This is a genomic window from Blautia sp. MCC269 (assembly GCF_018785655.1).
Classification (GTDB): Bacteria; Bacillota; Clostridia; order Lachnospirales; family Lachnospiraceae; genus Blautia_A.
Genome location: NZ_WQQE01000039.1, coordinates 57,672 through 171,796 on the forward strand (window position 1 = coordinate 57,672; position 114,125 = coordinate 171,796).

Below are 114,125 nucleotides of genomic sequence, written 5' to 3' on the forward strand. Positions count from 1 at the left end.
ATATCCTTCCAAGTATTGGTATGCATTCAGACGGGGACCGCTCTTTCGGGGATCTGGTGCTTCATATGGTGATGCCCTGTGCGGTGCTGACTTTTGCCAATGCATCCCAGTATATCCGGTATCTGAGAAGCAGTACCATCACAGAGATGTCCTCAGACTATGTTATGGTGCAGAAAGCCTATGGAATGAAAGAGTCCGGGATTCTGTTCCGCCATGTACTGAAAAATGCCATGCTTCCAATGATCACAGTTCTTGGAATGAGTTTGCAGTCACTGGTTTCCGGAGCCATTATTACAGAGCAGGTTTTTGCATGGCCGGGAATCGGACAGCTGGCGGTTACTGCGGTTATGCAGTATGATTATCCCCTGATCATGGGTATTACCATGTTTACGGCACTTCTTGTGGTGCTCGGAAATCTTCTGGCAGATGTTCTGTATGCTGTCTTTGATCCGAGAATCCGCAAGGCCGGATGTTAGGAGGTGAAGGGACATGAGAGAAAATATCTGGAAAAATATCAAACTTGGTTTTAAGACAAATAAACTGGCAGTTGCAGGAGCAGTGGCTATCCTTCTTCTGGCACTGATCTCTATTTTTGCCTTTCTGTATCCGGTGGACCCCAACGCCATCAGCGCTACAGAGAGACTGAACGCCCCTTCCATGGCACATCTCTTTGGAACCGATGATATGGGAAGGGATTATCTGGCACGTTGCATTTATGGTGGAAGAGCTTCCCTTCTGGTAGGATTTCTGTCCATGATCCTCTCCACAGCCCTTGGAGTGATTGTGGGCTCTATCAGCGGTTTTGTAGGAGGAACCGTGGATGCAGTGCTGATGCGTCTGGTAGATGCATTGATGAGTCTTCCTACTTTCCTGATCATGATCGTTATGAACGCTTTTCTGAAACCGGGATTACAGAATATTGTCCTGATTATCGGATTTCTGACCTGGATGAACATTGCCAGGATTGTCCGTGGCGAGACGATTTCCCTGAATGAGAGAGAATATGTTATCTATGCAAAGATTTCCGGACAGAAAAAGTTCTCCACAATTGTGCATCATATTCTTCCCAACATCATGCCAACCATTATTGTTGCCGCAACTATGAATATCGCAAATGCGATCCTGATGGAGTCCGCACTGAGCTTTTTCGGCTTGGGCATCCAGCCACCCACAGCTTCCTGGGGAAGCATGCTCAGTAATGCACAGCGTTATATCCAGCAGGCTCCGTACCTTGCCATCTTTCCGGGTATTCTGATCCTGATCACGGTTATCAGTTTCAACTATCTGGGAGAAGTGTTGAGAAAAGTATTTGAGCCCAAGTAAGGAGGACATGCACAAATGGAAAAATTACTGGAAGTAAAAGATCTGAAAGTGTCTTTCTTTACGGATCTTGGAGAAACACAGGCAGTAAAAGATGCCGGGTTTGCCATTGAAGAGGGAGATTTTTTCGGAATTGTAGGCGAATCTGGAAGCGGAAAAAGTGTAACAACGAAATCCATTCTCCGTCTTGGCCCGTCCAACTGCAAGATTATGGGCGGAGAAATCCTGTTTCAGGGGGAGGATATTCTGAAAAAAAGTGAGGCAGAGCTCCGGGAAATTCGTGGTGGTGAGATTGCCATGATTTTTCAGGATTCTCTTTCTGCACTGAATCCGGTTTATACCGTAGGAAACAAGATGGTGGAGCTGATCCGCCGCCATACTTCCATAACAAAAAAAGAGGCAAAGGCCCGGGTGCTTGAGCTGCTGACAGCAGTAGGGATCACAGATCCGGAAAAAGCCATGCGTAGTTATCCCCATGAGCTTTCCGGTGGTATGCGCCAGCGTGTAATGATCGCCATGGCCATGAGCAGTAATCCGAAAGTTCTCATTGCCGATGAACCGACGACAGCTTTGGATGTAACCATTCAGGCACAGATCCTTCATCTTCTTCTGGAACTTCAGAAAAAAAACAATATGAGTATTATTCTGATCACTCATGATCTGGGTGTTGTGGCACAGACCTGTAAGAGAGTGGCTGTTATGTGTGGTGGTTACGTGGTGGAAGAAGGAACGGTAGAAGAGATTTTTCTTAATCCGGGCCATCCGTATACCCAGGCACTGATTGCAAGTATGCCACGTGTGGGAGGAACTTTTGAACAGTTTCTGGAAAGAGATCTTTCTGACGGAAGCGGAAATTTATGTCCGTTTCTGAACCGTTGCAAATATGCGGATAAAACCTGCGAGGCCTGTCTTCCGAAATATTATGAATCTTCGGAGGGACATAAGATTCTCTGCCACAGAAGGGAGGAGGAAAAATGAGCAATTCTTTAATTGAAGTAAAAGATCTGAAAGTATATTTTAAACAGAAATCTCCGAAACTTCTGTCTTTTAAGCCGGGTATCCTGAAAGCTGTAGATCAGGTGAGTTTTTCTATTGAAAAGGGAAAAACTTTCGGTCTGGTAGGAGAGTCCGGAAGCGGAAAATCTACCATCGGAAAAGCAATCCTGCGCTATCATAAGCCTACAGGAGGGGGGATTTTTTACGGAGGAGCGGAAATTGGAGCCATGGGAGAAAAAGAGCTTCTTCCATACCGCAAAAAAATGCAGTCTGTTTTTCAGGACCCGTATTCATCCCTGGACCCAAGTCATACCGTGCAGGATATTATCTGTGAGCCCATGGAAATCCATAAACTGTATACGCCAAAAGAGCGGAAAGAACGTGCAAAAGAACTGATCCGGGTTGTTGGCCTTAAAGAGCAGGATCTTCTGAAATATCCTCATGAGTTTTCCGGCGGACAGAGACAGAGAATTTCCATTGCCAGGGCACTTTCCGTGCAGCCGGAGTTTGTGGTCTGCGATGAGCCCATTTCCGCGCTGGATGTTTCTCTCCAGGCACAGATCGTTCAGATGCTTCAGGATCTTCAGGAAAAATACGGACTTACTTACCTGTTTATCAGCCATCAGCTGCAGGTGGTACAGAAGATCTGCGATGAGATCGGAGTTCTCTATCTGGGAAATCTTATGGAAATCGCAGATGCGGACAAGCTCTATTCCAATCCGCTGCATCCTTATACAAAAATGCTGATTTCTTCTATTCCGGTACCGGACCCGAGAGTAAAAACGCTGGATCAGATCGTGACAGATACCGGCGTACAGTCCCGCTCCATTGGCGGATGCCGGTTCCATAACCGCTGCCCGTGGTGTGAAGAGCGATGCAGGCAGGAAGTTCCACTGCTTCGGGAAGCAGAGCCAGGACATCTGGTAGCCTGCCATAAATACTGATATCAGGAATTTCGGACAATACGAGAAGGGAAAAGAAAAAGGTGGAAAAAAATATATATGATAATTATCTGGCTATTCTGAGGGAAGAAATGGTTCCTGCCATGGGATGCACGGAGCCGATTGCTCTGGCTTACGGTGCAGCAAGGGCAAGAGAAGTTCTTGGAAAAGAACCGGAGCACATTGTGGCAAAATGCTCCGGAAATATCATAAAGAATGTGCGCTGTGTCATCATTCCAAACTCCGGGGGATTAAAGGGGATCCCCGCAGGAGTGGTTCTTGGTGCGGTGGCAGGCGATGCAGCGCTTGATATGGAGGTTCTCTCAAAAGTAACAGACGAGGGAAGAAAACGCTGCCGGGAACTTCTGGATGCGGATATCTGTAAAGTGGAACTTCTGGATACTCCGGTTGTACTTCATATTGTGATTGAAATGAGTGCAGGAGAGGATACCGTCTGTCTGGAGATCAAATACGATCACATTAATGTGACCAGAATTGAAAAAAACGGAGAAATCCTTCTGGATGCGGACCGTGCGCTGGAAGAAAAAGAGGCGGCAGATCGCAGTCTTTTAAATCTGGAAGATATCCGGGAGTTTGCTGATACCGTAGAACTTTCTGATGTAAAAATTCTTCTGGATACCCAGATCAAAAGCAACATGGCCATTGCCCATGAGGGAATGACCGGAAAATACGGACTTGGGATCGGACGTGTGATCCGCGAAAACTATTCCCATGATATGCTTACCAGAATGCGAAGCCTTACCGCGGCGGCTTCCGAGGCGCGTATGGGCGGATGTGACATGCCGGTTGTCATTAACTCCGGAAGCGGAAATCAGGGAATTGCCTGTTCCGTTCCACTGATCGTTTATGCAAGGGAAATGGAGCTGCCGGACTACAGTCTGTACCGGGCACTTGTATTTTCCAATCTTCTTACCGTGTATCAGAAACATTATATAGGCAAACTATCGGCGTTCTGTGGTGCGGTGTCTGCATCCTGTGCGGCAGGAGCAGCCATCACTTATATGGTAGGGGGAAGTATTTCCCAGATCAAAAAGACTATCGAGAACACCCTGGCCAATATTCCGGGAATCATCTGTGATGGAGCAAAGATCTCCTGTGCTGCCAAGATCGCGGCCAGCTTGGATGCGGCGTTTCTTGCTCACCATCTTGCCATGAACGGTCAGTCCTATGCTCCTTATACAGGAATTCTTCAGGAAGAAACAGCAGAAACCATCAGCTGTGTGGGACAGATCGGAAAAGACGGAATGAAAGAAACAGACCGGGAAATCCTTAAGATCATGCTGGAACACTGATGAAATTTCAGTTATACTGTTCTTAAAAGACGCCGGGGCGGAGACGGCACAGATTAACCGAATGCGGATGCTTTTATCCGCTTGACAAAGAAAAGGTTGGATTTATGGACAATGAATTAAGAATTGCAATACTGATCGATGCTGATAATGTATCAGACAAATATATCAAGATCATTGTGGACGAGGTGGCGAACATTGGCATCGCTACCTATAAACGGATCTATGGAGACTGGACCAGTGCCAGGCTTTCTTCCTGGAAAAATGTTCTTCTGGAGGATTCTATCATTCCCATTCAGCAGTACAGCTATACTACGGGAAAAAACGCCACGGATTCGGCCATGATCATTGATGCCATGGATATTCTCTATTCCGGAAATGTGGACGGATATTGTATTGTTTCTTCGGACAGTGATTTTACCAGGCTGGCAGCAAGGCTCCGGGAATCCGGAATGCTGGTGCTGGGCATGGGCGAGGAAAAGACGCCCAAACCTTTTATTTCCGCATGTAATCAGTTTAAATATCTGGATCTTCTTTACCGCAATCAGCAGGAAGAAGAGAAAAAAGAAGATCTGGAAACTGCGGCGGAGGCAAAGAAAGCAGGAAGCAGTAATAATAAACAGAACAGTTCCGGTTCAAAGAAAAATAAAGACTTAAAAAAAGTACGGAAAACCATTAATGCCATCATCGAGAAATTTTCTGACGAGGAAGGCTGGCTGTCTTCCGGACAGCTGGGCGATCAGCTGGGAAAACGTCTTCCGGATTTTGATGTGCGTAATTACGGGTATTCCAAGCTGACTCCGTTTATCAAATCCCTGGGCAGTTATGAAACCGGCAGGATTCCTACCGGCAGTGGCGGAAGGAAACAGATTTATTTCCGTATGAAGGAGGAACGGTAATGAAGAATTATATGGCACCCATGGAAGGTGTTACCAACTGGGTTTACCGCAATGCATATCATGAATGCTTTTATCCCATGGATAAATATTTTACCCCCTTTATTACCGCCAAGCCAAACAAGAGACTCAGCAGCAAGGAAATTAAAGAAGTGTCCCCTGACACAAACGGAAAGCTTCCGGTGGTTCCCCAGATCCTGACCAATAATGCGGAAGACTTTGTCAAAACCGCACATATTTTTCGGGATGAATATGGCCATAAAGAAGTGAACTTAAATCTTGGATGTCCTTCAGGAACCGTAACAGCCAAGGGAAAAGGGGCCGGATTTTTGGGAGAACCGGAAAAGCTTGACCGTTTTCTGGACGAGATCTTTGCTAACACAGGGATGGAGATTTCCATTAAGACGCGCGTGGGCACCGATTACGAGGAAGACTGGGAAAGACTTCTTGAAATTTACAGCAAATATCCAATAAAGGAGCTGATCATCCATCCACGCCTTCTGAAGGACCATTATAAGGGAACTCCGCGGTATGGATTATACGAAGAGGCACAGAGAAAAATCAAAGTTCCGCTGGGCTATAACGGAGATATTTTTTCCGTGGAAGCTTATCAGGAAATCCAGGAAAAATTTCCGGATGCGGACAGCTTCATGTACGGACGGGGGATCATTGCAAGGCCTTACCTTCTGGATGAAATTATGTGCGGAACCAGAATGAAAAAAGAAGACCGTCAGTCTCAGTATAAGCAGAAAATGCGCCAGTTCCATGACTGTCTTTATCGGGAGTATCAGGAGTACCTTTCCGGAGAACGAAATGTGCTTTTTCGTATGAAAGAACTGTGGAACTATATGGCACCGGGATTTACCAATTACGCAAAATACCTCAAAAAGATCAAAAAATCCCAGCATTTGGGTGACTATGAGGCGGCAGTTATGAGCCTTTTTGGAGAACAGGAGATTTTGTAAGTATGGATATAAAAGAAAAATTCGAAGATTTTATTGCCCAGTATCCGATTTTTGAGTATCGTCTGCTGGACACAGCTGATATCAAAGTGCAGGAACGTGTACGGACAATCTGCAAACAGGAATGTGAGCGCTATGGCAGCACCTGGGCCTGTCCCCCGGCAGTAGGAGAACTTCCGGAATGTGAGAAAAAGATTCACAGTTTTCCCCAGGCAATCTTTTTTTCCAGTGTGGCGGAAGTATCGGACATGATGAATATGGAAGAGATGCTTTCCACACGAATGGCACACGAAGATCTTACAGAAAAAGTCCGGGATTTTCTGGAGGGAGAAGGATATGAGACCTTTACTCTTTCCACGGAATCCTGTGATTACTGTAAACGATGTGCGTATCTGGATGGAAAACCCTGCCGTTTTCCGGAACATATGCATCCCTGTCTGGAAAGCTATGGTGTCGTGGTAAATGAGATCGTGGAACGGGAACAGATGGAATATAATCTGGGGGGAAATACCATTCTCTGGTTTTCCATGGTTCTGATCCGCAAATAATACATATGAAGAAATCCTCTGGCATAGATTAATGATAAATGCCGGAGGATTTTTTTATGAAAAAAATGTCGGAGTTTCTGGATCTGCCGGTGGAACCGGCGTTTCGTGAAACACAGGTGATCCTTACCGGAAAACGCCGGGCGATCGTTGAAAATTACAGGAATCTTCAGCGCTATACAAGAGAGGAGATCATAATTCTGACTCCGTCCGGCAGACTTGTGATCCATGGAAAACGCCTGGAAATTTCCTGTTATACAGCATTTGAAATGTGTGTCTGCGGACGGATCGAAAGCATTCTGCTTGAGGAGGGAAAGAAAAAATGATTCCTGGTTTTGTAAGACTGTCCGTTACAGGCGAACAGCGTGAACGGTTCCTGAATCTGTGCAAAAGCCGTGGGATAATGTTCAGGAGAATCGTTCAGACAGGAGAAAAAGAACTTCTGCTGACAATGCGGGTGAAAGATTTTTTTCTGATCGGTCCTCTTCGGAGGAAAACGGGTGTACATATTCATATCCTGAAAAAAAGAGGACCTGTTTTTTTTCTGCTGGCGTGCAGACGGAATAAACTCCTGCCGGCAGGAGTTCTGACTGTGATCGGAGTCCTTTTTTTTCTGTCCGGGAGGGTCTGGAACATTCATATAGAGGGGAATATTTTAAATCCTACGCCACAGTTGGTAGACTTTCTGGAAGAAAAAGGCATCTGTTGTGGAGTATTCAAAAAGAAGATCCACTGCAATGCACTGGCAGAAGAGATGCGGCGGGAGTTTCCGGAAATTACCTGGGTATCGGCAAAACTTTCCGGGACCAGGCTGAGTTTTGAAATCCGGGAAGGCGATACGAAATTATCTGAAGAAACATCAAAAGCTGCCTGCAGCCTTTTTTCAACTGTGGATGGAATTGTAGAGTCTGTGGTCACACGACAGGGCACTCCCCTGATCAAGAGTGGTGAAGAAGTAAAAAAGGGACAGGAACTGATTTCCGGTATTGTCAACATTACAGATGACAGTCAGGAGGTAGTCCGTTATGAGTATGTTCAGGCAGATGCAGATGTTTATGTACGCTATACCATTGATTATTATGATACATTTCCACTTACTATAGAGAAAAAAGTTTACAGGGAAAAAGAAAAACGGAGTTTTTTTATCCGAAATAAAAACTGGATCCTGGATCTGTCTCCTGCTGCGAAGAAGAATGAGGATCGTCTGATCTGTGAATATCCGTTTGTACCTTCTGAAAATTTTCGACTCCCCATTTCCGCGGGAATCATCACCACCAGAAAATATGAGATCAGAAAAGAAAAACTGACAGAAAAGGCCGCAAAAAAACAGGCCATTCAGAGGCTTTATATTTATGAAGAAAAATTAATAGAAAAAGGGGTTCAAATATCTGAAAATAATGTTAAAATAGAAATAAAACATCAGGACTGCGTCAGCAGAGGTTCCCTTACTGTCATAGAAAAGACAGGAAAGGAAGGGTCTACAGAAAGAAAGACGCAGCCGAAAGAAAGGACACCAGAGGATGGCTAGCAGCATTATCGAATTATATGTGGATGTGCCGGCAGACCGCCAGGCGAATATTTTCGGACAGTTTGACGAGCATCTGAAGCTGATCGAACGTACTCTGAATGTAACGATGATTTTCCGGGATGGCTCTCTGAAGATCCTGGGAAGCCAGGAGGGAGCCACACAGGCGAGAGCGATCGTGGAAGAGCTGAATACTCTTGCAGGCAGAGGCAATACCATTACACAGCAGAATGTGAATTACGCACTTTCCCTTGCAATGGAGAAGATCGGTTCCGTGATGGAAGAGATCGACAAGGACTTTATCTGTAATACCATACAGGGGAGACCAATTAAACCCAAGACACTTGGACAGAAGGATTATGTGGAACAGATCCGTAAGAAGATGATCGTGTTCGGTGTGGGGCCTGCAGGAACCGGTAAGACATATCTTGCCATGGCTATGGCAGTAACCGCATTCCGCAATGAAGAAGTTTCCAGGATTATTCTTACCAGACCTGCCATTGAAGCCGGCGAGAAACTGGGATTTCTTCCGGGAGATCTCCAGAGTAAGGTCGATCCGTATCTTCGTCCCCTGTATGATGCACTTTATCAGATCATGGGGGCAGACAGCTTTGCAAAAAATATGGAAAAAGGCCTGATCGAGGTTGCTCCTCTTGCCTATATGCGAGGTCGTACTCTGGATAATGCATTTATCATTCTGGATGAAGCACAGAATACCACTCCTGCACAGATGAAGATGTTCCTGACACGAATCGGTTTTGGGTCCAAGGTTATCATCACAGGCGATGCTTCCCAGAAAGACCTTCCGAAAGATGCGGCGTCAGGCCTTGATGTGGCCATGAAGGTTCTGAAGAAGATTGATGATATCGGGTTCTGCCAGCTGACCAGCAAGGATGTTGTGCGTCATCCTCTTGTACAGCAGATCGTGCAGGCCTATGATGATTATGAGAAAAAACAGAAACCTGCCAAGTCCCGGAAGGATGACAGGTATGCTGTGAAGAATAAGGAGTACAGAAGATGACCATAAATATCGAATATGAAACAGACCAGGAACTCGGGATCGATTATGCTGCCCTTGCATCCCAGGTTGCGGATAAAGTTCTGGAAATGGAGAAATGTCCTTATGATGGACAGGTCAATCTGGTTCTCACAGATAATGAGGAGATCAAGAGAGTAAACACAGAATTCCGGAATATTCAGGCACCTACCGATGTATTGTCTTTTCCGATGATCCCTTTCGAAACTCCGGCAGATTATTCTGTGGTGGAAGAGGATGAATCGTATTTTGATCTGGACAGTGACGAACTTCTGCTTGGAGATATTATGATTTCCGTGCCCAAGGTTTTTGCACAGGCAGAAGAATACGGACACAGTGTAACGAGGGAATTCTGTTTTCTGGTTGCACACAGCATGCTGCATCTTCTGGGATATGACCATATGACAGAAGATGAGGCGAAAGTTATGGAAGCCAAACAGGCTGCGGCACTTAAAGAGCTTGGGATTAACCGTTAAAAATGCCGGGTAAACCGGTATAAGAGAGAAGGAAAGCGGAAAATTTTTTCCGCCTGAAGAAAAGGAGGTAATATATGAGAATGAAAAAGACAGGTATTCTGGCAGGTATCATGGCAACATGCATCTGTATTGCCCAGAGTGTTCCGGCATTTGGGGCACAGCAGGATCTGGTTGGTTTTGTCCCCAGTGAGGGAAACCAGACGGAAACGCAGGTAAAGAGTTATCTTACAGGCGAGAGTGTTCCCGAGAGCATTGGACGTCGGAGACCTGTTGCCGTAATGATGGGAAATAACATTTCCGGTGCGCCACAGAGTGGAATCGGACACGCAGGTGTAGTATATGAAGCACCTGTGGAAGGAAATATTACCCGTCTTATGGGAATTCTCGAAGATTACGATGAGCTGGAACGGATTGGCTCCGTGCGTAGCTGTCGCGATTATTATCTCTTTTATGCCAATGAATTTCAGGCAATTTATGCACATTATGGACAGGCAGCCTATGCACTGCCTTATCTGGAGCAGCACGTAATTGACAATCTTAACGGGATTCAGATGGGAAATCTGGCGTTTTTCCGAACAACAGACAGAAAAGCCCCCCACAATGCCTATACCGATGCAGCTCATCTTCAGGCAGGAATTGATGCCATGGGATACAGTCAGGAATATAAGGAAGACTATACCGGCCATTATCTATTTGCGGAAGATGGAACGGAAACAGTTCCGGATGGAATTACTGCGGCAATTGTAAAACTTGATAATTTCACAGATAATCATCCGTGGTATGAATATGATGCAGAATCCGGAGAATACCGCCGTTTCCAGTATGGAAAAGAGCATGTGGACCAGCTGGATAATGAACAGCTCACCTGTGATAATATTATCCTTCAGTATTCTTCCTGCCCGGCATATGACGGCAATGGTTATCTGAATATTGATGCCATTTCCGGTGGCGAGGGAAAATATATTACCAGAGGAAAAGCTATGGATATCCGCTGGGAAAAAGATTCCCCGTGGGGAATCACACATTATTATGATGGAAATGAACAGGAGATCCGTCTGAATCCGGGAACTACCTGGGTGGAGATTATACAGAATGACCGGATAGATTCCGTCACTTATCAGTAAATATACAGCTATCAGGAGAAACAGAAACATGAATGCAAACTACAGGGAACGTCTGAAAGACAAGAAACGTATTGTAATCAAGATTGGATCTTCATCACTGATCCATTCAGAAACAGGAAGACTGGATTTCCGTAAACTGGAAATTCTTGCAAGAGAACTCAGCGATCTTCACAACCAGGGGAAGGATGTGGTTCTGGTATCCTCCGGTGCCATTGCTGTAGGAGCTGCGGCCCTTGGGATGAAAGGCAAGCCTGCAGAACTGGAAAAGAAACAGGCATGTGCGGCGGTAGGACAGGCAAGGCTGATGACCATATATCAGAAGCTTTTTGGAGAATACAACCAGATGGTAGCGCAGATCCTTATGACAAAAAATACCATGGTCAATAACACCAATCGCCGGAATGCACAGAATACATTCAATCAGCTGCTGGCAGAAGGAGTCATTCCCATTGTAAATGAAAATGACTCGGTATCCTCCTACGAATTCCAGAATCTGGTAAAATTCGGAGATAATGACACACTTTCTTCCGTGGTTGCGGCGCTGATCGGTGCGGATCTTCTGATTCTGATGTCTGATATTGACGGACTTTTTACCGATGATCCCAATTCCAACCCGGATGCGGAGTTTATTGATATTGTGGAGAACATGGATGACAATATGCGTAAGCTTGGAAAATCTTCTACAGGAAGTAACGTGGGAACCGGTGGCATGGCAACCAAACTTACCGCTGCAATTATTGCGACAGCAGCAGGTGCGGATATGGTAATCGCCAACGGAAATGATTTTCATAATATCCACAGAATTATGGAAGGGAAAAACTGCGGAACTTTGTTTGTAGGAAACAAGAAAGAGGAATTTTTCCTCATTGATTATATTGAGAAACTGCTTTAAGGAGAACAGAAATATTATGATGGATAATATCAAAATTGACAGAATTAACGCACTGGCACACAAACAGAAGAGTGTGGGCCTTACAGAAGAAGAGAAAGTAGAACAGGCAAAACTTCGCAGAGAATATCTGGATGCGGTGAAAGGAAATCTCCGGGCGCATCTGAATAACATTGATATCAGGGAAAAGGATGGCAGCATTACCAACCTGGGAGAAAAATATGGAAGAAAAAAAGGAAATTAGAAAAAAAATATTTAAAGCCAGAAAAGAGCATGAGGATGCCTGGATTCAGGAAAAAAGCCGCAAAATTACGGAAACTCTGACACAGCTTCCGGAATACAGAAACGCAGATCGTATTATGGCCTATGCGGATTATAACCATGAAGTAATTACCCGTTATATTATCGAGCAGGCCTGGAAAGATGGGAAAGAAGTTGCAGTACCCAAAGTCTTCGGGAAAGACATGATATTTTACAGGCTGACGGATTTTTCTCAGTTGGAAGCCGGTTATTTTGGTATTCCGGAGCCGAGAGAAGACGGACAGGTCGTTTCCTGGGAAGAGGCAATGATGGTCATGCCAGGGGTGGCTTTTGATGTGAACTGTAATCGCGTAGGTTATGGTGGCGGTTTTTATGACCGTTTTCTGGAAAAACATCCGAAGATTCAGCGGGTTGCGGTTGGATTTTCTTTCCAGATGCTTCCGGAAGTACCTACAGAACCAACGGATATCCGTCCGCAGGTTATTGTCACGGAAGAACAAGTATACCGGGATATTCAGTAAGATGGACATAGAATTGATATGAACAGAAAGAAAGGCAGGAATATTTGGAAATGAATGAAATGCTTGAAAAACTGGGACAAAATGCAAAAGATGCAGAAACTGTCCTTCGAAATCTTTCTACAAACGACAAAAACAAAACTCTTGAGGCTGTAGCATCAGCTCTGGTAAATCATACAGAAGAAATTCTCAAAGCCAATGCGCTGGATGTGGAAAATGGAAAAAAGAACCAGATGCCGGAAGGTCTGATTGACCGTCTGATGCTGACACCGGAGCGTATTGAGGGAATGGCGGACGGACTTCGCCAGCTTACAGGTCTTGAAGATCCTATTGGAGAAGTAACCGGTATGAAAAAACGTCCCAACGGACTTCTTATTGGACAGAAACGTGTTCCGTTAGGGGTAATTGGAATTATCTATGAAGCCAGGCCGAATGTAACTTCTGATGCGTTTGGACTTTGTTTTAAAACCGGAAATGTTGTAATTCTGAAAGGTGGAAGCGATGCCATTCATTCCAATACTGCAATTGTAAAATGTATCCGTGAGGCAGTAAAAGACTGTGGCATTACAGAAAACGCGATTCAGCTGATCGAAGATACTTCCAGAGAGACAGCTGCGGAATTTATGAAAATGAATCAGTATGTGGATGTGCTGATTCCACGAGGTGGGAGAGGGCTGATCAAAGCCGTTGTAAACCAGAGCACAATTCCGGTAATTGAGACAGGAACTGGTAACTGCCATATTTATGTGGACGAGACAGCAGATCTTTCCATGGCAGCAGATATTGTTATCAATGCAAAAACACAGCGTGTGGGAGTCTGCAATGCATGTGAGTCCCTTCTTGTAAACCGAAAAGTGAAAGATGCTTTCCTGCCGGTACTGGCAAAACGTCTGAATGAGAAACATGTGGAAGTCCGCGCAGATGAAGCAGCCGGTGCCCTGATGCCTGGAGCTGTTCCCGCAACGGAAGAGGACTGGGGAACAGAATATCTGGATTATATTCTTTCCGTAAAAGTGGTGGATTCCGTGGAAGAAGCCATTGCCCATATCAATAAATATAATACGAAACATTCAGAGGCGATTATTACCAATGATTATACTCATGCACAGAAATTCCTGGACGAGGTAGATGCGGCAGCTGTCTATGTCAATGCATCTACCAGATTCACAGATGGAAATGAGTTCGGATTTGGGGCTGAAATTGGAATCAGTACACAGAAACTTCATGCCAGAGGACCAATGGGACTTCTTGCACTGACAACTACCAAATATATCGTATATGGTAATGGACAGGTGCGTCCATAAGAATACATAGAGTGAAGCGGATTGTTGCGTCCGCTTTACTTTTTTGAAGTGTTGTGCTATACTTTTCCCAGTTAACTGGGGGTTGAGAGAGAGACTAACTCAAACAGGAGGACATATAAATGAAAAAAAAGCAACTTTTTGCAGTTCTGCTTGCCGGTTCCATGACAGTGGGAATGGCACCGGCCGCTGCCTTTGCTGCTGAAGATACAGCAGTTACGGAAGCACAGCAGACTGCAGATGATAATACAGAAGCTGCAGAAGGAGCAGATGCAGGAGAACAGGCTGCAGAAGAAACTCCTTCAGAAGATACACAGGCACAGAGTGATGCCGGCGAGCAGACCGCTTCGGAGGAACAGGCCCAGGCGGAAGAGCAGGCCGCAGTGGAAGAAGCTGCACAGACCCAGGAAGAAGTTCAGCAGGAGCAGACAGCTGCGGAAGGAAATGTTGTTACAGACGAAGCCGGACTGGTTGCTGCCATTAATTCTGCAGCCAATCTGGAAGATCCAAATAACGCTGCTGAAGCAGACCTTACCAAAATTGTTGTCAGCGGGACCATTTCGATTACCAATACAATTACAGTTCCGGCAGGAAAGGGAATTGTGATTTTAGGTGCAGATGAGAATGCCCAGATTAATCGTGCAGATGGATTTGCCGGTGATCTTTTTGCTGTAAATGGTGCCCTTTATATGGCAAAAAAAGACGCAACAGAAACCGAAAGTGCAGGAACTCTTTCTGTTGATGGATCTGTTGGAGATTCGACACAGGTGGCAGGCTCCCTGATTCATGTAGCTGCCGGTGCGAAGTTTTCCATGACAACAGGAATCAAACTTATCAATAATACAACTTCCGCATCTGGTGCGGCTGTTTTCAATGAAGGCGGAATTGTTCAGATTACAGGTGGTACCATTACAGGCAATAAATCTGATAAAGGTGCCATTTACAGCACTGGTTCCATCTTTGTAAAAAAAGGTGACGGAGCAGCGGATACAGAGCCTGCTGTTACCGGAAATACAATGACAGACGGACAGACTCCGGCGAACATTGTTCTGGCAGGTACCGATGGAAAGATCGTTGTAAGTGGAGCGCTTACCTCCCCACAGATTGGTTTTTCTGTTGAAAATGTGGCTGAGAATTATGTGGCAGTTGCAAAAGCAGACGATGTATCAGACAGTGATTTTGCCAGTGCACTTACAATTCTGGCATCCCAGTATGAGGGAGATAAGAACTATAAAGTCGATTCCGAAGGAAAACTGGTTTCCAACAGACCGACTGTTCAGATTACAGCGACAGAGTGGAAGAGCGGTGCAGCCACTGCAACGGCAACCATCAGTTCTGATAAGGCAGGTACATACTGTTATGCGTATGTCAAGAAGGGCGCGGCAGCTCCATCTATTGAGAACAGTACCGAAGGCGGACACGTGGATGCCAATGGAACAGCCACAATTAAACTTGATAATCTTACAGACAGTGCCATTGATCTGTATGTATGGGTAAAAACGGATGATGGTGCAGTAAACGCAGAACCTGCAAAGACAACCATCACAAAAGCAGCAGATCCGGTAGTCAAACCGGTGATTAAGGCAGTTACCTCCAAATGGGCAAGCCGTACACATGTAACTGTAACACTGAATTCCACCAAGGCCGGTACCTGCTATTATAAATGGGTGAAACGTAATGCTTCAGCCAAGAACGATAAGAAGAATAAAGTTTCTGTCAGCAAGGCTGGTAATTTCAAAGTTACTCTGGAAAATCTTGATGCAAACAGCGCCATTGATCTGTGGGTATGGTTTGTAGACAATGACGGACAGGAAGTTTCCAAGCAGATAAAATTGAATGAGTCCAGACGTCCGAAGGCAGAAACGCAGACAAAAGCGTCCCTTCGCTGGACAGGCTTCAGCTGGAGAGATCACTCTTCTGCAACTGTTAATCTGATTATCGGAGCAGATGGTACCTGTAATTATACCTGGAAGGAAAAAGACTCCAATAAAGATGGCGGAAGTGGAAAAGTAAGCATGAAAAAGGATAAGTCTTTTGCCATTGAGCTGAATAATCTTCCAGATAAAGAAATTGAGCTGTATATTACAGCAAAAGATTCCAAAGGAAATGACATTTTGTTACAGCCGACCATTAACGGCGTTGTAAAAACTGCGAAATCCTTTAAGATTACGTTATCTGAAAGCAGCAGACCGGCGATTCCGACTCCGTCTCCGACAAATGTGCCGGATGCCTATGTACCGGATGTCAAAGAAAGTGTCGTACAGGGACTTGACGATGCATTACAGTTCTATCCGAATACATTCTATGAGTTTACTGTTATCGGTGCAGGAACAACTAACGAGAATCCTAATGAGGGAGATGTAAAATGGGTTCCGATTTACTGGAGCACGGTTGCAAATCCAACTTCCAAACAGCAGCATACTGCATGGAAGATTGGTTCCACATCCGGAATCAATAAAGAGGCTACTTATAATCTGTATATCTTCTTCCAGAAATATATTTATACAGGTGGCCAGTGGAACGCAATGGATACGGTAGAATCCGCAGTATACCAGTTTAAATCCGCAACACTGACGCCATCCGGAACTCCGGGAGCAGACGGAACAGATGGAAGCGGCGGACAGACCGGTTCTGATCCGGATGCAACGGTAACAGGAGAGGCATCCGCAACTTCTGCCAATGGTGATGGAACCAGCTCCAGAAATGCAGTATCCACAGCAGATAATTCACCGATTGGAACCATGGCTGCACTTGCAGGCGCATCCCTTCTTGCAGGAGGTTATGTACTTGTCAGAAGAAGAAAAAAAGAGAATTGATTGCACAATAGCCAGAATAGCATAAAAAGATAAAAGAAAATCACCGGTTTCTCGCATTTGAAGAGAAACCGGTGATTTTTTACGAAATAAATGCAAATGTTTTTACAGATTTTTTTTCTTATAGATAAACCAGGATGCTGCCACACTGAAAGCAGCAAGATAAACAAACAGTATCAGAATACTGAGGTAATTGACGGCTCCTCCGGAAGCGATAGTCCGGATTAAATGGCTGGTCTGTGACAGGGGAAGTGCTGCCACAAAGTTTCCAAGAATTCCCGGAATCTTTTCCGTAGAAAAGAAAGTATTACATAAAAATGCCATTGGCATAATGATATAGTTGGAAAAACGTGGTACATCAGCATGGTTTTTTGCAAGGAAGGAAACGACCACTCCAATAGCGGAAAAGACAGCTCCATTCAGGAACATTACCAGAAAAGACCATCCGTTAAATACAAGGCCTGTTCCAATAGGCATAGTCAGAAGAATAATAATGCCACCTGCATAAAGTCCACGAAGGCTGCCGCCGATAATCTGTCCGGCAATAAACTGCCAGAGAGGAGTAGGTGAGATCATAACCTGATCAAAGGCTTTTTCATACAGACGTTGCACATTCAGATTCTGTGCAATTGCATTGAAACTTCCGTTCATGGTAGTCAGTGAAACCACACCGGGGATCAGAAAGTTCAGATAAGGTTCTCCGTGAGAAGAAGTCTGAATTCCCATCCCAAAAACAATAAGATACATCAGAGGTGCGATCATGGCAGCCAGTGTGATCTTATAGAAATCTCTTCGAAATTCGACCCATTTTTCCCATAAAATAGTAAGTATACCCATGATAATTCATCGTCCATTCTATTAAATTGTATATAAGTATGTTATCGTTGCATCAGATGTCTGCCTGCCCGCTCCACAAAAACATCTTCCAGAGTTGTCTCGCGAAGTGTGCATTGTCCGTCCAGGGCGGACAGGAAAGTAATAGCTTCTTCTCTGCTGTGGAAATAATGGCTTTTGGCTCCCGAAGAAGTTTCCTGATCAACGGTATATTTTCCAAGACTTTCGATCAGACCGGATGGAGTATTAATTTCTTCCAGTTTGCCATGGTCCATAAGAGCAACCCGGTTGCAGAGAGACTGGGCTTCCTCCATATAGTGAGTAGTAAGAAGGATTGTGAGATTTTTCCCGTTAAGCTGACGAAGAAGATTCCACATCTGTCGTCTGGAAAGGGCATCCATTCCTGCAGTCGGTTCATCAAGAAGAAGAATTTCCGGGCTGGTGAGAAGTGCGCGACATACCATAAGTTTACGTTTCATACCACCGGAAAGTTTACGCACCGTTCGTTTCCGGAAAGGAAGAAGCCCGCAGAAATCAAGAAGTTCCTCGGTTTTTGCCTTGATTTCCTTCCGTGGCATAAAATACAGACGGCCCTGATATTCCATAATTTCATCCATGTTCATGTCCTGACGCATGGAATACTCCTGTGTGATAACACTGATTTTACGTTTCAGATCCGGTCGGTTGCGTCCAAGTGTCTGCCCGCCAATCTGGACTTCTCCTTCCGTGGGCAGAAGCAAAGTGGAAAGCAGACTGATCGTAGTGGTTTTTCCTGCACCGTTGGGGCCCAGAAGTCCAAAAAATTCGCCGGTTTCTATACGAAGATTCAGAGAATCCACAGCAGTGAAATTGTCGAATTTTTTGGTGAGATTTTTGGTTTCGATCATCTCTATTCATTTCCTTTCGTTTGTATACAAATTTCTCTCTATTATACTTGAAAGAAAAGGATATTTCAACAACCCTGGTGGGTTCTTTACAGAAAACAGCCGGTGTGATATAGTTGTACAAAATGACTTATGGGAGATGGAATGAGAGATGAAATACAGAACAGGAATAAGAATACTGACGCTTGTGATGCTGGCGGTGATGTTGTTATGTCCGGTACAGATACTGGCGGCAGAAGGGCTAAGCGGAGTGAAAACAGATCTTACGGATGGAGAATATTCCATACAGGTAGATCTGGAAGGCGGAAGTGGTAAAGCCAGTGTCTCTTCACCGACACTGATGATTGTGAAGGATGGCAGAATGTATGCAGAGCTTCAGTGGAGCAGTTCCAATTATGATTATATGATTGTAGACGGTGAGAAATTTCTCAATGAAAGCGAGGAAGGCAGAAATTCTGTTTTTACAGTACCGATTACGGTGTTGGATGATAAAATGGAAGTAATTGCGGATACGCTGGCGATGGGAGCACCTCATGAGATTAATTATACGCTGACTTTTTATGAAGATTCCATCGGATCAAAAGGACAGCTGCCTCAGGAAGCTGCAAAAAGAGTGGTTGCAGTTGCATTGGTAATTATTATCGGTGGAGGAATATTGAATTATTTCGTAAATAAAAGGAATCGGTGCTGAGCCGGTTCTTTTTTTATGTGTTTCCGCATACATAGATAATAGAATGGCAGTACGGAAATGGAAAAAAGAAAAATATCCAACTGCGGCTTTATGGATCGGAGGAAGGAAAATGGATATGATACAGGAGAAAACTTACGAAAGCATTTATTATCAACTGTGGGAATTATCACAGCGATATAAAACTTTTACACAGTTTCGCGTAATTGGAAAAAGCCATGACGACAGAATGATTCCCATGCTGGAAATAGGAACAGGAGATACCTGCATTTTCTGTGTAGCCGGTTTTTCGGGTGTAGACTGGATGATGTCGGACAGGCTAACAGAGGTGACAATGGAACTTTGCAGGAATTACGAATGTGGTTGGATGGTAAAGGAGTTTTATGAAGTAAAAAAACTTTTGGATACGACAAGGTTATGTATCATTCCGGTAGTAAATCCGGATGGTTATGAAATCTGTCGCAGAGGATATGGTGCTGTGCGGAATCCAATTTTCCGTCAAATGTTAAAAATGCAGGATATTCCATGTGATGAGTTTGTGTGCAATGCAAGAGGAATGAATCCGGTTTTAAATTTTCCAACCAGTTTCAGCAGCAGAAAAAAGATTCATCAGCAGCCGGCAAGTGAAAATGAAACCAGAGCTTTGATAAGGATTTTTCAGGAATATGGAGGCAGAGGGCTGCTTATTTTTTGTGGATCAGGGAAAAAAATTGTGTATTATCGACAGGACCAGAAATTTTCCACAGGACCACGATGTCATCGTCTTGCCAGACATTTGAAGAAATGCACAGATGGAAAATTGGAGCGTTTTCATACAGAGAATGAAAAAAGAAGTACTGGAAGACCGGAACAGTTTTATGGAGAGATTATTCACCAGCCGGCATTCCGGATCGAAATTCCTGTTACAGGGAAAAACAGGGAAGAGGAGAAAATGGAAATACAGGAACTGATGTTGCTTCCATTAGAATATATTTATTCTCTTACACAATAAAGAAATCCGCCGCAAACAGATCTCACAGTTTGCGGCGGATTTGGGGAATGTCGAATTCTGTCGGACGAATTTCATTGACTTCTCCTGAAACAGGTTTTATAATGACAACATCTGAAAAAGATCTTTTAAATTTTCTATACCGTCTTTACCAGGCGGACATTCCGGAACGGTTCCGTTCCATAAAATTCCTGATTTATTATTAAGTAACCATTTATTATCTGTATTTGAAAAAGAAAGAGGATTTTTTATGTACTGCTATGTTGGGAGCAGATCGCCACCATTTGGAGACGGGCAGAAATCAAGATACTCTTTTTCCGTAAAAATGGAAGTCATCATCATGAAAAAAATTTTTCGCTGTATTTTTAACACGGCTCTGGGAATAATGTTTGTGACTGCATTCATTCTTCTTTTTCCAGGTCTTTTTGGAATTCGGCCATATGTGGTTTATTCTGGTTCCATGGAGCCGGAAATCCAAACAGGAGCTGTTGTTTTCACAAAGGTGGAGAAGTTATCTCCTGAAAAAGGAGATATTATTACGTTTCGCAACGGGGATACCGTTATCACACACAGAGTGATAAAGAAACAAAACGGTACCTGGATCACAAAAGGTGATGCGAACAAAACTGCGGACCCTGTCCCTGTGGAAGAGTCGCAGATTATCGGGCGGGTAGTCTTTTGCCTGCCTTATCTGGGCTATGTACTTTATTTTCTGAAAGCCCGGATTCCGTTTGCTGCCGTATGTATTGCGGCAGGTCTGTCAGTGATCTCTGATCTGGCATATACCCCTAAAAAAATTAAAAAAGAAATATCTGGAGGATTAAATTATGATGAAAAATAAAAAAATGGTAAAAGGAATCGCACTTGGAGCAATGATCGCAGCACTGGCAGCAGGAGGAACTGCGGCTTATCTTACAGATTTTGAAACTGCTACCAACAGTTTTACCGTAGGAAAAGTAGATATTGCTTTGGAAGAACCTGGATGGAAACCGGAAGAAAACACCAAGATTGTACCTACTCAGGTAATCAAAAAAGATCCTTATGTGGAAAACAAAGGAGTAAATGAAGCTTTTGTATACCTGGAAGTATCTGTTCCTGTGAGAGAAATCATTACCGCAGCCGCAGATGGAACCAGAAATAATCTGGAAAAAACGGAGTTGTTCAGTTATTCCAAGAACAGTGACTGGACACAGATGGAGAGAAAAGAAATCGGACAGAATATGGTGTATACATATGCCTATAATCATATTCTGAATCCCGGGGAAAAAACAACAACACTGTTTGACACCGTAACATTTGCCAATATTATTGAAGGGCAGCTGGATATGCAGCAGTTGGATATGCCTGTAAGAGCCTATGCAATTCAGGCTACCAATACAGGAGACGGCAGTACAACTGTTCTGGAACAGGCCAAAGCTGCTTATCAGAAATATGTAAATCAGAACAAAGGACAGGCTGGTGGTGTCACTAAATGAGAAAGCTGAAAAATCCGGTGCTGTTTCTTTTTATAGCCGGAACTATCTGTGCAGCAGGGACAGCGGCATATTTTTCGGATTCCGATAATAGGATAAATGAAGTTGCTGTGGGAACTGTGACAACAGAAATTGAAGAAAATTTTCCGGACCCTACCCCCACACCAATGGAGAATAATCCATCTTACAGAAAAGAAATCTGGACAGGAAATTTTTCCAGCAGTGAAAAAGGATTTAACGCAGACTGTTATGTAAGGATGATGGTTTCCTACTCTGATGATGATATAGGAAGAGGAGTAGAAATTCTGGGAATGGATACAGTAAACTGGGTGTACAGCAATGAGGATGGCTATTATTACTACCGTAATGTGGTTGCGGAAGGAGAAAAGACGACGCCCTTATGTACAGGTTTTCGGATTGATTCAGCAAAAATTGATGATACATATAAAAATAGTCTTTCAGATTTTGCAATCAATATATACGAAGAATCTGTACAGGCAGAAGGATTTGAGGATTTTAAAAGTGCATGGAGATATTTTGATAATCCGATATCTGGAAATGCAGAAAGGGGGAGGAATGGTTGAAAAGAGTTCTTAAAGTTCTGCTTGCGGGAATGTTTGCAGCTGGGAGTATCGCAGTCTGTGCTGTTGCCTACGGAAAATTTTCAGATTCTGTAACGGTAACCAATCATATCTCCACGGGAGATATCAATATCTCATTAAAAGAACTGGAGAAAAAGAATGGCAGAGAAATTGTCTATCAGGATAATAAAACAATCCTTCCCGGAGATAAAATATCCAAAATCCCAAGAATTACCAATCAGTCGGAGCCCTGCTGGATAAGGGTAAAGATTACATATACAGATAATCTGGAAAACAGGAAAGGGCTTGACGACAGTAATCTTACCGGCATGTCAAAATACTGGATAAAAAAAGGAAAATATTTTTACTGCACCAGAAAACTTGAACAGGGAGACAGCATAGACGTTTTTACAGGGATTTCGGTTCCGGAAGAATGGGAGCAGCCATATCAGGAAAAGAAACTGGGAATTACAATTGTTGCAGATGCCGTGCAGGCGGCAAACTTTTCGCCGGATTTTAAAGATATGACTCCATGGGGAAATCAGAAAATATTAAGATGTATTCATGATACCAGTGGACGGATTGTACAAAAAAAGAAACCGGTAAAATTGAATGTGGAATTTGAGGGAAATGCACATAAACTGATTGCGGCGCCGGAGGATTTTTTTGCCGGATTTTCCGCAGCTATGCCAGGAGATGTATTTGAGGATTCCGTAGAAATACGAAATACTACGGGACATACAGCAGAGATCTATTTTCGAACAGCACCGGAGTGTAAATCTGTGAAGGACCAGGAATTTCTGAAAAAATTGAAACTGGAAATATCCGTAGGTGAAAAGAAACTGTATTCGGGTGATCTTCTTGCAGCATCCTTAAATAAGCCGGTTTCGCTCGGAAAAATTAAGTCCGGAAAAGGAGAAAGCATGAAATTTCAGGTTACAGTTCCCAAAGAACTTGATAATACATATGCTCTTCGTGACGGAGATGTAAAATGGATTTTTTCTGTAAATGAAGAAGAAAAAGAAAACACAATTTTATCTCCAACGCCCGGACAGACTGAAAAAAAAGAAAAGTCTGACAGAGGTGATTCACAAAAAAACATTTCCTCAGAAAAGTCAGCTCCTGTAAAAACCGGAGACGAGACCGGAATTCTGTTTTTCCTGTTTATAGGAAGTACAGCGTTTTTTACAGCAATTCTGGTGCTTAGGAAAGGAGGAAGAAAAATTTGAAAAAAAGAATGACAGGGGCTGTGATGTCACTGCTGATTCTGGCTTCCTCCCTTGCAGTGTCAGACAGTTCCACAATGGGAAGTGCTCTGGAAAATGAAGCGGCAGAACATTCAGAAAGCATGTTTCTGGAAGAAGATGAAGATCAAAACAGTCAGGAAAATGTTGAGACAGATTCCGGCAATACAGATGTGGAGGAAGAGTTTTCGGAAGGGACAGGATCAGAAAGTGTTCTGGATGAAGAGATTTTTTCTTATGATGAGGAAACAGATGTGGAGGAAGAGCCTGAATTTACTTTGTTTTCTGAGGAGAACGCGGAAATACTGACAGGTGACAGCGAAGAAGCTGATCAGCTGATTCAGGAAATTGAAAACGGAGAAGTTTTTGCACTTTCTCCGGCACTTCCGGAAAGTTTTACAGGATCAGAAAGTGTTACAGTGTCTGCTTCTGATGAAGAAAACCTTTCCACCACAGCCTTAGACCCTTCACAGTATTATCTGGATGTCTGGACGAGAGTTTATTGTGATGAGGTTTGGACAGAGGCAAATGATTTTATAGGAAACGGAAACAAAACTCGTATGGGATGTACTTATCGTTCGGTACATTATATTGATGATACAGGAACAGAAAAAGTTTCTCCGCTGTACTGCCTGAAGGCAACCAAAGATGGTATGGATAGTACCATGCTGAAAGATGAAGCAGTTAAAGTATTGAAAAATGCTGTGATTCAAAAGCTTCTTTACTTTGGATATGGTGGTCCCGGAGATCTTGGAACGGGGTATGATCCATCCTGCAGCCATATAAGCTGGTCAAAATGGCAAAACCGATATGTTTTTACACATATCGCCCTTTCCATAGCTTATTTCAATGACCGTGGATATGCAACAGAAGCGGAAGTGGAACATGTGGGAATTAACCGCCTCATCGACAAGATAAAAACACTGACAATCCCTGCGAGAAACAAGGCATCTGTGTCTGTGAAAGGTGAAAACGGATGGGTGTCTGCAGTAGGACAGACGGTTCCTTTGAGCGTGTACCGTTCCAGGCCGGATACACTTCCTTATATACCGGACAGCATGAAAGACGGCTTTCAGATGAGCAACCTTATGAGAGTTACCGATGGTGCAAAGGCCGGGAACGGGATTACCATAACCAGGAATTCCACAGAAAAATGGCAGCTGGCTTACTGGACAAGCGCGTCAGAGTATAATTCCCAGAGAACCAGCCCCAAAATGATGACAGGAACCAGTCTTAGTTTAAAAGAAGGTGCGTATTTGTATCTGATTTTTCCTCTGAATACGACAGCATCCAGAAAATTTTCATGTAAAATGCTGCTCCAGCCGGTATCATATATTCTTGTAGATGGAAAAGCACAGTCCGGAAAAGACGGAATGCAGGATTTTGGGGCATATGTATACCAGGGGACAAGAGGAAAGGTTGATTTTACGGTAAAACCTTCTACATATGGAAGTGTCAAACTGGTAAAAACAGAAGCAAATACAGGAAAAAAAGTTGCAAATGCCAAATACGCAATCTATGCAGGGGAGGATGTGAAATCTGGTTATCGTGTTATGTACAAAAAAGATCAGAGAATTGAAACCGGAATTACGGATCAGAATGGAGAAATCACATATCTGAAATTGCCGCCGGGACAGTATTATGTAAAGGAGATAAAAGCCCCTTCTGGTTATGTACTGAGCACAGTAATAAAAAATGTTACGGTAACTGCTAGTAATACAGCATCTGTTGCAGTGACAGATATTATGAATATAAGCGGAACGGCAGTTATTACAAAAAAAGACGGAGATACTGGTGATCCTCTTGCCGGTGCGGAATTTACGTTGTATGAGTGGAGCAAAAAGACCGGAAGTTATGGAAAGACAGGAACGCTCCTTACATACAACAGCCAGAATCGGGTATATGAGTCGGGAGAATTTTTTTATACAGAAGACAATCAGGGAAAATTCAGGATTCGTGAAACAAAAGCTCCCGCAAATTATACAGGAAACTGGCAGAAAGATTTTCAGCTTACAGAACCCGGTACGCATAAAAAATATTCCTTTGAAGTTCTGAATTATCAGGCAGATAAACGCAGAATAGAGATTCGGAAAACAGACGAAAATACGGGGGATGTTCTGAAAGATGCACAGTTTACACTGTATGAGTACAGTATTTCTCAAAACGGTTACAAGGCAGAAGGGATTGTACTGAAATATGAAGAAGAAAGTCAGATTTATGTCAGTGAGGAACTTCTGGTAACTTCGGACAATAATGGAAAATTTAAAATTGTGGAAACCAAAATTCCGACGGGCTATGAGGGTAGCTGGGAACAGGAAATTGATATCACAGACAAAAATGAAAGTCTTGCATTTCATGTAACCAACAGACCATTGCCGGAGTATAAAGGCCGGATACGTCTGAAAAAAACAGATGTTTATACAGGAAAATCTCTGGAAGATGCGGAGTTTACCGTATATCAGTGGAACCGTAGGAAAGGATTTTATGAAGATAATCTGGGTGAAAAAAGACTTTTGAAATATGATAGAGAAGACGGCTATTATTATACGGAGGCTTTGATGATCACAGATGAAAATCTTGGAAAGTTCCGGATTATAGAAACCAGAAATCCTGCAAATTATACAGGAAAATATGAAAAAGATGTTGTTTTTCAGAAAAAAGCGGATACGGATATAGACGAAATTCTGCTTCAGGCAGAAAATACCCCAATGATATTACCACTGGGAACAATAACTGTAACCAAAAAAATAAAAGAAAATGATATTACATGGGCTCATGGAAATCCGACCTTTTTCTTTGTAGCAGAGGGAACCGATCTGTCGGGAGCTGCTCATCGTTATGAGGATTATGTGACTTTTGTGCCGGACAGCTATGAAACAGACGGTAACGGCTATGCAACAATTTCTGTTACACTTCGAAATATTCCGCTGGGACAGTATACAATCTGGGAGAAACCAGTTCTCAGATATTATCTGAAAGATGCGTGGGCGGATACAGAAAATGTACGGATCACAAAAAAAGCAGAAGCGACTTATGGAAAAGATCCAAAGGAGACAGCAGTGGGAACTGCAGCATTAACGGTGGAAAAACCGGACGCAGCGCTTACTTTTTTAAATGAAAAAGCCAGATACGACAAATTTTCTCATACGGACTGTATAAAAAACACAATCCCGTTGTTATTTTCCTGATAAAACAGACCGGAAGACAGAAAGCAGATTCTGTCCTTTCCGGTCTGTTTTGGGATTTCAGGTATATTTCGGAGAAAAACTTTTTACAATAGAACAGAGAGAAACAGGTCAGGAGTGGGTCTATGGACATCAGAAAAGTTCGAAGAAATATTTTGGTCTGGATTATGATTTTTTGTTTTGTTTTTGCTCCGCAGAAAACATGGGGAGAAATCACAGAAAATCAGGAAAAAGTACAGCAGGATCTTGTGGAGGCACCAGGAGCTGTACTGATGGAAAAAGAAACGGGAACTGTGATTTACTCAAAAGATCCGGATACCAGAAGAAGTCCGGCCAGTATTACGAAAATTATGACATTAATTCTGATTTTTGATGCAATACAGAGCGGAAAACTGCATCTGGAGGATACCATAACAACCAGTGCTTATGCAAAATCCATGGGAGGCTCCCAGGTTTTTCTGGAAGAAGGGGAAACCCAGAAAGCGGAAACCATGATCAAGTGCATTGTGATAGCTTCCGGAAATGATGCCAGCGTGGCTATGGCCGAACATCTTGCGGGAACGGAGCAGGCTTTTGTAGAGCAGATGAATGAGAGGGCAAAAGGGCTGGGGATGAAAAATACCCACTTTGTGGATTGCTGCGGACTGACAGAATCGGAAGAACATTATACAACCCCTTACGATATTGCGCTCATGAGCCGGGAACTGATTTTTCGATATCCGGAGATCCTTACATATTCATCCGTATGGATGGAGGATATCACTCATGTTACCAGAAAAGGTTCTTCCACATTTACATTGACGAACACCAATAAACTGTTACGTAGTTATGATGGCTGCAAGGGGCTGAAAACAGGAAGTACCAGTCTCGCAAAATACTGTCTCAGTGCGGTGGCAGAGAAAAATGGGATTACATTGATTGCAGCTGTGATGGCGGCACCGGATCCCAAAACAAGATTCCGGGATGCAGCGGCACTTTTGAATTATGGCTTTTCAAAATGTACCTTATATCTGGATGAGGCGCTGAAACCATTAAAACCCCAGAAAATTCGAAGAGGAGTAAAACAGGAGGTGACGCTTGTATACAAAAATAAATTTCGATATCTCAGCACAGATGGAACAAAACCAGATCATGTAAAAAAGAAAGTGATTCTTCCGAAAGAACATACTGCTCCGGTGATAAAAGGAGAAAAAGCCGGAGAACAGGAATATTATCAGGATGGAAAAAAGCTAGGGAGCATTGATATTCTGTATGGGGAAACCGTAAAAAGAGCAGGATATTATGACTGGCTGAAGCGGACCGTGCAGGCAGTTTTGCTGTGAAAATTTGTTGTGAATAGACACCTTGCTGACACACATATTTTGACAAAGAGGTATCTCAGGATGTATAATATAACAGATTGAAGAAATAACAGCGCAGAGAAGGGATTTTGGATGAAAGAAATCAGAACAGAAGATGCGGTAGGACATATTTTATGCCATGATATCACGCAGATCATAAAAGATGAAAAAAAAGGCGTTCTTTTCAAAAAAGGGCATGTAGTAAAAGAAGAAGATATTCCACTTCTGCTCTCTGTAGGAAAAGAACACCTTTTTGTGTGGGAGAAAAAAGAGGGAATTCTTCATGAAAATGAAGCGGCGGAGATTCTTTATAAGATCTGTGCGGGAAATTCTTCCAAAGTACATGGAACTGATATTAAAGAGGGTAAGATTGAAGTAATATCAAAAATAGACGGTGTTCTGAAAATTCGCCGAAAAGCACTTATGGCAGTGAATTCTCTGGGAGAGATGATGATTGCATCCAGGCATGGGGATTTTCCGGTAAAAAAAGAAGAAAAAATTGCAGGAACCAGAATTATTCCGCTTGTAATTGAAAAAGAAAAAATGGATGCTGCAAAGGCAGCAGCAGGAGAAACGCCGATTTTTGATATTCTGCCCTATCAGAAAAAGAAAGTGGGAATTGTCACAACTGGAAGCGAAATTAAAAAGGGGCTGATAAAGGATACCTTTACTCCTGTACTCAAAGAAAAGCTTTCCGAGTTTCCGACAGAGATTCTGGGGCAGGTAATGCCAGGAGATGATAAAGAACAGATTACAGAGAAAATTCTTTCTTTTGCAGACAGGGGAGCGGACCTGATTGTCTGTACTGGTGGGATGAGTGTGGATCCGGATGACCGTACACCTGGAGGAATTCGTGATACAGGAGCCAAGATTGTGACATACGGAGCGCCGGTACTTCCAGGGGCGATGCTTCTGGTTGCATATCTTAAAAGAAATGAAAAGACCATACCAGTTCTTGGACTTCCAGGATGTGTTATGTATGCAAAGAGAACGGTGTTTGACCTGATTTTGCCAAGGGTGATGGCAGATGATGAAATAAAAGCAGAGGAAATTGCGGCACTGGGAGAAGGCGGGCTGTGCCTGAACTGTCCGGTATGTACATTTCCCAATTGTGGATTTGGAAAATAGGATGAAAGATTTCAGAGTTAAAAAATATCAGATTCATACAGATAAGATTCAGAATCCGGAAGGCGTGCGTTTTGTATTGCTGGCAGATCTTCACGGGATTTCCTATGGGAGGGAGAATGTACGACTTGTGGAAACAATCCGCAGGCTGAATCCGGATGCGATACTCTCTGCCGGTGATATGGCTGTGCGTACTCAGCCTGATACGCTTGTCACGGCATGCAAATTACTGAAAAAACTGGTACATGATTTTCCGGTATATTATGCATTGGGAAATCATGAGTATAAAATGACTCTTTCTGGGGAATATCGGGGATATTATGAAAAATATGAAAAAATGCTGAAAACAGCAGGTGTGCATATCCTGAGAAACACCCATGAGCATGCAATTTTTAAGGGAGAACATTTTTGTTTCTGGGGTCTTGAACTTCCCATTGAGTATTATCATAAACCCAAATCACCGAAACTTAAGACAAAAATGATGGAAGAACTGATTGGAAAGCCCGGAAAAAATGGAATGCAGATTCTTCTGGCCCATAATCCCAAATATGGAAAAACATATTTTGACTGGGGAGCAGATATCATCCTGTCAGGACATTATCATGGAGGAGTTGTCCGCTTAAGTGAGCACCATGGTCTTTCCTCTCCACAGTACCTGGTGCTGCCTCCTTTCTGCTGCGGAGATTTTCATAAGGGGGATCAGCATATGTTTGTCAGTGCCGGGCTTGGGGAACACACGATTCCTCTGCGGATTCATAATCCCAGAGAACTGCTTGTAATCGATGTGAAACCTTTCGAAAAAACGAAATGAGGAAACCATATGGCAATATCTGTTAAGCTGAATGTATTTGAAGGCCCTCTGGATCTTCTGCTTCATCTGATTGACAAGAATAAAATAGATATTTATGATATTCCTATTGTAGAGATTACCGACCAGTATATGGAGTATCTGCATTCCATGGAAAAAGAAGACCTTGGTGTTATGAGCGAATTCCTGGTTATGGCGGCGACACTTCTGGACATCAAGTGCAGGATGCTTCTTCCAAAAGAGATCAACGAGGAAGGAGAAGAGGAGGATCCGAGAGCAGAACTGGTGCAGAAACTTCTGGAATATAAAATGTATAAATATATGTCCTATGAGCTGCGAGACCGACTTGGAGACGCGGCAGGAGTTTATTACCGGAAACAGGATCTTCCAGAGGAAGTGATGCAGTATACGCCGCCGGCAGATCCGCAGGAACTTCTTCGAGGACTGACACTGGAAAAAATGAGTGCGATTTATCAGGCACTGATCCGCAGACAGGAAAATAAAATCGATCCGATTCGAAGTAAATTTGGGCGTATTGAAAAGGAAGAGATTTCATTGTCAGATAAGCTCCTTGAGATGCGGGAGTATGCCAGGACTAACCGGAAGTTCAGCTTTCGCCAGCTGATGGAAAACCAGCATTCAAAGATACAGCTGATTGTTACTTTTCTGGCAATTCTGGAACTGATGAAAATGGGGCATGTTCATGCAGAGCAGGCAGATCTTTTTGATGATATTCATATAGAAGTTATGACAGATCCGGAAACATGGAAGAATCTGACAGAGTTTGCGGATGAATAATACAGCAGGAATGAGGATAGCAAGTGGAAATTAAACGAATTGAAGGAGAGATAGAGGCCATTCTTTTTGCAATGGGTGAGGCTGTGGAGTTAAGCCGTATTGCCAAAGCAATTCAGCAGGATATGACTATAACGGAAAACATCATTCGAAATATGATGATTCGTTATCAGGAAGAGGATCGGGGAATTCAGATTATTGAACTTGAAAATTCTTTTCAGCTCTGTACAAAAAAAGAATATTATGATTCTCTTATAAGAATTGCCGCACAGCCCAAAAAACCGACATTAACGGATGTTATGCTTGAGACTCTTTCTATTATTGCTTACAAACAGCCGGTTACAAAAGCAGAGATTGAGAAAATCAGAGGAGTGAAATGTGACCATGCCATTAACAAACTGATGGATTATGACCTGGTGCGGGAACTGGGCCGACTGGATGCACCGGGACGTCCGATTCTGCTTGGAACCACAGAAGAATTTCTGCGCTGCTTTGGGGTTCAGGGTCTGGATGAACTTCCGGAAATGGATCCTGTTCAGCTGGAAGATTTCAAGGCAGAGGCAGAGGAAGAAATTCAGCTGAAACTGGATGTATAAAGAAAAGCACTGACAGATACCAGAGCATCGGGAGCAGCCGGACAGATCAATGGGAACAGAAGAGGAGGAACAGAAAATGCCTACGACATATACACATGATCTTTTTGGAAAAAGGGTTTATCGGAAGCTTCCTGCAAAATTGCAGCACCTGATTCGAAGCAACGGAAATCTGTATCGGATTGGACAGCATGGACCGGATATTCTGTTTTATTATTTCATATCCAAAAATCCGGTGACGCAGTACGGAGTGCGTATGCATGGACAGAAGGCCAGGGATTTTTTTGAAAAAGGAATGAAAAAAGTCCGGGAGGAGAAAAATCCTGCACTTATGGCATACATGCTGGGATTTGGATGCCATTATATTCTGGATTCCACCTGCCATCCTTATGTAAATCAGGTGGCGGCAGAGGGAAAAATCTCCCATACGCTTCTGGAAAAGGAATTTGACCGTATGCTGATGTATGAAACCGGAAAAAATCCCCTGCGCTTTTATCCGTCACATGGTATCCGTGCCAGCTTTTACAGCGCCAGAACCATTCATCAGGTACTTCCGCTGATCCGTACATGGAATATTTACCTTTCCCTGAAAATGATGAAAATTTTTACCTGCATCCTGGTATGTGATGATGGAGGAAGAAAAAAACGTCTTTCCGAGCATGCTCTTTCTCCGGCGGGTCGGAAACGGGCTGCGTTTATCACAGAGTTTTTTATGAGTCCGGAACCTGAGGTGGACTGCAGAAAAGAACTTCTGAAACTGGACAGCCTTATGGAAGAAGCTCTGGAAAAAGCACCGGATATGCTGGAAGAACTGGCTGTGCTGGCAGTTCGTCCGGGACATCTTTCTGAACGGTGGAATCTGACCTTTAATGGATAATGAATTTGACGGATAAAAATAGAAAGTTATATCACTGGGATACTCCTGCATAAAATATAATGGTTACTGCAAACAATTATAAAAATGTATGCGGGGTGATGGGATGAAAAACAGGCGTATGGCCGCTGTCGTGCTGATGACAGCGGTCCTTATTATTCTGCAGATATTTCCTGTCTGGGCGAAAGAAGAGCAGCTTTATGCGCTTTCGGCAGTTCTTATGGATGGAGAGACTGGACGGGTACTGTATGGAAAAGAGGCTTATAAAGGACGGCCAAATGCCAGCACTACAAAAGTCATGACCTGTATTTTGGCTCTTGAGATGGCCTCCGGAGATGATTATGTACAGGTCTCCAGGAATGCGGCATCACAGCCACAGACGCACCTGGGGATGCGGGAAGGTCAGCAGTTTTATCTGGAAGACCTTCTGTATTCGCTGATGTTGAAGAGTCATAATGATACAGCGGTGGCTATTGCAGAACATATCGGTGGTTCTGTGGAAAAGTTTGCAGTTTTGATGAACGAAAAAGCAAAGGTGCTGGGATGCAAAGATACACATTTTGTGACACCGAATGGTCTGGATGCAGAAGATGAAGGGGGAATTCATCACACGACTGCCAGGGATCTGGCGCTGATTATGGCGTATGCCATAAAAAATGAGACCTTTGTTCATATCACGCAGACCAGAGATTATACATTTTCGGATATTTCCGGAAAGGAACATTATTCGGTTCATAATACCAATGCTTTTCTGGATATGGAGACCGGCGTGATTTCCGGAAAAACCGGCTTTACCGGAAATGCCGGTTACTGTTATGTCTGCGCTGTACGGCAGGATGAAAAATTGTTTGTCGTGGCACTGCTGGGATGTGGCTGGCCTGGAAACAAAAATTATAAATGGTCTGATACAAAAAAACTGTTATCTTATGGCAGGGAAAATTACAGTTATGTGCTGCTGCCGGATCTGCCGGATCTGCCGGAAATTACAGTGACAGATGCCGTGCCGGAGGAAAACAGTCCATACCCGGAAAAAAAGAAAGGGTCAGGATATTCGGAAATATATAGGAGATTAAAAGTACATGTGTCTCTGCCGGAAAAGGAGCAGGTGAAAAGATATCTTCTGAAAAAAACAGAAACAATTATCTGGAAAACAGATCTCCCAGATAAAATAGCGGCACCAGTGAGGGAAAACCAGAAGATCGGTACACTTCGAGCAGTGCTGAATGGAAAAGAAATAACTTCCTGTTCTGTGACAGCGAATGAGAAAATCGGCAGGATTACCTATAAATGGTATGTAAATAAGGTTTTTCAGGATTATTTTCACTAATCCGTCAACCCCTGGCATCTGTCAGGGGTTAATTTTTTAACATTCATGACGAAAAGTATTGAATTTTCGGTTAAAAAAAGGTACAATTATACTCGGCTGAATTTTTGGTTATATTAATAAAAAAATGGAGGGCATAGTATAATGAGTAATGCGACACAAAGCGTAGCGGCTGCAAGGATTAATTCCCTGCTTGACGCCAACAGTTTTGTTGAGATCGGACAGGCTGTTACAGCCAGAGCTACAGATTTCAACATGACTGAAAAAAAAGCACCTTCAGACGGTGTGATCACCGGATATGGTGTGATTGACGGCAGTCTGGTGTATGTATACAGCCAGGATGCATCTGTACTGAACGGAACAGTTGGTGAGATGCATGCCAAAAAGATCGCCAAAATTTATGATCTCGCTCTGAAAGTTGGAGCACCTGTTATCGGTCTTGTAGACTGTGCGGGACTTCGTCTTCAGGAGGCTACCGATTCACTTGAGGCATTTGGTGAGATCTATCTGAAACAGACACTGGCATCCGGTGTTATTCCACAGATCACTGCTGTTTTCGGAACATGCGGCGGTGGAATGGCAGTTGTACCGGCTCTTACAGACTTTACATTTGTAGAGGAGAAGAAGGGCAGACTGTTTGTAAACACTCCAAATGCACTGGAAGGAAACAGAGTGGAAAAATGCGATTCAGCTTCCGCACAGTTCCAGAGTGAGGAGACAGGACTTGTTGACGGTATCGGAACAGAAGAGGAGATCCTTGGACAGATCCGTACTCTGATCAGCATGCTTCCTGAGAATAATGAAGACAATGACAGCTTCAAAGAGTGCACAGACGACCTGAACAGAGTATGTGATGATATCGCAGGCTGCACAGGTGACACAGCCATCGCACTTTCAAGAATCGCTGATAATGGTGAATTCTTTGAGACAAAAGCAGCTTACGGACAGGATATCGTAACCGGTTTCCTTCGCCTGAACGGAGCTACTGTTGGTGCTGTTGCAAACAGAAGCGAATCCTATGATGCTGATGGCAATAAGACTGAGGTTTCCGATGGAACTCTTTCAGCCAGAGGCGCAAGAAAAGCAGCAGATTTCGTAAAATTCTGTGATGCTTTTGAAATCCCGGTACTTACTCTTACCAATGTAACAGGATTTAAAGCCACTCTCTGTAACGAGAAGATGATGGCAAAATCCGTAGGTGAGATGGTACATGCTTTTGCATCCGCAACGGTACCGAAGGTAAATGTTGTAGTTGGTAAAGCATATGGAACCGCATACGTTGCCATGAACAGCAAGTCCGTTGGAGCAGATATGGTTTACGCATGGGACAGTGCAGAGATCGGTATGATGGATGCTTCCCTTGCAGCAAAGATCATGTATGAGGGAGCTGACGCTTCTACACTGAATGAGAAGGCAGCCGAGTATAAAGAGCTCCAGAACGGTATCGCATCCGCAGCAGCAAGAGGATATGTGGATACTGTGATCAAAGCAGAGGATACAAGAAAATATGTAATCGGTGCTTTTGAGATGCTGTTCACAAAAAGGGAAGACCGTCCATCCAAAAAGCATGGAACAGTCTAAGTGAGGTGAGCGTATGAGACAGTTTTATAAAAAGATCTCTTCTGTCTGCCTGGCATTCCTTTGCGTAGCCGCACTTCTGATCGGATGCACAGCTACTGCATGGGCTGCCAATGAGGTTGATGATACTGTAAAGAGTCAGCTCGTTACAACAACCAAAGGCCTGACGGATGCGATCATCGCAATGTCCGAGGATGATATCCAGGGATATCTGGAATCAGAGGATGCTTTCACACAGAGTGCTGCAAGTGCATGGGATGGCTCCAGAGAAGAGCTTGGTGAGAAAAAAGGTGATATCGAGGAGAAAGATATCACAGTGGAGTATTCCGATGATCAGTATACCGTTGTTGTTCCGGTATCCTTCGAGAAAAACAAAGCGAATTTCACTTATGTATTTGATAAATCAGGAACCCCGACTTCTCTTACAGTTGATGTGAATTATACACTGGCACAGAACATGGAGAAGGCAGCGATGAATACAGTGATGGGTCTCGGAACAGTATTTGTGATCCTGGTATTCCTGATCTTCGTGATCTCTCTTTTCAAATATATTCCCGGACTTGTGGAAGGAAAGAAAAAAGAGAGCAAACCGGCTCCGGCAGCCGCAGCACCGGCTCCGGTTGCAGCACCAGTTGCTGAGCCTGCTGTTGAGGATGTGACAGATGATGGTGAGCTTATTGCCGTGATCGCTGCAGCTATCGCTGCTTCTGAAGGCAAAACAAGCACAGACGGATTCGTAGTACGTTCCATCCGCAAAGTCAACCGCAGAAAAAGATAATCATTATTTAGGAGGATTTTAAAATGAAGAGTTATACAATTACTGTTAACGGAACAGCATATGAAGTTACTGTAGAAGAGAACGGAAACGCAGCAGCTCCAGTTGCAGCAGCACCAAAAGCAGCAGCTCCGGCTCCTAAGGCAGCTCCGGCAGCACCAAAGGCAGCAGCTCCGGCAGCAGGCGCAGGTTCTGTTAAGGTTTCCGCAGCCGTTCCTGGAAAAGTTGTAAAAATCGTTGCATCTGTTGGACAGAGCGTAAAAGCTGGTGACAGCGTAGTGATCGTTGAGTCCATGAAGATGGAGATCCCGGTTGTTGCTCCTCAGGACGGAACAATCGCCAGCATCGATGTTGCAGAGGGTGCTGCCGTTGAAAATGGAGATACTCTTGCAACAATGAACTAAACAGGAGGTAGACAAATGTCTTATGTAACAAATACCCTGTCAAACCTGATCCATCAGACAGCATTTTTCAACCTTACCTGGGGAAACTACCTGATGATCGCAGTGGCATGTGTGTTCTTATATCTTGCCATTAAACATGGTTTTGAGCCGCTGCTGTTGGTTCCGATCGCTTTTGGTATGCTTCTGGTAAATATTTATCCGGACATTATGCTGAGCATTGAGGATTCATCCAATGGCGTTGGCGGACTTCTTCATTATTTTTACTTAATGGATGAGTGGAGTATTCTTCCTTCACTGATCTTCCTGGGTGTCGGTGCGATGACAGACTTCGGTCCGCTGATCGCAAACCCGATCAGCTTCCTGATGGGAGCAGCTGCACAGCTTGGTATTTACCTTGCATACTTCCTTGCAATTTTCCTTGGATTTAATGGTAAAGCAGCAGCAGCGATCTCTATCATTGGTGGTGCTGACGGCCCGACTTCCATTTTCCTTGCAGGTAAGCTTGGACAGTCTTCTCTTATGGGACCGATCGCAGTGGCAGCATATTCCTATATGTCCCTGGTACCGATCATCCAGCCTCCGATCATGAAGGCGTTCACAACAGAGGAAGAGCGTAAGATCAAAATGGCGCAGCTCCGTCCTGTTACAAAACTTGAGAAGATCCTTTTCCCGATCGTTATCACAATCGTTGTTTGCCTGATCCTTCCGACAACAGCTCCCCTTGTTGGTATGCTGATGCTCGGAAACCTGTTCCGTGAGTCCGGAGTTGTTAAACAGCTTTCTGAAACAGCTTCCAACGCTCTTATGTACATCGTAGTAATCCTTCTCGGAACATCTGTAGGTGCTTCCACAAGTGCTGAGGCGTTCCTGAACGTAGATACACTGAAGATCGTAGTTCTTGGTCTTGTTGCCTTTGCCTGCGGTACTTTTGGTGGTGTTATGCTTGGTAAGCTTCTCTGCAAGGTTACTCACGGAAAGATCAATCCTCTGATCGGATCAGCCGGTGTTTCTGCCGTTCCTATGGCAGCCCGTGTATCCCAGAAGGTTGGTGCTGAGGCAGATCCTACAAACTTCCTGCTGATGCATGCGATGGGACCGAACGTTGCAGGTGTTATCGGTACAGCAGTTGCTGCCGGTACATTCATGGCGATCTTTGGCGTCTAACCCATTGTCTTATAAAATTTTGTAAGGAGAATAATTATGGCAGAAATAGAGAAAAAACCTGTGAAAGTTGTGGAAACGATCCTGCGTGACGCTCATCAGTCCCTGATCGCTACACGTATGAGCACAGAGCAGATGCTTCCGATCATTGAGAAGCTTGATAAAGTCGGCTACTATGCAGTAGAGTGCTGGGGCGGTGCTACTTTCGATGCTTCCTTACGTTTCCTGAAAGAGGATCCGTGGGAAAGACTTCGTAAACTCCGCGACGGCTTCAAAAATACAAAACTTCAGATGCTGTTCCGTGGACAGAATATCCTTGGATATCGTCCATATGCAGATGATGTAGTAGAATATTTTGTACAGAAATCCGCAGCTAACGGTATCGATATCATTCGTATCTTTGACTGTATGAATGACCTTCGTAATCTTCAGACAGCTGTAAAAGCAGCAAACAAGGAAAAAGCACATGCACAGGTTGCAATGGCTTACACACTTGGAGATGCTTACACACTTGATTACTGGACAGACCTTGCAAAACGTATCGAGGATATGGGTGCAGATTCTATCTGTATCAAAGATATGGCAGGTCTTCTTGTTCCGTACAAGGCTACGGAGCTTGTTCAGGCCCTGAAAGAGACTGTAAAGATCCCAATCGATCTTCATTCTCACTATACATCCGGTGTTGCTTCCATGACATACATGAAAGCAGTAGAGGCTGGCGTTGATATCATCGACACAGCTATGTCTCCATTTGCTCTTGGAACATCCCAGCCGGCAACAGAGGTTATGGTTGAGACATTCAAGGGAACACCATATGATACAGGATTTGATCAGCAGCTCCTTGCTGAGATTGCTGACTACTTCCGTCCGATGCGTGATGAGGCTCTTGATACAGGCCTTCTGAATCCGAAGAACCTTGGTGTAAACATCAAGACTCTTCTGTACCAGGTACCAGGTGGAATGCTTTCTAACCTGACATCACAGCTGAAAGAGCAGCATGCTGAGGATAAATTCTACGAAGTACTCGAGGAAGTTCCGCGTGTTCGTAAAGACCTTGGTGAGCCGCCACTTGTTACACCGTCCTCTCAGATCGTTGGTACACAGGCTGTATTTAACGTGATCATGGGCGAGCGTTACAAAGTTGTGACAAAAGAGACAAGAGACGTATTAAGCGGTAAGTATGGCGCAACAGCCAGACCGTTTAACCCGGAAGTGCAGAAGAAGTGTATCGGTGATGCAGAGCCGATCACATGCCGCCCGGCAGATCTTCTGGAGGACGAGCTTGATAAGCTTGAGAGTGAGATGGCACAGTACAAGGAGCAGGATGAGGATGTTCTGACATATGCACTGTTCCCACAGGTTGCCATGGACTTCTTTAAATATCGTCAGGCTCAGAAAACCAAGGTTGACGAGACTGTAGCTGATACAAAGAACGGCGCATACCCGGTATAAAGCACACACAGGAATGCAGATGCATTTCAATATAACAAAAGGAGCTTGCTGTATGCAGGCTCCTTTTGTGCATAAAAAAGATAAAAAGGCAGGATAACAGGTAATGTCCAAAGTTGCGATCATAGGCGGGGGTGCCGCCGGAATGCTCTGCGGCGTATATGCTGCACGCAGAGGACATCAGGTTCACATACTGGAAAAAAATGAGAAACTTGGAAAGAAGCTTTTCATCACAGGAAAGGGACGGTGCAATGTCACCAATGATTCAGATACAGAAGAACTTTTTCCGGCAGTGATGTCAAACCGCAAATTTCTTTACAGCGCTTTCTACACCTATGGAAGCAGAGATGTGATGGAGTTTTTTGAGAAGGCAGGTGTGCCGCTGAAAACAGAGCGTGGAAACCGTGTTTTTCCGGTATCTGATCATTCATCAGATATTATCCGGGCTTTGGAGCGGGAGCTTAAAAAAGCCGGAGCGCAGATCCATCTTCATACAGAAGTGAAAGAAGTATGTACGCAGGATGAAAAAGTTACAGGTGTACTACTCAGTGACGAAACTTTTTTTGAGGCTGATGCGGTGGTAGTTGCCACAGGTGGTCTGTCTTATCCGTCTACAGGTTCCACAGGAGATGGATATCGTTTTGCTTCTGAGACAGGACATAAAGTAGTTTCCCAGTCACCATCACTGGTTCCACTCGTAGCGAAAGAAGATTATGTTTCTAAACTCCAGGGACTTTCCCTCCGGAATGTAGAACTGACAGTAAAATCCGGCAAAAAAGTTCTCTATAAAGATTTTGGTGAGATGATGTTTACCCATTTCGGAGTCACCGGACCGCTGATCCTTTCCGCCAGTGCCCAGATCGGTAAAAAGCTGGAAAAAGAACCTTTGCAGGCTTTCCTGGATCTGAAGCCGGCACTTGACGTAGAACAGCTGGATGCCCGGATCCTGCGTGAATTTGATGCAAATCATAACAAACAGTTCAAAAACGTGATCGGTGTTCTTTTTCCGTCTTCTCTGACTCCGATCATGATTGAGATCGGTGGTATTCCGGGAGAGAAACCAGTGCATGAGATCTCCAGGGAAGAACGTCAGGCCTTTGGCCGTCTGATCAAAGCTTTTCCATTTACGATCACGGGAATGGGAGAGTTCAAGGAAGCGATCATCACAAGAGGCGGTGTGTCAGTAAAAGAGATACAGCCATCCACAATGGAATCCAAAAAAGTAAAAAATCTGTATTTTACAGGTGAAGTACTGGATCTTGACGCAGTGACCGGTGGCTATAATCTTCAGATCGCATGGTCTACAGCATATGCGGCAGCTCAGGCGATCGAATAACAGAAAAGAGGAAGGGAGCATTTGATTATGGGTATTAATATTGCAATTGACGGACCGGCAGGTGCAGGAAAAAGCACAATTGCAAAAAAAGTGGCAAAGGAGCTGTCTTTTATCTATGTAGATACAGGAGCCATGTACCGTGCCATGGCACTTTATCTCCTGGAAAAGGGAATCAGCGGTGATGAAAAAATCTCCGAAGCCTGTCACGATGCGGATATTTCCATCCGCTATGAAAGCGGCGAACAGCAGGTGATCCTCAACGGGAAGAATGTAACTGCGTTTCTCCGTAAGGAAGAGGTTGGAAATATGGCATCGGTAAGTTCTGCCAATCCGGAAGTGCGCGCGCATCTTCTGAAACTGCAGCGCAACCTTGCGGCCGAGAACAATGTAGTTATGGACGGAAGAGATATCGGAACCACTATTCTTCCCAATGCAGAAGTAAAAATCTTTTTGACTGCAAGTGCCAAAACCCGCGCAAACAGAAGATATCTGGAACTTACAGAGAAGGGTGAAGCCTGCGATATGGATGAGATCCTGAAAGATATCATTGACAGAGATGAGAGAGATATGAACCGCGCCGTTTCCCCGCTTAAACAGGCAGAGGATGCAGTTCTTGTTGATTCTTCAGAGATGGGGATTGAGGAAGTGGTTGAGAGTATCCTTTCTGTATACAGGAAAAAGGTGAATGGATGAAGGTAAAAGTTGCAGAAACTGCCGGATTCTGTTTTGGCGTACAGAGAGCAGTAGACCGTGTTTATGACCTGATCGGTTCCGATGCTACACCGATCTACACACTGGGCCCGATCATCCATAATGAGGAAGTCGTCTCAGATCTGGAAAAAAAAGGTGTGGCTGTGATCAGTGAGGAAGATCTTGCCACTTTAAAAGGCGGCACCGTTGTGATCCGTTCCCACGGAGTCGGTCGTAAAGTCTATGATAAGATCAAAAAATATGGCCTTGGGTATGTGGATGTTACCTGTCCTTTTGTGCTGAAGATCCACAAGATCGTTGAGAGAGAAAGTGCCAGAGGTGCCCATATTGTGATCATTGGTGATCCGGATCATCCGGAAGTCCAGGGAATCTGCGGATGGTGCCAGGGACCGTACACCGTAATAAGAAACGCCGAAGATGCTGAAAGATTCACCGTTTCTCCGGAAAAAGAAGTGTGTGTAGTGTCACAGACGACATTTAATTACAACAAATTTCAAGAATTAGTTGAAATTCTCCGCAAAAAGAGTTATGATAATAATGTTTTAAATATTTTAAATATTTTAAACACTATTTGTAATGCTACCGAAGAACGGCAGAAAGAAGCTAAAGCGATAGCCGGAGAGGTAGACACTATGCTGGTCGTAGGTGGCCGACATAGTTCCAATACTCAAAAGCTGTTTGAAATATGTAAAAAGGAATGTGGAAATACTTACTATATACAAACACCTGTAGACTTGGATTCTGAAATGTTCCAATGCAGTAGTTGTGTAGGTATTACAGCAGGGGCTTCCACCCCAAAGAAAATTATTGAGGAGGTTCAAGAACATGTCAGAGTTAAGTTTTGAACAGATGCTGGAAGATTCCGTAAAAACAATCAGAAATGGAGAGATCGTACAGGGTACCGTCATCGATGTTAAAGATGATGAGATCATCCTGAATATCGGCTATAAAGCAGACGGTATCATCACAAAGAACGAGTACACAAACGATTCAAGCGTTGTGCTTACAGACGTTGTTAAACCTGGCGATACCATGGAAGCAAAGGTTCTCAAAGTAAATGACGGAGAGGGACAGGTTACACTTACCTACAAACGTCTTGCTGCAGAGAAAGGAAACAAACGTCTTGAGGAGGCATTCGAGAACCAGGAGGTTCTGAAAGCTCCTGTAACACAGGTACTTGACGGTGGTCTTTGTGTCAATGTTGAGGAAGCAAGAGTATTCATTCCTGCAAGCCTTGTATCTGACACATATGAGAAAGATCTTTCCAAATATGCAGATCAGGAGATTGAGTTCGTTATCACAGAGTTCAACCCAAGAAGACGCCGTATCATCGGTAACCGTAAACAGCTTCTTCTTGCTGAGAAGGCTGAGAAACAGAAAGAGCTTCTTGCTAAGATCAACGTAGGCGATAAAGTTGAGGGTGTTGTTAAGAATGTTACAGATTTCGGTGCATTCATCGACCTCGGCGGAGCAGACGGACTTCTTCACATCTCTGAGATGTCCTGGGGCAGAGTAGAGAACCCGAAGAAGGTATTCAACGTAGGTGATAAAGTTACAGTTCTTATCAAAGATATCAACGGAGACAAGATCGCACTTTCCCTTAAATTCCCGGAGGAGAACCCATGGCTTACAGCTGCTGAGGACTTCGCAGTAGGAAACGTAGTAAAGGGTAAAGTTGCACGTATGACAGATTTCGGTGCATTTGTTGAGCTTGCACCTGGAGTAGATGCACTTCTTCATGTATCTCAGATCTCCAGAGAGCATGTTGCTAAACCATCTGATGTACTTTCCATTGGTCAGGAGATCGAGGCTAAGGTTGTTGATTTCAATGGCGAAGACAGAAAGATCAGCCTCAGCATGAAAGCACTTGAGGATAATTCTGCAGAGCAGACAGAGGAGTAATTTCTCAGAAGCTGTACAGCAATTGATCATTTTGAATTTCAGAGGCCGTCACAATAACTGTGACGGCCTTTTTTAAGCGAGTCCTTCGAGAAGGGCTCGCTTTTGCTGTATAGCAGAAAAATATTATTTAAGAACAGATAGATAATATGGCAGACAGTGTTTCAGATAGGTTTTCTGTTTTAAAGGATCCTGTATGAAATCATCTGTTACAGGAAACCAGGTGTAACAGTTTTCTTTTTTAGCAGGTCTTCGGAGTTTTTTGTCCATACAGGCACTTAAGGTTTTGGGTATGGCAGTGTCTTCGGAAGGGATGTAATCGTAATCTTTATAATTGGAATAATATTGCTTTAAACGTCCATTTTGAAGCTTCACAAGAAGACGGACACGGTTATTCTGTCCGATTATGTAGAATTCTTCACTATGATTTGAAAATTTAACAGGCAGATCGTAATAAATTTTAAGTGTAAAGGTCAATTGATCGTCTTGAATTTCACAATCCAGTGTTTCGTAATCTTCATTAAAAAGAGCAAGATAGGATAGCATGGAGAATATTTTCCCAAGGCCAAGAAGATCTTCTTGGTTGTGTCCCATAACGATCTCTGCTGCTTCCGGTTTCTTTCCGGAAGCGAATTGTTTGTAAAGGCGGATGCAGGCACCCCCATCACAGTAGTTCCGTTCAGTGATACCGAGAAATGATTCCATAGAAGGCTGATTCATCCGTGAAAGCTTCAGAAGTCCCTTGAGCGGCTTTAGCTCCCGGTAAAGGTCTATGGAAGGTAGCTTTGCAAAAGGGGAAGGCAGTCCGTGGATCTGATATCGTGCATCCAGATAAGGCTGGTCAAAGCTGTCACCGTTATACTGGATCGTACATGAAAAATCCTGAAGGAATCCAGAAAATGTTTTCAGAAGTTCAGGTTCTTCCTCTTCGTTTTCGATCATCCACTGATACATCTGCCAGTTATTTTCTTCGTAAGCTACAGCACCGATCAGATACAGAAAAGTGGAATTTCGTGATAGTCCTGTAGTTTCAATGTCATAGAAAAGCGGCACAAAATGCTCTGAAAAGCCATGGTTTTTAGTCAATTTTTTAACAGTCTCAAAGTCTGGAAACCCTTGTAAAATCGGCATTTTTTTAACGATCATGTTAATTTTCTCCTTTATAAATTGTATCTGATTATACACAAAAAAATTGCTTTTCAATAGTGCAATTTAAAGTGAAATGAGTTATAGTTATTAGTAGAGTTGATGATAAAAAACAGGAAATGGTACTGGATTTATGTGGGGATTGACAGTGAAAAAATGACTATTATCGCTTCATAAATTAGTTATTCATTTATAGCTTTTTATGAGCTGGTGAATATCTTCTATTGAAGTATATCACAGGATCGTATCTGGATTCAATCTTTCATACATGTCCTGCTCAGAGCAGAAGTTACTTTGTTACTGTTCACTGGTAATGTTTCGCAAGGTGTTTTATGTGAGCGAAATATATCTTGTTTATCTTGGATGAAATGAGAAAAAAATCAGAAATACAGAATCAACTTTAAAAATGAGTATGTGCGCAACGCAGAAATACCATGTACATGTACTTGTAAAAAATAAAGGAGGAGATGAGATCTATGGCATTTTTAACCTTCAGGGGTGGCATCCATCCTTATGACGGCAAAGATTTGTCAAAAAACTGTCCTGTTGAGAAGTATCTGCCGAAAGGAGATCTGGCAATTCTTGTTTCTCAGCACATCGGAGCTCCGGCCAAGCCCATCGTAAAAAAAGGTGACCATGTGCTTGCAGGACAGAAAATCGCAGAAGCAGGAGGATTTGTTTCCGCACCGATACATTCATCTGTATCAGGAACTGTAAAGGGAATCGAGAAGCGCCTGACTGCAGTAGGCGCCATGGGGGATGCGATCATCATTGAAAATGACGGTCTGTATGAATCTGTGGAATATACGCCTGCCAAACTGTCTGACCTTTCCAAGGAAGACATCCTGAAAAGAATCCAGGAAGGCGGAGTTGTAGGACAGGGTGGCGCAGGTTTCCCGACACACGTAAAACTTTCACCAAAGGAACCGGACAAGATCGACCATATCCTGGTAAACGGCGCCGAATGTGAGCCTTACATCACAAGTGATTACCGCAGAATGATGGAAGAACCGGAAAGCGTTGTCGGCGGACTAGAAGTAATCCTGAAAGCTTTCCCGAAAGCAGTGGGATGCATCTGTATTGAGGACAACAAACCGGATTGTATTGCCAAGATGAAAGAAGCCATCAAAGGCAAAGAACGCATGGAAGTAAAAGAACTCAAGACCAAATACCCGCAGGGTGGTGAGCGTACATTGATCTATGCGGTAACAGGCAGAGAGATCAATTCTACCATGCTTCCGGCAGACGTAGGATGCGTGGTTGATAACGTGGAAACCGTTACTTCTGTTTATAAAGCAGTAATCCTGGGACAGCCGGTTATCAGCCGTAATGTCACAGTGACCGGAGACGGTATCCGCACACCGAAGAACTTTTCCGTTCTTACAGGAACAGATCTGTCTGAACTGGTAGATGCTGCAGGCGGACTGAAGGAAAAGATCGCGAAAGCAATCTCCGGCGGACCGATGATGGGATTTGCTCTGTATGATCTTCATATTCCATGTACGAAGACAACTTCTTCCCTGCTTTTCCTGGAGCGTGACGCAGTCTCCGAGGCGAAGCAGATCCAGACTGCATGTATCAATTGCGGACGTTGCGTAAGCGTCTGTCCAGGCCATGTGGTTCCTGCCCGTCTTGCAACTCTTGCAGAACACGGTGATATGGCAGGATTCGAAAAGATGGATGGTATGGAATGCTGCGAGTGTGGCTGCTGCAGTTACATCTGTCCTGCCAAACGACCTCTGACTCAGAGTATTAAATCTATGAGAAAAATGGTTCTTGCCGAGCGCAAGAAAAAGAAATAGGGGGAGGAATAACAATGGAACAAATGTATAATGTATCATCTAATCCCCATATCAGGGATAAAATGACCACCAGCCGTATCATGCAGCTGGTAGTGATCGCACTTCTGCCGACAACACTTTTTGGTATCTGGAACTTTGGAGTGCATGCACTCCTTGTAGTGCTGGCAACGGTTGCATCCAGTGTGTTTTTTGAATGGCTGTATGACCGACTGATGCATAAAAAAAATACAACTACTGATTTCAGTGCAGTTGTAACAGGACTTCTGCTTGCGCTGAACATGCCGCCCCAGATCCCGATCTGGATGCCGATCCTTGGCAGTGCTTTTGCGATCATTGTTGTAAAACAGCTGTTCGGTGGACTTGGACAGAACTTTATGAACCCGGCTCTTGCAGGAAGATGCTTCCTTATGATCTCTTTTGCCGGAAAAATGACTAACTTTGCAGTTTCCAAAAGCTCTCATGCTGTTGTAGATGCAGTTACACAGGCAACACCTCTGGCAGCACTTAAAAACCAGGGATTCATTGAGGGAACTTCTATTCCTGTAAAGAATCTGTTCCTTGGTAATATCCAGGGTACTATCGGTGAGACTTCTGCTCTGGCGATCCTCATCGGTGCAGTGATCCTTCTTGCATTCAAGATCATTGATCTGAAGGTACCTCTTACATATATCGGAAGTTTTGCAGTATTTGTCATTTTCTATATGCTGGGAACAGGCAAAGGTTTTGATGTAAACTATCTTTTCAGCCATATCTTTGGAGGCGGTCTGATGCTTGGAGCCTGGTTTATGGCAACAGATTATGTGACAACTCCGATCACTCCGAAAGGTCAGCTGGTATATGGCTGCTGCCTCGGTATCGTAACAGCAGTATTCCGTCTCTTTGGCGGTTCCGCAGAGGGCGTTTCCTATGCGATCATTTTCTGTAATCTTCTGGTTCCGCTTATTGAAAAAGTAACAAAACCGGTTGCTTTTGGAAAAGGAGGCAAGAAATAATGGGTAAGATTATCAAAAATACATTGATCCTTACGATCATTACAGTTGTTGCCGGACTTGGCCTTGGACTGGTTTACGAAGTTACCAAAGAACCCATCGCAAGAACCGAAGAACAGGCAAAAAAAGAAGCATGGCAGACTGTATTCAGTGATGTAAGCCTGGAAGACTTTAAAGCTGTAGATGTAGACAAGGAAGCAGCAGATAAAACAGCAGCAGATCTTGGGATCAAGGCAACCGTAGATGAAGTCTGTGAAGCAGCAGATGAAGGCTATGTGGTAACTGTAACCGATAAAGAGGGTTACGGCGGTGATATCCAGATCACAGTTGGTGTAACAAAGGATGGTACCGTCAGCGGCGTTTCCATTCTTTCCATCAGTGAGACTGCCGGACTTGGAATGCGTGCTACAGAAGCGAAGTTCCAGGAACAGTATGTTGGAAAGAATACCGATAAATTCTATGTATCCAAGGACGGCGGCGAGGGTGAGCCTATTGATGCCATCAGCGGTGCGACCATTACATCCAGAGCTTTTACCGGTGCAGTCAATACAGCTATCGGCTATTGCAAAAACGCATTTTAGGAGGGTAGTTGAATATGAATAATTGTGGTGAAAGATTAAAAAACGGTATTATTACCGAAAATCCGATTTTTGTTCTGATGCTTGGTATGTGTCCTACTCTTGCGGTAACGACTTCTGCTATCAATGGTATTGGTATGGGACTTTCCACAACCGTAGTTCTGGTTATGTCAAACATGCTGATCTCCATGCTGCGTAAGATTATCCCGGATTCCGTCAGAATGCCGGCCTTTATCGTAGTTGTAGCATCTTTTGTAACCATTGTACAGTTTCTGATGGAGGGCTTTACTCCTTCTCTTTATGATTCACTTGGAATTTATATTCCACTGATCGTTGTTAACTGTATCATTCTGGGACGTGCAGAGAGTTATGCTTCCAAGAATCCTGTCCTTCCGTCTATCTTTGACGGACTTGGAATGGGCCTTGGCTTTACAGTGGGCCTGGTTGCTATCGGTCTTGTAAGAGAGATCCTGGGTTCCGGAAAAGCTTTCGGAGCACAGATCATTCCGGCTGCTGACGCAGCTACCGGCGCTGCAGGCTATACCCCGATCACTATCTTTATCCTTGCACCTGGAGCATTTCTGGTTCTTGCCGGACTTGCAGCGATCCAGAACAAAGTAAAGATCAACATGGCAAAGAAGGGCAAAGATGTTTCCAAGATCCAGTCCGGCTGCGGTTCCAACTGTGCAACCTGCGGCGGATGCCCTTCTGAAAAAGAATAAAGGGGGAATAGAATATGGCAAGCTTAATGTTAATTGCTATTGGTTCTGCACTTTGCAGTAACGTTGTATTAAGCCAGTTCCTTGGAATCTGTTCTTTCCTGGGCGTTTCCAAGAAAACTGAAACAGCAGCCGGCATGGGTGGAGCGGTTGTATTTGTCATCACGATCGCATCTTTTGTTGCTTCGCTGTTATATAAATTTATTCTGGTACCAACACATTTTGAGTATCTGAAAACAATCGTATTTATCCTTGTTATCGCGGCACTGGTACAGATCGTAGAAATGTTTCTCAAGAAATTTGTACCATCCCTTTACAAGGCACTTGGTGTATACCTTCCTCTGATCACAACAAACTGTGCAGTTCTTGGTGTAGCACTGAACAATGTTAAATATGAATACAGCATTCTTGAAAGCGTTGTCAACGGATTTGCCACAGGTGTAGGTTACCTGATCGCAATTGTATTACTTGCGGGAATCCGTGAAAAAATGGAATACAACGATATTCCGGAATCCTTCCAGGGTATGCCGATCGTTCTGCTTACGGCAGCACTGATGGCAATTGCATTCTTTGGATTCTCCGGAATCGTATAGGAGGAAGAAGAGCATGAGTATAACAGGAATTATTATGGCTGCAGTCATTGTCGGCGGTACTGGTTTATTCATTGGTATCTTCCTTGGACTTGCAGATAAGAAATTAACCGTAAAGGTAGATGAAAAAGAAGAAGCCATTCTTGGTGTTCTTCCTGGAAATAACTGTGGCGGCTGTGGCTATCCGGGATGTTCCGGACTTGCTGCCGCAATCGCAAAAGGCGAAGCTCCTGTAGATCAGTGTCCAGTTGGCGGCGCTCCGGTTGCAGCCAAGATCGGTGCGATCATGGGACAGGAAGTAAAAGAAACCGCACGTCAGGTTGCTTTTGTAAAATGTGCGGGAACCTGTGATAAGACAACTGTGAAATATGAGTACACAGGTGTGGAAGACTGCGAGATGATGGCCTTCATCCCAGGCAGCGGCGCAAAAAACTGTACATATGGATGTATGGGATTTGGAAGCTGTGTAAAGGCCTGTCCGTTTGATGCCATTCATGTAGTGAACGGTATTGCGGTAGTAGACCAGGAAGCATGTAAGGCCTGTGGCAAATGTGTTGCCAAATGTCCGCGTCACCTGATCGAACTTGTACCATATGACAAACAGATTCGTGTAGCCTGTGGCTCCCATGCTAAAGGTAAAGCAGTTACAACTGCCTGCGAGCTTGGCTGTATCGGCTGTAAAAAATGTGAGAAGAACTGTCCGTCAGAGGCAATCACAGTTACTGATTTCTGTGCACACATTGATTATGACAAATGTACAGGATGCGGTAAATGTAAGGAAGTCTGCCCGAGACATGTAATACTGTAAAAAATTCAGAGAAGGTTGTCTGTCCGGAATATATTTTCCAGATATGGCAACCTTCTTTTTTGCAGGAAATTCAAAAATGGAATTTGTTATAGAAATTGTTAATATGACAACATTCTTGACATGTAATGGATACAATGATATCATTATTTAGATAATAGTCAAATTGTTGAAGGTAAAAGAAGATGTATGGTAAGAAATATAAATGATACTATCTAAGCTAATATTTTACACTGGGACTGTAGCTGTTTATGTGAATAGTATAGAGTCACAGTGTATTTTTATGACAATTATTAATTTTTATTGAATGTGGATAGAGTAGAATTGTTTTCGTTGGGAGAAAGTATGGGAAAAGTAAATTTAGATAATAAAAATATTTTGGTAACAGGAGCAGCTGGATTTATTGGTTCGAATCTCATAAAAAGGATTTACAGAGAAGTCCCATTGGCTAGTATAATTGGAATCGATAATATGAATGATTATTACGACGTGAGATTGAAGGAATTTCGTCTGAAAGAGTTATCTGAGTATAAAACATTTACTTTTGTTAAAGGTAATATTGCAGATAAGAAATTGATAGAGGAAATTTTTGAAAAATATAGACCATCCGTTGTAGTTAACCTTGCGGCACAGGCAGGGGTACGTTATTCGATAACTAATCCAGATGCATATATAGAATCAAATCTGATAGGTTTTTATAATATTCTTGAGGCCTGCCGTCATTCTTACGATGCAGGCAGAGAAGGTGTTGCACATTTTGTATATGCCAGTTCATCCAGCGTATATGGATCGAATAAAAAAGTTCCATATAGTACAGAGGATAAGGTTGACAATCCGGTAAGCCTTTATGCCGCTACAAAGAAAAGTGATGAGTTAATGGCACATGCATATGCTAAACTCTATAATATTCCATCTACAGGACTTAGATTCTTTACTGTTTATGGTCCTGCTGGTCGTCCGGATATGGCATATTTTGGATTTACGAATAAATTGAAAAATAATGAAAAAATCCGTATTTTCAATTATGGAAACTGCAAACGGGATTTTACTTATATTGATGATATTGTTGAAGGTGTAATCCGTGTTATGAAAAAAGCACCGGACAGAAAAACAGGAAAAGATGGACTACCTGTACCGCCGTACAGAGTTTATAATATTGGAAAGGGTACACCGGAAAATCTGCTGGATTTTGTGCAGATATTAAGCGAGGAATTAATTAGAGCCCAAATTCTTCCCAAAGATTATGATTTCGAAGCACATAAAGAACTGGTGCCGATGCAGCCGGGGGATGTGCCTATAACTTATGCAGATACCAGTGCGTTGGAAAAGGATTTTGAATATAAACCGGGTACAGACCTACGTAAAGGATTGCGGGAATTTGCAGAATGGTATGCGGATTTTTATAAGTAAGAAAGGCGGAATACGGAGTGAGAATATTATTAGTTAATTATCGATATTTTATTTCAGGTGGTCCTGAGAAATATATGTTTAACATAAAAACAATGCTTGAAAATCAGGGACATGAAGTTATTCCTTTTTCTATACATTCAAATAAAAATGTTGCAACAGAATATTCAAAATATTTTGTTGAACCGATTGGCGGCAGGGATGCAATTTATTTCGAGGAAGTAAAAAAAACACCGAGATCTATCTGGCAGATGCTTACACGGAGCATCTATTCGAAGGAAGTTGAAAAAGCGATAAAAAGAGAAATTGATGATGTAAAACCAGATCTGGTGTATATCATTCACTTTGTTAATAAACTTTCTCCCAGTGTAATCAGGGGGGCCAGGAAGAAAGGAATTCCGGTAGTTTTGAGACTATCCGATTATTTCCTTTTGTGTCCTCGATTTGATTTTATGTATGAAAAAAGAGTATGCGAGGAGTGTCTGACTAAAGGATATAGAAGCTGTATAAAGAAAAGATGTGTGAAAGGTTCACTGTTTGCATCTGTTGTAAGAGTTTTTTCTATGAAGTTCCACAAGCTGATTCATGTATATGATGGAGTTTATGCTTTTATAACACCGTCAGAATTTTTGAAACAGAAATTATCAGCAAATGGTTTTGAAGAAGAAAAGATCCACTGTATTCCTACTTTTACAGCGAGCAAAACCAAAGTGGGAGAACCTCAAATAGGTTCTTATGGTTTGTATTTTGGCCGTATTACAGAAGAAAAAGGTGTTGAAACCGTTGTCCAGGCCTATGAAAAGCTCCAGAAATATACAGTTAAAATTATGGGAGATGATACAACAGAGGAAGCAATACGTCTCAAAAGATATATAAAAGAACATAAAATTAAAAATATTGAATTTCTTGGATTTAAGAGCGGAGAAGAATTAGAAGATATTATCAAAGGTGCAAGATTTACATTAATTCCATCAATTTGGTATGATAATCTGCCCAACACAGCGTTGGAGTCATTTCAATATTCAAAGCCGGTTATCGCAAGCAACATAGGAAGTCTCCCGGAACTGGTTGTTGACGGGGAAAATGGCTATTTGTTTAAGCCTGCTGATGCAGAAGATCTTATTAAAAAAATAAAATTATTGGATGATGATACGGTAGTTGAAAAAATGGGAGCAGCCAGCAGAAGAAGACTGGAGAGCAGATTTTCGCCGGAAACACATTACGAGGCTTTGATGAAAGTTTTTTCGGAGGCTGTAAAAAATAATAAGTAAATTTTGATTGCTGAAAAGAAAGGATATTTGCTCCAATGAAAACAATTGCGTTTTTTGTACCTCAATATCATAGAATCCCGTTGAATGATAAATATTGGGGAAAAGGGTTTACGGAATGGGTCAATGTAAAAAATGCAAAACCACTTTTTGAAGGTCATGTTCAGCCCAAAATTCCTTTGAATAATAATTATTATGATCTATTAAAAAGAGAAACAAAAATCTGGCAGAAAGATTTGGCCCAAAAATATGGTATTTATGGATTTTGTTATTATCATTACTGGTTTAATGGCAAAATGCTCCTGGAAAAGCCATGTGAGCAGATTTTAGCTGACAAAGAAATAGATCTTCCATTTTGTTTTTGCTGGGCAAATGAGGCGTGGTCAATGGAGTGGACTGGAAAAAAGACGGTTATTATGCCTCAGTTTTACGGTGACAGAAAAGAATGGAAAGAACATTGGGATTATTTATTGCCTTTTCTCAGAGATGAAAGATATATAAAAGAAGATGGAAAACCGTTGATTGTCATCTATCGTCCAGAGTCGATCCCATGTCTTACGGAAATGCTTAAATATTGGAGGAAACTTGCAGAAGAGGAAGGTTTTCCAGGTCTGTATTTTGCAAGTCAGAGTGCAGAATTCAATTTGGATAAATCATTAGATCATAGCGAAATAGATTTTGAAATCGAATATGAGCCCCAGACATCGAGAAAAAAAATGGCTAATAAAAAGTTGGAGGGCTTAAAAGAAATTCGACGTAAATTTATGCGTTTTTGTGAAAGAAAATTTGGATGGGATCTACGCAGATATGGGCAGAGCACTTTTAATAAGATAGCTGGTTTAACGCGGCCGGATTACGATGCTACATGGAATAATATATTAACACGAAAGCCGGAAAATGAAAAATCTGTCCCCTGCGCTTTTGTGAACTGGGATAATAGTCCAAGATATCATGAAAGAGGTCAGGTTTACATAGGAGCGACACCACAGAAATTTAAAAAATATTTTTCAAAATTAGTGAAAAGGACCCGGGAAACTTACAAAAAAGATTTTATGTTTTTGTTTGCGTGGAATGAATGGGGAGAGGGAGGATATCTCGAACCAGATGAAGAAAATCAGTATGGATATCTGGAAGCTGTCAGAAGTGCACTTATAGAAAACGGAGAATTTCCGGATTGATCTATTTAGATCAGATTAAAAAATGTAAAAGGACAAGATATTGATGAAATCATTATTTAAAAATTCTTTATACAATATCATTTACAAACTTTTCATGATAATTTTTCCGCTTATTTCTTCAGCCTATGTCTCCAGAATTTTGTTACCAATGGGAGTCGGAAAAGTTGCGTATGCCCAAAATATTGCATCTTATTTTATTACAGCTGCGTCACTTGGTGTAGGTAACTATGGAATACGAGAAATCGGGAAAAAGCAGAAGAATAAAGAGGAATATTCGAAGACGGTTGTGGAATTGTTAATAATAACATTATTTTCTACACTTATTTGCTCTGCTTTTTATTATGGAATGGTATCTACTTTACCGTATTTTCAGAATAGTAAAATGCTTTATTATGTAGTTGGAATACAATTACTTCTGACTGCTGCTAATGTTGACTGGTTTTACCAGGGAATGGAAGAATATAAATATATTACTGTTAGAAGTTTAATAGTAAAAATTCTAACATTATTAGGTATTTTTGTATTTGTAAAGAAACAAGATGACACCATTGCGTATGCGCTCTTTAGCAGTATTGCTTTAGCTGGAAATAATATTATTAATGTTATTCATCTGAGAAAGTATTTGACTTTGGATGATGTGAAACATATAGAGCTTGCGAAACATATAAAACCATTGTTTATTTTGTTGTCAACAGGATTTGCTGTAGAATTATATACGAAGCTAGATACCACAACATTAGGAATAATGACATCAGAAGAATATGTGGGTTATTATAATTATGCAACAAAAATATCGTCAATTGTTGTTGGACTGGCCGCTTCAGTAAGTACAATTTTACTTCCGCGTTTCAGCTTATATAGAGAACAGAATAAAATGGAAGAGTTAAAAAAAACTATTGAAAATGCACAGGCAGGGCTTCTTTATTTATCAATACCTGCATGTGTTGGGCTAGCTTTGCTATCAAAATATATAATTATTTTTTTGTTTGGAGCTGATTTTTTGCCAGCAGTTTTAACGGTTCAGATTTTGACAATTTTAGTAGTTATTAAATCTATTGGTAATCTCTATGGGGTTCAGATTCTGGTTGCCTTTGGAAAAGAGAAAATACTTTTTTATACGACTGTTTTAGGTGCAATATCAAATATAATTATGAATCTAATACTGATACCGGCCTTTCGACAAAACGGTGCGGCAATTGCATCTGTAATAAGTGAATTTGTTGTATGTCTATATCAGTTTACGGCTGCACAGAAATTAGTGCATACAAAATTTGATAAGATGGATATTCTGAAGATTTTGTTGGCTTCTACAGGAATGGCAATTATCGTAATATTGGTAGAAACTGTATTAAAAAATGAGATTATAGTTATTATCTTGTCATGCATACTGGGAGTTTTATTTTACACAATAACAACAGTTATGATGAAGGTGAAAACAGCGGGAATGTTTGTGGGAATTTTAAAGTCACGCATAGGTTTAGAATAAATATGATGTAGGTGTACATTATTTCCAATTAACAGGAGAAATAATAAAATGAAAAATTCTAAAATAACAGTTTTATTTTGTTTTCATGATGGAAATAAAAATAATGGAGGAAATCGCTCGCTTATAGATGTCATAGATAATTTATTGGAAAAGAAAAATATAGAAATATTGGCAGCTTTTCCTGTAAAAGAAGGGTCTGCAATTGAATATCTGAAATCTAAAAATGTTTATATAGTTCCATTTTGCTATGGAAGATGGGATTATCATATGGAAGATTATACGCCTAAAAATTTATATATGATTCTAAAAACACTTAAAAGTTTTGCATATACATATGATTTTTTGTATCGAATAGACAGCGTAATAAATGAATTTCACATAAATTTGATATATACCAATACAATGGTGCTTCCGATTGGCATGCTGATAAAGAAAAAATATGGAATTCCAATGATCTGGCATATTCGGGAATTTGGTTACGAAGACCACAAACTTGGGATTATAGGTGGAGTAAATAGACTCTACAGGGGAATGAATACATATTCAGATAAAATTATAATGATTTCCAAGAGCCTGTTTGACAAATATTCAAAATATGTAAATCCAGAAAAAATGCAGGTAATATATGATGATATTTCTCCAGAATTCATTATAAACCAGCATCAGATTCTGCAGCCGAATACAAAATGTAATATTTTGATAGCCGGAACAATAAAACCTGGTAAAGGCCAAAAAGAAGCAATACAGGTAATTCAAAAAATAATAAAAAAGGGAAATCGCAATGTTCATTTGTATATTGCAGGAGAAAAGAGAGGAGAATATTATAAGGAAATACTGAAATATGTGCAAAGATATAAATTGGAAGAAAATATTCATTTTTTGGGTTATGTAACAGATATGAATTCTTTAAGGCGCCAAATGGATATTGCCCTTGTAGCTTCTTGCAGTGAAGCATTTGGAAGAGTTACCGTTGAAGCTATGCTGGCTGGAATGCTGGTAATAGGTGCTGATGTAGCCGGTACCAGTGAATTGATTTGTGATGGAGTAAATGGGATTTTATATGAAGCAGGTAATTTGGAGTCTTTAGAGAAAACGATAGAAACTGTAATTCATGATGCCGATAAAATGAGGAAAATAGCTCAGAATGGGCACATTACTGCGATTAATGACTACACCATAGGAAAATGTTCAGAAGAGATTTACAAGATTATGCAAGAACTGGTTGATGAAAAAAGTAACTTTCCGATCGAAACTATTTGACCAGATTATTGCAAGGGTCTATAATAAGGTATAAATATTCAGTATACTTCAAGGAGAACGAAATTCATGAGCAAGATTATTTTAACCGGCGACCGTCCGACGGGACGCCTTCATGTAGGTCATTATGTTGGATCACTGGCAGAGCGTGTGAAACTGCAGAATTCCGGCTTATATGACGAGATTTATATTATGATCGCAGACGCACAGGCGCTTACGGATAATGCAGAGCATCCGGAGAAAGTTCGCCAGAATATTCTTCAGGTAGCCCTGGATTACCTGGCATGTGGTCTTGATCCTGAGAAATCCAATATTTTCATTCAGTCCATGGTTCCGGAGCTGACAGAGCTGACTTTTTATTATATGAATCTGGTTACTGTAGCACGTGTGCAGCGTAATCCTACAGTTAAATCTGAGATTAAACAGCGTAATTTTGAAGCAAGTATTCCGGTAGGATTTTTCTGCTATCCAATCAGCCAGGCTGCAGATATCACAGCTTTCCGTGCAACGCATGTACCGGTAGGTGAAGATCAGCTTCCGATGCTTGAGCAGTGTAAGGAAATTGTTCATAAATTTAATACAGTTTATGGTGAGACACTGACTGAGCCGGAGATCGTTCTTTCTTCAAATAAGGCATGCTTACGTCTTCCAGGTATCGATGGAAAAGCAAAAATGAGCAAGTCTCTCGGAAACTGTATTTATCTGTCTGATGAAGCCGATGTAGTTAAGAAAAAGATTATGTCCATGTTTACCGATCCGAACCATCTTCGAGTACAGGATCCGGGACGTGTGGAAGGAAATCCGGTATTTATCTATCTGGATGCATTTAGCCGTCCGGAACATTTTGCGGAATTTCTTCCGGAATATCAGAATCTTGATGAGCTTAAGGCACACTATCAGAGAGGCGGCCTTGGCGATGTAAAAGTTAAGAAATTCCTGAATAATGTTATGCAGGCAGAGCTTGGACCGATCCGTGAGAGAAGAAAGATGTGGGAACAGCGCACCGCTGATGTGTTTGATATTCTGAAAGCTGGTACAGAAGTTGCCAGAGAAAAAGCGGCAGCAACCCTTCATGATGTTCGTTCTTCCATGCGTATCAATTATTTTGAAGATCAGGATTTCCTGAATCAGTAACAGTAAGATATTTCGAATCAACCCGGAGTTTCGTATTCCGGGTTGATTTTTTTTGAGAATTATGTTACTATTGCGTTCATATGGGAAACAGATGTTCAGTTGCTGTTTTCGGGAAGGAGCCGTTAATTTTGATTTCTTTTGTAAAAGGTACAGTAGCAGATATTGGCGAAAATTTCCTTATTATGGAAAATGGCGGACTTGGTTATGAGATCTATATGACAGGTCAGGATCTTGAGAAAGCGCACATTGGTGATGAGAAAAAAATACATACATTTCTTTATGTAAGGGAAGATATTCTTCAACTGTATGGCTTTTTTTCAAAAGATGATCTTGGCATGTTCAAATTGCTGATCGGGGTAAATGGAGTAGGACCGAAAGGCGCTTTGGGAATTCTTTCCGGAATCAGTGCGGATGAACTGCGTTTTGCGGTATTGTCCGATGATGTAAAGACAATATCCAAAGCTCCTGGAATCGGTAAAAAGACTGCACAGAAAATGATTCTGGAGTTGAAAGACAAACTGAAGCTGGAAGATGCGTTTGAGATGAAGCTTGCACATCAGCAGGAAGAAGTGGCAGCAGGAGCTTCTGATCTCAGAGATAGTCGTCAGGAAGCGGTGGAAGCCCTGGTTGCATTGGGATACAGTTCGGCAGATGCGTTGCGGGCAGTACGGAAAGTTCCTGAGGAAGTGCAGGCAGATGATGTGGAAGCGATTCTTCGGGCTGCACTGAAAAATTTTTAATGGGCATATGGCAAGGCGGAACGCAAATATCCGCGTTACATTAGGAACGGAGCATAATAAATGGAAAACAGGATCATTACAACAGACGTTACAGAAGAGGACTTTTCCCTGGAGGGAAACTTAAGGCCTCAGAGTCTGGAAGAGTATATTGGTCAGCAAAAAACAAAAGATACCCTGAAAATCTATATTGAGGCGGCGAAACAACGCCATGATTCTCTGGATCATGTATTGTTTTATGGACCTCCAGGTCTTGGAAAGACAACACTTTCCGCAATCATTGCCAATGAAATGGGAACACACATGAAAGTTACTTCCGGACCAGCTATTGAGAAACCGGGGGAAATGGCTGCAATTTTGAATAATCTTCAGGAAGGAGATGTACTGTTTGTGGACGAAATCCACAGACTGAACCGTCAGGTGGAGGAAGTTTTGTATCCGGCTATGGAGGATTTTGCCATTGATATTATGATTGGTAAGGGAGCGTCTGCCCGCTCGATCCGTCTGGATCTTCCGAAATTTACATTGGTTGGGGCGACTACCAGAGCTGGCCTTCTTTCAGCTCCCCTTCGTGATCGTTTTGGAGTAACACAGCGTCTGGAATTTTACAACAAAAAGGAACTTACCACCATTGTTCTGCGATCCGCACAGGTTCTGGGAGTAGAAATTGAACCAAATGGAGCGGCTGAAATTGCCAAGCGCTCCAGAGGAACACCAAGGCTTGCGAACCGCCTTCTGAAAAGGGTAAGAGATTTTGCCCAGGTTAAATACGATGGTGTGATTACCTATGAGGTTGCCTGTTTTGCGTTGGATCTTCTGGAGGTAGACCAGTATGGTCTTGATAAAACGGATCGCCGTATTCTGCAGACGCTGATTCTGAATTTTCAGGGTGGTCCGGTAGGACTGGAAACACTTGCGGCTTCTATTGGAGAGGATTCCGGAACATTGGAAGACGTGTATGAACCTTATCTTCTGCAGACCGGATTCCTGAACAGAACACCCCGTGGAAGGATGGCTTCTGTGCTTGCATATACCCATCTTGGATATCCCCGTCCTGATATATCGACAAAATAATAGAAAAACTTCTATACATTTTTATCGGAATCAGTTATAATGAAAGAAGTTGTGAGCTGTAAGGCTAGCAATATAGAGGAATGTTATTGTGGAAATGACCAGTAACAGATGAATTCAGGAGGCTTTACGAATGGCGGTAAAGAATACAGCACAGGTTGTTATCGATGGAAAGATTATTACTCTGGGCGGATATGAATCTGAGGAGTACTTTCAGAAGGTCGCAGCTTATATGAATAATAAGATCAGTGAACTGAGCCAGATGCCGGGATATTCCAGACAGGCCATGGAAACCAAGCACACACTGCTCAGTCTGAATATTACAGATGATTATTTTAAAGCGAAAAAACAGGCGGAGATTTTTGAACAGGATCTACAGCAGAAAGACCAGGAGATGTATGATCTGAAACATGAACTGATTTCTCTGAAAATGCAGATTGAAGAGGCAAAGAAAGCAGAACAGGAAGCTCAGGATCAGAAGAATCTTCTGGATGGCAAGGTGAAAGAACTGGAAAAAGAGCTTGACGAATTGCTCAAATAAGAATGGGGGGATTGCTTCGGTAATCCTCTTTTGTTTTCTTGAATGCTTTACGGGACAGAATTGGATTAAAAGACAGGAAATGGGGGAATATTTTGAAAAAGATGATAACAGAATTGCTTTCACCAGCAGGTTCTTATGAGAGTTTTGAAGCGGCCATAGGAGCTGGTGCAGATGCAGTGTATGTAGGAGGCCCGGCTTTTGGAGCAAGGGCTTATGCACAGAATTTTTCTCAGGAAGAACTGGTAACAGCCATTGAAACGGCACATATCCATAACCGGAAATTGTATCTTACAGTTAATACATTACTGAAAAATAGAGAACTGGAAGGTCAGCTTTTTGAGTATCTGGCACCATACTACGAAGCAGGGCTTGATGCAGTAATTGTACAGGATATGGGAGTGTTTTCTTTTATCCGTCGGAACTTTCCGGATCTGGATATTCACGCAAGTACACAGATGACTGTCACAGGCCCGGAAGGTATGAAATTCCTGGAAGAAAAAGGGGCGACCCGTGTGGTTCCGGCAAGGGAACTTTCGCTGGAAGAAATTGCAGCTATGCATCGGATAAGCCCGCTGGAAATTGAAACATTTATTCATGGAGCACTCTGTTACAGTTATTCCGGTCAGTGTCTGATGAGCAGTATCTTTGGCGGCCGAAGTGGAAACCGTGGAAGATGTGCACAGCCCTGCAGGCTTCCTTACAGCGGAACATATGATCACAGAAAATACAAAGGGGATAAAAATTTCTGTGCATTAAGCCTGAAAGATATTTGTACACTGGATATTCTTCCGGATATTCTGGAAGCAGGTGTGATGTCACTGAAAATTGAAGGCCGTATGAAACAGCCAGGTTATACCGCGGGTGTTACAGCCATGTATCGAAAATATCTGGACCTTTATCTGAGTGGAAAGAAATATTCTGTTCAGCAGGAAGACCGGAAATATCTTCTTGATCTTTTCAGCAGGGGAGGATCCTGCACCGGATATTATGATATGTATCGTGGCCCTGAGATGATGGCTTTTGCAAATGAGAAGAAATCTGGCAATATTCAGCCGGAGATCAGAAAAATAAAAGAAAAAATTCATGGGAATTTAATACTTTCTCCGGAAAGTCCTGTTATACTGGAAATAACCTGCAGGGATAAAACGGTGACAGCCATGGGCGGTGAAGTTCAGTTCGCGAAGAATCAGCCCATGGAGGAAACAAGAATCCGCCAGCAAATGGAAAAGCTTGGAAACACAGAATTTCAATGGGAGAGCCTGAAGATTGAAACAAATGGAAGAATTTTTGTTCCGGTAAAAGTTCTCAATGAAGTGCGTAGAGATGCACTGGAACAGATGAGAGAAAAACTGTCCGGATGCAGTAGAAGAAACTGTCCGGAAAAACAGACAGAAGAGCATAAAAAGAGCCATGTCTGTTCAGGATCTGAAATAAAAGAATGCCCGCTGTATGTGTCCTGTGAACGCGAAGATGTTGCGGAAGTATTTCTGAAAGAAAAGGGAATTACAGGTTTTTATTTTCCATTTGATATCATGAAGAAGTATTTTTCGCCGGAGCTTGCAAAACAGAAGGAATTATATCTTTCCACGCCACATATTCATCGAGGTCCGATTCCGGAAGAATGGGTTCAGGCAGCAGAGAGCTGGATGAGTCAGGGAATGAAGGGATTTCTGGTAAGAAATCTGGAGTCCTATGCCGCATTAAAAAAACTCGGGTACGAAGAAAAATGTGTACTGGATGCATCTATGTATACATGGAATAATCAGGCAATAGATTTCTGGAAAGAAGAAGGAATTCTTCGAAACGCGGTTCCTCTTGAACTGAATGAAGGAGAACTAAAGCATCGGGATAATACTTCCTCGGAACTTCTTCTGTACGGGTATATTCCACTGATGGTTTCCGCGCAGTGTGTGAGAAAGAATCTTTTCGGATGTACCGGGAAATGTGAAACGGTCTATCTGAAAGATCGCTATAACAGTGAATTTCCGGTAAAGTGTTGCTGTATCCCCTGGGGAAAAATTGACCCGACGAAGGCGAAATACTGTTATAATATTATATATAACAGCATTCCCTATGGACTTACAGGTGAAAAAGAACGTGTGGAAAAATTAAATCTTCAGTCTTTAAGGCTGGCATTTACCGTTGAAGCACCAACGGAAGCAAAAGCGGTTCTGGAAGAGTTTAGAAATATTTATCAGGGAAATGGAAAACCTTCCGGACGTAAATATACAAAAGGCCATTTTAAAAGAGGAGCCGAGTAAAAGTGTATGATTAACGTAATTACAGAATTATCCAAATATGTGATCCTCACGCTGATGATTGTCTATACCTTTCACTGCTTTTATATGGTATGGCGACAGGATGAGGAAGAAAAAAAAGAACTGCTTCATCAACAGCTGACTATGATTTTCTTTATTGATTTTACAGCATTTCTTGTGATCTATCTGAAGAGCATGGATTTTAAAGTCATTCTGTTTTATATTGAAATGATGTTCTTTTTTGCGACAATTCAGATTTTGTATCGGATTATCTATCGGGATGCATCGTTACTTCTTCTGAATAATATGTGCATGCTTCTGAGTGTGGGATTTATTATGCTGTGCAGACTATCCCTTCCATCTGCAAACAAGCAGCTTCTGATTGTGGCAGCAGGAAGTGCAGTATCACTTGTGATTCCCGTGATGATTCGGAAAATGAAGTTTCTGAAAGATCTTACGTGGATTTATGCAGGAATCGGTATTGTTTTGCTGGCAGCAGTTCTTGTTCTGGCAAGAACAAGTTATGGTGCAAAGCTTTCCCTTATGGGAATTCAGCCATCAGAAGTAATCAAAATTACCTTTGTATTTTTTATGGCATCGCTTCTCAGTACGAGGGTGGATTTCCGAAAAGTCGTACTGGCCACAGTTGTTGCGGTGATTCATGTAGGAATTCTGGTTCTTTCCAGAGATCTGGGAAGTGCCGTAATCTTTTTTGTTACCTATCTTGTGCTGATTTATGTTGCAACCAGAAATCCGGGATATATGTTTCTGGGACTTGGCGGAGGCTGTGTAGGAGCTGTGATTGCATACCATCTTTTTGGACATGTCCGCCAGCGAGTCAGCGCATGGAAAGATCCAATGGCGGTTTATCAGAATGAAGGTTATCAGATTGTACAGTCATTATTTGCAATTGGAACCGGCGGATGGTTTGGAATGGGACTTTGCCAGGGATCTCCGGAAAAAATTCCGGTTGTAAAGAACGACTTTATTTTTAGCGCGATCTGTGAGGAACTGGGAGGGATTTTTGCGATCTGCCTTATTCTGGTGTGTACCAGCTTTTTCCTCATGATAGTTACCATTGCACTGAAAATCCGGAACCCGTTTTATAAGCTGATAGCACTGGGACTGGGAACAGAATATGCTTTTCAGGTATTTCTGACTATTGGTGGAGCAACCAAGTTTATTCCGATGACAGGTGTTACTCTTCCTCTGGTAAGTTACGGAGGCAGTTCTGTTATGTGTACCATCCTGATGCTGGCAATTATTCAGGGACTTTATATTCTGAGGGAAGATGAGGACGAGGAAATTGAGACGCAGCGAAAAGAAACGTTTGAAAGAAGAGGAAAGAGAGCGACGCCTGAGAGAACGGGACGCCGCCAGGCTCCGTAGGAGGAAGAACCGACCGTTCACCTTTGTATCGGCATTCTTCATACTGATTTTTGTCAGTCTGATTGGGTATCTGATCTATTTTGATGCCATAAAAAGTGAAGATTTTATAAACAGTCCGTATAATACCAGACAGGATACATTTTCAGATCGGGTAGTCCGTGGAAGTATTCAGTCTTCGGATGGAGAAATTCTGGCACAGACCAATGTATACGAAGATGGTACGGAGGAACGGACGTATCCTTTTGCCAATATTTTTGCACATGCGGTCGGTTATGATACCAATGGTAAAAGTGGACTGGAATCAGAAGCGAATTTTCAGCTTCTGACTTCGCATTCTTTTTTTCTGGAACAGATGAAGAATGAATTTTTAGGGAAAAAGAATCAGGGAGATACGGTGATATCCAGTTTGAGTGCAGATCTTCAGACGACTGCCTATAATTCTCTGGGAGATCGAAGAGGTGCCGTAGTTGTGTTGGAACCGTCGACCGGAAGAATTCTTGCTATGGTGAGCAAGCCGGACTTTGATCCGAATACCATAGCACAGAACTGGGATAGCCTCGTTAATGACGAGAATAACAGTAGCCTTCTTAACCGTGCCACAAATGGAGCATATCCTCCTGGATCTACATTTAAAGTTGTCACAGCGCTGGATTATTTTCGGCAAAAAGGTTCCCTGGAAGGATATTCTTATCTGTGTCAGGGCAGTATTACAGTAGATGATCATACGATTCAGTGCTACAATGGCGCGGTTCATGGACAGGAAGATTTTTATTCGGCATTTGCCCATTCCTGTAACTGTGCATTTGCGGATATGGGGCTGAGCCTTGGCAACAGTTCTCTACGCAGTACGGCAGAAGATCTGCTTTTTAATAAAGCACTTCCCCTGAATTCCTATAAAACCAGCCGTTTTACGCTGGATAAAAATTCTCCGAATGCACTTGTGATGCAGACTTCTATTGGACAGGGCAATACGCTTGTATCACCTATGCACATGGCGCTGATTACAAGTGCCATTGCCAATGACGGTGTACTGATGAAACCAACCATGATTGATAAGATTGTGAATAATTCCGGAGATACCGTTAGGGAAACAGAAAAAACAGAGTATAAACGTTTAATGACAAGCAATGAGGCGAATATTCTCGGAAAGCTGATGAAGAACGTTGTTGAGAATGGTACAGCATCCGCACTGAATGGACGTGGATATACAGTTGCAGGAAAAACAGGTTCTGCAGAGTTTGATGAAAATGGCTCCAGTCATTCCTGGTTTATCGGATATTCGAATGTGGATGATCCGGATATTGCGGTTGCCGTAATTGTTGAGAATGGTGGAACCGGAAGTGAGGCAGCTGTTCCAATTGCTGGAGATATATTTGATGCATATTATTTTGATTAAGTTGCTAAAATTGAAACAGTATCTGCTTCTTGCCCCTTGCTTATAAGTGAAAAAAGAGGTATACTGTAGTCAGTGCAAAAGACACACGCATTACAGGAGGATTGCAATATGATAGAAGCAACAAGCTGTGGCGGTGTGGTAATTCATCGGGGTAAGATCCTGGCATTGTATAAATCCTACAGGAACCGTTATGAAGGATGGGTGCTTCCGAAAGGAACTGTAGAAAAAGGAGAGACTTTTGAACAGACTGCTTTACGTGAAGTGAAGGAAGAGGCAGGTGTCAGAGCTTCGATTGTGAAATATATCGGAAAGAGCCAGTATAATTTCACAGTTCCGGAGGACGTGGTAATGAAAGAGGTACACTGGTATCTCATGATAGCTGATAATTATCATAGCAAACCCCAGCGTGAGGAATATTTTGTAGATTCTGGATACTATAAGTTTCATGAGATTTATCATCTTCTTCGTTTTTCCAACGAGAAGCATATTGTGGAACAGGCATATCAGGAGTATCTGGAGATGCGGAGTGAAGGCGTCTGGGCGAAACAGCAAAAGTATTTTTAGCAACAGGACAGGGCTGTGTTTTTACGCAGCCCTGTTTGACATATGGAGGTGATCGCAGGGTGCTGAAATGGATGAAAAATTATTATATTGGAGACGGTGTAAAAAATCCAACCAGAGTGAGAGCACGGATCACTGCCGGAAAATGTGTTCCGGACATTTATATTGTTACATTATCAGACAATCCTGGAAACATTCTGGAAATCCTTCCTGCGGTTACACTGGTACAACGGGGAGCCAGGGCAATCTGTCCGTTGATTATTGGTATGGCCAAAGGAAAAGACGAGGCAATTCAGATGGTACGGGATGTCGTTGAGCAGGTTTATAAAGAAACCGGAGACTTTAAAATAAAAGAATATCTGAAGAACAGGTGAATGAATGCTGCACATATTATGGCTCATACTAAAAGTGATATTGATACTTCTGGGGATTGTTATCGGTCTGATACTTCTAGGCGCATTGCTCCTTTTATTTTGTCCTGTCAGATACCGAGGAAAGGTAAAAAAGGAACGGACAGAAGGGATCAGAGAGATAGAGGCTTTTGGAGAGATAAGCTGGTTGTTTCACGGGATTTCTGTCAAAGCATTTTGGCAGGGAGGAAGCCCTGAAACAGAAATTTATGTTTTGGGAATACCATTGTCGAAGCTGAAAGCGTTTAGAGACAGAAGAAAGAAAAAACCACAAACTTCATTAGAAAAGACAGAATTTCAGAATGCAGAAAAGAAAAGGGAATCTCCTGTAATTATAATAGAAGAGAATTCTTCGGTGGAATCTGAGGAAGGTACACAGCAGACGGATATCCCGGTCTGCCAGGAAGAGAAGCCAGACATGCCGAAAGAAGGGACGGAATATAATATCCAGGATTCAGTGGAAGAATCCAGTCGGATACCGCTGGCAGACGAAATAAAAAAAGATGAAAAAAAATCCCGGAAAAGTATTTCTGGCTTAATTTCGGGAATTGTGGAAAAAATAAAAAAAGCAGGAAGAGCACTCCGTAAACGGATTTGTAGTGTTATAGAATTTCCTGGAAAGATTCAGAAAAAGATCCGGAATTTCGCATTAACAATCAGAAAATTCTGTGATAAGATAAAAAGGTGGAGAGATTTTATAAATCATCCACGAACAAGAGCAGCGATTTCTCTTGTATGGAAAGATGCCAAAAAACTGCTGCGCCATATATTTCCTACCAAAGTTACAGGTATGATTACATTTGGATGCGAAGATCCTGCGGTTACAGGCACCGTGTTAGCTGTAATGGGAATGACGATACCTTTTCACAAGAATAAAGTAACCGTAAAACCTCTTTTTGACGGGGAAAACATTCTGGAAGGGGAGATTATGCTGAAAGGCCGGATATACGGCGTGATACTTTTAAAGACGGCAGTAGAACTTTATTTCAATAAAAATATCAAATACGTCATCCACAGGTGGAGACATAAGGAGGTAAAACATGGAGAAAGAGAATAATTTCAAGGATACCGTGAACTCATTGTTTAAAGGAATGGATGGTTTTGTATCTGCCAAAACTGTTGTAGGAGATGCTATTCATGTAGGTGATACGATTATCCTTCCTCTTGTCGATGTATCTTTCGGTGTAGGTGCCGGAGCCTTTGAGGGAGACAAGAAGAACAACGGAGGTGGGGGACTCGCCGGAAAAATGACTCCCTGTGCAGTACTTGTGATCCAGAATGGAACTACCAAACTTGTGAATGTGAAGAATCAGGATGGACTTACCAAGGTTCTGGATATGGTTCCGGATTTTGTAAATCGTTTTGTACCAGGTGCAGGCGGAGATGACGATACGGATAAGGAAGAATAGAAGTGTTTTTTAGCCGGTTTCGGAATGACATAAGATTTTGCGGCTGTAGACAGTACTTACTTTCGGTTCTGTGCATATACTGTAACAAGAAAAGAGAAATGGGCAGACAGGAGTGGGAAAGCTAACAGGTTTTATGCTGTTTTTTATCGGGGTTGGAATGGTTCTTGGAATTCTTATTACAGAAAATTTTATTGTGATTTCAATTGCAGTGATATGTCTGCTATGTGGATATCATATGTTTTGCAGATAAAGGGGAAGTGTGCGGTTAAGGCATGCCTCCCTTTTGTTTTGAATTTTTATAAAAAGGTAAAAAACAGCCCCCGCATTCTACGGGGGCATACGATACTACTTACGCTCTCTCAACTTTTCCGGATCTTAAACAAGAAGTACATACATACATTTTCTTTGCTCCGCCGGCAGTTGTTTTTACTCTGACGGATTTAACGTTAGATTTCCACATTTTGTTGGATCTTCTATGGGAATGACTCACATTGTTTCCGAAATGAGCTCCTTTATCGCAGATTGCACATTTAGCCATGAATAGCACCTCCTTTTATCAACAGTCACCATTTTAACAGATGAATTGCTCTTTTGCAAGCAAAAAAAGGAAATTTATCAAAAATTCTGCAAAGAGTTTTTTTATCACTGCTTTATATTGGAGAGAACCATGAAAATCATGGCGAAATTAAGCGTTGTGTTCTCGGAAAAAAAAGGTTATAATAGATTTATATAATTTAATTTTAAATGAAACAGTGGAGGTAACCATATGAATGGACGTATAGATTCCGGATTGGGTCAGATCGTAATTGATACGGATGTCATCGCAACCTATGCCGGCAGTGTGGCGGTAGAATGCTTTGGTATTATTGGAATGGCAGCTATCAGTATGAAGGATGGACTGGTTAAACTTTTACGTATTGACAGCCTGAAACATGGTATCAGTGTTAAGATTACCGATGATAATAAGATCCGACTGAATTTCCATGTCATCGTAGCATATGGCGTGAATATCAGTACTATTGCAGACAATCTTGTCAACAATGTAAAATATAAAGTCGAAGCCTTTACAGGAATGGAGATCGAAAAGATTAACATTATGGTTGAAGGCGTACGCGCTATAGATTAGTTTTAGAGGAGGAACTTGTGGTGAATAACAAAACCATAGATGCTAAAATACTTTCCAGAATGTTTCTGGCAGGAGCCAAGAATCTGGAAGCGAAGAAAGAATGGATTAATGAACTGAATGTGTTTCCCGTACCTGACGGGGATACGGGAACGAACATGACACTTACCATCATGTCTGCCGCTTCCGAAGTAGGTGCTCTTACAGATCCGGATATGGAAACGCTGGCGAAGGCTATTTCATCTGGTTCTCTTCGTGGAGCCAGAGGTAATTCCGGTGTTATTCTGTCACAGCTTCTGCGTGGTTTTACCAGAGGTGTACGTAAACTTAATGATCTGGATGCACCTGCTATCGCCGCAGCTATGGAGCGAGGTGTTGAAACAGCATATAAGGCAGTTATGAAGCCGAAGGAAGGAACGATCCTTACCGTTGCCAGAGCAGCAGCAGACAGAGCGGCAGAACTTGCAGATACAGCAGAGGATCTGGAATCATTTTTTGATGGGATTTTTCAGCATGCAGAGGAAACGCTTGCCAGAACTCCGGAAATGCTCCCGGTTCTGAAAGAAGCAGGTGTTGTGGATTCCGGCGGACAGGGACTTCTGGAGGTTTTTCGTGGAGCCATTGACGGATACCATGGGAAAGAGGTGGATTATTCCCAGTTCGAGGCATCTGCTGCTCCGAAAGTAACCAAGATTTCTCCGCAGGCTGAGGCTGATATTAAATTTGGATATTGTACAGAATTTATCATTCTTCTTGAGAAACCGCTTCCGCAGGAAGAAATCAACCGCTTCCGTGAATTCTTGGATTCGATTGGAGATTCCATTGTACTGGTAGCAGACGATGAAATTGTAAAGGTCCATGTACACACAAATCATCCGGGACAGGCATTTGAACGTGCACTCACATATGGACAGCTTTCCCGTATGAAAATTGACAATATGCGCGAGGAGCATCAGGAGAAACTGATCAAAGATGCAGAGAAACTTGCCAGAGAACAGGCCGAGAAGGAGAAAGAGCCACCGAAAGAAAACGGATTTATTTCTGTATCCGTAGGAGAGGGACTTTCTCAGATTTTCCGTGAACTTGGCGTAGATTACCTGATTGAAGGTGGTCAGACTATGAATCCAAGTACAGAAGATATGCTCAATGCCATTGAAAAAGTAAATGCAAAAACGATTTACATTTTCCCGAATAATAAAAATATCATTCTTGCAGCAAATCAGGCAAGAGATCTGACAGAAGACAAGGAAATTATTGTAGTGCCGACGAAGACGATTCCACAGGGAATTTCCGCAATGATCAGTTTTGTTCCTGAAAAGAATGGTGAGGAAAATCTTGCTTCTATGACAGAGGCGATTTCCAGAGTGAAAACCGGTCAGGTTACCTATGCCGTTCGTGATACCCGCATTGATGATAAAGAAATCCATGAGGGTGATATCATGGGAATCGGTGATGCAGGTATTCTTGCAGTAGGTAAGGAACGCCTTCAGGTAGCAGAAGATATGGTAGCGGAAATGATCGATGAGGAAGCAGAGATCATCAGTGTATACTATGGTGAAGATGTATCCGAAGCGGATGCGGAGGCACTTTCCGATGCGCTTGCGGAGAAATATCCGGAGTGTGAAGTTGAGTTGAACCAGGGTGGTCAGCCAATTTATTATTACCTGATTTCCGTAGAATAAAGAGTAGAAAAAATGAATGATAAAACACCTTTACGTGAATTAAAAGGCGTGGGTGATAAAACAGAGAAGCTTTTCCAGAAGATCGGAATTACGACAGTGGAGGAGCTTCTCCGTTATTATCCGCGAACTTACGATGTATATGAAGAGCCGGTTGAGATTGGGACGGCAGAGGAAGGAAAAACAGTTTCCATCCGTGCAACAATAACTGGCAGTCTCTATATTAATCAGGTACGTAATCTGCAGGTACTTTCTACAACCGTGGCGGATCAGAGCGGGCGTCTTCCAGTTGCCTGGTTTAATGCGCCGTATTTGCGAGGAAGTCTGAAAAAGGGCAGTGTATTTATTTTACGCGGAAAGATTATCCGCAAAAAAGGTCGTCTGCAGATGGAACATCCAGAAATTTTCACCCCTGCAGCGTATGAAGAGATTGTTCACAGTATGCAACCGGTGTATGCACTGACCAAAGGGCTTTCCAATAAGGCAATCACGAAGCTGGTTCATCAGGTTCTTGACACACGGCCTTTGAAAACCGAATATTTGCCAGAAGAGATCCGGGAACGTTATCAGCTGGCAGATGATAATTTTGCGGTACGTACTATACATTTTCCGAAAAATATGCAGGAACTGCTTACTGCGAGAAAAAGACTGGTGTTTGATGAGTTTCTTCTTTTTGTGCTGGCAGTGCAGCTTCTGAAAGAAAAAACAGAAGAGGCTTTGAATACTTTTCCCATGAAACCGGTATGGACGACGGAGGAAATCATAGAAGGTTTGCCCTATGAACTGACAAATGCTCAGAAAAATGTATGGCATGAGATTGAAAGAGATTTGAGCGGCCATAAGCTGATGTCACGGCTGGTACAGGGAGATGTCGGAAGTGGAAAAACGGTGATTGCATTTCTTGCGATGATACTTTCGGCAGAGAATGGTTTTCAAAGTGCTTTGATGGTGCCTACAGAAGTACTTGCGAATCAGCATTATGAGGGATTTCTGAATCTGATGGAAGAACAGAAGATTACTTCCTGTCGTCCTGTACTTCTAACCGGATCGACAACAGCGAAACAGAAACGGGAGATCTATCAGAAGATTGCAGACGGAGAAGTTAATATTATTATTGGAACCCATGCTCTGATTCAGGAAAAAGTAGAATATAAGAATCTTGGTCTTGTGATTACAGATGAACAGCACAGATTTGGTGTTCGGCAGAGAGAAGCACTGACAACCAGGGGGAATCCTCCACATGTTCTGGTTATGAGTGCGACACCAATTCCAAGAACGCTGGCAATTATTTTGTATGGAGATCTGGATATTTCCATTATCGATGAACTTCCTGCCAAACGTCTCCCGATCAAAAACTGTGTAGTAGGAACAGCCTATCGTCCGAAAGCGTATTCTTTTATAGAAAAACAAGTCCATGCAGGAAGGCAGGCTTATGTAATCTGCCCCATGGTTGAAGAAAGTGAAGGGCTGGATGCGGAAAATGTAACGGATTATGCAGAAAAACTCCGGGAAGCATTGCCGGAAGATATCCGTATAGAAATTCTGCATGGAAAGATGAAACCAAAAGAAAAAAATAAGATTATGGAATCTTTTGCGTCAGGAGAAATCCAGATCCTTGTATCCACAACCGTTGTAGAAGTCGGGGTCAATGTACCAAACGCGACGGTCATGATGGTGGAAAATGCAGAACGTTTTGGACTTGCTCAGCTTCATCAGCTTCGTGGGCGCGTAGGACGTGGGGAACATCAGTCATACTGTATTTTTATTCAGGGAAACAATGAAGAAGATACTTCCAAACGACTGAAAATTCTGAATGAATCCAATGACGGATTTTTTATTGCCGGAGAAGATTTGAAACTTCGTGGTCCGGGAGATCTTTTTGGAATTCGTCAAAGCGGACTGATGGAATTTAAGATTGGTGATATCTACAATGATGCCGGTATATTAAAAGATGCAAGTGAAACAGCAGGAGAAATTCTGGCATTGGATTTCGATCTGTGTCTGCCGCAACATGAACTTTTAAAAGCACGGTTACTTGATTATATGAGTGAAGATCTGGAAAATCTCGGTATCTGATCTTGCGTTAAGTCATGAAAAGTGATATCCTTAACTTCGAGAAAAGATTAACAAATCCCTTGTAAGGAGGCTATCAAATGGCTAGAACAAAGAAAGCTGCAACCAAGACAACTGTAAAAACGGCTTCAGTAAGTGAGACTCCTGCAAAATCTGTAGTAACCACATCCGAAGAGAATGCCGTTAAGGCTGAAACACCGAAAACAGACGATGCAAAAGTTTCTGTAGAGACAAAAGCAGCTGAAAAACCAGTAGAAACAAAACCAGCAGAAACAAAAACTGTTGAAGAGAAGCCAGTTGCTGCCGAGGTGGAAGAACCGGCAAAGAAACCTGCTGCAAAGAAAACAGTAAGAAAAACAACAACAGCAAAGAAAACCACAAAGACAGCTGCTAAAACAACAACAAGAAAAACAACTGCTAAAAAAACAGAGACAGTTACAGAAGTATATGTTCAGTACTGGGGTAAAGAGATACATACTTCCGAAGTTGCTGACCGGATCAGAAAGATCTGGACAGATGATATGGGCAAAAAAGCTTCTGATCTGAAAGATCTCAAGATTTATATCAAACCGGAAGATAATGGAGCTCATTATGTAATTAATGGAGATGTTACAGGATTTATTGGTCTCTGATCAGAATTGACAATTTAATGATCTGTTTGAACGAACGTATACATTTTATGAGTATATCGGATAGCCTGCTATAGCGAACAACTATAGCAGGCTATTTCTTTTATATATTTGACGAACTGGAAAAGCCATGATACGATAGCTACATCAATAAACATAGTAAACATATATGAAAAAGAGGATATAAAGATGAAGCAGATATTATGTTTTGGAGACTCCAATACCTGGGGATATGATGGCGAAAGCAGAAAAAGACTTCCATGGGGTGTGCGCTGGACCAGTCTTCTTCAGGAAAAACTGAATCAGGAAGAATACAGGATTATTGAAGAGGGACTTTGCGGAAGGACAACAGTTTTTGAAGATCCTCTCCGTGATGGAAGAAAAGGCACGGCACTTCTGCCCACATTGCTGGAAACACATGCCCAGGTAGATGTAATCACTCTGATGCTGGGAACCAATGACTGCAAAACGGTATTTGGCGCATCGGCAGACGTGATCGGAAAGGGAATCAGCCGTCTTCTGGATCAGATTCAGGAATATGCACCAAAAGCTGAAGTTCTTCTGATATCACCGATTTATCTTGGGAAAAAGGTGTGGCAGGAGGAATATGACCAGGAGTTTTCCAGAGAATCGGTAACTGTTTCCAGAAATCTCCAGCCTGTTTATGAAAAAATAGCCAGGGACCGGCAAATTGAATTTCTTCCGGCCGCCGATCATGTCAAGTGCTGTGAGGCAGATCAGGAACATCTTAATGCGGAAGGACATAAAAAATTTGCAGAAGTAGTGTACAGGAAATTACAGAAACTGCTGTAGAAAACCAAATATACTGTCTCCTTGTGTCAATGTGAATAATATGATACTATTATAAAGTATTAAATTGAAGGAGAACAGGTATATGAAGAAAACTTTATTTACATATATTACAGCTTTTTTATGTTCTGTTATAGGTGGAAGTTTTTTGCTGGCCGCTGCTTACGCGTTGCCGCAAAGATCCATAGACAAACATGTGGAAGAATCTGTGGCCGTTTTGACAGAAGAAGGGAATTATCCGGTGGAGACTCCTGGAATTTTGGGAACAATGAGGGATAATTATACCGATGCAATAATGTTGAATATGGCATCCTATGACAGTAAGTATCCGCTGCTTCAGAAGGCCTTCGGAAATTATAAAAAAAGAAATTCTGATAAATATGCTGTAACCTGGCTGGAACACAGGAACGATAAAGATGCTAAATCGGTATCTTATGCAAGGTACTGGCATGGATATCTTGTCCCACTTAAACTTCTTCTGGAAGTTTTTAATTATCAGCAAATAAGGAGTCTGATTATTTTTACGGATCTTTTGCTGATAGTCTGGATTTGTCTTCTTATGCAGAAAAAAGGCAGGAACAGATATATCTTTCCATTTCTGATCACGCTGATGTTTTTTCCTTTAAATATAGTGGGAAAATCTCTCCAGTTTTCCACAGTTTTTATTCCGGTACTGCTGGAAATTCTGGTCATGCTGAAATATGAAAAAAATTTTCATGCTCAATATGGACTGCTGTTTTTGTTTTCCGGGATCGTAACTGCATATCTGGATCTTTTAACATATCCGTTGGTAAGCGTAGGATTTTTGCTATGTTTTGCGATCATATCAGACGAAAATTCCAGATGTTTTGGGAAATGGAAGAATATGGTGGGCTATACGTTATCATGGGGAATCGGTTATGGAGGAATGTGGGCCTCGAAGTGGCTGATTTCAAGTCTGATCCTTCGTGAAAATGTACTTAAAAATGCAGTAGATACCGCTGCTTTTCGTGTATCTACCAGTAACGGTAATGATACATGGACACATATGGATGTCTGGAAAGTAAATATTTCCAATTCTCCCAAAATAATACTGGTTCTGGTATTGATTTTTGTAGTTTATCTGTTGATCCGGTGTGTTCAGAAAAAAACTGATAAAATAAATTTTATCAGTAACAGTGTCTTTATAATTATAGCATGTATGCCATTTGTGTGGTATTTTATAATGAGTAACCATTCATATATCCATTCCTTTTTTACACATCGGGAGCTGGCCGTCAGTTGTCTGGCGATTTTGTTTTATTTTACATCCTTTTGCGGAAAAAGAGCTCCTGAGAGATCCTGAATAAGAAAAAAGATGCTGTCTGGCAGGAATACCTCTGTCACACAGCATCTTTTTTTGTATAAGTGTTTAGTTCTGCATGGAAACAGATCTACTTAAAATCCCCGGAACGATTAATACTGCTGGCCGCCCTGGGAACCGCTGGACATCTGACGTTCCTGCGCTTCAATCATTTTTTTGACCATATATCCACCAACAGATCCATTCTGCTTGGAGGTCAGGTTTCCGTTGTATCCATCTGTAAGCGGAACGCCCAGCTCGTTTGCTACCTCGTATTTAAAACGGTCAAGTGCGCCTTTTGCTTCCGGTACAACTGCTTTGTTAGAAGAAGTATTACTTGGCATAATTCATTTCCTCCTTGGTTGTGTTTGGTTTGATGTTACAGTGCTAGTATATGAAATAACAAAAATAATACACTGGCAGTTAAAGGAAAAATAAAAATCGAATGTATGGTTGTTTTTGCTGAAACGGAAGGTTATAATACTTTTTACAGTGCATATAATATCTGTCAGAGGAAATAAAGGGGGACACTTTGAAAAAGAAACGATATCCCACATACAGGAAAAAGAGAAAAAGAAAAAGACAACCTGTAAAAAATATGATAACCGCAGTTGTACTTTGTATTACAATTGCTCTGTGTAATGGATGGGTTCCGCCACACACTCTGGAAGATGCAAAAAAACAGGGTGAACTGTTTGGCACTGTTTTTCTTACATATATAGAAGAAAACGCAAAAAATTTCTCAGAAAACATATCCGAAACGATTTCTGATACAGTCCGTGAAACACTGAACCAGAAAGGGAAACAGACAGAAGAACAGGAGAAGGGAATTTCTTCGGGAAATATTCCGGAATACAGCGGCAGTCCTTATATAGAAGTTAATGGAAATATTCCGGATTTTTCTACCGAAAAAAAGAACGGACCGGTTTATGAATTTTACAGTGAGCTGGATTCCCTTGGCCGATGTGGATATGCGGAGTCCAAAATCACTCCGGAACTGATGCCGACAGAAGAACGTGGTGCGATCGGAATGATTAAACCGACCGGATGGCATACCGTAAAATATGACAATATAGATGGAAAATATCTTTATAATCGCTGCCATCTTCTGGGGTATCAGCTTACTGGTGAAAATGCAAACAGGAAAAATCTGATTACCGGAACCCGATATCTCAATGTAACCGGAATGCTTCCTTTTGAAAATGAAGTGGCGGATTATGTACACAGTACTGGTAATCCATGTATGTACCGGGTTACTCCGGTTTTCAAAGGAGAGGAACTGGTGGCAAGAGGAGTGGAGATGGAAGCGGAATCTGTGAATGATTCAGAAGTAAAATTTCATGTTTTTGTATACAACGTACAGCCGGGAATTGAGATTGATTATCTCACTGGAAACAGCTGGCTGCAGTCCTGAATTTACAGAATCCTGTGGCTGGAAATAGAAAATATTAATTTTCCATGAATTTATATGAATTAAATTGCACTTTTTTGGGCGTTATGCTAGAATCATTTATAGAGTTATATGATTTTACCGATATGTGGGGGAGAAAAGGGATGTAACCCGAGGGCAGAATGGAGAGGTGAATTATGAATTTAGGAATTATTGCACATAACAGTAAGAAAGTTCTGATTGAAGACTTCTGTATTGCATATAAGAATATCCTTGCCAAACATGAAGTATATGCAACCGGAACAACAGGAAGAAGAATTGAGGAAGCAACCAGCCTTCACGTTCATAAGTTTCTTGCCGGAAGTATAGGCGGAGATAAACAGTTTATGGAAATGGTGGAAAGACAGGATCTGGATATGGTTATCCTGTTTTATAATCCAGTTATGATGGATCCGGCAGAGCCGGACATCATGAGTATTGTCAAACGCTGCGACCAGTATAATATTCCGGTTGCTACAAATATTGCCACTGCGGAGCTTTTAATCCTTGGACTGGCCCGTGGTGATCTGGATTGGAGATTAAATCTGAAATGAGAGTAATAGCAGGAAAAGCACGTAGATTAAATTTAAAAACAATTCCCGGAAATGATACAAGACCCACGACAGACCGTATTAAGGAAACTCTTTTTAACATTCTCCAGCCTGAAATACCGGGGTGCCGTTTTTTGGATCTGTTTTCCGGAAGTGGCGCGATTGGCATTGAGGCCTTAAGCCGCGGCGCTGATTATGCTGTGTTTGTGGAGAAAAATCCCAAAGCATGTGCATGTATCCTCGAAAATCTTTCATTTACAAAACTCTCTGAAGGTGGTAAACTGCTGAACATGGATGTACTGCAGGCTTTGCGTTCGCTGGAAGGCGGAGAACCGTTTGACTGTATTTTTATGGATGCTCCGTATGAACAGCATCTGGAACAGCCGGTTCTTGAATATCTGGCTGACAGTACTCTTGCAGATGAGAACACGCTGATTATTGTGGAGGAAGATCTTCACACAGATTTTTCCTATGTAGAAGAACTGGGGTATCATCTGGTTCGATCTAAGGAATATAAGACAAATAAGCATGTTTTCCTAAAAAAATGAAAGAGAGACAGACATATGATAACAGCAGTATACCCGGGAAGCTTTGACCCGGCAACCTATGGTCATCTTGATATTATCAAACGGGCAAGCGTTTCTTTTGACCGGGTTATAGTGGGAGTTTTGCATAATTCTGCAAAAAGTCCGTTGTTTTCTGTGGAAGAACGTGTTAAGATACTAGCAAAGGCGACAAAAGATATCCCGAATGTGGAGGTGAAAGCATTCGAAGGTCTGTCTGTGAACTTTGCCAGGGAGCATCATGCCCAGGTGATTGTTCGCGGTCTTCGTGCTGTCACGGATTTTGAATACGAGCTGCAGATGGCACAGACCAATCGGGTCCTTGCGCCGGATGTAGATACCGTTTTTCTCACGACCAGTCTGGAATATGCATACTTAAGCTCCACAATTATGAAAGAGGTTGCTAATTTCGGAGGAGATCTGAGCAAATTTGCTCCGCGTGAGATTACGGAAGCAGTTGAAGAAAAATTGAAAAAAAGAGAAACAGAGAAATAAGGAGAGTGTATTATGAGCAGCAGAATTGAACAGATTATTCAGGAGATTGAAGAGTATGTGGACAGCTGTAAATTCCAGCCTCTTTCCACTACCAAGATTGTAGTGAATAAAGAAGAGATTGAGGAGCTTTTACGTGAACTTCGTCTGAAAACTCCGGATGAGATCAAACGTTATCAGAAGATTATCAGTAATAAGGATGCAATCCTTGAGGATGCACAGTCCAAGGCTGACAGTCTGATTGCAGATGCTCAGACGAAAGCTCAGGAGCTGGTTACACAGCATGAGATCATGCAGAAAGCATATGCACAGGCGAATGAAACAATTAATGCTGCCAACAAACAGGCTCAGGAAATTCTTGATTCTGCCACACAGGATGCAAACAGCATTCGTCTCAGTGCAATCACATATACCGATGATATGATGGCGAATATTGGTTCTGTTCTGAATCAGACTCTTGAGGATGCAGGTGGTAAATATAAAGCATTTATCGATGCACTGCAGAGCTGCCTTGAGGTGGTTAACCATAATCGTCAGGAGCTTGCACCGCAGACTGCACAGGCAGCAGCCATTTCCAATACTTTCCAGGATGATGAGAATGTATCCGCAGACAGTGATGATGATCTGTTAGATGATATTGGAGAGAACTAAGAACAGAAAAACAAGTGAGGCATTCAGACATTTGGCGAAGATGTACGGAAGAATTGACAGCTTTTCTTCCAGTACACTTTTTGTCTGAAACATGACACAGAAGCCACCAAATGCGGTGAGAGTCATGGAAGTTATGTATTTGATCTTCCATGAAAAGGCGGATTGTGCGATTTGATGCAGACCGGTGGTAAGTTCAATGGGGCTTGTAAGCAGGATTTTATTTTGGCTGCAGAATGGCCAGTAATGATAAAAACCGGTAAATAGCAGTGAAAATATCAGAATATAGCCTCCGAGCCGTGTGATGGTTTCAAACCCGCTCATGATCGAGACATCCAGGATGACTCCTGTGGAGTCCTGCTGGTATGTCTCTTTTTTTCTGTATTCTGGTTTGACAGAGCTAACTGTATTTCCGTGATATACCAGAAAACGAAAGAAAAGCATGCAGACGAAATCTGCAGACAGTAAGATCAGCAGAAGCGAGTGTGGAGGGATTTTGCCTTCCAGAATATTTTGGGAAAGGTAAGAAAATATAAAAGCCGGACTGGCATTGCAGGAAAAAGTAAGCAGATATTCACCCTCCCTTTGTGAAATCTGATGATTTATGTAAAGGTCATGGGCAAGTTTTGCCCCCATGGGATAGCCGCACAAGAAACCTAGGATCAGGACATATGCTCCAGCAGGAGAAATACCGAAAAAGTGTTTCCAGAAAGGGGCCAGTGGTTCAAGAAGCTGTGGAATGTTTCCGGTTTTTAGAAGAATTCCTGTAAGAATCAGGAAGGGCAGCAATGTAGGAATCATAACATTAAGCCATAAGGACATCCCATCTTTTGCACTTAAAAGTGCTTCCTCCGGGTGAACAAGCAGAAAAAGCAGCAGGCAGATACAGAAAAGAGTAATTATTCTTTGTTTCATAAAATCCCGGCCTTGCTTTTTTTACAGTATATGATTATTATAGAAATAAATGAATTTATGAAGTAAAAGGAGGCAGAAATATGCCAGTATTAGAAAATTGTGAACCGAAGAGAGTTTTTCACTATTTTGAGGAAATCTGTAAAATTCCTCACGGTTCCGGAAATACAAAACAGATCAGTGATTTTCTTGTAGAATTTGCCAAAGATCACGGATTTAAATATGTGCAGGACGAAATGAATAATGTTGTAATTTATAAACCGGGTACACCAGGATATGAAAATTCCCCGACGGTAATTATTCAGGGACACATGGACATGGTGTGCGAGAAACGTCCGAATGTAAAGCATGATTTTACAAAAGACGGATTAAATATTTCTGTAAAAGATGGTTATATAACTGCCAATGGAACAACACTTGGTGGTGATGACGGCATTGCTGTTGCATATGGTCTTGCACTTCTTGACAGCACAGATATTCCACATCCTCCGCTTGAAGTACTTCTTACTGTTGATGAGGAGATCGGACTTCTCGGTGCAGTAGGACTGGACTGCAGCGTACTGAAAGGAAGAAGATTTATCAATCTGGATTCTGAGGCAGAGGGAAGCCTCTGGATCAGCTGTGCAGGTGGTCTTTCCGGAATCAGCCATATTCCGGTTCAGCGTGTGGAAGGTGAAGGAGAGAAAGTTCAGGTTAAAATCTGTGGACTTATGGGCGGACATTCCGGAGCAGAGATTGATAAGAACAGAGCTAATGCCAATAAACTTATGGGCCGTTTCCTCTATGGCCTTAAGAAAAAAGCAGATTATGCTGTTATTTCCCTGGCAGGAGGCCAGAAAGATAACGCGATTACAAGAGAATGTACAGTTGAGTTTCTGACGGATGCAGTGGAAGACGTGAACACTTATGCAAAAGAGCTTCAGTCTCAGATTCGTGAGGAATATACAGGTTCTGATGAGAATATTACCATCGAAGTAAAAGCTGAAGGTACAGTTACATCTCAGGTTCTTCATCCGACAAGTCAGGAGAAAATCGTATTCTATCTTCAGAATGTACCATTTGGAATTCAGAAAATGAGCGGAACGATTGACGGGCTGGTAGAAACTTCCAGCAACATTGGAATCCTTCGCCTGGATGAGGACGAGCTTTTTGCAAGTTCCAGCGTAAGAAGCTCCGTTGATGCAGCGTGTGGAGCACTGTCTGATAAAATCGAATATCTCACAGAGTTTCTTGGTGGCGAGTATGAGGTACAGGGGGCATATCCTGCATGGGAATACAGAAAAGAATCTCCGTTAAGAGATAAAATGGTGGAAATTTTTGAAGAAATGTACGGCCATAAACCGGAAGTGGTAGCAATTCATGCCGGTCTTGAATGCGGTCTTTTCTACAAAAAGATGGAAGGCCTTGACTGTGTATCTCTGGGACCGGATATGAAAGATATTCATACATCGGAGGAAGTATTAAGTATTGCTTCTACAGAAAGAGTATGGAATTATCTTGTAAAAGTACTTGAGAATCTGAAAGACTGACAGTATTCATAGAAGATAGTCATTTTGCCCTGAAGTAAAAAGCTTCAGGGCATTTTTATGTTGTAAATTTTTTTGGGTAAAAAATTCATAAAATAGAAATTTTTACATATATATAGATTTGTGGATGCATCACACAAAAAAAGAAATTTTTCTATAATTTTTTGATAAAAAATTGATAAAGAATCCCTATTCTTTCAAAACATATGTTATAATAAAATATGTATGCCGCTGCCACCAAGACAAAAAAGAGGCTGACGGCAGATGATAAGGAGCGAGCAACATGGAAATACAGTTATGGCGAAGTATTTTGTGCCCTTACGAACTGGCTGTGAAGGAACTGACAGTCAAATTTGAACATATGATAGAAGAGTATCGTGAAAACGATCGTTATTCTCCCATTGAACAGGTAAGTGGAAGAGTAAAAAGCGTCTCCAGTATTCTGGAGAAATTACAGCGTAAACACATTCCTATTGAAAAGATGGAAACAGAAGTAGAAGATCTTGCAGGTGTTCGGATTATCTGCCAGTTTGAGGAGGATATTGATACGGTTGCGGCTATTATCCGCAGAAGAACCGATATGGAAGTAAAAAGTGAAAAAAATTATCTGACTCATATCAAACAGAGTGGATATCGAAGCTATCACATGATTCTTTACTACACAGTAGAAACAATCAATGGTCCGAAACGGCTTCAGGTAGAAGTTCAGATCCGTACTATGGCGATGAATTTCTGGGCAACGATAGAGCATTCTCTTCAATATAAATATAAAGGTGATATGCCACCTCATGTGGCAGAGCGTCTCAGTAAGGCGTCTGATGCGATTATCTCACTGGATCATGAAATGTCGTCTGTGCGTAATGAAATTATGGATGCACAGAACTCATCTCAGATGCAGTCCAATCTGGTAAAAGACATTCTCAGTAATATTGAAAATCTTTACCGGGTTTCCAGTGAACGCGAAGTCAGTAAGATTCAGGATGAATTCCTGCGGGTATTTAAAACCAAGGATCTGCGTCAGCTGGAGAGATTCCACAGGCAGCTGGATATCATTGCGGAAGGTTACCGTGCACAGGCCGTGCATCACAGCATATAGTGAAAGGCATGGGAGGGTCTGCTTTACAGATCTGAAAGAAGATCAATACACATACATACGAGGAATTATAAATGCAGGATTTTTTACCGGTTACAAGGGAAGATATGAAGTCAAGAGGCTGGGAAGAAGTGGATTTTGTCTATGTAACGGGTGATGCTTATGTAGATCATCCGTCATTTGGATCTGCCATTATCGGGCGCCTTCTGGAAAGCAGAGGCTATCGTGTTGGAATGATCCCCCAGCCAGACTGGCGAAAGAAAGAGAGTATCCAGGTGTTCGGGGAACCGCGCCTGGGTTTTCTTGTTACAGCCGGAAACATGGATTCCATGGTGAATCATTATACAGTTTCCAAAAAACACAGAAGTACAGATGCCTATTCGCCAGGGGGGAAGATGGGCCTGAGACCGGATCGGGCTTGCGTGGTATACAGCAACCTGATCCGACAGACATACAAACATACACCGATTATTCTCGGTGGAATTGAAGCCAGTCTTCGGAGAATGGCACATTATGATTACTGGGAAAACAAGGTCAAACACAGCATTTTGATTGATTCCGGTGCAGACCTGATTTCCTATGGAATGGGAGAACATTCGATTCTGGAGATTGCGGAAGCTCTGCAGAGCGGAATTCCAGTGCAGGAAATCACTTATGTGGCAGGTACTGTCTTTAAAAGCCATGATCTCGGCAGAGTTTATGATCCGATGGTACTTCCGGATTTTGAAACGGTGAAATCGGATAAAAAAGCATATGCGGACAGTTTTGCAATACAGTATCGGAATACAGATCCTTTTACCGCCAAACCACTGGCGGAGTCATATGGAAACCGGGGATATGTAATACAGAATCCTCCTGCACAGCCTCTGACTCAGACGGAAATGGACGATGTCTATGATCTGCCTTATACAGGACAGTACCATCCTATGTACCAGAAAGAGGGTGGGATTCCGGCACTGAAAGAGATTAAATTCAGCCTGACCAGTAACAGAGGATGTTTTGGAAGCTGCAATTTCTGTGCGCTGACTTTTCATCAGGGCCGGATTTTGCAGACAAGAAGTCATGAATCTATTGTGAGAGAAGCAGTAAGGATGACCGAAGATCCGGAATTTAAAGGATACATTCATGATGTCGGCGGTCCTACCGCAGATTTTCGGCATCCTTCCTGCAAAAAGCAGCTGACGAAAGGTGTCTGCAAGGAACGGCAGTGTCTGTTTCCTTCACCCTGCAAAAATCTGACCGTAGATCATAAAGATTATCTCCAGCTTCTCAGAAAAGTCAGAAATATTCCGAAAGTCAAGAAAGTTTTTGTACGTTCCGGGATCCGTTTTGACTATCTGATGGCTGATCCGGACAGAACTTTTCTCAATGAACTTGTAAAGTATCATGTCAGCGGTCAGCTACGTGTGGCACCGGAGCATGTTTCGGATGAAGTGCTGAAATATATGGGGAAGCCAAAACATGCCGTTTATGAGAGCTTTTTAAAGGCATATGAGAATGCCAATGCCCATACGGGCAAACAGCAATACGCAGTTCCTTACTTTATGTCTTCCCATCCGGGCTGTACCATGAAAGAAGCGGTGAAACTCGCGGAATATGTCCGGGATCTTGGATTTACACCGGAACAGGTGCAGGATTTTTATCCGACTCCATCTACACTTTCCACCTGTATGTATTATACAGGAATTCATCCACTTACAGGAGAGAAGGTTTATGTACCGAAAAATCCTCATGAGAAGGCAATCCAGCGTGCGCTGATGCAATATAAAAATCCGGAAAACCGTGAACTGATTCTGGAAGGTCTTAAAATGACCGGCCGCATGGATCTGGTAGGATTTGGACCGAAATGCCTGATTCGCCCAAGAGAGTTTCGTGGAAAGAGTACAGGAGGCAAAAACAGCGGCACCAGAAATACAAATACCGATCGAAGATATTCTGCTGCTTCTTCGAAAAAGACACAAAAAACACAGACAAGGAGTGGGGCACATGAAAGATACCAGAAAAAGAAAAACAAAAAAAGGTGATTTTGGTTACTTCAGCAGTGAGAAGAAACGCCGGTTTCTGATTACAGCTGGGTTATTTTCTCTTCCTCTTCTTATTTTCTTCGTAGCTTGGTATGTCAACGGGACAAGAATGACAGTATGGACTGTTCTGACTGTTGTAGGCTGTCTTCCAGGATGTAAATCCATGGTAAGCCTGATTATGATTCTGATGCGGCATCCTATGGACGAAAAGCTTTACAAAGAAATACGGAGACATGCAGGCGATCTTGTTATGGCCTATGAAATGTACATGACCTTTTACGAAAAAAGCGGCTATCTGGATGCGGTTGCTGTATGTGGAAATACCGTTGTGGGTTATACCAGTGATTCTAAGGCTGATACAGCATATCTTGCAGAACAATCTCAGAAAATTATCCGCAAAAACGGATATAAAGCAGATGTGAAGATCCTTAAAGATCTGAAGCCATATCTGGAACGTCTGGATTCTATGAATGAGCATAAAGAATCTTTAAGAAGTGGAATCAAATTCACACCGGATGAACGATATCCGGATCTTTCCAGGGAAGAACTGATCAAGCATACAATCCTGGCAATCTGCCTGTAGGAGCATTTATAATGAAGGAATTTATCATTAATGAAAATGAAGCAGGACAGCGTTTTGACAAATATCTGGCCAAGCTTCTCAGGGAAGCCCCGAAAAGTTTTTTTTACAAAATGATGCGTAAGAAAAATATTACGCTCAATGGAAAAAAAGCAACTGGAAATGAAAAACTTCTTTCCGGGGATCATGTAAAATTGTTTTTAAGTGACGAAACATTCGAAAAATTCAGTGGAAGTATTGCTGCTCCACGCGCACATCATGTTCTGGACATTATTTATGAAGATGAAAATATTCTTCTGATTAATAAGCCAGCAGGAATGCTTTCGCAGCCAGCAGATGATGGCACACCATCTCTAGTGGAATATCTTACAGGCTATCTTCTGGAAAATGGCAGCCTTACGGAAGAAGATCTGAGAACATTTCGTCCGTCCGTTTGTAATCGCCTTGACCGGAATACCAGTGGGCTGATTGCTGCGGGGAAGAGCCTTGTGGGATTGCAGACGCTTTCCGAAATGTTTAAGTTAAGGGAACTTCACAAATATTATCTCTGTCTTGTGGAAGGCATCCTGGACGAAGAGAAATATATCAAAGGCTATCTTGCGAAAGACAAAAAAAGTAATAAAGTAACCATATATAAACAGGAGAAAGAAAATGCTCTGCCCATAGAAACCAGATATTTTCCTCTTGAAAATAATGGAAAACGGACACTTCTTAAAGTTGAGCTGATTACAGGACGTGCACATCAGATTCGTGCACATCTGGCTTCGGAAGGACATTCTGTGGTGGGCGATCCCAAATATGGAAAGACAGAGAAAAAGTTAAGTGGTCAGTTGCTGCACTCTTTCCAAATGGAATTTCCCGAGCTTACAGGAGTTCTTTCTTATCTTTCCGGAAAGATATTTACAGCACCGGTTCCGGAAATCTTTCTCACGAAATTAAAAGAGGAGCAGTTGGAGGAAAGTTATTATGAAAATCTGGAATGAAATATGGGATTATGTAAAAATGATCATCATTGTGGTAGTGGTGGTTCTTGTTATCAATAATGTGGTACTTATCAATGCCAAAATACCATCAGAATCGATGGAAAATACCATCATGACAGGTGACCGTATTTTTGGTTTCCGTCTGGCATATGGCTTTAATATGAATGTATTTGGAAATGAAATATCCAAAAAATGGAAAGATCCGGAACGCTTTGACATCGTGATTTTTAAATATCCGGATGACGAATCTCAGCTGTTTATCAAACGTATTATCGGACTTCCTGGAGATAAAGTTGAAATCAAAGATGGTAAAGTTTATCTCAATGATTCTGAAACACCACTGGATGATTCGTTTGTACCGGAGACACCGCTGGGAAGTTTCGGACCATATGAAGTACCGGAGAACTGTTATTTTATGATGGGTGATAACCGTAATAATTCCAAGGATTCCAGATACTGGCAGAATACATATGTGCGTTTTGATCAGATTGTGGGAAAAGCCGAAATCCGTTATTTCCCATCCATCAAACTTCTGAATTAAGGAAGGGTGTTATGGCAACATGGAACAGCAGAGGGTTAAGAGGTTCCACACTTGAGGAACTGATTAACCGTACCAATGAACAGTACAGGGAAAAGGGACTGGCCCTGATCCAGAAAATTCCGACGCCGATCACCCCGGTGAAAATGGATAAAGATAGCCGTCATATTACGCTGGCATATTTTGAACAGAAAAGTACAGTAGATTATATCGGAGCAGTACAGGGAATTCCTGTCTGCTTCGATGCAAAAGAATGCTGTGTAAAGACCTTTCCCCTTGCAAACATTCATCCTCATCAGGTAGCTTTTATGGAGGAGTTTGAGAAGCAGAAGGGGATTTCTTTTTTTCTGATCTATTTCAGCGCAGATAATGTTTTTTATTATCTTACTTTACGCAAACTGAAAGAATTCTGGAAACGGATGGAAGAGGGCGGACGGAAAAGTTTCCGCCGGGAAGAACTGGACGAGGAATTTTATCTTCCGGCAAAAAGCGGATTTCTGGTTCCTTATCTGGAGGGGATCCAGAAAGATCTGCAATTACGGGATTGACTTTTGGAAAAGTTTCCTATATAATCAAATTTAAGTTTTTCTGTGGTAGCATGGTAGCGAGCTAAAGCGAAACGCAGAAAATTCAAAAAGTGTTACGGAGGAAATGAACATGCAGCGTATTTTTCATACACCTGAAGGTGTGCGGGACATTTATGGAGAGGAATGCAGCCGCAAAAAACGGCTCCAGAGGGAGCTCCACCAGGTGTTTTCGAGATATGGATATGAAGATATAGAAACACCGGGATTTGAATACTTTGAAGTGTTTAGTAATGAAGTGGGAACGATCCCATCCAAAGATCTTTATAAATTTTTTGACAGAGAGGGAAATACCCTTGTTCTAAGGCCTGACTTTACACCATCGGTTTCCAGAGCGTGTGCCACATATTTTGATCCGGAAAAGGGACCGGTAAGACTTTGTTATACAGGAAATACATTTATCAACAATTCCAGTTACAGAGGACAGATGAAAGAAAATACCCAGATGGGTGTGGAGCATATGGGAGATGATTCCGCGGCAGCAGATGCGGAGATCCTTGCCATGACCGTAGAGTGCCTGAAAGCAGCAGGACTTACGGAATTCCAGGTCAGTGTGGGTCAGGTAGATTATTATAAATCCCTGCTTGCAGAAGCAGATCTGGAACCGGAGATGGAGGAACATCTTCGTGAACTGATCTCCCAGAAGAATTATTTTGGTGTGGAAGAACTTCTGAAGGGACAGAATTTAAGCGAGAGCCTTTCCGAAGCTTTTGCGGAACTGCCGCAGATGTTCGGTTCCGTGGAAGTTCTGGAAAAAGCGAAAAAACTTACCTCCAATCCGGAGGCACTTTCCGCAGTAAAACGTCTGGAAGAGATCTACGAGATCCTGAAAGTATACGGCTGTGAGAAATACATTGCTTTTGATTTTGGAATGCTCAGTAAATTCCGTTATTATACAGGAATCATTTTCCAGGCTTATACATATGGAACCGGCGAACCTCTGATCAAAGGTGGACGTTATAATGAGCTGATGAAACATTTCGGAAAACCGGCTTCTTCTATTGGATTTGCCATTGTGGTCGATAATCTGATGCTTGCTCTTTCCAGGCAGAAACTGACTGTTCCATCCGGTGATAAGACCGTTGTGATCACTTATGAAGCTGGAGAGCTGAAAAAAGCGATCCAGGAAGCAATTACACTTCGAGAAGAAGGTAAAAAAGTGGCATTATGCCCGAAAAAGGAGGAGCAGGAATAATGAGATATCTTACATTTGCCCTCACAAAAGGGCGTCTGGCCAACAAAACATTGGATATGTTTGAAAAGATCGGTATCACATGTGAGGAGATGCGTGACAAGGATTCCCGTAAACTGATCTTTACCAATGAGGAACTGAAACTGAAGTTTTTCCTTGCGAAAGGCCCGGATGTGCCGACTTATGTAGAGTACGGTGCTGCAGATATTGGTATCGTAGGTAAAGATACCATTCTGGAAGAGGGAAGAAAACTTTACGAAGTTATGGATCTGGGATTCGGAGCATGCCGCATGTGCGTATGTGGCCCGGAAAGCGCCAGAGAAGTCTTGAATAACAATCAGCTGATCCGTGTTGCTACCAAATACCCGAACATAGCAAAGGATTACTTCTATAATAAAAAACACCAGACTGTGGAGATCATCAAACTGAATGGTTCCATTGAGCTTGCACCGATCGTAGGTCTTTCCGAAGTCATCGTGGATATCGTGGAAACAGGAAGTACCCTTCGCGAGAATGGTTTGAAGGTGTTGGAGGAAGTCTGCCCGCTGTCTGCCCGTATGGTAGTCAACCAGGTCAGCATGAAAATGGAAGATGAAAGGATCCGTAAACTGATCACAGAACTTCGAAACGTTGTCAAATAAGCTGTGAAGCTGTTTATTTGCTTATGAACATGTAGTGGAACGGATTGTGAATAAATACAGAAAGAAGGCAGAAGTTATTATGCGTAAGGTAAAACTCACCAAGGAATCTACAAAAGATATTCTGGAAACTCTCTTAAAAAGAAGTCCTAATAATTATGGCAAATATGAGGATGCTGTAGCAGATATCCTCGCAAAAGTAAAGGCAGAGGGAGATGAAGCTCTGTTTGCTTTTACCAGAGAATTTGATAAAGTTGAAGTGACAAAGGAGACGATCCGTGTTACTCCGGAGGAGATCGAGGAAGCTTATAAACTGGTAGATCCGTCTCTGATTGATGTGATCAAAAAAGCGCTGGTAAATATCCGCAGCTATCATGAAAAGCAGCTTCAGAACAGCTGGTTCACAAGTACGACAGACGGTACTATGCTTGGCCAGAAAGTAACTGCACTGAACCGTGTAGGTGTTTATGTTCCAGGCGGAAAAGCTGTATATCCATCTTCTGTACTGATGAATATCGTTCCTGCCAAAGTAGCAGGTGTGGACCGTATTGTAATGACAACTCCTCCGGGAAAAGACGGAAAGGTGAATCCAAGCACACTGGTTGCTGCCAATGAGGCCGGCGCAGATGAAATTTATAAAGTGGGCGGAGCTCAGGCTATCGGAGCTCTTGCATACGGAACTGAGAGTATCCCGAAAGTTGATAAGATCGTAGGACCTGGAAATATTTTTGTTGCTCTTGCAAAAAAAGCAGTTTATGGTTATGTCAGCATTGACTCCATTGCCGGACCAAGCGAGATCCTTGTTCTTGCAGATGAGACTGCAAATCCACGTTATATCGCGGCAGATCTTCTTTCTCAGGCAGAGCATGATGAGATGGCGTCCGCGATCCTGATCACAACAAATGAAGAATTTGCAGATAAGGTTGACGCAGAGGTAAAAGGTTTTGTTGAAAAACTTTCCAGAAAAGCTATCATTGAGAAATCTCTGGAGAATTTTGGATATATCCTGATCGCAGAAGATATGGACGAGGCCATTGAGGCAGCCAATGAAATTGCCTCCGAGCATATGGAGATCGTCACAAAGAATCCGTTTGAAGATATGATGAAAGTACGAAATGCCGGTGCGATCTTTATCGGAGAGCACAGCTCTGAGCCTCTTGGAGATTATTTTGCAGGACCGAACCATGTACTTCCTACCAATGGGACCGCGAAATTTTTCTCCGCACTTTCTGTAGATGATTTTATTAAGAAATCCAGTATTGTGTATTATTCCAGAGAAGCACTCCGGAAGATCCACAAGGACATTATCCAGTTTGCCACATCGGAACAGCTGACTGCACACGCAAACTCCATTGCAGTCCGTTTTGAGGAAGAGGATAAGGAGAACGAATAATGGCAAGAGAAGCACTGATCGAAAGAAACACAAAAGAAACACAGATCCGTCTGCAGCTGAATATTGACGGAACAGGAAGTTCCGATATTGATACAGGTATTGGCTTTTTTGATCATATGCTGGACGGTTTTACGCGTCATGGACTGTATGATCTTACTTTGAGAGTACACGGTGACCTGAATGTGGATGATCATCATACTATTGAAGATACAGGTATTGTCCTTGGAAATGCGATCCGTGAGGCAGTTGGGGACAAAAAAGGAATCAAACGTTATGGCAGCTGTATTCTTCCCATGGATGAAGTTCTGGTGCTCTGTGCAGTGGATCTTTCCGGAAGACCTTATCTTGGATGGGATGCGGAGTTTTCCACGGAGAAAATAGGAGATATGGCAACCGAGATGGTGAAGGAATTCTTTTATGCAGTGTCTTATTCCGCAGCAATGAATCTTCACATCAAAGTTCTTTCCGGCGGAAACAGCCATCATGTGGCAGAGGCTATGTTTAAGAGTTTTGCCAAAGCCCTTGATGCGGCAACACAGTACGATTCCCGGATCACAGACGTGCTTTCTACCAAGGGAAGCCTCTGATACATAAAGGAGACTACTTATGAACAAACAGTTGATCCCATGCCTTTATCTTCAGGCAGAAAAGGCAGTAACAGGATTTGGACAGAGAAATCTTTTCGGAGATGGAAATGTAGAGACACTTGCAAAATTTTACGGCGACAATGGAGCAGATGAGCTTCTGGTGTTTGACTTTTCTTCCGCAGATGCTGAGCATGACCGTGCGATCGGAAAGATCCGGGATATCTGCCAGGCATCCGAGATCCCGGTGATCGCAGCAGGAAACATCAAACGTATGGAAGACGTAAAAAAACTGATCTATGCAGGCTGTGCCAAGGTTGTATTAAATTTTTCAAAGAAAAGTAATATTGAGCTTCTTGAGGAAGTATCCAGACGTTTTGGAAAAGAACGTATGATGATCAGTATTTCTGATCTGAAGGAATTTACAGAAAATCAGGAGCTGATCGAAACTTATGCAGACAGTGTTCTGGCTCTGGATACAGTGGAAAATGAAATCGCACAGATTTCGCAGATTTCCATTGTTCTCCACACGGACGAAAGCAGTCAGGAAAAAGTTCTGGAGCTTTTAGGGGAAACCGCCGTGTCCGGACTTTGCGGTGCTTATGTGAGCAGCCTTGAAAATGATTTGCATACATTAAAAGAGACCTGCGAAAAAGCCGGAATTCCGGTGAATACCTATAAAAGCAATATTGCATGGTCCGATTTTAAATTAAACAGTGATGGAATGGTTCCAGTTATTGTCCAGGATTACCGGACAGATGAAGTGCTGATGCTGGCCTATATGAATGAACTGGCTTTTGATACCACACTGAAATTGGGAAAAATGACATACTGGAGCCGCAGTCGGAATGAACTCTGGACCAAAGGCCTGACATCCGGCCATGTACAGTATGTAAAATCTCTTACCATTGACTGTGACAATGATACAATTCTTGCCAAGGTGGATCAGGTGGGGGCTGCCTGCCATACAGGAAACCGTACCTGTTTCTTTAAACCACTGATGAAGAAAGAGTACGATGATACCAATCCACTCCACGTATTCCAGAATGTGTACGATGTGATCACAGACCGGAAAGCGAATCCGAAGGAAGGTTCCTATACCAATTATCTTTTTGATAAGGGAATTGACAAGATCCTGAAAAAAGTCGGTGAAGAATGTACAGAGATCGTCATTGCAGCCAAAAATCCGGACAAAGAAGAGATCAAATACGAGATTTCTGATTTTCTTTATCATATGATGGTACTTATGGTGGAGAAGGGAGTCAGCTGGGAAGAGATCACCAGAGAACTGGCAAAAAGATAGAATTAAAAAAAGACATATACAATTTTGGTTAGGCATGGTATACTTATCGAAACAAAGTGCGGAAATATAAGAAAAAGGGAAAGGGAAACAGCCAATGATCAAAATTGATGACTGGGTGATCGAAAAAGGAGAAAAAGCACAAGGTAAGATTGAGATCACAGGATGCGGCATGGCAATGCCGGCTACTGTGATCTGCGGAGTGGAAGATGGACCAACGATCCTGATCACAGCAGGAATACACAGCGCCGAGTATGTGGGAATCCAGGCGGCAATGGAACTTGCGAAAGAATTTCAGCCGGAGGAACTGAAGGGAAATGTGATCATCATTCCGCTGGTCAATGTCAGTGGATTTGAACATCGTACCATGAGTATGGTTTATGAGGACAGTAAGAATCTGAACCGCGTTTTTCCTGGAGATCCTGAGGGAACAGCTGCAGACCGCATTGCCTATACCATGGTGACGAAACTTTTTTCCATAACGGACTATTATATTGATCTGCACAGCGGAGACGGATACGAGCAACTTCATCCATATGTTTATTATGTAGGCGTTGTAGATGAAGAGACCGCGGAGAAGTCCTTACATATGGCAAGGCATATCGGTGTAAAATACGTAGTTCGTTCCACAACCGCTACAGGTGGTGCCTACAATTATGCCTCTTCTCTTGGCATTCCAAGCATTCTCATAGAGAGGGGCGGACACAGCTACTGGACCTGGGAGGAAGTAGAACAGGATAAAAGAGACGTCCGTCACCTTGTTTTTCATCTCCAGGGAAAGGCGTGTCATGGTCTGAAGCATTACCGTCAGATGCTTCTTGAAAATGTAGTCTATGAATATGCGCCGTATACCGGATGCTGGTATCCGTCCAAGAAGCCTGGAGAATACTTTTTTAAGGGGGAAGAACTGGGTGAACTGAGAGATTACTATGGGAATTTACTTTACACATCTATTGCAACTGAAAACGGAGTCGTACTTTATCAAACAGCCAGTCTGAACATTATTGAAGACGGACCAATGATCGCATATGCAGCGATCACGGAGACTCTGACCTGATATTTGCAGAGCTTTTCCACCAAAAATTGTTTTATTCAATTCCTATAGAAACGATAAGAAAACCGGATTTTACCGTTTGCTGTTCTATTTGCAAAAACAAACGTGTAAAATCCGTATTTTTTTGACAGATCGGATAAATTCAGTTGTTAAATACCTAACGGGGTATATGTACAATTCAAATAACTTTGACAAAATTGATAAATATTCTAAAAATATAACATTTTTCTATAGACAAACTCCGTGGATCTATCATATAATAATGCGCGTAATTTAACAGCATTTGCTGATTTTTACATCAGTCGTTGCAAGTTCCGAGAGGATTAATAGGGAAACCGGTATAAATCCGGTACGATCCCGTCACTGTAATGGGGAATCCTCAGATAAAATACCACTGGCCGGGTGCGTGAGAAATAGGGCCGGGAAGGTGTCTGAGGGTGAGGAGCCTGAGTCAGGAGACCTGCTTGTAATTGTTTTAAGATGATTCTTACGGAAGATAGGAAGCATGTTTTTTTGTGTGTGCCCGTATTTCGTCACGGGCTTTTTTCGTGCGTATTTCTAAAATTCCATGCATTTTCTGCATATAAAGAATCCCATTATAGTTTTATTATTATCTTATATAAGTTGAAACGGCTATGCTAAAAATCACATCAAATGAGGAAAGGAGTAAAACGTGACAAAGAAACAAGTAGGAAAAAGATTTCTCCAGATTATCATTGTATTATTTGGAATCAGCTTTTTCACATTTGGACTGACCTACCTGTCACCTGGTGATCCTGCGGAGATCATGTTGACAGAGTGTGGTAATCTTCCAACACCGGAACTTCTGGAACAGACAAGACATGATCTCGGCCTTGACCAGCCATTTCTTGTGCAGTATGGTTCCTGGCTGAAAGGTGTTGTAACAGGAGATATGGGACAGTCCTATTCTTTCAAAATGCCGGTAACAGATAAACTGGTATCCTGTTTCTGGCCCACACTGAAGATGTCACTGCTGGCACTTCTGATGATGGTCATTATTTCCATACCACTTGGAATTCTGGCCGCTGTATATCAGAACAAATTCCCGGATTATTTTGTAAGAGGGATTACTTTTGTGGGAGTATCTGTTCCAAGCTTCTGGCTGGGGCTGATCCTTCTCAGTATCTTCGGTGTTCAGCTTCGCTGGATCAACGTGGCAGGAGGCAGTACAGATTTCAAATCCATGATTCTTCCGGCGCTCACCCTTGCACTTGCCATGTCTGCAAAATATACCCGACAGGTAAGAAGTGCGGTACTGGAGGAACTTCACCAGGATTATGTAACAGGTGCGAGAATGCGTGGAATTAAGGAAAGCGTAATTCTCTGGAAACATGTTCTTCCTAATGTAATGCTTCCGCTGGTAACGCTGCTGGGTCTTTCCCTTGGAAGCCTTCTTGGAGGTACCGCAGTTGTAGAGATCATTTACAACTGGCCGGGAATGGGAAATATGGCAGTAAAGGCAATTTCCTGTCGTGACTATCCTCTTGTACAGGGCTATGTACTCTGGATCGCGATCCTGTACATGTGCATCAACCTGCTTGTGGATCTGTCCTACACTTATCTCGATCCAAGACTTAAGGAGGATAGATAATTGAAAAAAGTATTACGAATATTCAAAGAAAACAAACAATTCACTCTTTTCTTTATTCTGGGTCTTGTGGTGATCGGTGTTGCGATCTTTGCACCGCAGCTTTCCCCATATGATCCGTTGGATGCAGTTATGACCGAATCACTGCAGGAGCCGAGCTCCGCCCATCCATTTGGAACAGACAAACTTGGGCGAGATCTTCTTTCCCGTGTTATTTTCGGAACAAGAACGTCTCTGATCATGACCTTATGTCTGGTTGCGGTGATTTTTGTGATCGGTACATTTTTAGGAGTTATTGCCGGATATTTTGGCGGTATTGTAGATGCGGTGATCATGCGCATTGCGGATATGATGATTTCCTTCCCGGGCCTTGTGCTGGCCATCGCCATTGCCGGTATGCTGGGACCGAACCTTGTCAATGCCGTTATCTCCATCGCGGCTGTAAGCTGGACGAAATATGCCCGTCTTGCAAGAAGTATGGTTCTGAAAGTCAAGAAGAGTCTTTACATAGAGGCAGCTGTGGTAAACGGAACAAAGACCTGGAAGATTCTTCTTGTACATGTTCTTCCAAACATGGTAACACAGATGGTGGTAACTGCGGCAGCAGATATCGGAACCATGATGCTGGAGCTGGCTTCCCTTTCTTTCCTGGGATTTGGTGCAACTGCGCCGACACCGGAGTGGGGACTGATGCTCAACGAGGGAAGAACCTACATGGCAAAAGCGCCATGGCTTATGATCTACCCTGGTATTGCCATTGTGATCTGCGTGGTTGTTTTCAACATGCTTGGAGACAGCATCCGCGACGTACTGGATCCACGCCAGGATTAATAAAACATTTTCTGTAACAAACCAACACCCTATTATTAGTATATTTATCTTTAGGAGGATGAAATGAGAAATAACGTAGTTAAAAAAGTGCTGGCTGCTACACTTGCATGTATGATGACTTTTTCCATGACAACAGTGGCTCAGGCAAAAGGTGACAAAAACAGCGATAAGGAAATCACAATCGGAGTAACAAGCTTTGCAGATACACTGGAGCCGACAGAGCAGTATTTCAGCTGGGTTGTATCCCGTTATGCAATCGGTGAGTGCCTTACAAAATTCGATGAGCACGGTGAGATCGTTCCATGTCTTGCAGAAGAGTGGGATAACAGCGAAGATGGAAAAACATGGACATTCAAGATCCGTGAGGGCGTAAAATTCTCCAACGGTGATGACATGACACCGGAGATGGTAAAAGCTTCCATCGAGCGTACTGCCGAGAAGAGCGACCGAGTTCCGGAGTTCTTTGATCTTGATAACATCGAAGTTGACGGACAGAACCTGATTTTCCACCTGAACAGAGCTAACGCAAACATGGCTGGCTGCCTTGCAGACCCGCTGTTCCTCATTGTTGATACAAATGTCGATGATTCCACATTTGCAATGGAAGGACCGATCTGTACAGGACCTTACGCAGTAGAGTCTTTCAGCCCGACAGACTCCTGTGTTGTAGTAAAGAATGAGAACTACTGGGATGGCGAAGTTCCCCTTGACAAAGTTACACTGAAATGTGTGGATGACCAGACAACACGTTCCATGGCTCTTCAGACAGGTGAGATCGATATCGCTTACAACCTGAAAACAGAGAACCTGGTTGAGTTCGAGGGAAATGACAACTATGATATTCAGGAACTTCAGTCTCTTCGTTCCACCTATGCGTTTATGAACCAGAACGAGGATCATGCACTCAGCGACAAGGCACTTCGCCAGGCACTTCTCCGCGGACTTGACAAAGAGACATACTGTAACACTCTTCTTGAGGGTGGTGCAACAGCTGGTAAAGCACCGGTTCCGCCAACACTTGACTTTGGATTTGATGATCTGAACGATGAGAATGCTTACGATCCGGATGGTGCAAAGAAGATTCTTGAGGAAGCTGGATACAAAGATGTTGACGGTGACGGATTTGTAGAGACTCCGGACGGAGATCCGCTTGTTCTTGATTTCGTTATTTACACAAGCCGTGCAGAGCTTGGTGTATACGCACAGGCAGCACAGGCCAGCCTGAAAGAGATCGGTATCAATGTAAACCTGAATACTGTAAGTTATGAGACACTTCTTGACATGAGAGATTCCGGTCAGTATGACCTTCTGATCTGGAACGTACTGGTTGCCAACACAGGTGATCCGGAGAACTACTTAAGAGAGAACTGGTACAGCTCTTCCTCAAACAATACTGCAGGATACAACAATCCGGATGTAGATAAGCTTCTTGATGAGCTTGCTCAGACATTCGATGAGGATGCAAGAAAAGATCTGATCATCGACATCCAGCAGGATATTATGGATGATGCAGCAACTGTATTCTTCGGTTATGAGACAACTTATCTCTTCTCCAATAAGAAAGTAACTGGAGTTAAGATGTATCCGATGGATTACTACTGGCTGACAAAGGATATCACTCTTGCCGAGTAAAGGAGCGTTTATTTATGCTTGAAATCAAGGATCTTTCTGTTCAGTACGGAAAGCAGGCACCTACCATTGAGCATTTCAATCTTTCCATGAAGAAGGGTGAGATCATCAGTGTTGTAGGAGAGAGTGGAAGTGGAAAAACAACCGTGATCCGTGCTGTCCTCGGCGCTCTTGCCGGGGGTGGCCGGGTCAGTGCCGGTGATATTCAGTTCAACGGACATTCCCTGCTTTCCAATACCAAGGATGAATGGAGAAATTTAAGAGGTACCCGCATTTCCATGATTTTTCAGGATTGTGGTGGAACCCTGAATCCGATCCGCAAGATCGGAAGCCAGTATGTGGAGTATATTTGTACACATACTGACGTATCCAAAGCAGAAGCATGGAAAAAAGGCTGCTCCATGCTTCAGAAAATGCGTCTTCCAGACGCGGAAAATATCATGAAAAGTTATCCTCACCAGCTTTCCGGTGGTATGCGCCAGCGAGTTGGTATTGCCATGGCTATGACTTTTAACCCGGAACTGCTTCTTGCAGATGAGCCGACCAGTGCCCTGGATGTAACCACGCAGGCACAGATCGTACGCCAGATGATGGAGCTCCGTGATGATTTCGGAACCGGCATCATCATCGTTACCCATAACATTGGTGTAGCGGCTTATATGGCCGATCAGCTGGTTGTTATGCAGCACGGAAAAGTTGTGGATCAGGGAACACGTGATGAAGTCATGAATCATCCGACCAGTGACTATACAAAGAAACTGCTGGCTGCAGTGCCGGAAATGGAGGGACAGCGTTATGTTTAAGGAATCCGATATCGTGCTCAGTGCAAAACATATCGTAAAACAGTTCCCGGCTTCCGGTGGCAGAACATTGACAGCCTGCAATGATGTGAACTTGAATGTTTATAAAGGAAAGACTCTGGGAATCGTAGGAGAGAGTGGCTGTGGTAAATCCACCTTTGTCCGTATGGTCATCTCTCTTGACAAGCCGACCAGTGGCGAGATCCTTTATCATGGAAAAAATCTCTCCAATCTTTCCAAGAAAGAAACCTGGCTGAACCGTCAGAATATGCAGATGGTATTCCAGGATCCACTGGCATCTTTTGACCCGAAAATGAAGATCGTGGATATTCTTACAGAGCCGCTGATCAATTACGGGAAACTGAAAAGAAGCGAAAAAGAAGCCAAAGCCAGAGAACTTCTGAAAATGGTAGAACTTCCCGGAGATTTTGTAGACCGCTATCCTCATAACATGAGTGGTGGTCAGAGACAGCGTATCAGTATTGCACGTGCACTTTCCCTGGAACCGGAGATCCTGGTGTGTGATGAGGCGACTTCTGCACTTGACGTTTCTGTACAGGAGTCCGTGATCCAGCTGCTGGTACGTCTCCAGAAGGAGAAAAACATCAGCATGCTCTTTATCTGCCATGACCTGGCGCTGATCCGTTCTTTTGCTCATCAGATCGCGGTAATGTATCTTGGAAATATCGTGGAGGTAATTCCAGGAGAGGATGTTGCAGAAAAATCTCTTCATCCATATACACAGGCTCTTCTTGGCGCTCAGTTTTCCATTCATATGGATCAGAACAAAAAGATCGAGAGTATTGAAAGTGAGGCTCCAAGCCCTCTGGATGTTCCTCATGGCTGCCCGTTCCAGAATCGCTGTGAGCACTGCATGGAGAAATGTAAGACGATCCGTCCGGTGCTTACAGAGGTAGAGTCCGGACATGAAGTAGCCTGCCATTATGTAACTGAGAAATAAAGAAAGGCAAAAAACAGTATGACATTAAAAAACTTTAAAGTACTGGGCATTCTGCTGTTGTTGCTTGCCGTTTTTGCAGTTGGCGGGAAAAAAGTTTCCGCTGCTGTGGAAGACGGAGATGTTCAATATACAATAGGTGTTGTAGTATATAATCAGAACAGCCCGGAAATGAACATGTTTATGAACTATTACAGAGAATATATCCAGCAGGGATTTCCGGTAAAGTTCTATTTTTCAGGCAGCATTAATTCTGCAGAGGACGAGATCAATTTTATCCGCGCAATGAAGCTGCAGGGCGTAAGCGGAATCATTTCTTTTTATGGACAGGATATTCAGAAGATTGTAGAAGCCTGTGATGAAGAAGAAATGTATTATGTTCTTGGTTCCGGAAGTATCAGCGATGAAGATTATGACAAGGTAAAAACCAGCCCGTATTTTCTTGGAAGTGTAGGACCGGATGCAAAGGCAGATTATGAAGCCGGCTACAATATGGCAGATTATTTTGCAGATGCAGATACCAGCAGTTATATTGTGCTGACCGGTGGTTCTTCCGCAGGAAACTACATGCACCTTCAGAGAACCATTGGTGTTCTGGAAGGACTGGCTGAAAAAGAAGGACTGACTTATTCGGAGGATGTTGAAAAACTTGCGTCATCTGAGAAAACAACGGTTGTAGATGCAGGAAAGGATGATGTCAGCATTACCATCTGCCCTGGATATATGACAGATCCGAAAGGAATCAATAACCTGAAACATGCTTTTGTAGATAGAAATTATGATGCAGTTCTCTGTACCTTCAATGTAGATGAGATCATGAAGACGATTACTTCCAAGGAAGAAGAGCAGGGCTCCAATATCAAGGTCGGAGCTGTTGACTGCTTCTCCATGGAAAATCATGATGAGATCAATGATAACGATTCTTTTGGTAATCCGAAGATTGATTACATTGCAGGAAAATATGCATCCATGGGCGGTCCTGCATTTGCGATCCTGTACAATGCAATGTCCGGTCATCCGGAGGCAAACACCGATGATGCAGATAGCAATACTGTTCGTCTGTATCAGGGATTCTGGAGCGCATCCGATAAAGATACCTTCAATGAGCTTTACGGATATACACAGGATATTTACAAAAATGCATACAGCTGTGCGGATCTGATGAAAGTTATCAAAGCTTACAGTACAGATACCACACCGGATGATCTGAAAGCACTGACAGAAGCGTACACAGTGGAAGATGTGCAGAAGCGTATTGAGGAAAACTAAACAGAAATTTTGGAAAAGAGCTGGGCTGTCTTATGGGTTCAGCCCTTTTTCTTCGTATAAAAGACATTTTTATTCAAAAAAATGGAAAATCCTCTTTACTTTCTTAAGTTAATATAATAAAATCTATAAATATGTGAAAACATACATAGATAAATGAAGGGAGAGAACTATTCTTGACAACAGCACATATTTGTATAATGGCAGCCATTATCGTCTACCTGGGTGCAATGATCTTTGTGGGTTATCTGTGTTCCAAGAACAACAATGACAGTTCTGATTTCTATCTGGGAGGAAGAAAACTTGGACCTCTGGTAACAGCCATGAGTGCAGAGGCTTCTGACATGAGCAGCTGGCTTCTGATGGGATTACCGGGACTTGCTTATCTTACCGGTATTGCAGACGCAGGCTGGACAGCCATTGGCCTTGCCATCGGAACATACGTAAACTGGAGGATCGTGGCAAAAAGAATCCGCCGCTACACACATGTGGCAGGAAACTCCATTACACTGCCATCCTTTTTCAGTAACCGTTACAGAGATGAGAAGAAGATCCTGCAGTCCATCGGAGCGATTTTTATCGTAATCTTTTTTATTCCGTATACAGCTTCCGGATTTGCAGCCTGTGGTAAACTTTTTGCAAGTCTCTTTGGCGTAAAATATCTGCCGGCTATGATTATCAGTGCATTGGTTATCGTTGGCTATACTACACTGGGAGGATTCCTGGCAGCATCTACTACAGACTTTATCCAGAGTATCATCATGTCCATCGCACTTGTGATCGTATTCGTATTCGGGATCAGCACTGCCGGTGGTATTGAGGCAGTTGCAGACCATGCAAGATCCCTGCCGGGATATCTGACTATGTTTACTACATATGATCCCACAACCGGAACAGAACAGGCATATCCACTGCTTAACATTATTTCCATGCTTGCATGGGGACTTGGATATTTCGGAATGCCACATATTCTTCTTCGTTTCATGGCGATTGAAGATGAAGAGAAACTTACACTTTCCAGAAGAGTGGCAACTACATGGGTAGTGATCTCACTGGCAGTAGCAGTACTGATCGGTGTGGTAGGACTTGGAATGACAGCAGCAGGAGAGTTTGATCTTCTGGAAGGTTCCGCATCTGAGACCATCATCGTTCAGATTGCAAATCTTCTCAGCCAGCACGGTGTGATCGCAGCGATCCTTGCAGGACTTATCCTCGCAGGAATCCTGGCATCTACCATGTCAACTGCAGATTCCCAGCTTCTGGCAGCATCTTCAGCAGTTTCTTCCGACCTTCTCGGAAGCATCCTGAAGGATAAAGAAACCAAAAAAGAAAGCATGGTAGCGGATAAGATCACACTTCTTCTGATCGCAGTAGTAGCTATGTTCATCGCCCGTGACCCGAACAGTTCCGTCTTCACCATCGTATCCTTCGCCTGGGCAGGTTTCGGAGCCGTATTCGGCCCTGTAGTCCTCCTGGCATTATTCTGGAGACGCTCCAACTGGCAGGGAGCCCTGGCAGGAATGATCTGCGGCGGATCCATGGTATTCATCTGGAAATACGGAATCAGCAAACTCGGCGGCGCCTGGGGAATCTATGAACTCCTTCCCGCCTTCATGGTAGCCATCGCAGCAAACATCATCGTCAGCCTCCTCACCAAAGCCCCATCCAAAGAAATCACCGACGAATTCGATCAGGTAAACCAGAAATAAAGAATTAAGGATTTTATTCAATAACTTACACTCAAACAAAACAAGCCCGATACAGATTGTAGCCAAGACATCTGTATCGGGCTTGTCATCTTTTTTTATTTATAATTAAATAAAGTCACACAGCCAAAATGTTCTAAGCGTGGCCGGAGGGAAGGGGTGTGGGGAAGGGAAATGGCCTTCGCAACTACGAATGCTTCCCTTCCCCACGCTTTTCACAACTTCCAAATTGCAATAAAATTAGATTATTATGCATTTTCAAGCAGCTTTTTTAACAACTGCTCCATTGTTAAATTCAACACCGGATGCCGCAAATACGGTGCAATCTCCACCATAGGCTTCAACACAAAATCCCGATTCTCCATATCAATATGAGGCACATGCAATACCTCCGTATCAATGATCTCATTATCATAAAACAAGATATCCAGATCCAGTGTCCGTGGCCCCCAATGTATGATCCGCTTCCGATCCGCAGCCTGCTCCAGCACATGCAGCCTGTCAAGAAGCTCATCAGGAGAAAGCAAAGTCCGGACTTTTAAAGCACCATTGAGAAACTCATCTTGCGCCACACCGCCATAAGGCTCAGTCACAAGATACTCTGAAACTTTCTCAACAACGATTTCATTCATATCCCGAAGCCCCTGGATCGCATCATCCAGATATTTCTTCTTATCACCCATATTGGAACCAAAAGCAATATAGGCGGTATGCCAGCCACGGGTAATTTCCACAGCAACGGTTTTCAGTGGAAGGCCTACCGGAGCCCATGGCTTCTCAATACGAAGAGTGATCTTTTTAAGAAGCGGAAGAGAGAGCAGCAACATTTCTGCCAGATTCTCCACAGCAGCTTCCAGAAGTTTATAAGTGTTTTTCTGAAGAAAATCGGTGATCATATGGCTGACTTCCCCATAATTGATGGAAGCGGAAAGATCATCTGTCAGCCCTGCCGGACGTGTCTCTGTATACATAATGGCAGAAACAACAAATTTCTGTCCAAGAGCAGTTTCTTCCGGAAATACACCATGGTTTGCAAAAATCTCAAGATCTCTGATTTCGATTTTATCCATCGGTTCCTCCTAGCGTCCCAGAATGGCTTCTGTCATCTGGATGACACGCTTGTTTTCTTTGATATCATGAACACGGACAAACGCACAGCCTTTCATAACACCGATCACGGATGTGGCAAGAGTTCCCTCCACACGCTGATCCACCGGAAGATCAAGGGCAAGTCCGATCATGGATTTTCTGGAAGTACCAAGAAGTACCGGATATCCCAGTTTCTGGAAAAGCTCCAGATTATCCATTGTCATCAGGTTCATCTCGTATGTTTTACCAAATCCCACACCCGGATCAAGGATGATCTTGTCGTCGGCAATACCTGCACGTTTGGCGATATTGACACATTCCTGTGTTTCTGCCAGCATATCCACGATAAAGTTGTTATATTCTGTATTATCTTTGTTGTGCATCAGACAGCAGGGAGCCTGATATTTTGCAATGACAGGAGCCATTTCCGGATCATATTTCAGTCCCCAGATATCGTTGATGAGGTCTGCTCCGTGTTTCAGGGATTCCTCCGCAACGCATCCCTTATATGTATCTACAGAGATCGGGATATCAAAACGGCTTTTTACTGCCTCGATAACAGGGAGTACACGCTCGATTTCTTCCTGAGCGCCAACCGGTGTATGGCCCGGACGGGTGGATTCTCCACCGATATCCAGAATGTCAGCACCTTCAGCAATCATAGTTTCTGTATGTTTCAGGGCATGGTCCATGTCGTTCCATTTTCCACCGTCTGAGAAAGAATCCGGTGTGACATTCAAAATACCCATGATATATGTTTTATTTTTTACATCAAATTCACGATTTCCGATTTTCATGGAAAGACCTCCTAATATTGGATCGTCATATTTTTTTTTGCAGAAGACCAGTAGCACTCTGGTTCTGCCTTACAGGAAAAACAGTTTCTGGATTTTTTGTCCGCACGATAGATCAGTTGTCCGAGAATCGTCTGGTTAGTCTCGGCTCTGTGACCGCGGATCGCCGAAACAATTGCTTGGATTTCCTCCGGAGAAAATCCAAGTTCCTTTAAAATCTGTTCGGCGATAACCGCACCGGCTTCATCATGAGGCGTACCATCTTCATATTGTCTGGCCCGTCCGATATCATGAAGAAGGGCAGTACAGTAGATCAGTTCCTTTGAAACCGAATAATTTTCCTCAAGGGCTCTGATATAGGCAAGACGTGCCACATCCAGAAAATGTTCCGGGGTATGTCTGCAGAATTCACGGTCAGCTTCCAGAAGCTGAAGCTTATGAAGTTCAGTCTGATAGAGTGGATGCTTCCAGATCTGATTTACTCTGTCCATCAGTCTTTGACCATAGCGAGGAACTGTTTCTGAAGTTCCATATTTTCTTTGAATTCACCTCTTGTGACAGTGGTGATGGTCTTGCTTCCCGGCTTTTTGATTCCGCGCATGGTCATGCAGGTATGTTCCGCTTCCAGCATTACCATGATTCCCTTCGGGTCGAGGACACGTTCCAGAGCATCTGCGATCTGCACAGTCAGGCGCTCCTGGATCTGTGGTCTTCTCGCGTACACATCAACGGTACGAGCCAGTTTGCTTAAGCCGGTAACTTTGCCATTTGGGATATATGCGATATGAGCTTTTCCGTAAAACGGCATAAGATGATGTTCGCACATGGAATAAAAGGTAATATCTTTTTCCAGGACCATTTCGTTGTTTTCTACATGGAACTGTTTCTGAAGATATTCGTCCGCCTCGTTGTCAAGTCCGCCATAAATTTCCTCACACATACGGGCGATACGCTCCGGAGTTCCTTGCAGTCCCTCTCTGTCCACATCTTCGCCGATTCCTTCGAGAAGAAGTTTGATTGCTTCTTCTACTTTTGCTTTGTCTACCATAAATAACAACCTCCATTTGTTAAAAAAATCACGTTTTTCGGAGACTGTCTTTTTTATTTTTGCACACAAAAAAGATATCTCCAATTGTAATAGAACGTATGTCGAAAAAAGCCCTACACAATATGAGATATCCTCTTATATTGCTGCAACGGGTGCGGACTTCATACCGTAAGACGTACTTTTCGTTCTGGCGACAACTCCCCATTCGCCAAACACTTGACGCATAAAGTCCTATTTTGCATATCATTCATTTCACGGACAAGTATACCATATACTGGTATAATAAGAAAGGGAAAATGATAAAAAAATATCACAAAAATAGGGAATATGTTCTATGAATTATGCAATAGAATCTATGGATTTGACAGATTTTATTCAGACAGACATGAAAAGGAATATAAGACAGAAAATTCCCGGAACAGAAAAGGTGCTGTTCCGGGATCACAGAACTGTTAATGTCGTATCATTTTCATCAGATTTACAATACGGTCAAGTCGGGCGATTTCCGTGGGACTTTTTCCCATCTTAAGCACTTCAATAATCGCAGAGATTTCATCAGAGCTAAAATTTAATCCCGCATTTTTTCCCTGAGAAGCTGCGCCCATAATAAACGGCATCAGTTCAGAAGGATTTTTCCCAAGTCCCTGATCTGCAAGATTCTGTAACATGGAAAGTTTCTGCGGATCCATTTGGGAAAGTTTTGGATTGTTTTTCCAGTCATCGCTCATGGATTTTTCCCCTCCTTCAGGAATTTTCGTTCATAATCTGCAGCATCTGAATGGTCGCCATCAGATTGGTGATCTGGTCAATCTGACGACGGCTTTCCCCACTGCAGCATTTTCGGATATCCTGCAGCATTTCCAGAGGATCTATGCCGGAAAGACTGGCAGCCTGCAGATCCGCAGATTTTTTCCGGTTTCGGAAAAGAGACATGGTATTCATAAGCTCCTGTGTTTTTGTATACATAGACAGAAACTGCTGGCCGGATGGGGGAAGATACGGAACCATGGCTTTTAGCATCTGATCCCGGTCACTTTCAACCATTTCATCCAACGCAGTTTTGGCAATATAATCCTGTTCCATAAAAAATCCTTTTTCCTGAAATCTATGATTTCATAAATGAAAATATGACGGAAAACCTGCAGCTGCCATATTATATATGGAAGAATTTTTTTGGAGCGTTTTATGGAATCTGAAAAGAAGCAGAAATTGGTAATTGATGGAAATGCTTTTTATGAAATAGATCTGAGATGTCTGGAGAAAAAAAGAAAGAAACAGGAGGAAGCAAAGAAACGGCAGCAGAAAAGGCAGAGGAGATAACCTCTGCCTTTTCTTGCCGGAAAGATCAGCAGCAATTGTTGCAACCACATCCGTTGTTTCCGCAGCAGAGCAGAAGCAGGATGATAATCCAGCAGCTGTCGTTACAGCAGCCATTGTTATTGCATCCGCATCCATTATTATTTCCGCAGCAACAACATAAATTAATTGGAAAAACAGAGAAATCCAGTATTTATAATAGTTTTAGAAGTGTTAGATAGTTGTAAGATTAGAAGAAAAGTGTGTTATTCATATATTATTCGTACATTTTTATTCCTACATAGTGTTGAAAATGTATGAATAAAGATTCCTATACACATATGAGTATTCGGTTACTTTATTCCTACATTTGCTCCTATATTTTCTAAAGCTTAATTTGCTTGTAAATTCTAAGGATATTAAGTGTAGGAACTGATTATTCGTATAGTTTTGTTTACATACTATTTTATTTTTTCGATTTCCTCAGCAAGCCATGATTTTTCTCTTTGTGTATACACCCGTTCCGTGATATCAGAAATATTGTGACCAACTATATATTTGATAGCATATTCATCTACATTCGCTGCTTTAGCCATAGTTACAAATTGCACACGTCCATCATGAGGTCTGTGGTCAATGTTTAAATTAAGAGAATCTTTAATTTTCATAAAAGCCGCCTGATATCTCGGGTATGTAAGTTGAACCAACTCCCCTTTTATGTTTTTATAATTGAATAAATATTTACTATTACCCAATACGGCTTCATCATATCGTTTCTGGACAAGATTACGGATGCGACTATGAATCGGAACCAATCTGTTTTTTCCGGCGATCGTTTTGATACCGCCTCTAAAAGTCCAGTTGTCCAAATCAACATCCTTGATTTCTATAAGTCCCAATTCTTTAGGACGCCATCCGGAATAACATTGAATCAATACTAAATCAACGTACTCTATAGAATCTAAATTATTCCAAAGTTTTTGCATTTCCTCATTAGTGAACGCAATATGATGTTGTTCATTTTCTTTTGCATCGTGTTGAATAGTGGGCGTTATCTTTGCATCACGAGCATAATTTCTATCAACAAGGTCATATTGCAAAGCATAGTCAAACATTGCGTTTAATAAGGATTTTATCCGTCTTTTAGTATTCGGAGTGGCTTTTTTCTCGATCCCCAATGAGATGACAGAGCCATTCTCCACACATCCTAAAATATGACGTGATCGTATCTCCCTAACTTTTACATCTTTTATGCTCCAGCAGTATGGCCATGCATATGCACAACTCCGCAGAGAAGTTTCTTTATTACCCGATTGAATATAATATTCTTTCCATTTCTCAAATAACTCACTCATAGTCATAGAATCATCCAAATCATACGGGTTTCGATTGTATTCCACAAGTGCTGCATAAGCATCATTATAAGTCTCAAAGAAGGCTTCTGGTTTGAGAAGCTTGCATATCGGTTTACCCTTCGGGGTTTTACCCACAGTCACCATAGCTCGGAATGGTTTCCGGAGATTACGACCTTTAAGCTCGCTGATTTGACCGAATCCATTTGGAAGCCGACGTCTTTTCCTTGATGATTTTCTTACTGGTTTGGGTTGCTCTTTTAACGGATAACCGCAATGGGGACACGCAAAAGCACGATCGCTAACCTGTAAATCACATTCTGGACATTTAATCAACATATCGTTACCAATCCTTTCCATTGTATTTTCACTTTATATTATATATCATACGGTGTAGGAATAGTCAATTCCTACATTATATATTTTGGAGGTTTATATGACATACGATAATGGGCCTATCTGCCCGCATTGCGGAGGACAGACACACTATTATGATAAAGCTAAAAGAATAGTGAAGGGTAAGTACGGTGAAGTACGAAAGATCTACGTGTATAGATATAGATGCCTGCAATGTGGTGAAATACATCGAATTATACCTGATACTTTAATCCCGTTCAAACACTATGAAAGGGAAATCATACAAGGTGTGATCGAAGGAACCATAACACCAGATACACTTGGATTCGAGGATTATCCGAGTGAAATGACAATGCATCGATGGAAAAAAGATGGCAGTAGTAAAAACATTTTTATGTGTTGCGCATCATAAGATTAAAAGTCCGAAGACATACATGCTCTTTTATTTTTCCACTGACTTTGTTTTAACAAATAGAAGCCGTTAGCCTACAATGATCTTGAAAGGAGGGGAAACATTGGACGAAGTAGTATTTGGACCTGGATCAGTGCCAGTAGCAGTAGCAGCACAGGTGTATGGCAAAGATGCTTGCTGGGTTCGTGCGGGTATCATTACCGGTTATCTAAACATAGGTACCGCTACCAGGAATGGGAAAGTAATAACATCTATCGATCAGATGAATAGTAAGTTTGGTCGTATTAATTATTATATTTCCCCGAAGAAACTTTATGAGGAAACAGGCTATATTTGGAAAGGACGAAGTAAACATGGGAACCACGATCAGACCTGAATTGTCGGAGAAGAATCCATATTGGATAGAACGACATCGGTATTATGAACTTAAACATTTCTGTCTGCAGTATCCTATATGGGAGAAAACCTACGAAGCCATGAACGGATTGCTTGGAAGACCTGACGATCTCGCTGTGTTTGGTAAGACGAAGCATGTAACAAATCCGACCGAAAGAGTTGGTATTATGAAAGCTTATTATTCCGAACGTATGGACATGATTCGTAAGGCCGCAGAGAAAGCAAACGGAGACTTAGCCGAATACATAGTGAGAGGAGTAACCGAGGGACTATCCTACGATGTGTTGAAAATCAAAATGGATATACCATGCTGTAAAGATGTGTATTACGAAAGCTATAGGAGATTCTTCTGGATTTTAAATAAGATGAGGGATTGAATTCGCGTGAAAATCAGCTCATTTTATGACAAAGAAAAAGAAAGGAAAATTACTATGAATTACGAACTTTTATTAGATGCAGTCAAAGAGGTGTCCAAAGACAAATTGAAGGAGATTAGCTTCAAACTCGATGATCAGACCATCCAGGCAATTAAAGAGATGGATCTGAGCGAAGACGAGAAGCGACAGCTCATTCTGATATCCAAGGACAGAGCCTTCTTCGACATGCTGCTGATAAATGCACTCAAAGAAGAGTAACATCTTTCAGCTAAAGAAAGTAAGGGGACGGCTGTTAGCGGACAGCTATCCTCTTATTTTTCTTTTAATGATTAATAACCTTACCAATCAGGTCTGCCATTTTCTCATGTGATGATCTACGATCGGCAATAGCTTCATCAAGGGTGTTATTTCCATAGACTTCTTCTACCTGGTCAGCAGTCCAGACATCACCGAATTCTTCCATGGTTTCGATAAAGGTGTTGATTTCTGTTTTAGTCATATTATTGAAGCTCCTTTCATGATTTGGTTGGGATAACAGTATACCACAAACCTAGATTAGCTTCAATCATCAAATCTATCGCAGGATGTCTTGCAATTCGGATATGAGGCGCCACATGAAACGCATCCTGATGGAATGTCCGGTTCAGAATCGACGAGTATACAACCATCTACAAGTTTGGTATACGGGCCGTTGTCTTCATATTCTCCAATGTCATAGACTTTACCGCAGTTGGGACATACGAATTGATCGTCGTCTAAGTCCATCAACGCACCACAATCACAAACTGCTTCGCCTCTAAGAATAAGCTGAATAATTTCATCTTCGTTTTCTGTGAAATATCCATTCATAATGGTGGACCTCCTCATATATTGGTCTAATTATTATACAACGTAATTCGTGGAATTTACAGTCGCTTTAATGAAAAAACTTATTTCAAAGGAGAGACGAAGATGAATAGAACGAAATTCGAAGGACGTATGAACCATTTTATGTTAACTGCCATCAGATCAGCTAAGAATGAAGATGGATTGATATCTGATCGAGATTTAAAAGCTATAGAACTGATGAAGGAACTTATTGGTTATGCGGAGGAATTGAACTATGAAATTGAAAAACTCAAGAAAGAAGTAAGCAATTTGAAAAGAGAAACTGAGAAAGCAGAGAAGATAGGGGCATAGCCTCTGTCTTTTATTTTCGCGTAAATTACATGCCATATTATGAGAAAAAGAAAGGGAGGAAATCAAAATGGATTTCAAATGTAAATTAACAAAAGGATTATTAACACTTGGAGTAGTTCTTATAGTTGGAGCACAGATTGGAGCTGTAGCTTACGAATTTTGTAGAACATTTCTGTAAGAATAATTTGAAAAATTGCATATGGATCGAGATTTTACCGAGAAGAAAGGAATGGAGTTCTGTGACATGAACTCTTTTCTTTTATTTTCGCGCAGAAATCAGCCCCTTTTATGAGAAGAAAACATATTTTGAAGGAGGTTTTTTATTATGTCAATTAAAGAGAAGAAAGAAATCACAAAGACACTGGTGAAAGTAGAAGTGGTGATATTGGTGATGATATTTACAATAATATTGTTACACACAATGCCACTTGCTGGAACCGCAATGTTTGTGGTCGACTGTATTTCTATTGGCTTATATGCCAAAGCAAAATCTGAGGAATACGAGGAAGAGTTCTATTAAGGGCTCTTTCTTTTATTTTTAACCTAGATTAGAAAAAGCGCTATTCTAGGTTAGAATCCGTACGCAGGTTACTGGAAACAAAGTTATATTTGTAATGTGAAAAATTCCCGGGAAGGGATTTTCATAAAAACAATTCAAAGGAGGATGTTACATGTCATGTTTAATTTTTCTCGGAGGAATGTTTACAGGAATCGCCATTACTCGTTTGTTTTACCAGGAAACATCTGGACATGGATATTTTACAGTTATGCCATATTCAGATGATGAAATCTCTATTGACGAGGGTTTCTACTCAGTAAGGGTCTCTTTGCCGAAGGACGTAAACCTCGTAAACAAAGACATGATTATTCTGCATAATTCGCACAAATAACAGTTCCTATTACGGAAACGTATTAACTTATTTTTTAAAGGAGGAATTCAAAATGGAAACTATCGAAAAACTGTTAAAGAGCGAATTGGAGGAAGAACTCGAAGCTTTGAGTGGAACGGAGCTTGGTTCAGATGACTACAAAGTAGCGGTTGAAGGAATTACTAAGCTTATGGACAGACAGATTGAGATCAGCAAACTTAACACTGAATATGAACTTAAAAGAGACGCACGAGAAATCGATACAGATCTTAAAGTTCAGCAGATGAGAGCAGACGCTAAAGATCGCAAAATCAAATATGCCATAAGTATTGGCGAGACAGTCGTATCTACTGCAGTAATTATCTGGGGCACTTTGAAATCATTCAAATTCGAGGAAAACGGAACAATTACTACAATAATGGGACGTGGTTTCATTAACAAGCTTCTTCCGAAGAAGTAAAAATACGAACGAGCAGGGACGCTGAGGAAACTTGGCGTCTTTGTTTTTGTTTACACAATTATGTAGGAGTAGTATAATTAGTGTATATTTCTACACGGAGGGACACAAATGATAAAAGAAAAAACGATACTAAAAAATATACTACTTATCGTATTATGTGCATTACTTATGGCATGTTCAATATGGTTTGGATCGCATACCGCAAGTGATCCTAAGACCTACAAGAAAACAATAGCTGAGCTTGATGAAAAATCCGCAGACGTTGCTAAAATGTCAGTTGCAACTTTGGGGATGTCTACTTTAATCGCAGCTGTCCCGGGAGATAGCACCACCCCGATTGCTAATTATCTTGTAGATTTGAATTCATGGTTGCTGATAATCATGATGATGTTGACGCTGGAAAAATATTTGCTGACGATAATCGGAAAAGCAGTATTTTGGATCATAATACCTATAGGGTTAGCTTTGATTGGGATAAGTATTCCTCCAAAAAGTCAATCGCTAAGAATAAGAGGTTTTAACATTCTATTAGCTGGATTTTTAGTATGGGCAATTGTACCTACCGGAATGATGGTATCAAGAGATATTGAAAGAACATATAGTTTTTCGGTAAGCGATGTTGCCGACGAAACCGAGAATATTCAGAATAAAGCGGCGGAAATAGAGGAGAACGACGATTCTGAAGAGTCAGATGACAAAGAGGATGAAAACATCATAAGTGGATTTATTTCAAAAGCCAAGGATGCCGTTGAAGATGTTGTTATAAACCCGCTCGAGGAAAAGGTCGCTCAAGCCAAGAAAATGGTGAATACCGTAGTCAACGCGATTATCGTTTTAGTTATAACATCTTGTGTGATTCCGTTGTTCACTTTAATTGCGTTCTTATTATTGATAAAAGTAACATTGCATTTAGATCTACTCGGAGAAATAGATTCCGTACGGTTAGCGTTGGTTTCAGGAAAGAAGAATGCGCTTAGTAAAATCAAAATTAAACACAAAAAATCTTAAAGTTTACATAAGAGCTTATATCAAAATGGTATAGGCTCTTTTTTTTACGAAGAGAATATGAGATACCATTACAACAAGCCAGACTATTATACCTCCATGTACGGACAGACTTATATTTGTGATCATCCGGTATACAGTCATTGTACATTATATAAAATCGGAGAAAAGGGTCTGGCTGTTATTCAGCAGCGTTATATTCCGGAAACAAAGTCGACATATTGGACTGAAATCGATCCATGGCTGATTGACGCTTTATATTTACATGAAGGTTTCAAAAAGTTCTTTGATGATCGTGCCGGAGAGTGTGAGGATAATTTATATCCAACGGTAACTATTCGACAGATTATGTGGGCTTTGAAGATGAAACCATTGAAACGAGAACGCTGGGAAACATGCTTTGATAGACGAAATATTTAGCGTGAATTACAGATGCTATTATGACTAAAAATAAAGGAGGTTCTATTATGTGTAAATTTTGCAACTATAGCGATGGCAATGTAGCTGATGAAGATATTATCAATAAACGAATTAGAATAGGCGAAATTCCTGATGCCTTGAGTATGGAAATCTATGTTAATGAAGATTATGATGGAAAACCATATTTAATCGGGAATTTATTTATTCCATGTGTAGGGGAGAGTATCTTGGAAACATCAACTGAAATAAAATATTGTCCAATGTGCGGAAGAAAATTATAACCACCTAGTCAAAGAGGGAGCTTTAGAGAAATCTAGGGCTCTTTTTTTTCGCACAAAAAACAATTCCTATAATGAGAAAGGAGTGATACATATGAATACAATGTGCGAAAACTTTGATGCTAATCACGACGATACTTTAGGGGCAGATAGACCATTTATATTTGCATGTAGAGACAGAACAGCTAGATGTGAAGAGCGATGGGTATTAGCCTCGTTATCAAATGAAGAAGCAAAAAAAAGTATACGAGTATTTACAGAAATACTTCAAGTAATTATCAAGATTGAGTCCTAACCAGGGCTCTTTCTTTTTCGCGTTGAAAACAATTTCTCTAATGAAAAGATTACCAATTTCAAAGGAGGGATTACATTATGATATTATTTACAATCTTATTCATCATATTGGTGATATTAGCAATACTGACAGTGCTCGGCGTAGCAGCGTTGGGTGTTGCCGGAATTGTAGTATTCGGCGATGTGATAGTATGTGTTGTGATTATAGCATTAATTATCAGACACTTTATTAAAAAAAGACAGTAATCACGAAGCGGAGTCGACAACGACTCTTGCTTTTCGCGTAGATATCAATCCCTCTAATGAAAAGATAGTCAATTTTAAAGGAGGATAAATTATGTTGTTAATTATTATCGCGGCAATTGTATTATTGGCGAATATGAATTCCGTATTCTATGAAAGCTTTATTATCGGAATTTTAATAGCGGACACGATTGTGTGTATAATGTTTGTGACATTGTTAGTCATGTATTATCTTAAAAATCGGTAATCACAAAGATTGAGTCGGTAACGGCTCTTTCTTTTGTTTTCGCATGAATTACAACTCCTATAATGAGAAAATTATATTTTGAAGGAGGAATTTACTATGAAGAAAGCATTTGAGGATTACAAAGAAATGATTATTAAACCACAGGTTAAATGGATTAAAATTCATTGGAAAGGATGGATTTTAACATCTGTTATAGCGGGATTAATTCCAGTCTTTGTATACAACATGGATGATATTGTAGATTCTATTAAAACAAAATTCTCAAAGGAGGAAGAGGAAAATGAGTGATGTATTAATCGCAATTGTTGGAGGTATATTTATCTACCTGTTATTAAACAGAGGTAAATAACTCCGCAGGAAAGAGGTGTGATCATTCATTGACCTCTTTCTTTTTTTTTT

At 42.2% G+C, this 114,125-nt stretch carries 123 protein-coding genes, 1 pseudogene and 2 riboswitches (1 of these 126 only partly in view); of the genes and pseudogenes, 109 read left to right on the forward strand and 15 right to left on the reverse strand.

All coding sequences use genetic code 11. From position 1 onward, the window contains the following. The 18 genes from GPK88_RS13010 to GPK88_RS13095 all read left to right on the forward strand — a co-directional run. Positions 1–476, forward strand: the 3' portion of a protein-coding gene (locus GPK88_RS13010) for an ABC transporter permease (protein WP_021977747.1). Its footprint begins 475 nt before the window's first position; the window shows 476 of its 951 coding nt (coding positions 476–951); its start codon lies off the left edge, out of view; its stop codon occupies positions 474–476. A gap of 13 nt (positions 477–489) precedes the next feature. Then, positions 490–1,323 (forward strand): ABC transporter permease, encoded by an 834-nt coding sequence (locus GPK88_RS13015; RefSeq protein WP_173761718.1) that lies wholly within the window; start codon positions 490–492, stop codon positions 1,321–1,323. A 15-nt stretch (positions 1,324–1,338) separates the two neighbouring features. Further along, positions 1,339–2,298: an ABC transporter ATP-binding protein gene (locus GPK88_RS13020; protein ID WP_173761717.1), complete on the forward strand. Its 960-nt coding sequence runs from the start codon at positions 1,339–1,341 to the stop codon at positions 2,296–2,298. Then, a complete protein-coding gene (locus tag GPK88_RS13025; protein ID WP_148447986.1) occupies positions 2,295–3,260 on the forward strand; it encodes an ABC transporter ATP-binding protein in 966 nt (321 codons plus the stop codon). The genes GPK88_RS13020 and GPK88_RS13025 overlap by 4 nt, the downstream gene beginning before the upstream one ends. 89 nt (positions 3,261–3,349) lie before the next feature. Beyond that, positions 3,350–4,570 (forward strand): L-cysteine desulfidase family protein, encoded by a 1,221-nt coding sequence (locus GPK88_RS13030; protein ID WP_173761764.1) that lies wholly within the window; start codon positions 3,350–3,352, stop codon positions 4,568–4,570. 104 nt (positions 4,571–4,674) lie between these two features. Continuing rightward, on the forward strand, positions 4,675–5,466 hold the full coding sequence (locus GPK88_RS13035; RefSeq protein ID WP_173761716.1) for an NYN domain-containing protein: 792 nt from the start codon (positions 4,675–4,677) through the stop codon (positions 5,464–5,466). After that, positions 5,466–6,428: a tRNA dihydrouridine synthase gene (locus GPK88_RS13040; RefSeq protein ID WP_173761715.1), complete on the forward strand. Its 963-nt coding sequence runs from the start codon at positions 5,466–5,468 to the stop codon at positions 6,426–6,428. The genes GPK88_RS13035 and GPK88_RS13040 overlap by 1 nt, the downstream gene beginning before the upstream one ends. Before the next feature lie 2 nt (positions 6,429–6,430). Next, entirely contained in the window at positions 6,431–6,973 is a 543-nt protein-coding gene (locus GPK88_RS13045; RefSeq protein ID WP_021977754.1) for a DUF2284 domain-containing protein, read from the forward strand. A 56-nt stretch (positions 6,974–7,029) separates the two neighbouring features. Beyond that, complete coding sequence (locus GPK88_RS13050; protein ID WP_021977755.1) at positions 7,030–7,296, forward strand: YabP/YqfC family sporulation protein; 267 nt, start codon at positions 7,030–7,032, stop codon at positions 7,294–7,296. After that, positions 7,293–8,498, forward strand: coding sequence for a sporulation protein YqfD (locus GPK88_RS13055; protein WP_173761714.1), 1,206 nt, complete (start codon positions 7,293–7,295; stop codon positions 8,496–8,498). The genes GPK88_RS13050 and GPK88_RS13055 overlap by 4 nt, the downstream gene beginning before the upstream one ends. Next, on the forward strand, positions 8,491–9,516 hold the full coding sequence (locus GPK88_RS13060; RefSeq protein ID WP_148447978.1) for a PhoH family protein: 1,026 nt from the start codon (positions 8,491–8,493) through the stop codon (positions 9,514–9,516). The genes GPK88_RS13055 and GPK88_RS13060 overlap by 8 nt, the downstream gene beginning before the upstream one ends. Then, entirely contained in the window at positions 9,513–10,007 is a 495-nt protein-coding gene (gene ybeY, locus GPK88_RS13065; protein ID WP_015524845.1) for an rRNA maturation RNase YbeY, read from the forward strand. Before GPK88_RS13060 ends, ybeY begins: the two co-directional genes overlap by 4 nt. 74 nt (positions 10,008–10,081) lie before the next feature. Next, positions 10,082–11,131 (forward strand): DUF3048 domain-containing protein, encoded by a 1,050-nt coding sequence (locus GPK88_RS13070; RefSeq protein ID WP_243278970.1) that lies wholly within the window; start codon positions 10,082–10,084, stop codon positions 11,129–11,131. 28 nt (positions 11,132–11,159) lie between these two features. Continuing rightward, positions 11,160–12,023 carry a glutamate 5-kinase gene (proB, locus tag GPK88_RS13075; RefSeq protein WP_148447976.1) on the forward strand — a complete coding sequence of 288 codons (864 nt, stop codon included), beginning with the start codon at positions 11,160–11,162 and terminating at the stop codon, positions 12,021–12,023. A 19-nt stretch (positions 12,024–12,042) separates the two neighbouring features. Continuing rightward, on the forward strand, positions 12,043–12,264 hold the full coding sequence (locus tag GPK88_RS13080) for a DUF896 domain-containing protein (RefSeq protein WP_148448053.1): 222 nt from the start codon (positions 12,043–12,045) through the stop codon (positions 12,262–12,264). Continuing rightward, positions 12,242–12,802 carry a 5-formyltetrahydrofolate cyclo-ligase gene (locus tag GPK88_RS13085; protein WP_173761713.1) on the forward strand — a complete coding sequence of 187 codons (561 nt, stop codon included), beginning with the start codon at positions 12,242–12,244 and terminating at the stop codon, positions 12,800–12,802. Before GPK88_RS13080 ends, GPK88_RS13085 begins: the two co-directional genes overlap by 23 nt. Positions 12,803–12,852: 50 nt before the next feature. Continuing rightward, a complete protein-coding gene (locus tag GPK88_RS13090; protein ID WP_173761762.1) occupies positions 12,853–14,103 on the forward strand; it encodes a glutamate-5-semialdehyde dehydrogenase in 1,251 nt (416 codons plus the stop codon). Between the two features lie 119 nt (positions 14,104–14,222). Next, positions 14,223–16,916, forward strand: coding sequence for a hypothetical protein (locus tag GPK88_RS13095; RefSeq protein ID WP_148447970.1), 2,694 nt, complete (start codon positions 14,223–14,225; stop codon positions 16,914–16,916). 102 nt (positions 16,917–17,018) lie between these two features. Here GPK88_RS13095 and GPK88_RS13100 read toward each other — a convergent pair whose 3' ends face one another. Both GPK88_RS13100 and GPK88_RS13105 read right to left on the reverse strand, forming a co-directional pair. Continuing rightward, on the reverse strand, positions 17,019–17,750 hold the full coding sequence (locus tag GPK88_RS13100) for an ABC transporter permease (RefSeq protein WP_173761712.1): 732 nt from the start codon (positions 17,748–17,750) through the stop codon (positions 17,019–17,021). Between the two features lie 41 nt (positions 17,751–17,791). After that, on the reverse strand, positions 17,792–18,634 hold the full coding sequence (locus GPK88_RS13105; RefSeq protein ID WP_173761711.1) for an ABC transporter ATP-binding protein: 843 nt from the start codon (positions 18,632–18,634) through the stop codon (positions 17,792–17,794). Positions 18,635–18,782: 148 nt separating this feature from the next. Between GPK88_RS13105 and GPK88_RS13110 the strand changes: the two genes are divergently transcribed. From GPK88_RS13110 to rpsA, 23 genes are all read left to right on the forward strand, one after another. After that, positions 18,783–19,322, forward strand: coding sequence for a hypothetical protein (locus GPK88_RS13110; protein ID WP_173761710.1), 540 nt, complete (start codon positions 18,783–18,785; stop codon positions 19,320–19,322). Positions 19,323–19,431: 109 nt separating this feature from the next. Next, on the forward strand, positions 19,432–20,310 hold the full coding sequence (locus tag GPK88_RS13115; protein ID WP_173761709.1) for a M14 family zinc carboxypeptidase: 879 nt from the start codon (positions 19,432–19,434) through the stop codon (positions 20,308–20,310). Positions 20,311–20,647: 337 nt separating this feature from the next. Then, on the forward strand, positions 20,648–21,148 hold the full coding sequence (locus GPK88_RS13120) for a signal peptidase I (RefSeq protein ID WP_173761708.1): 501 nt from the start codon (positions 20,648–20,650) through the stop codon (positions 21,146–21,148). Further along, positions 21,135–21,782 (forward strand): TasA family protein, encoded by a 648-nt coding sequence (locus tag GPK88_RS13125; RefSeq protein WP_148447960.1) that lies wholly within the window; start codon positions 21,135–21,137, stop codon positions 21,780–21,782. Before GPK88_RS13120 ends, GPK88_RS13125 begins: the two co-directional genes overlap by 14 nt. Then, positions 21,779–22,363, forward strand: a complete 585-nt coding sequence (locus GPK88_RS13130) for a hypothetical protein (RefSeq protein WP_148447958.1) — start codon at positions 21,779–21,781, stop codon at positions 22,361–22,363. Before GPK88_RS13125 ends, GPK88_RS13130 begins: the two co-directional genes overlap by 4 nt. Beyond that, positions 22,360–23,589, forward strand: a complete 1,230-nt coding sequence (locus tag GPK88_RS13135) for a hypothetical protein (RefSeq protein ID WP_173761707.1) — start codon at positions 22,360–22,362, stop codon at positions 23,587–23,589. Before GPK88_RS13130 ends, GPK88_RS13135 begins: the two co-directional genes overlap by 4 nt. Beyond that, positions 23,586–26,792 carry a SpaA isopeptide-forming pilin-related protein gene (locus GPK88_RS13140; protein ID WP_173761706.1) on the forward strand — a complete coding sequence of 1,069 codons (3,207 nt, stop codon included), beginning with the start codon at positions 23,586–23,588 and terminating at the stop codon, positions 26,790–26,792. The genes GPK88_RS13135 and GPK88_RS13140 overlap by 4 nt, the downstream gene beginning before the upstream one ends. A 122-nt stretch (positions 26,793–26,914) precedes the next feature. Continuing rightward, positions 26,915–28,111, forward strand: coding sequence for a D-alanyl-D-alanine carboxypeptidase family protein (locus GPK88_RS13145; RefSeq protein ID WP_173761705.1), 1,197 nt, complete (start codon positions 26,915–26,917; stop codon positions 28,109–28,111). Positions 28,112–28,222: 111 nt separating this feature from the next. Next, a complete protein-coding gene (locus tag GPK88_RS13150) occupies positions 28,223–29,257 on the forward strand; it encodes a molybdopterin-binding protein (protein ID WP_148447950.1) in 1,035 nt (344 codons plus the stop codon). 1 nt (position 29,258) lies between these two features. Then, complete coding sequence (locus tag GPK88_RS13155) at positions 29,259–30,065, forward strand: metallophosphoesterase (protein WP_148447948.1); 807 nt, start codon at positions 29,259–29,261, stop codon at positions 30,063–30,065. Between the two features lie 9 nt (positions 30,066–30,074). Beyond that, on the forward strand, positions 30,075–30,860 hold the full coding sequence (locus tag GPK88_RS13160; protein WP_148447946.1) for a segregation and condensation protein A: 786 nt from the start codon (positions 30,075–30,077) through the stop codon (positions 30,858–30,860). Positions 30,861–30,883: 23 nt separating this feature from the next. Further along, the gene (scpB, locus tag GPK88_RS13165; protein WP_173761704.1) at positions 30,884–31,453 is read left to right on the forward strand and encodes an SMC-Scp complex subunit ScpB; all 570 of its coding nucleotides are present in this window, start codon (positions 30,884–30,886) and stop codon (positions 31,451–31,453) included. Between the two features lie 76 nt (positions 31,454–31,529). Next, positions 31,530–32,327, forward strand: coding sequence for a zinc dependent phospholipase C family protein (locus tag GPK88_RS13170; protein ID WP_148447942.1), 798 nt, complete (start codon positions 31,530–31,532; stop codon positions 32,325–32,327). Between the two features lie 103 nt (positions 32,328–32,430). Next, a complete protein-coding gene (locus GPK88_RS13175; protein WP_173761703.1) occupies positions 32,431–33,651 on the forward strand; it encodes a D-alanyl-D-alanine carboxypeptidase family protein in 1,221 nt (406 codons plus the stop codon). 141 nt (positions 33,652–33,792) lie between these two features. Beyond that, on the forward strand, positions 33,793–35,229 hold the full coding sequence (locus GPK88_RS13180) for an acyl-CoA carboxylase subunit beta (protein ID WP_215707863.1): 1,437 nt from the start codon (positions 33,793–33,795) through the stop codon (positions 35,227–35,229). 13 nt (positions 35,230–35,242) lie between these two features. Next, the gene (locus tag GPK88_RS13185; RefSeq protein ID WP_173761701.1) at positions 35,243–36,004 is read left to right on the forward strand and encodes an OadG family transporter subunit; all 762 of its coding nucleotides are present in this window, start codon (positions 35,243–35,245) and stop codon (positions 36,002–36,004) included. Positions 36,005–36,027: 23 nt separating this feature from the next. Next, complete coding sequence (locus GPK88_RS13190) at positions 36,028–36,405, forward strand: biotin/lipoyl-containing protein (RefSeq protein WP_118071451.1); 378 nt, start codon at positions 36,028–36,030, stop codon at positions 36,403–36,405. Positions 36,406–36,420: 15 nt separating this feature from the next. Then, complete coding sequence (locus GPK88_RS13195; RefSeq protein WP_118168967.1) at positions 36,421–37,569, forward strand: sodium ion-translocating decarboxylase subunit beta; 1,149 nt, start codon at positions 36,421–36,423, stop codon at positions 37,567–37,569. Positions 37,570–37,605: 36 nt separating this feature from the next. Next, a complete protein-coding gene (locus tag GPK88_RS13200) occupies positions 37,606–39,018 on the forward strand; it encodes an oxaloacetate decarboxylase subunit alpha (protein WP_215707864.1) in 1,413 nt (470 codons plus the stop codon). 103 nt (positions 39,019–39,121) lie between these two features. Then, a complete protein-coding gene (locus GPK88_RS13205; protein WP_173761700.1) occupies positions 39,122–40,351 on the forward strand; it encodes a BaiN/RdsA family NAD(P)/FAD-dependent oxidoreductase in 1,230 nt (409 codons plus the stop codon). 27 nt (positions 40,352–40,378) lie between these two features. Continuing rightward, a complete protein-coding gene (gene cmk, locus GPK88_RS13210) occupies positions 40,379–41,044 on the forward strand; it encodes a (d)CMP kinase (protein WP_173761699.1) in 666 nt (221 codons plus the stop codon). Continuing rightward, entirely contained in the window at positions 41,041–41,907 is an 867-nt protein-coding gene (gene ispH, locus GPK88_RS13215) for a 4-hydroxy-3-methylbut-2-enyl diphosphate reductase (RefSeq protein WP_148447931.1), read from the forward strand. The genes cmk and ispH overlap by 4 nt, the downstream gene beginning before the upstream one ends. Next, positions 41,888–42,964, forward strand: a complete 1,077-nt coding sequence (gene rpsA / locus GPK88_RS13220) for a 30S ribosomal protein S1 (RefSeq protein ID WP_015524876.1) — start codon at positions 41,888–41,890, stop codon at positions 42,962–42,964. Before ispH ends, rpsA begins: the two co-directional genes overlap by 20 nt. A 123-nt stretch (positions 42,965–43,087) precedes the next feature. Here the strand turns inward: rpsA and GPK88_RS13225 are convergent, their stop codons facing one another. Next, on the reverse strand, positions 43,088–44,107 hold the full coding sequence (locus tag GPK88_RS13225) for a ribonuclease H-like domain-containing protein (RefSeq protein WP_148447929.1): 1,020 nt from the start codon (positions 44,105–44,107) through the stop codon (positions 43,088–43,090). Positions 44,108–44,583: 476 nt separating this feature from the next. Between GPK88_RS13225 and rsxC the strand changes: the two genes are divergently transcribed. From rsxC to GPK88_RS13335, 22 genes are all read left to right on the forward strand, one after another. Further along, positions 44,584–45,909 carry an electron transport complex subunit RsxC gene (gene rsxC / locus GPK88_RS13230; RefSeq protein WP_021976539.1) on the forward strand — a complete coding sequence of 442 codons (1,326 nt, stop codon included), beginning with the start codon at positions 44,584–44,586 and terminating at the stop codon, positions 45,907–45,909. A 14-nt stretch (positions 45,910–45,923) separates the two neighbouring features. Then, positions 45,924–46,901 (forward strand): RnfABCDGE type electron transport complex subunit D, encoded by a 978-nt coding sequence (locus tag GPK88_RS13235; protein WP_148447927.1) that lies wholly within the window; start codon positions 45,924–45,926, stop codon positions 46,899–46,901. Then, the gene (locus tag GPK88_RS13240; protein ID WP_148447925.1) at positions 46,901–47,479 is read left to right on the forward strand and encodes an RnfABCDGE type electron transport complex subunit G; all 579 of its coding nucleotides are present in this window, start codon (positions 46,901–46,903) and stop codon (positions 47,477–47,479) included. The genes GPK88_RS13235 and GPK88_RS13240 overlap by 1 nt, the downstream gene beginning before the upstream one ends. A 14-nt stretch (positions 47,480–47,493) precedes the next feature. Continuing rightward, a complete protein-coding gene (gene rsxE, locus GPK88_RS13245; protein WP_173761698.1) occupies positions 47,494–48,198 on the forward strand; it encodes an electron transport complex subunit RsxE in 705 nt (234 codons plus the stop codon). Between the two features lie 14 nt (positions 48,199–48,212). Beyond that, positions 48,213–48,788 (forward strand): electron transport complex protein RnfA, encoded by a 576-nt coding sequence (locus GPK88_RS13250; RefSeq protein ID WP_021976543.1) that lies wholly within the window; start codon positions 48,213–48,215, stop codon positions 48,786–48,788. Positions 48,789–48,801: 13 nt separating this feature from the next. Continuing rightward, entirely contained in the window at positions 48,802–49,593 is a 792-nt protein-coding gene (locus GPK88_RS13255) for an RnfABCDGE type electron transport complex subunit B (RefSeq protein ID WP_148447923.1), read from the forward strand. A gap of 342 nt (positions 49,594–49,935) precedes the next feature. Continuing rightward, positions 49,936–51,000 carry an NAD-dependent epimerase/dehydratase family protein gene (locus tag GPK88_RS13260; protein WP_148447922.1) on the forward strand — a complete coding sequence of 355 codons (1,065 nt, stop codon included), beginning with the start codon at positions 49,936–49,938 and terminating at the stop codon, positions 50,998–51,000. A gap of 17 nt (positions 51,001–51,017) precedes the next feature. Next, positions 51,018–52,268, forward strand: a complete 1,251-nt coding sequence (locus GPK88_RS19395; RefSeq protein ID WP_148447920.1) for a glycosyltransferase — start codon at positions 51,018–51,020, stop codon at positions 52,266–52,268. Between the two features lie 35 nt (positions 52,269–52,303). Next, positions 52,304–53,443 (forward strand): glycosyltransferase WbsX family protein, encoded by a 1,140-nt coding sequence (locus GPK88_RS13270; protein WP_148447917.1) that lies wholly within the window; start codon positions 52,304–52,306, stop codon positions 53,441–53,443. A 43-nt stretch (positions 53,444–53,486) separates the two neighbouring features. Next, positions 53,487–54,929 (forward strand): flippase, encoded by a 1,443-nt coding sequence (locus tag GPK88_RS13275; protein ID WP_148447915.1) that lies wholly within the window; start codon positions 53,487–53,489, stop codon positions 54,927–54,929. Positions 54,930–54,977: 48 nt separating this feature from the next. After that, positions 54,978–56,189: a glycosyltransferase family 4 protein gene (locus GPK88_RS13280; RefSeq protein WP_148447913.1), complete on the forward strand. Its 1,212-nt coding sequence runs from the start codon at positions 54,978–54,980 to the stop codon at positions 56,187–56,189. A 66-nt stretch (positions 56,190–56,255) separates the two neighbouring features. Further along, positions 56,256–57,320: a tryptophan--tRNA ligase gene (gene trpS, locus GPK88_RS13285; RefSeq protein ID WP_148447911.1), complete on the forward strand. Its 1,065-nt coding sequence runs from the start codon at positions 56,256–56,258 to the stop codon at positions 57,318–57,320. 128 nt (positions 57,321–57,448) lie between these two features. Next, positions 57,449–58,060: a Holliday junction branch migration protein RuvA gene (gene ruvA / locus GPK88_RS13290; RefSeq protein ID WP_148447909.1), complete on the forward strand. Its 612-nt coding sequence runs from the start codon at positions 57,449–57,451 to the stop codon at positions 58,058–58,060. Between the two features lie 60 nt (positions 58,061–58,120). Beyond that, the gene (ruvB, locus tag GPK88_RS13295) at positions 58,121–59,131 is read left to right on the forward strand and encodes a Holliday junction branch migration DNA helicase RuvB (RefSeq protein WP_173761696.1); all 1,011 of its coding nucleotides are present in this window, start codon (positions 58,121–58,123) and stop codon (positions 59,129–59,131) included. Between the two features lie 130 nt (positions 59,132–59,261). Then, positions 59,262–59,669: a cell division protein ZapA gene (locus GPK88_RS13300; RefSeq protein ID WP_021976549.1), complete on the forward strand. Its 408-nt coding sequence runs from the start codon at positions 59,262–59,264 to the stop codon at positions 59,667–59,669. Positions 59,670–59,770: 101 nt separating this feature from the next. Beyond that, positions 59,771–61,930 carry a peptidase U32 family protein gene (locus GPK88_RS13305; protein ID WP_244092636.1) on the forward strand — a complete coding sequence of 720 codons (2,160 nt, stop codon included), beginning with the start codon at positions 59,771–59,773 and terminating at the stop codon, positions 61,928–61,930. Between the two features lie 6 nt (positions 61,931–61,936). Continuing rightward, positions 61,937–63,316 (forward strand): FtsW/RodA/SpoVE family cell cycle protein, encoded by a 1,380-nt coding sequence (locus GPK88_RS13310; RefSeq protein WP_148447903.1) that lies wholly within the window; start codon positions 61,937–61,939, stop codon positions 63,314–63,316. Beyond that, complete coding sequence (locus tag GPK88_RS13315; RefSeq protein ID WP_330384973.1) at positions 63,234–64,712, forward strand: peptidoglycan D,D-transpeptidase FtsI family protein; 1,479 nt, start codon at positions 63,234–63,236, stop codon at positions 64,710–64,712. The genes GPK88_RS13310 and GPK88_RS13315 overlap by 83 nt, the downstream gene beginning before the upstream one ends. 108 nt (positions 64,713–64,820) lie before the next feature. Beyond that, on the forward strand, positions 64,821–65,276 hold the full coding sequence (locus GPK88_RS13320) for an NUDIX hydrolase (protein ID WP_148447899.1): 456 nt from the start codon (positions 64,821–64,823) through the stop codon (positions 65,274–65,276). A 71-nt stretch (positions 65,277–65,347) separates the two neighbouring features. Further along, the gene (locus GPK88_RS13325; RefSeq protein WP_180215088.1) at positions 65,348–65,647 is read left to right on the forward strand and encodes a hypothetical protein; all 300 of its coding nucleotides are present in this window, start codon (positions 65,348–65,350) and stop codon (positions 65,645–65,647) included. A gap of 250 nt (positions 65,648–65,897) precedes the next feature. Beyond that, positions 65,898–66,740: a DUF2953 domain-containing protein gene (locus GPK88_RS13330; protein WP_215707865.1), complete on the forward strand. Its 843-nt coding sequence runs from the start codon at positions 65,898–65,900 to the stop codon at positions 66,738–66,740. Next, positions 66,724–67,092, forward strand: a complete 369-nt coding sequence (locus GPK88_RS13335) for a GerW family sporulation protein (RefSeq protein WP_148447893.1) — start codon at positions 66,724–66,726, stop codon at positions 67,090–67,092. The genes GPK88_RS13330 and GPK88_RS13335 overlap by 17 nt, the downstream gene beginning before the upstream one ends. Positions 67,093–67,441: 349 nt before the next feature. Here the strand turns inward: GPK88_RS13335 and rpmB are convergent, their stop codons facing one another. Further along, complete coding sequence (gene rpmB, locus GPK88_RS13340) at positions 67,442–67,630, reverse strand: 50S ribosomal protein L28 (RefSeq protein WP_015524898.1); 189 nt, start codon at positions 67,628–67,630, stop codon at positions 67,442–67,444. A gap of 228 nt (positions 67,631–67,858) precedes the next feature. On the opposite strand from rpmB, the gene GPK88_RS13345 reads away from it, so the two are divergent. From GPK88_RS13345 to GPK88_RS13370, 6 genes are all read left to right on the forward strand, one after another. Further along, entirely contained in the window at positions 67,859–68,218 is a 360-nt protein-coding gene (locus tag GPK88_RS13345; protein WP_015524900.1) for an Asp23/Gls24 family envelope stress response protein, read from the forward strand. A gap of 20 nt (positions 68,219–68,238) precedes the next feature. Then, positions 68,239–69,897 (forward strand): fatty acid kinase ATP-binding subunit FakA, encoded by a 1,659-nt coding sequence (gene fakA / locus GPK88_RS13350; protein WP_148448050.1) that lies wholly within the window; start codon positions 68,239–68,241, stop codon positions 69,895–69,897. A 12-nt stretch (positions 69,898–69,909) separates the two neighbouring features. Then, on the forward strand, positions 69,910–71,970 hold the full coding sequence (gene recG, locus GPK88_RS13355; protein ID WP_173761694.1) for an ATP-dependent DNA helicase RecG: 2,061 nt from the start codon (positions 69,910–69,912) through the stop codon (positions 71,968–71,970). 77 nt (positions 71,971–72,047) lie between these two features. Beyond that, positions 72,048–72,599, forward strand: a complete 552-nt coding sequence (locus GPK88_RS13360; protein WP_173761693.1) for a DUF6465 family protein — start codon at positions 72,048–72,050, stop codon at positions 72,597–72,599. Between the two features lie 186 nt (positions 72,600–72,785). Further along, on the forward strand, positions 72,786–73,409 hold the full coding sequence (locus GPK88_RS13365; protein WP_148447889.1) for a GDSL-type esterase/lipase family protein: 624 nt from the start codon (positions 72,786–72,788) through the stop codon (positions 73,407–73,409). A gap of 82 nt (positions 73,410–73,491) precedes the next feature. Next, entirely contained in the window at positions 73,492–74,730 is a 1,239-nt protein-coding gene (locus GPK88_RS13370; protein WP_173761692.1) for a hypothetical protein, read from the forward strand. A 110-nt stretch (positions 74,731–74,840) separates the two neighbouring features. On the opposite strand, the gene GPK88_RS13375 is transcribed toward GPK88_RS13370, so the two are convergent. Continuing rightward, positions 74,841–75,071: an alpha/beta-type small acid-soluble spore protein gene (locus tag GPK88_RS13375; RefSeq protein WP_021651493.1), complete on the reverse strand. Its 231-nt coding sequence runs from the start codon at positions 75,069–75,071 to the stop codon at positions 74,841–74,843. Between the two features lie 419 nt (positions 75,072–75,490). On the opposite strand from GPK88_RS13375, the pseudogene GPK88_RS13380 reads away from it, so the two are divergent. The 5 genes and pseudogenes from GPK88_RS13380 to GPK88_RS13400 all read left to right on the forward strand — a co-directional run. Further along, positions 75,491–76,126 (forward strand): annotated as a pseudogene (locus GPK88_RS13380) (DNA/RNA non-specific endonuclease); the annotation flags it as partial. Positions 76,127–76,314: 188 nt separating this feature from the next. Next, complete coding sequence (locus tag GPK88_RS13385) at positions 76,315–76,710, forward strand: methylglyoxal synthase (RefSeq protein WP_021976563.1); 396 nt, start codon at positions 76,315–76,317, stop codon at positions 76,708–76,710. Continuing rightward, entirely contained in the window at positions 76,707–77,255 is a 549-nt protein-coding gene (gene rsmD / locus GPK88_RS13390; protein ID WP_173771179.1) for a 16S rRNA (guanine(966)-N(2))-methyltransferase RsmD, read from the forward strand. The genes GPK88_RS13385 and rsmD overlap by 4 nt, the downstream gene beginning before the upstream one ends. A gap of 15 nt (positions 77,256–77,270) precedes the next feature. Beyond that, complete coding sequence (coaD, locus tag GPK88_RS13395; RefSeq protein ID WP_148447883.1) at positions 77,271–77,765, forward strand: pantetheine-phosphate adenylyltransferase; 495 nt, start codon at positions 77,271–77,273, stop codon at positions 77,763–77,765. Between the two features lie 12 nt (positions 77,766–77,777). Further along, complete coding sequence (locus GPK88_RS13400) at positions 77,778–78,413, forward strand: ATPase (protein WP_173761690.1); 636 nt, start codon at positions 77,778–77,780, stop codon at positions 78,411–78,413. On the opposite strand, the gene GPK88_RS13405 is transcribed toward GPK88_RS13400, so the two are convergent. Further along, positions 78,390–79,325 (reverse strand): hypothetical protein, encoded by a 936-nt coding sequence (locus GPK88_RS13405; RefSeq protein WP_173761689.1) that lies wholly within the window; start codon positions 79,323–79,325, stop codon positions 78,390–78,392. The genes GPK88_RS13400 and GPK88_RS13405 overlap by 24 nt on opposite strands. Before the next feature lie 80 nt (positions 79,326–79,405). Between GPK88_RS13405 and GPK88_RS13410 the strand changes: the two genes are divergently transcribed. From GPK88_RS13410 to putP, 20 genes are all read left to right on the forward strand, one after another. Beyond that, a complete protein-coding gene (locus tag GPK88_RS13410) occupies positions 79,406–80,851 on the forward strand; it encodes an aminoacyl-histidine dipeptidase (RefSeq protein ID WP_173771177.1) in 1,446 nt (481 codons plus the stop codon). 280 nt (positions 80,852–81,131) lie between these two features. Then, on the forward strand, positions 81,132–81,944 hold the full coding sequence (locus tag GPK88_RS13415; RefSeq protein ID WP_173761687.1) for a GTP pyrophosphokinase: 813 nt from the start codon (positions 81,132–81,134) through the stop codon (positions 81,942–81,944). A 71-nt stretch (positions 81,945–82,015) separates the two neighbouring features. Further along, a complete protein-coding gene (locus GPK88_RS13420) occupies positions 82,016–83,965 on the forward strand; it encodes a YgiQ family radical SAM protein (protein ID WP_243278992.1) in 1,950 nt (649 codons plus the stop codon). Continuing rightward, positions 83,928–84,548, forward strand: a complete 621-nt coding sequence (locus GPK88_RS18915) for a hypothetical protein (RefSeq protein ID WP_243278991.1) — start codon at positions 83,928–83,930, stop codon at positions 84,546–84,548. Before GPK88_RS13420 ends, GPK88_RS18915 begins: the two co-directional genes overlap by 38 nt. A gap of 11 nt (positions 84,549–84,559) precedes the next feature. Next, complete coding sequence (locus GPK88_RS13425; protein WP_148447874.1) at positions 84,560–85,528, forward strand: RluA family pseudouridine synthase; 969 nt, start codon at positions 84,560–84,562, stop codon at positions 85,526–85,528. Continuing rightward, on the forward strand, positions 85,512–86,069 hold the full coding sequence (gene lepB / locus GPK88_RS13430; RefSeq protein ID WP_148447872.1) for a signal peptidase I: 558 nt from the start codon (positions 85,512–85,514) through the stop codon (positions 86,067–86,069). Before GPK88_RS13425 ends, lepB begins: the two co-directional genes overlap by 17 nt. An 11-nt stretch (positions 86,070–86,080) precedes the next feature. Continuing rightward, entirely contained in the window at positions 86,081–86,614 is a 534-nt protein-coding gene (locus GPK88_RS13435; protein WP_148447870.1) for a Holliday junction resolvase RecU, read from the forward strand. A 109-nt stretch (positions 86,615–86,723) separates the two neighbouring features. Next, a complete protein-coding gene (gene hisZ, locus GPK88_RS13440) occupies positions 86,724–87,845 on the forward strand; it encodes an ATP phosphoribosyltransferase regulatory subunit (protein WP_215707866.1) in 1,122 nt (373 codons plus the stop codon). Beyond that, the gene (gene hisG, locus GPK88_RS13445; protein WP_148447866.1) at positions 87,845–88,483 is read left to right on the forward strand and encodes an ATP phosphoribosyltransferase; all 639 of its coding nucleotides are present in this window, start codon (positions 87,845–87,847) and stop codon (positions 88,481–88,483) included. The genes hisZ and hisG overlap by 1 nt, the downstream gene beginning before the upstream one ends. A 79-nt stretch (positions 88,484–88,562) precedes the next feature. After that, entirely contained in the window at positions 88,563–89,873 is a 1,311-nt protein-coding gene (gene hisD, locus GPK88_RS13450) for a histidinol dehydrogenase (RefSeq protein ID WP_021976577.1), read from the forward strand. Continuing rightward, a complete protein-coding gene (hisB, locus tag GPK88_RS13455; protein WP_021976578.1) occupies positions 89,873–90,460 on the forward strand; it encodes an imidazoleglycerol-phosphate dehydratase HisB in 588 nt (195 codons plus the stop codon). The genes hisD and hisB overlap by 1 nt, the downstream gene beginning before the upstream one ends. 19 nt (positions 90,461–90,479) lie before the next feature. Continuing rightward, positions 90,480–91,760, forward strand: a complete 1,281-nt coding sequence (hisIE, locus tag GPK88_RS13460; protein WP_021976579.1) for a bifunctional phosphoribosyl-AMP cyclohydrolase/phosphoribosyl-ATP diphosphatase HisIE — start codon at positions 90,480–90,482, stop codon at positions 91,758–91,760. Positions 91,761–91,854: 94 nt separating this feature from the next. After that, entirely contained in the window at positions 91,855–92,814 is a 960-nt protein-coding gene (locus tag GPK88_RS13465) for a M14 family metallopeptidase (RefSeq protein WP_215707867.1), read from the forward strand. A 289-nt stretch (positions 92,815–93,103) separates the two neighbouring features. Next, positions 93,104–93,293, forward strand: a riboswitch (cobalamin riboswitch). 191 nt (positions 93,294–93,484) lie between these two features. Then, positions 93,485–94,423, forward strand: coding sequence for a nickel ABC transporter permease (gene nikB / locus GPK88_RS13470; RefSeq protein WP_173761679.1), 939 nt, complete (start codon positions 93,485–93,487; stop codon positions 94,421–94,423). Further along, complete coding sequence (gene nikC, locus GPK88_RS13475; protein ID WP_173761678.1) at positions 94,424–95,251, forward strand: nickel transporter permease; 828 nt, start codon at positions 94,424–94,426, stop codon at positions 95,249–95,251. A gap of 63 nt (positions 95,252–95,314) precedes the next feature. After that, complete coding sequence (locus tag GPK88_RS13480) at positions 95,315–96,883, forward strand: ABC transporter substrate-binding protein (protein WP_173761677.1); 1,569 nt, start codon at positions 95,315–95,317, stop codon at positions 96,881–96,883. 14 nt (positions 96,884–96,897) lie between these two features. Next, the gene (locus GPK88_RS13485; protein WP_021976429.1) at positions 96,898–97,683 is read left to right on the forward strand and encodes an ABC transporter ATP-binding protein; all 786 of its coding nucleotides are present in this window, start codon (positions 96,898–96,900) and stop codon (positions 97,681–97,683) included. Beyond that, the gene (locus tag GPK88_RS13490; protein WP_021976430.1) at positions 97,676–98,641 is read left to right on the forward strand and encodes an ABC transporter ATP-binding protein; all 966 of its coding nucleotides are present in this window, start codon (positions 97,676–97,678) and stop codon (positions 98,639–98,641) included. Before GPK88_RS13485 ends, GPK88_RS13490 begins: the two co-directional genes overlap by 8 nt. Positions 98,642–98,659: 18 nt before the next feature. Beyond that, positions 98,660–99,907: a type 1 periplasmic-binding domain-containing protein gene (locus GPK88_RS13495; protein WP_173761676.1), complete on the forward strand. Its 1,248-nt coding sequence runs from the start codon at positions 98,660–98,662 to the stop codon at positions 99,905–99,907. Between the two features lie 197 nt (positions 99,908–100,104). Beyond that, positions 100,105–101,613: a sodium/proline symporter PutP gene (putP, locus tag GPK88_RS13500; protein WP_173761760.1), complete on the forward strand. Its 1,509-nt coding sequence runs from the start codon at positions 100,105–100,107 to the stop codon at positions 101,611–101,613. Positions 101,614–101,858: 245 nt separating this feature from the next. Here the strand turns inward: putP and folK are convergent, their stop codons facing one another. The 6 genes from folK to GPK88_RS13530 form a co-directional block, all read right to left on the reverse strand. Continuing rightward, positions 101,859–102,680 carry a 2-amino-4-hydroxy-6-hydroxymethyldihydropteridine diphosphokinase gene (gene folK / locus GPK88_RS13505; protein ID WP_173761675.1) on the reverse strand — a complete coding sequence of 274 codons (822 nt, stop codon included), beginning with the start codon at positions 102,678–102,680 and terminating at the stop codon, positions 101,859–101,861. Between the two features lie 9 nt (positions 102,681–102,689). Beyond that, positions 102,690–103,496 carry a dihydropteroate synthase gene (folP, locus tag GPK88_RS13510; RefSeq protein WP_173761674.1) on the reverse strand — a complete coding sequence of 269 codons (807 nt, stop codon included), beginning with the start codon at positions 103,494–103,496 and terminating at the stop codon, positions 102,690–102,692. Positions 103,497–103,507: 11 nt separating this feature from the next. Next, positions 103,508–103,984, reverse strand: a complete 477-nt coding sequence (locus GPK88_RS13515) for an HD domain-containing protein (RefSeq protein ID WP_173761673.1) — start codon at positions 103,982–103,984, stop codon at positions 103,508–103,510. After that, entirely contained in the window at positions 103,984–104,541 is a 558-nt protein-coding gene (gene folE, locus GPK88_RS13520; protein ID WP_148447851.1) for a GTP cyclohydrolase I FolE, read from the reverse strand. The genes GPK88_RS13515 and folE overlap by 1 nt, the downstream gene beginning before the upstream one ends. Before the next feature lie 144 nt (positions 104,542–104,685). Next, positions 104,686–104,782: riboswitch (THF riboswitch) on the reverse strand. Positions 104,783–104,993: 211 nt separating this feature from the next. After that, complete coding sequence (locus GPK88_RS13525; RefSeq protein ID WP_148447849.1) at positions 104,994–105,269, reverse strand: hypothetical protein; 276 nt, start codon at positions 105,267–105,269, stop codon at positions 104,994–104,996. A 16-nt stretch (positions 105,270–105,285) separates the two neighbouring features. Beyond that, positions 105,286–105,624, reverse strand: coding sequence for a hypothetical protein (locus tag GPK88_RS13530; RefSeq protein ID WP_148447847.1), 339 nt, complete (start codon positions 105,622–105,624; stop codon positions 105,286–105,288). A gap of 102 nt (positions 105,625–105,726) precedes the next feature. On the opposite strand from GPK88_RS13530, the gene GPK88_RS19160 reads away from it, so the two are divergent. Both GPK88_RS19160 and GPK88_RS13535 read left to right on the forward strand, forming a co-directional pair. Continuing rightward, positions 105,727–105,861, forward strand: a complete 135-nt coding sequence (locus tag GPK88_RS19160) for a hypothetical protein (protein ID WP_256442586.1) — start codon at positions 105,727–105,729, stop codon at positions 105,859–105,861. Between the two features lie 13 nt (positions 105,862–105,874). After that, on the forward strand, positions 105,875–106,021 hold the full coding sequence (locus tag GPK88_RS13535; protein ID WP_215707868.1) for a hypothetical protein: 147 nt from the start codon (positions 105,875–105,877) through the stop codon (positions 106,019–106,021). A 277-nt stretch (positions 106,022–106,298) separates the two neighbouring features. On the opposite strand, the gene GPK88_RS13540 is transcribed toward GPK88_RS13535, so the two are convergent. Then, positions 106,299–107,549, reverse strand: coding sequence for a site-specific integrase (locus GPK88_RS13540; protein ID WP_252197773.1), 1,251 nt, complete (start codon positions 107,547–107,549; stop codon positions 106,299–106,301). 76 nt (positions 107,550–107,625) lie between these two features. On the opposite strand from GPK88_RS13540, the gene GPK88_RS13545 reads away from it, so the two are divergent. The 4 genes from GPK88_RS13545 to GPK88_RS13560 all read left to right on the forward strand — a co-directional run bounded on the left by GPK88_RS13545 (position 107,626) and on the right by GPK88_RS13560 (position 108,989). Next, a complete protein-coding gene (locus tag GPK88_RS13545; protein WP_215707869.1) occupies positions 107,626–107,958 on the forward strand; it encodes a DUF6431 domain-containing protein in 333 nt (110 codons plus the stop codon). A gap of 103 nt (positions 107,959–108,061) precedes the next feature. After that, complete coding sequence (locus GPK88_RS13550) at positions 108,062–108,334, forward strand: hypothetical protein (protein ID WP_215707870.1); 273 nt, start codon at positions 108,062–108,064, stop codon at positions 108,332–108,334. Next, the gene (locus GPK88_RS13555; RefSeq protein ID WP_215707871.1) at positions 108,312–108,731 is read left to right on the forward strand and encodes a hypothetical protein; all 420 of its coding nucleotides are present in this window, start codon (positions 108,312–108,314) and stop codon (positions 108,729–108,731) included. Before GPK88_RS13550 ends, GPK88_RS13555 begins: the two co-directional genes overlap by 23 nt. 54 nt (positions 108,732–108,785) lie before the next feature. Further along, the gene (locus tag GPK88_RS13560; protein ID WP_215707872.1) at positions 108,786–108,989 is read left to right on the forward strand and encodes a hypothetical protein; all 204 of its coding nucleotides are present in this window, start codon (positions 108,786–108,788) and stop codon (positions 108,987–108,989) included. 64 nt (positions 108,990–109,053) lie between these two features. On the opposite strand, the gene GPK88_RS13565 is transcribed toward GPK88_RS13560, so the two are convergent. Continuing rightward, positions 109,054–109,230, reverse strand: coding sequence for a hypothetical protein (locus tag GPK88_RS13565; protein WP_215707873.1), 177 nt, complete (start codon positions 109,228–109,230; stop codon positions 109,054–109,056). Between the two features lie 62 nt (positions 109,231–109,292). Beyond that, a complete protein-coding gene (locus tag GPK88_RS13570) occupies positions 109,293–109,580 on the reverse strand; it encodes a hypothetical protein (RefSeq protein WP_215707874.1) in 288 nt (95 codons plus the stop codon). Between the two features lie 102 nt (positions 109,581–109,682). Here GPK88_RS13570 and GPK88_RS13575 point away from each other — a divergent pair, with 102 nt between their 5' ends. From GPK88_RS13575 to GPK88_RS13615, 9 genes are all read left to right on the forward strand, one after another. Then, complete coding sequence (locus GPK88_RS13575) at positions 109,683–109,910, forward strand: hypothetical protein (protein ID WP_215707875.1); 228 nt, start codon at positions 109,683–109,685, stop codon at positions 109,908–109,910. A 325-nt stretch (positions 109,911–110,235) separates the two neighbouring features. Beyond that, positions 110,236–110,430 carry a hypothetical protein gene (locus tag GPK88_RS13580; RefSeq protein WP_215707876.1) on the forward strand — a complete coding sequence of 65 codons (195 nt, stop codon included), beginning with the start codon at positions 110,236–110,238 and terminating at the stop codon, positions 110,428–110,430. 422 nt (positions 110,431–110,852) lie between these two features. Beyond that, positions 110,853–111,239, forward strand: coding sequence for a hypothetical protein (locus tag GPK88_RS13585; protein ID WP_215707877.1), 387 nt, complete (start codon positions 110,853–110,855; stop codon positions 111,237–111,239). A 108-nt stretch (positions 111,240–111,347) separates the two neighbouring features. Continuing rightward, on the forward strand, positions 111,348–112,247 hold the full coding sequence (locus GPK88_RS13590; RefSeq protein ID WP_215707878.1) for a hypothetical protein: 900 nt from the start codon (positions 111,348–111,350) through the stop codon (positions 112,245–112,247). Between the two features lie 96 nt (positions 112,248–112,343). After that, positions 112,344–112,664 carry a hypothetical protein gene (locus tag GPK88_RS13595; protein WP_330626700.1) on the forward strand — a complete coding sequence of 107 codons (321 nt, stop codon included), beginning with the start codon at positions 112,344–112,346 and terminating at the stop codon, positions 112,662–112,664. Positions 112,665–112,684: 20 nt separating this feature from the next. Further along, positions 112,685–112,945, forward strand: a complete 261-nt coding sequence (locus GPK88_RS13600) for a hypothetical protein (protein ID WP_215707880.1) — start codon at positions 112,685–112,687, stop codon at positions 112,943–112,945. Positions 112,946–113,036: 91 nt separating this feature from the next. Continuing rightward, positions 113,037–113,237, forward strand: coding sequence for a hypothetical protein (locus GPK88_RS13605; protein WP_215707881.1), 201 nt, complete (start codon positions 113,037–113,039; stop codon positions 113,235–113,237). A gap of 77 nt (positions 113,238–113,314) precedes the next feature. Next, on the forward strand, positions 113,315–113,482 hold the full coding sequence (locus tag GPK88_RS13610) for a hypothetical protein (RefSeq protein WP_215707882.1): 168 nt from the start codon (positions 113,315–113,317) through the stop codon (positions 113,480–113,482). 340 nt (positions 113,483–113,822) lie between these two features. Further along, complete coding sequence (locus GPK88_RS13615) at positions 113,823–114,014, forward strand: hypothetical protein (protein WP_215707883.1); 192 nt, start codon at positions 113,823–113,825, stop codon at positions 114,012–114,014. Positions 114,015–114,125 lie beyond the last annotated feature (111 nt).

Bases quoted from the DNA above. Each gene is read 5' to 3' on its own strand.
- folK (WP_173761675.1), bottom strand. From the start codon at position 102,680: ATGGATAAAATCGAAATCAGAGATCTTGAGATTTTTGCAAACCATGGT.
- GPK88_RS13095 (WP_148447970.1), top strand. From the start codon at position 14,223: ATGAAAAAAAAGCAACTTTTTGCAGTTCTGCTTGCCGGTTCCATGACA.
- GPK88_RS13515 (WP_173761673.1), bottom strand. From the start codon at position 103,984: ATGGACAGAGTAAATCAGATCTGGAAGCATCCACTCTATCAGACTGAA.
- GPK88_RS13225 (WP_148447929.1), bottom strand. From the start codon at position 44,107: ATGATCGTTAAAAAAATGCCGATTTTACAAGGGTTTCCAGACTTTGAG.
- GPK88_RS19160 (WP_256442586.1), top strand. From the start codon at position 105,727: ATGGAATCTGAAAAGAAGCAGAAATTGGTAATTGATGGAAATGCTTTT.
- GPK88_RS13585 (WP_215707877.1), top strand. From the start codon at position 110,853: ATGGAAACTATCGAAAAACTGTTAAAGAGCGAATTGGAGGAAGAACTC.
- hisZ (WP_215707866.1), top strand. From the start codon at position 86,724: ATGCAGCGTATTTTTCATACACCTGAAGGTGTGCGGGACATTTATGGA.
- GPK88_RS13190 (WP_118071451.1), top strand. From the start codon at position 36,028: ATGAAGAGTTATACAATTACTGTTAACGGAACAGCATATGAAGTTACT.
- GPK88_RS13435 (WP_148447870.1), top strand. From the start codon at position 86,081: ATGGCAACATGGAACAGCAGAGGGTTAAGAGGTTCCACACTTGAGGAA.
- GPK88_RS13495 (WP_173761676.1), top strand. From the start codon at position 98,660: ATGACATTAAAAAACTTTAAAGTACTGGGCATTCTGCTGTTGTTGCTT.
- GPK88_RS13365 (WP_148447889.1), top strand. From the start codon at position 72,786: ATGAAGCAGATATTATGTTTTGGAGACTCCAATACCTGGGGATATGAT.
- GPK88_RS13255 (WP_148447923.1), top strand. From the start codon at position 48,802: ATGAGTATAACAGGAATTATTATGGCTGCAGTCATTGTCGGCGGTACT.
- GPK88_RS13035 (WP_173761716.1), top strand. From the start codon at position 4,675: ATGGACAATGAATTAAGAATTGCAATACTGATCGATGCTGATAATGTA.
- folE (WP_148447851.1), bottom strand. From the start codon at position 104,541: ATGGTAGACAAAGCAAAAGTAGAAGAAGCAATCAAACTTCTTCTCGAA.
- GPK88_RS13030 (WP_173761764.1), top strand. From the start codon at position 3,350: ATGGTTCCTGCCATGGGATGCACGGAGCCGATTGCTCTGGCTTACGGT.
- GPK88_RS13410 (WP_173771177.1), top strand. From the start codon at position 79,406: ATGCCAGTATTAGAAAATTGTGAACCGAAGAGAGTTTTTCACTATTTT.
- rsxE (WP_173761698.1), top strand. From the start codon at position 47,494: ATGAATAATTGTGGTGAAAGATTAAAAAACGGTATTATTACCGAAAAT.
- GPK88_RS13090 (WP_173761762.1), top strand. From the start codon at position 12,853: ATGAATGAAATGCTTGAAAAACTGGGACAAAATGCAAAAGATGCAGAA.
- GPK88_RS13060 (WP_148447978.1), top strand. From the start codon at position 8,491: ATGGCTAGCAGCATTATCGAATTATATGTGGATGTGCCGGCAGACCGC.
- GPK88_RS13560 (WP_215707872.1), top strand. From the start codon at position 108,786: ATGAATTACGAACTTTTATTAGATGCAGTCAAAGAGGTGTCCAAAGAC.
- GPK88_RS13185 (WP_173761701.1), top strand. From the start codon at position 35,243: ATGAGACAGTTTTATAAAAAGATCTCTTCTGTCTGCCTGGCATTCCTT.
- ybeY (WP_015524845.1), top strand. From the start codon at position 9,513: ATGACCATAAATATCGAATATGAAACAGACCAGGAACTCGGGATCGAT.
- GPK88_RS13335 (WP_148447893.1), top strand. From the start codon at position 66,724: ATGGAGAAAGAGAATAATTTCAAGGATACCGTGAACTCATTGTTTAAA.
- GPK88_RS13555 (WP_215707871.1), top strand. From the start codon at position 108,312: ATGGGAACCACGATCAGACCTGAATTGTCGGAGAAGAATCCATATTGG.
- GPK88_RS13570 (WP_215707874.1), bottom strand. From the start codon at position 109,580: ATGAATGGATATTTCACAGAAAACGAAGATGAAATTATTCAGCTTATT.
- GPK88_RS13615 (WP_215707883.1), top strand. From the start codon at position 113,823: ATGAAGAAAGCATTTGAGGATTACAAAGAAATGATTATTAAACCACAG.
- proB (WP_148447976.1), top strand. From the start codon at position 11,160: ATGAATGCAAACTACAGGGAACGTCTGAAAGACAAGAAACGTATTGTA.
- hisIE (WP_021976579.1), top strand. From the start codon at position 90,480: ATGAACAAACAGTTGATCCCATGCCTTTATCTTCAGGCAGAAAAGGCA.
- GPK88_RS13305 (WP_244092636.1), top strand. From the start codon at position 59,771: ATGATAACAGAATTGCTTTCACCAGCAGGTTCTTATGAGAGTTTTGAA.
- trpS (WP_148447911.1), top strand. From the start codon at position 56,256: ATGAGCAAGATTATTTTAACCGGCGACCGTCCGACGGGACGCCTTCAT.
- GPK88_RS13160 (WP_148447946.1), top strand. From the start codon at position 30,075: ATGGCAATATCTGTTAAGCTGAATGTATTTGAAGGCCCTCTGGATCTT.
- GPK88_RS13155 (WP_148447948.1), top strand. From the start codon at position 29,259: ATGAAAGATTTCAGAGTTAAAAAATATCAGATTCATACAGATAAGATT.
- GPK88_RS13320 (WP_148447899.1), top strand. From the start codon at position 64,821: ATGATAGAAGCAACAAGCTGTGGCGGTGTGGTAATTCATCGGGGTAAG.
- cmk (WP_173761699.1), top strand. From the start codon at position 40,379: ATGGGTATTAATATTGCAATTGACGGACCGGCAGGTGCAGGAAAAAGC.
- GPK88_RS13575 (WP_215707875.1), top strand. From the start codon at position 109,683: ATGAATAGAACGAAATTCGAAGGACGTATGAACCATTTTATGTTAACT.
- GPK88_RS13415 (WP_173761687.1), top strand. From the start codon at position 81,132: ATGGAAATACAGTTATGGCGAAGTATTTTGTGCCCTTACGAACTGGCT.
- GPK88_RS13540 (WP_252197773.1), bottom strand. From the start codon at position 107,549: ATGGAAAGGATTGGTAACGATATGTTGATTAAATGTCCAGAATGTGAT.
- GPK88_RS13150 (WP_148447950.1), top strand. From the start codon at position 28,223: ATGAAAGAAATCAGAACAGAAGATGCGGTAGGACATATTTTATGCCAT.
- GPK88_RS13170 (WP_148447942.1), top strand. From the start codon at position 31,530: ATGCCTACGACATATACACATGATCTTTTTGGAAAAAGGGTTTATCGG.
- rsxC (WP_021976539.1), top strand. From the start codon at position 44,584: ATGGCATTTTTAACCTTCAGGGGTGGCATCCATCCTTATGACGGCAAA.
- GPK88_RS13525 (WP_148447849.1), bottom strand. From the start codon at position 105,269: ATGAGCGATGACTGGAAAAACAATCCAAAACTTTCCCAAATGGATCCG.
- GPK88_RS13605 (WP_215707881.1), top strand. From the start codon at position 113,037: ATGAATACAATGTGCGAAAACTTTGATGCTAATCACGACGATACTTTA.
- GPK88_RS13240 (WP_148447925.1), top strand. From the start codon at position 46,901: ATGGGTAAGATTATCAAAAATACATTGATCCTTACGATCATTACAGTT.
- recG (WP_173761694.1), top strand. From the start codon at position 69,910: ATGAATGATAAAACACCTTTACGTGAATTAAAAGGCGTGGGTGATAAA.
- folP (WP_173761674.1), bottom strand. From the start codon at position 103,496: ATGAAAATCGGAAATCGTGAATTTGATGTAAAAAATAAAACATATATC.
- GPK88_RS13125 (WP_148447960.1), top strand. From the start codon at position 21,135: ATGATGAAAAATAAAAAAATGGTAAAAGGAATCGCACTTGGAGCAATG.
- GPK88_RS13300 (WP_021976549.1), top strand. From the start codon at position 59,262: ATGGCGGTAAAGAATACAGCACAGGTTGTTATCGATGGAAAGATTATT.
- GPK88_RS13465 (WP_215707867.1), top strand. From the start codon at position 91,855: ATGATCAAAATTGATGACTGGGTGATCGAAAAAGGAGAAAAAGCACAA.
- GPK88_RS13195 (WP_118168967.1), top strand. From the start codon at position 36,421: ATGTCTTATGTAACAAATACCCTGTCAAACCTGATCCATCAGACAGCA.
- GPK88_RS13400 (WP_173761690.1), top strand. From the start codon at position 77,778: ATGAGCAGCAGAATTGAACAGATTATTCAGGAGATTGAAGAGTATGTG.
- hisD (WP_021976577.1), top strand. From the start codon at position 88,563: ATGCGTAAGGTAAAACTCACCAAGGAATCTACAAAAGATATTCTGGAA.
- putP (WP_173761760.1), top strand. From the start codon at position 100,105: ATGGCAGCCATTATCGTCTACCTGGGTGCAATGATCTTTGTGGGTTAT.
- GPK88_RS13545 (WP_215707869.1), top strand. From the start codon at position 107,626: ATGACATACGATAATGGGCCTATCTGCCCGCATTGCGGAGGACAGACA.
- hisG (WP_148447866.1), top strand. From the start codon at position 87,845: ATGAGATATCTTACATTTGCCCTCACAAAAGGGCGTCTGGCCAACAAA.
- GPK88_RS13115 (WP_173761709.1), top strand. From the start codon at position 19,432: ATGGATATGATACAGGAGAAAACTTACGAAAGCATTTATTATCAACTG.
- GPK88_RS13565 (WP_215707873.1), bottom strand. From the start codon at position 109,230: ATGACTAAAACAGAAATCAACACCTTTATCGAAACCATGGAAGAATTC.
- GPK88_RS13200 (WP_215707864.1), top strand. From the start codon at position 37,606: ATGGCAGAAATAGAGAAAAAACCTGTGAAAGTTGTGGAAACGATCCTG.
- GPK88_RS13080 (WP_148448053.1), top strand. From the start codon at position 12,043: ATGGATAATATCAAAATTGACAGAATTAACGCACTGGCACACAAACAG.
- GPK88_RS13580 (WP_215707876.1), top strand. From the start codon at position 110,236: ATGTCAATTAAAGAGAAGAAAGAAATCACAAAGACACTGGTGAAAGTA.
- GPK88_RS13050 (WP_021977755.1), top strand. From the start codon at position 7,030: ATGAAAAAAATGTCGGAGTTTCTGGATCTGCCGGTGGAACCGGCGTTT.
- GPK88_RS13110 (WP_173761710.1), top strand. From the start codon at position 18,783: ATGAAATACAGAACAGGAATAAGAATACTGACGCTTGTGATGCTGGCG.
- GPK88_RS13405 (WP_173761689.1), bottom strand. From the start codon at position 79,325: ATGAAACAAAGAATAATTACTCTTTTCTGTATCTGCCTGCTGCTTTTT.
- GPK88_RS13040 (WP_173761715.1), top strand. From the start codon at position 5,466: ATGAAGAATTATATGGCACCCATGGAAGGTGTTACCAACTGGGTTTAC.
- GPK88_RS13045 (WP_021977754.1), top strand. From the start codon at position 6,431: ATGGATATAAAAGAAAAATTCGAAGATTTTATTGCCCAGTATCCGATT.
- GPK88_RS13270 (WP_148447917.1), top strand. From the start codon at position 52,304: ATGAAAACAATTGCGTTTTTTGTACCTCAATATCATAGAATCCCGTTG.
- ruvB (WP_173761696.1), top strand. From the start codon at position 58,121: ATGGAAAACAGGATCATTACAACAGACGTTACAGAAGAGGACTTTTCC.
- rpmB (WP_015524898.1), bottom strand. From the start codon at position 67,630: ATGGCTAAATGTGCAATCTGCGATAAAGGAGCTCATTTCGGAAACAAT.
- lepB (WP_148447872.1), top strand. From the start codon at position 85,512: ATGAAAATCTGGAATGAAATATGGGATTATGTAAAAATGATCATCATT.
- GPK88_RS13020 (WP_173761717.1), top strand. From the start codon at position 1,339: ATGGAAAAATTACTGGAAGTAAAAGATCTGAAAGTGTCTTTCTTTACG.
- GPK88_RS13310 (WP_148447903.1), top strand. From the start codon at position 61,937: ATGATTAACGTAATTACAGAATTATCCAAATATGTGATCCTCACGCTG.
- GPK88_RS13175 (WP_173761703.1), top strand. From the start codon at position 32,431: ATGAAAAACAGGCGTATGGCCGCTGTCGTGCTGATGACAGCGGTCCTT.
- rpsA (WP_015524876.1), top strand. From the start codon at position 41,888: ATGTCAGAGTTAAGTTTTGAACAGATGCTGGAAGATTCCGTAAAAACA.
- GPK88_RS13385 (WP_021976563.1), top strand. From the start codon at position 76,315: ATGAATTTAGGAATTATTGCACATAACAGTAAGAAAGTTCTGATTGAA.
- GPK88_RS13610 (WP_215707882.1), top strand. From the start codon at position 113,315: ATGATATTATTTACAATCTTATTCATCATATTGGTGATATTAGCAATA.
- GPK88_RS13325 (WP_180215088.1), top strand. From the start codon at position 65,348: ATGAAAAATTATTATATTGGAGACGGTGTAAAAAATCCAACCAGAGTG.
- GPK88_RS13105 (WP_173761711.1), bottom strand. From the start codon at position 18,634: ATGATCGAAACCAAAAATCTCACCAAAAAATTCGACAATTTCACTGCT.
- GPK88_RS13595 (WP_330626700.1), top strand. From the start codon at position 112,344: ATGTACGGACAGACTTATATTTGTGATCATCCGGTATACAGTCATTGT.
- GPK88_RS13375 (WP_021651493.1), bottom strand. From the start codon at position 75,071: ATGCCAAGTAATACTTCTTCTAACAAAGCAGTTGTACCGGAAGCAAAA.
- GPK88_RS13275 (WP_148447915.1), top strand. From the start codon at position 53,487: ATGAAATCATTATTTAAAAATTCTTTATACAATATCATTTACAAACTT.
- GPK88_RS13590 (WP_215707878.1), top strand. From the start codon at position 111,348: ATGATAAAAGAAAAAACGATACTAAAAAATATACTACTTATCGTATTA.
- GPK88_RS18915 (WP_243278991.1), top strand. From the start codon at position 83,928: ATGAAAGATACCAGAAAAAGAAAAACAAAAAAAGGTGATTTTGGTTAC.
- GPK88_RS13130 (WP_148447958.1), top strand. From the start codon at position 21,779: ATGAGAAAGCTGAAAAATCCGGTGCTGTTTCTTTTTATAGCCGGAACT.
- GPK88_RS13530 (WP_148447847.1), bottom strand. From the start codon at position 105,624: ATGGAACAGGATTATATTGCCAAAACTGCGTTGGATGAAATGGTTGAA.
- coaD (WP_148447883.1), top strand. From the start codon at position 77,271: ATGATAACAGCAGTATACCCGGGAAGCTTTGACCCGGCAACCTATGGT.
- hisB (WP_021976578.1), top strand. From the start codon at position 89,873: ATGGCAAGAGAAGCACTGATCGAAAGAAACACAAAAGAAACACAGATC.
- GPK88_RS13360 (WP_173761693.1), top strand. From the start codon at position 72,048: ATGGCTAGAACAAAGAAAGCTGCAACCAAGACAACTGTAAAAACGGCT.
- GPK88_RS13425 (WP_148447874.1), top strand. From the start codon at position 84,560: ATGAAGGAATTTATCATTAATGAAAATGAAGCAGGACAGCGTTTTGAC.
- GPK88_RS13420 (WP_243278992.1), top strand. From the start codon at position 82,016: ATGCAGGATTTTTTACCGGTTACAAGGGAAGATATGAAGTCAAGAGGC.
- GPK88_RS13100 (WP_173761712.1), bottom strand. From the start codon at position 17,750: ATGGGTATACTTACTATTTTATGGGAAAAATGGGTCGAATTTCGAAGA.
- GPK88_RS13345 (WP_015524900.1), top strand. From the start codon at position 67,859: ATGAATGGACGTATAGATTCCGGATTGGGTCAGATCGTAATTGATACG.
- GPK88_RS13055 (WP_173761714.1), top strand. From the start codon at position 7,293: ATGATTCCTGGTTTTGTAAGACTGTCCGTTACAGGCGAACAGCGTGAA.
- GPK88_RS13280 (WP_148447913.1), top strand. From the start codon at position 54,978: ATGAAAAATTCTAAAATAACAGTTTTATTTTGTTTTCATGATGGAAAT.
- ispH (WP_148447931.1), top strand. From the start codon at position 41,041: ATGAAGGTAAAAGTTGCAGAAACTGCCGGATTCTGTTTTGGCGTACAG.
- GPK88_RS13490 (WP_021976430.1), top strand. From the start codon at position 97,676: ATGTTTAAGGAATCCGATATCGTGCTCAGTGCAAAACATATCGTAAAA.
- GPK88_RS13480 (WP_173761677.1), top strand. From the start codon at position 95,315: ATGAGAAATAACGTAGTTAAAAAAGTGCTGGCTGCTACACTTGCATGT.
- GPK88_RS13250 (WP_021976543.1), top strand. From the start codon at position 48,213: ATGGCAAGCTTAATGTTAATTGCTATTGGTTCTGCACTTTGCAGTAAC.
- GPK88_RS13260 (WP_148447922.1), top strand. From the start codon at position 49,936: ATGGGAAAAGTAAATTTAGATAATAAAAATATTTTGGTAACAGGAGCA.
- rsmD (WP_173771179.1), top strand. From the start codon at position 76,707: ATGAGAGTAATAGCAGGAAAAGCACGTAGATTAAATTTAAAAACAATT.
- GPK88_RS13085 (WP_173761713.1), top strand. From the start codon at position 12,242: ATGGAAGAAAAAAAGGAAATTAGAAAAAAAATATTTAAAGCCAGAAAA.
- GPK88_RS13120 (WP_173761708.1), top strand. From the start codon at position 20,648: ATGAAAAAAATTTTTCGCTGTATTTTTAACACGGCTCTGGGAATAATG.
- GPK88_RS13145 (WP_173761705.1), top strand. From the start codon at position 26,915: ATGGACATCAGAAAAGTTCGAAGAAATATTTTGGTCTGGATTATGATT.
- GPK88_RS13600 (WP_215707880.1), top strand. From the start codon at position 112,685: ATGACTAAAAATAAAGGAGGTTCTATTATGTGTAAATTTTGCAACTAT.
- GPK88_RS13070 (WP_243278970.1), top strand. From the start codon at position 10,082: ATGAGAATGAAAAAGACAGGTATTCTGGCAGGTATCATGGCAACATGC.
- GPK88_RS13015 (WP_173761718.1), top strand. From the start codon at position 490: ATGAGAGAAAATATCTGGAAAAATATCAAACTTGGTTTTAAGACAAAT.
- GPK88_RS13485 (WP_021976429.1), top strand. From the start codon at position 96,898: ATGCTTGAAATCAAGGATCTTTCTGTTCAGTACGGAAAGCAGGCACCT.
- GPK88_RS13180 (WP_215707863.1), top strand. From the start codon at position 33,793: ATGAGTAATGCGACACAAAGCGTAGCGGCTGCAAGGATTAATTCCCTG.
- GPK88_RS13370 (WP_173761692.1), top strand. From the start codon at position 73,492: ATGAAGAAAACTTTATTTACATATATTACAGCTTTTTTATGTTCTGTT.
- GPK88_RS13205 (WP_173761700.1), top strand. From the start codon at position 39,122: ATGTCCAAAGTTGCGATCATAGGCGGGGGTGCCGCCGGAATGCTCTGC.
- GPK88_RS13235 (WP_148447927.1), top strand. From the start codon at position 45,924: ATGGAACAAATGTATAATGTATCATCTAATCCCCATATCAGGGATAAA.
- GPK88_RS13025 (WP_148447986.1), top strand. From the start codon at position 2,295: ATGAGCAATTCTTTAATTGAAGTAAAAGATCTGAAAGTATATTTTAAA.